This window comes from Marinobacterium sp. xm-d-579 (assembly GCF_013282935.1).
GTDB lineage: Bacteria > Pseudomonadota > Gammaproteobacteria > Pseudomonadales > Balneatricaceae > Marinobacterium_E.
This window is the reverse complement of record NZ_WBYP01000001.1, coordinates 57,672-173,014: the sequence shown is the minus strand read 5'-3', so window position 1 is coordinate 173,014 and position 115,343 is coordinate 57,672. Positions and strand designations below refer to the sequence as shown.

Annotated in this window: 108 protein-coding genes, 11 tRNA genes and 2 riboswitches (2 of these 121 cut by a window edge); of the genes, 56 read left to right on the top strand and 63 right to left on the bottom strand. The window is 48.6% G+C overall.

The window, feature by feature from the left end:
• Positions 1-1,503, bottom strand: partial view of a GMC family oxidoreductase gene (locus tag XMD579_RS00870; RefSeq protein WP_173484652.1) — the 5' portion only. Its footprint begins 111 nt before the window's first position; the window shows 1,503 of its 1,614 coding nt (coding positions 1-1,503); it begins with the start codon at positions 1,501-1,503; its stop codon lies off the left edge, out of view.
• Between the two features lie 116 nt (positions 1,504-1,619).
• Between XMD579_RS00870 and XMD579_RS00865 the strand changes: the two genes are divergently transcribed.
• Positions 1,620-2,516, top strand: a complete 897-nt coding sequence (locus XMD579_RS00865) for a LysR family transcriptional regulator (protein ID WP_173480577.1) — start codon at positions 1,620-1,622, stop codon at positions 2,514-2,516.
• Here XMD579_RS00865 and XMD579_RS00860 read toward each other — a convergent pair.
• On the bottom strand, positions 2,495-3,109 hold the full coding sequence (locus tag XMD579_RS00860; protein ID WP_173480578.1) for a riboflavin synthase subunit alpha: 615 nt from the start codon (positions 3,107-3,109) through the stop codon (positions 2,495-2,497). The two genes, XMD579_RS00865 and XMD579_RS00860, sit on opposite strands and share 22 nt — an antisense overlap.
• A gap of 80 nt (positions 3,110-3,189) precedes the next feature.
• Here XMD579_RS00860 and XMD579_RS00855 point away from each other — a divergent pair, with 80 nt between their 5' ends.
• Complete coding sequence (locus XMD579_RS00855) at positions 3,190-4,071, top strand: TIGR01777 family oxidoreductase (RefSeq protein WP_173505659.1); 882 nt, start codon at positions 3,190-3,192, stop codon at positions 4,069-4,071.
• 4 nt (positions 4,072-4,075) lie between these two features.
• Here the strand turns inward: XMD579_RS00855 and XMD579_RS00850 are convergent, their stop codons facing one another.
• Positions 4,076-4,927, bottom strand: a complete 852-nt coding sequence (locus tag XMD579_RS00850) for an ion channel (protein ID WP_173488591.1) — start codon at positions 4,925-4,927, stop codon at positions 4,076-4,078.
• Between the two features lie 119 nt (positions 4,928-5,046).
• On the opposite strand from XMD579_RS00850, the gene XMD579_RS00845 reads away from it, so the two are divergent.
• Entirely contained in the window at positions 5,047-6,084 is a 1,038-nt protein-coding gene (locus XMD579_RS00845) for a quinone-dependent dihydroorotate dehydrogenase (protein WP_173495227.1), read from the top strand.
• Between the two features lie 27 nt (positions 6,085-6,111).
• Here the strand turns inward: XMD579_RS00845 and XMD579_RS00840 are convergent, their stop codons facing one another.
• Positions 6,112-6,603 carry a peptide-methionine (S)-S-oxide reductase gene (locus XMD579_RS00840; RefSeq protein ID WP_173505658.1) on the bottom strand — a complete coding sequence of 164 codons (492 nt, stop codon included), beginning with the start codon at positions 6,601-6,603 and terminating at the stop codon, positions 6,112-6,114.
• A gap of 99 nt (positions 6,604-6,702) precedes the next feature.
• Positions 6,703-6,909, bottom strand: a complete 207-nt coding sequence (rmf, locus tag XMD579_RS00835; RefSeq protein WP_173480583.1) for a ribosome modulation factor — start codon at positions 6,907-6,909, stop codon at positions 6,703-6,705.
• A 275-nt stretch (positions 6,910-7,184) separates the two neighbouring features.
• Between rmf and rlmKL the strand changes: the two genes are divergently transcribed.
• Positions 7,185-9,347: a bifunctional 23S rRNA (guanine(2069)-N(7))-methyltransferase RlmK/23S rRNA (guanine(2445)-N(2))-methyltransferase RlmL gene (gene rlmKL, locus XMD579_RS00830; RefSeq protein WP_173505657.1), complete on the top strand. Its 2,163-nt coding sequence runs from the start codon at positions 7,185-7,187 to the stop codon at positions 9,345-9,347.
• Positions 9,348-9,591: 244 nt separating this feature from the next.
• Positions 9,592-10,806: an ammonium transporter gene (locus XMD579_RS00825; RefSeq protein ID WP_173505656.1), complete on the top strand. Its 1,215-nt coding sequence runs from the start codon at positions 9,592-9,594 to the stop codon at positions 10,804-10,806.
• Between the two features lie 351 nt (positions 10,807-11,157).
• Here the strand turns inward: XMD579_RS00825 and XMD579_RS00820 are convergent, their stop codons facing one another.
• Entirely contained in the window at positions 11,158-11,640 is a 483-nt protein-coding gene (locus XMD579_RS00820; RefSeq protein WP_173483634.1) for a peptidylprolyl isomerase, read from the bottom strand.
• 317 nt (positions 11,641-11,957) lie between these two features.
• On the opposite strand from XMD579_RS00820, the gene XMD579_RS00815 reads away from it, so the two are divergent.
• Genes XMD579_RS00815 through XMD579_RS00800 form a run of 4 tightly spaced genes read left to right on the top strand, consistent with a single transcriptional unit; the run spans position 11,958 to position 14,479 of the window.
• Positions 11,958-12,521: a glutathione peroxidase gene (locus tag XMD579_RS00815; RefSeq protein ID WP_173480587.1), complete on the top strand. Its 564-nt coding sequence runs from the start codon at positions 11,958-11,960 to the stop codon at positions 12,519-12,521.
• 7 nt (positions 12,522-12,528) lie between these two features.
• Positions 12,529-13,518, top strand: coding sequence for an NAD(P)/FAD-dependent oxidoreductase (locus tag XMD579_RS00810; RefSeq protein WP_173505655.1), 990 nt, complete (start codon positions 12,529-12,531; stop codon positions 13,516-13,518).
• Between the two features lie 26 nt (positions 13,519-13,544).
• Entirely contained in the window at positions 13,545-14,231 is a 687-nt protein-coding gene (locus XMD579_RS00805; RefSeq protein ID WP_173505654.1) for a M48 family metallopeptidase, read from the top strand.
• A gap of 44 nt (positions 14,232-14,275) precedes the next feature.
• Positions 14,276-14,479, top strand: coding sequence for a hypothetical protein (locus XMD579_RS00800; RefSeq protein WP_173480590.1), 204 nt, complete (start codon positions 14,276-14,278; stop codon positions 14,477-14,479).
• Here XMD579_RS00800 and XMD579_RS11410 read toward each other — a convergent pair.
• Together XMD579_RS11410 and XMD579_RS00795 are read right to left on the bottom strand one after the other, a co-directional pair.
• Positions 14,476-14,610 carry a hypothetical protein gene (locus XMD579_RS11410; RefSeq protein WP_256368146.1) on the bottom strand — a complete coding sequence of 45 codons (135 nt, stop codon included), beginning with the start codon at positions 14,608-14,610 and terminating at the stop codon, positions 14,476-14,478. The genes XMD579_RS00800 and XMD579_RS11410 overlap by 4 nt on opposite strands.
• Before the next feature lie 25 nt (positions 14,611-14,635).
• Entirely contained in the window at positions 14,636-15,211 is a 576-nt protein-coding gene (locus XMD579_RS00795; RefSeq protein ID WP_173498170.1) for a TIGR04211 family SH3 domain-containing protein, read from the bottom strand.
• 103 nt (positions 15,212-15,314) lie between these two features.
• Here XMD579_RS00795 and XMD579_RS00790 point away from each other — a divergent pair, with 103 nt between their 5' ends.
• The gene (locus XMD579_RS00790; RefSeq protein WP_173480592.1) at positions 15,315-16,127 is read left to right on the top strand and encodes a mechanosensitive ion channel family protein; all 813 of its coding nucleotides are present in this window, start codon (positions 15,315-15,317) and stop codon (positions 16,125-16,127) included.
• A 30-nt stretch (positions 16,128-16,157) separates the two neighbouring features.
• Here the strand turns inward: XMD579_RS00790 and XMD579_RS00785 are convergent, their stop codons facing one another.
• The 3 genes from XMD579_RS00785 to mqo form a co-directional block, all read right to left on the bottom strand.
• The gene (locus tag XMD579_RS00785) at positions 16,158-18,317 is read right to left on the bottom strand and encodes a sodium:solute symporter family protein (RefSeq protein WP_371815164.1); all 2,160 of its coding nucleotides are present in this window, start codon (positions 18,315-18,317) and stop codon (positions 16,158-16,160) included.
• A gap of 2 nt (positions 18,318-18,319) precedes the next feature.
• Positions 18,320-18,625, bottom strand: a complete 306-nt coding sequence (yidD, locus tag XMD579_RS00780; RefSeq protein WP_371731412.1) for a membrane protein insertion efficiency factor YidD — start codon at positions 18,623-18,625, stop codon at positions 18,320-18,322.
• Positions 18,626-18,703: 78 nt separating this feature from the next.
• Complete coding sequence (mqo, locus tag XMD579_RS00775) at positions 18,704-20,206, bottom strand: malate dehydrogenase (quinone) (RefSeq protein WP_173480594.1); 1,503 nt, start codon at positions 20,204-20,206, stop codon at positions 18,704-18,706.
• Positions 20,207-20,490: 284 nt separating this feature from the next.
• On the opposite strand from mqo, the gene XMD579_RS00770 reads away from it, so the two are divergent.
• Positions 20,491-21,030: a pyridoxamine 5'-phosphate oxidase family protein gene (locus XMD579_RS00770; protein WP_173505653.1), complete on the top strand. Its 540-nt coding sequence runs from the start codon at positions 20,491-20,493 to the stop codon at positions 21,028-21,030.
• Between the two features lie 10 nt (positions 21,031-21,040).
• On the opposite strand, the gene XMD579_RS00765 is transcribed toward XMD579_RS00770, so the two are convergent.
• The gene (locus tag XMD579_RS00765; RefSeq protein ID WP_173480596.1) at positions 21,041-22,429 is read right to left on the bottom strand and encodes a PhoH family protein; all 1,389 of its coding nucleotides are present in this window, start codon (positions 22,427-22,429) and stop codon (positions 21,041-21,043) included.
• Between the two features lie 169 nt (positions 22,430-22,598).
• On the opposite strand from XMD579_RS00765, the gene ppnN reads away from it, so the two are divergent.
• The 8 genes from ppnN to XMD579_RS00725 all read left to right on the top strand — a co-directional run bounded on the left by ppnN (position 22,599) and on the right by XMD579_RS00725 (position 33,735).
• Entirely contained in the window at positions 22,599-23,966 is a 1,368-nt protein-coding gene (ppnN, locus tag XMD579_RS00760) for a nucleotide 5'-monophosphate nucleosidase PpnN (RefSeq protein ID WP_173505652.1), read from the top strand.
• 136 nt (positions 23,967-24,102) lie between these two features.
• Positions 24,103-24,885, top strand: coding sequence for a class II glutamine amidotransferase (locus XMD579_RS00755; RefSeq protein ID WP_173505651.1), 783 nt, complete (start codon positions 24,103-24,105; stop codon positions 24,883-24,885).
• A 1-nt stretch (position 24,886) separates the two neighbouring features.
• Positions 24,887-26,473, top strand: a complete 1,587-nt coding sequence (locus XMD579_RS00750; protein ID WP_173505650.1) for an AMP-binding protein — start codon at positions 24,887-24,889, stop codon at positions 26,471-26,473.
• A 99-nt stretch (positions 26,474-26,572) separates the two neighbouring features.
• A complete protein-coding gene (gene hrpA / locus XMD579_RS00745) occupies positions 26,573-30,487 on the top strand; it encodes an ATP-dependent RNA helicase HrpA (RefSeq protein ID WP_371815163.1) in 3,915 nt (1,304 codons plus the stop codon).
• A gap of 77 nt (positions 30,488-30,564) precedes the next feature.
• Positions 30,565-31,266, top strand: coding sequence for a VacJ family lipoprotein (locus XMD579_RS00740; RefSeq protein WP_173480601.1), 702 nt, complete (start codon positions 30,565-30,567; stop codon positions 31,264-31,266).
• Positions 31,267-31,341: 75 nt separating this feature from the next.
• The gene (locus tag XMD579_RS00735; RefSeq protein ID WP_173480602.1) at positions 31,342-32,511 is read left to right on the top strand and encodes a PP2C family protein-serine/threonine phosphatase; all 1,170 of its coding nucleotides are present in this window, start codon (positions 31,342-31,344) and stop codon (positions 32,509-32,511) included.
• The gene (locus XMD579_RS00730) at positions 32,505-32,996 is read left to right on the top strand and encodes an STAS domain-containing protein (RefSeq protein ID WP_173480603.1); all 492 of its coding nucleotides are present in this window, start codon (positions 32,505-32,507) and stop codon (positions 32,994-32,996) included. The genes XMD579_RS00735 and XMD579_RS00730 overlap by 7 nt, the downstream gene beginning before the upstream one ends.
• 295 nt (positions 32,997-33,291) lie before the next feature.
• Positions 33,292-33,735, top strand: coding sequence for a transposase (locus XMD579_RS00725; protein WP_173480604.1), 444 nt, complete (start codon positions 33,292-33,294; stop codon positions 33,733-33,735).
• Positions 33,736-33,948: 213 nt separating this feature from the next.
• Here XMD579_RS00725 and XMD579_RS00720 read toward each other — a convergent pair whose 3' ends face one another.
• Genes XMD579_RS00720 through XMD579_RS00710 form a run of 3 tightly spaced genes read right to left on the bottom strand, consistent with a single transcriptional unit; the run spans position 33,949 to position 36,300 of the window.
• The gene (locus tag XMD579_RS00720) at positions 33,949-34,863 is read right to left on the bottom strand and encodes a biotin-dependent carboxyltransferase family protein (RefSeq protein ID WP_173505648.1); all 915 of its coding nucleotides are present in this window, start codon (positions 34,861-34,863) and stop codon (positions 33,949-33,951) included.
• Complete coding sequence (gene pxpB, locus XMD579_RS00715) at positions 34,856-35,578, bottom strand: 5-oxoprolinase subunit PxpB (RefSeq protein ID WP_173505647.1); 723 nt, start codon at positions 35,576-35,578, stop codon at positions 34,856-34,858. Before pxpB ends, XMD579_RS00720 begins: the two co-directional genes overlap by 8 nt.
• Positions 35,578-36,300, bottom strand: coding sequence for a 5-oxoprolinase subunit PxpA (locus tag XMD579_RS00710; RefSeq protein WP_173505646.1), 723 nt, complete (start codon positions 36,298-36,300; stop codon positions 35,578-35,580). The genes pxpB and XMD579_RS00710 overlap by 1 nt, the downstream gene beginning before the upstream one ends.
• A 265-nt stretch (positions 36,301-36,565) precedes the next feature.
• Between XMD579_RS00710 and XMD579_RS00705 the strand changes: the two genes are divergently transcribed.
• Together XMD579_RS00705 and XMD579_RS00700 are read left to right on the top strand one after the other, a co-directional pair.
• Positions 36,566-36,826, top strand: coding sequence for a type II toxin-antitoxin system Phd/YefM family antitoxin (locus XMD579_RS00705; RefSeq protein ID WP_173480608.1), 261 nt, complete (start codon positions 36,566-36,568; stop codon positions 36,824-36,826).
• Between the two features lie 3 nt (positions 36,827-36,829).
• Complete coding sequence (locus XMD579_RS00700; protein WP_173480609.1) at positions 36,830-37,123, top strand: type II toxin-antitoxin system RelE/ParE family toxin; 294 nt, start codon at positions 36,830-36,832, stop codon at positions 37,121-37,123.
• A 122-nt stretch (positions 37,124-37,245) separates the two neighbouring features.
• Here the strand turns inward: XMD579_RS00700 and tal are convergent, their stop codons facing one another.
• From tal to XMD579_RS00685, 3 genes are all read right to left on the bottom strand, one after another.
• Entirely contained in the window at positions 37,246-38,199 is a 954-nt protein-coding gene (gene tal, locus XMD579_RS00695; protein ID WP_173505645.1) for a transaldolase, read from the bottom strand.
• 37 nt (positions 38,200-38,236) lie between these two features.
• Entirely contained in the window at positions 38,237-39,217 is a 981-nt protein-coding gene (gene dusA, locus XMD579_RS00690; protein ID WP_173480611.1) for a tRNA dihydrouridine(20/20a) synthase DusA, read from the bottom strand.
• A 131-nt stretch (positions 39,218-39,348) separates the two neighbouring features.
• The gene (locus XMD579_RS00685; protein WP_173488611.1) at positions 39,349-40,287 is read right to left on the bottom strand and encodes a carbohydrate kinase; all 939 of its coding nucleotides are present in this window, start codon (positions 40,285-40,287) and stop codon (positions 39,349-39,351) included.
• Positions 40,288-40,360: 73 nt separating this feature from the next.
• On the opposite strand from XMD579_RS00685, the gene XMD579_RS00680 reads away from it, so the two are divergent.
• Both XMD579_RS00680 and gltX read left to right on the top strand, forming a co-directional pair.
• Positions 40,361-40,987 (top strand): transaldolase family protein, encoded by a 627-nt coding sequence (locus XMD579_RS00680; RefSeq protein ID WP_173498162.1) that lies wholly within the window; start codon positions 40,361-40,363, stop codon positions 40,985-40,987.
• Between the two features lie 72 nt (positions 40,988-41,059).
• A complete protein-coding gene (gene gltX / locus XMD579_RS00675; RefSeq protein WP_173505644.1) occupies positions 41,060-42,541 on the top strand; it encodes a glutamate--tRNA ligase in 1,482 nt (493 codons plus the stop codon).
• A gap of 41 nt (positions 42,542-42,582) precedes the next feature.
• Here the strand turns inward: gltX and XMD579_RS00670 are convergent, their stop codons facing one another.
• On the bottom strand, positions 42,583-43,341 hold the full coding sequence (locus XMD579_RS00670; RefSeq protein ID WP_173505643.1) for an IclR family transcriptional regulator: 759 nt from the start codon (positions 43,339-43,341) through the stop codon (positions 42,583-42,585).
• A gap of 135 nt (positions 43,342-43,476) precedes the next feature.
• Here XMD579_RS00670 and XMD579_RS00665 point away from each other — a divergent pair, with 135 nt between their 5' ends.
• Together XMD579_RS00665 and XMD579_RS00660 are read left to right on the top strand one after the other, a co-directional pair.
• Positions 43,477-43,851: a diacylglycerol kinase gene (locus tag XMD579_RS00665; RefSeq protein WP_173505642.1), complete on the top strand. Its 375-nt coding sequence runs from the start codon at positions 43,477-43,479 to the stop codon at positions 43,849-43,851.
• Positions 43,852-43,899: 48 nt separating this feature from the next.
• Positions 43,900-43,975 (top strand) — tRNA-Ala (locus tag XMD579_RS00660).
• A 181-nt stretch (positions 43,976-44,156) separates the two neighbouring features.
• On the opposite strand, the gene XMD579_RS00655 is transcribed toward XMD579_RS00660, so the two are convergent.
• From XMD579_RS00655 to thiC, 8 genes are all read right to left on the bottom strand, one after another.
• Positions 44,157-44,471, bottom strand: a complete 315-nt coding sequence (locus XMD579_RS00655; protein WP_173505641.1) for a nucleotidyltransferase family protein — start codon at positions 44,469-44,471, stop codon at positions 44,157-44,159.
• Positions 44,453-44,866: a nucleotidyltransferase substrate binding protein gene (locus XMD579_RS00650; RefSeq protein ID WP_217361984.1), complete on the bottom strand. Its 414-nt coding sequence runs from the start codon at positions 44,864-44,866 to the stop codon at positions 44,453-44,455. Before XMD579_RS00650 ends, XMD579_RS00655 begins: the two co-directional genes overlap by 19 nt.
• A 136-nt stretch (positions 44,867-45,002) precedes the next feature.
• On the bottom strand, positions 45,003-46,073 hold the full coding sequence (locus XMD579_RS00645; protein WP_173480617.1) for a BMP family ABC transporter substrate-binding protein: 1,071 nt from the start codon (positions 46,071-46,073) through the stop codon (positions 45,003-45,005).
• A gap of 27 nt (positions 46,074-46,100) precedes the next feature.
• Complete coding sequence (locus XMD579_RS00640; protein WP_173483627.1) at positions 46,101-47,024, bottom strand: ABC transporter permease; 924 nt, start codon at positions 47,022-47,024, stop codon at positions 46,101-46,103.
• Positions 47,024-48,103 carry an ABC transporter permease gene (locus XMD579_RS00635; protein WP_173480619.1) on the bottom strand — a complete coding sequence of 360 codons (1,080 nt, stop codon included), beginning with the start codon at positions 48,101-48,103 and terminating at the stop codon, positions 47,024-47,026. Before XMD579_RS00635 ends, XMD579_RS00640 begins: the two co-directional genes overlap by 1 nt.
• Complete coding sequence (locus XMD579_RS00630; protein WP_173505640.1) at positions 48,100-49,620, bottom strand: ABC transporter ATP-binding protein; 1,521 nt, start codon at positions 49,618-49,620, stop codon at positions 48,100-48,102. Before XMD579_RS00630 ends, XMD579_RS00635 begins: the two co-directional genes overlap by 4 nt.
• 565 nt (positions 49,621-50,185) lie before the next feature.
• The gene (locus XMD579_RS00625) at positions 50,186-51,394 is read right to left on the bottom strand and encodes a hypothetical protein (RefSeq protein ID WP_173505639.1); all 1,209 of its coding nucleotides are present in this window, start codon (positions 51,392-51,394) and stop codon (positions 50,186-50,188) included.
• A gap of 793 nt (positions 51,395-52,187) precedes the next feature.
• Positions 52,188-54,077 carry a phosphomethylpyrimidine synthase ThiC gene (gene thiC / locus XMD579_RS00620; RefSeq protein WP_173505638.1) on the bottom strand — a complete coding sequence of 630 codons (1,890 nt, stop codon included), beginning with the start codon at positions 54,075-54,077 and terminating at the stop codon, positions 52,188-52,190.
• 79 nt (positions 54,078-54,156) lie between these two features.
• Positions 54,157-54,259: riboswitch (TPP riboswitch) on the bottom strand.
• A 70-nt stretch (positions 54,260-54,329) separates the two neighbouring features.
• Positions 54,330-54,418: riboswitch (TPP riboswitch) on the top strand.
• A gap of 44 nt (positions 54,419-54,462) precedes the next feature.
• Between thiC and thiM the strand changes: the two genes are divergently transcribed.
• Genes thiM through thiD form a run of 3 tightly spaced genes read left to right on the top strand, consistent with a single transcriptional unit; the run spans position 54,463 to position 56,659 of the window.
• Positions 54,463-55,248 carry a hydroxyethylthiazole kinase gene (gene thiM, locus XMD579_RS00615; RefSeq protein WP_173484663.1) on the top strand — a complete coding sequence of 262 codons (786 nt, stop codon included), beginning with the start codon at positions 54,463-54,465 and terminating at the stop codon, positions 55,246-55,248.
• Positions 55,245-55,865: a thiamine phosphate synthase gene (gene thiE / locus XMD579_RS00610; RefSeq protein ID WP_173505637.1), complete on the top strand. Its 621-nt coding sequence runs from the start codon at positions 55,245-55,247 to the stop codon at positions 55,863-55,865. Before thiM ends, thiE begins: the two co-directional genes overlap by 4 nt.
• A complete protein-coding gene (gene thiD / locus XMD579_RS00605; RefSeq protein WP_173505636.1) occupies positions 55,862-56,659 on the top strand; it encodes a bifunctional hydroxymethylpyrimidine kinase/phosphomethylpyrimidine kinase in 798 nt (265 codons plus the stop codon). Before thiE ends, thiD begins: the two co-directional genes overlap by 4 nt.
• A 278-nt stretch (positions 56,660-56,937) precedes the next feature.
• Here thiD and XMD579_RS00600 read toward each other — a convergent pair whose 3' ends face one another.
• Positions 56,938-57,474, bottom strand: a complete 537-nt coding sequence (locus XMD579_RS00600; RefSeq protein WP_371815175.1) for a TetR/AcrR family transcriptional regulator — start codon at positions 57,472-57,474, stop codon at positions 56,938-56,940.
• A gap of 187 nt (positions 57,475-57,661) precedes the next feature.
• On the opposite strand from XMD579_RS00600, the gene XMD579_RS00595 reads away from it, so the two are divergent.
• From XMD579_RS00595 to XMD579_RS00580, 4 genes are all read left to right on the top strand, one after another.
• Positions 57,662-58,288, top strand: coding sequence for a nitroreductase family protein (locus tag XMD579_RS00595; protein ID WP_217364061.1), 627 nt, complete (start codon positions 57,662-57,664; stop codon positions 58,286-58,288).
• Positions 58,289-58,583: 295 nt separating this feature from the next.
• Positions 58,584-59,669, top strand: coding sequence for an efflux RND transporter periplasmic adaptor subunit (locus tag XMD579_RS00590; RefSeq protein WP_173505635.1), 1,086 nt, complete (start codon positions 58,584-58,586; stop codon positions 59,667-59,669).
• Positions 59,666-60,727, top strand: coding sequence for an efflux RND transporter periplasmic adaptor subunit (locus tag XMD579_RS00585; protein ID WP_173505634.1), 1,062 nt, complete (start codon positions 59,666-59,668; stop codon positions 60,725-60,727). Before XMD579_RS00590 ends, XMD579_RS00585 begins: the two co-directional genes overlap by 4 nt.
• Positions 60,724-63,759 (top strand): efflux RND transporter permease subunit, encoded by a 3,036-nt coding sequence (locus XMD579_RS00580; RefSeq protein WP_173505633.1) that lies wholly within the window; start codon positions 60,724-60,726, stop codon positions 63,757-63,759. Before XMD579_RS00585 ends, XMD579_RS00580 begins: the two co-directional genes overlap by 4 nt.
• A 615-nt stretch (positions 63,760-64,374) precedes the next feature.
• Here the strand turns inward: XMD579_RS00580 and XMD579_RS11275 are convergent.
• The 3 genes from XMD579_RS11275 to XMD579_RS00570 form a co-directional block, all read right to left on the bottom strand.
• The gene (locus XMD579_RS11275) at positions 64,375-64,914 is read right to left on the bottom strand and encodes a tyrosine-type recombinase/integrase (protein WP_371815174.1); all 540 of its coding nucleotides are present in this window, start codon (positions 64,912-64,914) and stop codon (positions 64,375-64,377) included.
• Between the two features lie 87 nt (positions 64,915-65,001).
• Positions 65,002-65,541 carry a DUF6538 domain-containing protein gene (locus XMD579_RS11270; RefSeq protein WP_217364059.1) on the bottom strand — a complete coding sequence of 180 codons (540 nt, stop codon included), beginning with the start codon at positions 65,539-65,541 and terminating at the stop codon, positions 65,002-65,004.
• A 110-nt stretch (positions 65,542-65,651) separates the two neighbouring features.
• A tRNA-Leu gene (locus tag XMD579_RS00570) sits at positions 65,652-65,737 on the bottom strand.
• A 109-nt stretch (positions 65,738-65,846) separates the two neighbouring features.
• On the opposite strand from XMD579_RS00570, the gene queA reads away from it, so the two are divergent.
• The 7 genes from queA (at position 65,847) to serB (ending at position 75,067) form a co-directional block, all read left to right on the top strand.
• Positions 65,847-66,881: a tRNA preQ1(34) S-adenosylmethionine ribosyltransferase-isomerase QueA gene (gene queA, locus XMD579_RS00565; RefSeq protein WP_173488631.1), complete on the top strand. Its 1,035-nt coding sequence runs from the start codon at positions 65,847-65,849 to the stop codon at positions 66,879-66,881.
• Between the two features lie 30 nt (positions 66,882-66,911).
• The gene (gene tgt, locus XMD579_RS00560; RefSeq protein WP_173483636.1) at positions 66,912-68,030 is read left to right on the top strand and encodes a tRNA guanosine(34) transglycosylase Tgt; all 1,119 of its coding nucleotides are present in this window, start codon (positions 66,912-66,914) and stop codon (positions 68,028-68,030) included.
• 42 nt (positions 68,031-68,072) lie between these two features.
• Complete coding sequence (gene yajC / locus XMD579_RS00555) at positions 68,073-68,402, top strand: preprotein translocase subunit YajC (RefSeq protein WP_173480633.1); 330 nt, start codon at positions 68,073-68,075, stop codon at positions 68,400-68,402.
• 70 nt (positions 68,403-68,472) lie between these two features.
• The gene (gene secD, locus XMD579_RS00550) at positions 68,473-70,326 is read left to right on the top strand and encodes a protein translocase subunit SecD (RefSeq protein WP_173495047.1); all 1,854 of its coding nucleotides are present in this window, start codon (positions 68,473-68,475) and stop codon (positions 70,324-70,326) included.
• A gap of 12 nt (positions 70,327-70,338) precedes the next feature.
• Positions 70,339-71,259, top strand: coding sequence for a protein translocase subunit SecF (gene secF, locus XMD579_RS00545; RefSeq protein WP_173495048.1), 921 nt, complete (start codon positions 70,339-70,341; stop codon positions 71,257-71,259).
• Positions 71,260-71,337: 78 nt separating this feature from the next.
• Entirely contained in the window at positions 71,338-73,812 is a 2,475-nt protein-coding gene (rnr, locus tag XMD579_RS00540) for a ribonuclease R (protein WP_173495049.1), read from the top strand.
• Between the two features lie 43 nt (positions 73,813-73,855).
• Positions 73,856-75,067 carry a phosphoserine phosphatase SerB gene (gene serB, locus XMD579_RS00535; RefSeq protein ID WP_173505632.1) on the top strand — a complete coding sequence of 404 codons (1,212 nt, stop codon included), beginning with the start codon at positions 73,856-73,858 and terminating at the stop codon, positions 75,065-75,067.
• 321 nt (positions 75,068-75,388) lie between these two features.
• Here the strand turns inward: serB and XMD579_RS00530 are convergent.
• From XMD579_RS00530 to XMD579_RS00480, 11 genes are all read right to left on the bottom strand, one after another.
• A tRNA-Gln gene (locus tag XMD579_RS00530) sits at positions 75,389-75,463 on the bottom strand.
• Between the two features lie 4 nt (positions 75,464-75,467).
• Positions 75,468-75,544 (bottom strand) — tRNA-Met (locus XMD579_RS00525).
• 18 nt (positions 75,545-75,562) lie between these two features.
• Positions 75,563-75,637: transfer RNA gene (locus tag XMD579_RS00520), tRNA-Gln, on the bottom strand.
• A 3-nt stretch (positions 75,638-75,640) separates the two neighbouring features.
• Positions 75,641-75,717, bottom strand: a tRNA-Met gene (locus tag XMD579_RS00515).
• 127 nt (positions 75,718-75,844) lie between these two features.
• Entirely contained in the window at positions 75,845-76,936 is a 1,092-nt protein-coding gene (gene ychF / locus XMD579_RS00510) for a redox-regulated ATPase YchF (protein ID WP_173495051.1), read from the bottom strand.
• Between the two features lie 9 nt (positions 76,937-76,945).
• Positions 76,946-77,539: an aminoacyl-tRNA hydrolase gene (gene pth / locus XMD579_RS00505; protein WP_173495052.1), complete on the bottom strand. Its 594-nt coding sequence runs from the start codon at positions 77,537-77,539 to the stop codon at positions 76,946-76,948.
• Between the two features lie 21 nt (positions 77,540-77,560).
• On the bottom strand, positions 77,561-78,151 hold the full coding sequence (locus XMD579_RS00500; protein WP_173480640.1) for a 50S ribosomal protein L25/general stress protein Ctc: 591 nt from the start codon (positions 78,149-78,151) through the stop codon (positions 77,561-77,563).
• Between the two features lie 111 nt (positions 78,152-78,262).
• A complete protein-coding gene (locus XMD579_RS00495; RefSeq protein ID WP_173480641.1) occupies positions 78,263-79,204 on the bottom strand; it encodes a ribose-phosphate pyrophosphokinase in 942 nt (313 codons plus the stop codon).
• Between the two features lie 72 nt (positions 79,205-79,276).
• Positions 79,277-79,352, bottom strand: a tRNA-Gln gene (locus tag XMD579_RS00490).
• 96 nt (positions 79,353-79,448) lie between these two features.
• Entirely contained in the window at positions 79,449-80,021 is a 573-nt protein-coding gene (gene lolB / locus XMD579_RS00485; protein ID WP_173505631.1) for a lipoprotein insertase outer membrane protein LolB, read from the bottom strand.
• Positions 80,003-81,712 carry a tetratricopeptide repeat protein gene (locus XMD579_RS00480; protein ID WP_173505630.1) on the bottom strand — a complete coding sequence of 570 codons (1,710 nt, stop codon included), beginning with the start codon at positions 81,710-81,712 and terminating at the stop codon, positions 80,003-80,005. The genes lolB and XMD579_RS00480 overlap by 19 nt, the downstream gene beginning before the upstream one ends.
• Positions 81,713-81,876: 164 nt before the next feature.
• Here XMD579_RS00480 and hemA point away from each other — a divergent pair, with 164 nt between their 5' ends.
• Genes hemA through XMD579_RS00460 form a run of 4 tightly spaced genes read left to right on the top strand, consistent with a single transcriptional unit; the run spans position 81,877 to position 85,814 of the window.
• On the top strand, positions 81,877-83,142 hold the full coding sequence (gene hemA / locus XMD579_RS00475; RefSeq protein ID WP_173480644.1) for a glutamyl-tRNA reductase: 1,266 nt from the start codon (positions 81,877-81,879) through the stop codon (positions 83,140-83,142).
• Positions 83,143-83,157: 15 nt separating this feature from the next.
• The gene (gene prfA / locus XMD579_RS00470) at positions 83,158-84,243 is read left to right on the top strand and encodes a peptide chain release factor 1 (protein ID WP_173480645.1); all 1,086 of its coding nucleotides are present in this window, start codon (positions 83,158-83,160) and stop codon (positions 84,241-84,243) included.
• A 3-nt stretch (positions 84,244-84,246) separates the two neighbouring features.
• Positions 84,247-85,071, top strand: coding sequence for a peptide chain release factor N(5)-glutamine methyltransferase (prmC, locus tag XMD579_RS00465; protein ID WP_173505629.1), 825 nt, complete (start codon positions 84,247-84,249; stop codon positions 85,069-85,071).
• Positions 85,071-85,814, top strand: coding sequence for a molybdopterin-synthase adenylyltransferase MoeB (locus XMD579_RS00460; RefSeq protein ID WP_173505628.1), 744 nt, complete (start codon positions 85,071-85,073; stop codon positions 85,812-85,814). Before prmC ends, XMD579_RS00460 begins: the two co-directional genes overlap by 1 nt.
• 13 nt (positions 85,815-85,827) lie before the next feature.
• On the opposite strand, the gene XMD579_RS00455 is transcribed toward XMD579_RS00460, so the two are convergent.
• From XMD579_RS00455 to XMD579_RS00445, 3 genes are read right to left on the bottom strand one after another with little or no spacing between them, the layout of a single operon-like run.
• On the bottom strand, positions 85,828-86,409 hold the full coding sequence (locus XMD579_RS00455) for a hypothetical protein (RefSeq protein WP_173483586.1): 582 nt from the start codon (positions 86,407-86,409) through the stop codon (positions 85,828-85,830).
• The gene (locus XMD579_RS00450) at positions 86,399-87,187 is read right to left on the bottom strand and encodes a class III extradiol ring-cleavage dioxygenase (protein WP_173483585.1); all 789 of its coding nucleotides are present in this window, start codon (positions 87,185-87,187) and stop codon (positions 86,399-86,401) included. The genes XMD579_RS00455 and XMD579_RS00450 overlap by 11 nt, the downstream gene beginning before the upstream one ends.
• On the bottom strand, positions 87,187-88,539 hold the full coding sequence (locus XMD579_RS00445; RefSeq protein WP_371731499.1) for a DEAD/DEAH box helicase: 1,353 nt from the start codon (positions 88,537-88,539) through the stop codon (positions 87,187-87,189). Before XMD579_RS00445 ends, XMD579_RS00450 begins: the two co-directional genes overlap by 1 nt.
• Positions 88,540-88,721: 182 nt before the next feature.
• Between XMD579_RS00445 and XMD579_RS00440 the strand changes: the two genes are divergently transcribed.
• Entirely contained in the window at positions 88,722-89,456 is a 735-nt protein-coding gene (locus XMD579_RS00440) for a glutathione peroxidase (protein WP_173495054.1), read from the top strand.
• Positions 89,457-89,508: 52 nt separating this feature from the next.
• Here the strand turns inward: XMD579_RS00440 and XMD579_RS00435 are convergent, their stop codons facing one another.
• Genes XMD579_RS00435 through XMD579_RS00425 form a run of 3 tightly spaced genes read right to left on the bottom strand, consistent with a single transcriptional unit; the run spans position 89,509 to position 92,823 of the window.
• Entirely contained in the window at positions 89,509-90,255 is a 747-nt protein-coding gene (locus tag XMD579_RS00435) for a hypothetical protein (RefSeq protein ID WP_173495055.1), read from the bottom strand.
• Entirely contained in the window at positions 90,252-91,376 is a 1,125-nt protein-coding gene (locus XMD579_RS00430; protein WP_173495056.1) for a DUF1501 domain-containing protein, read from the bottom strand. The genes XMD579_RS00435 and XMD579_RS00430 overlap by 4 nt, the downstream gene beginning before the upstream one ends.
• A gap of 1 nt (position 91,377) precedes the next feature.
• The gene (locus tag XMD579_RS00425) at positions 91,378-92,823 is read right to left on the bottom strand and encodes a DUF1800 family protein (RefSeq protein ID WP_173505627.1); all 1,446 of its coding nucleotides are present in this window, start codon (positions 92,821-92,823) and stop codon (positions 91,378-91,380) included.
• Between the two features lie 143 nt (positions 92,824-92,966).
• Here XMD579_RS00425 and XMD579_RS00420 point away from each other — a divergent pair, with 143 nt between their 5' ends.
• Positions 92,967-93,689, top strand: coding sequence for an SDR family NAD(P)-dependent oxidoreductase (locus XMD579_RS00420; protein ID WP_173505626.1), 723 nt, complete (start codon positions 92,967-92,969; stop codon positions 93,687-93,689).
• A complete protein-coding gene (locus XMD579_RS00415) occupies positions 93,689-94,552 on the top strand; it encodes an amidohydrolase (RefSeq protein WP_173484575.1) in 864 nt (287 codons plus the stop codon). The genes XMD579_RS00420 and XMD579_RS00415 overlap by 1 nt, the downstream gene beginning before the upstream one ends.
• Positions 94,553-94,564: 12 nt before the next feature.
• Here XMD579_RS00415 and XMD579_RS00410 read toward each other — a convergent pair whose 3' ends face one another.
• The gene (locus XMD579_RS00410; protein ID WP_173484574.1) at positions 94,565-95,740 is read right to left on the bottom strand and encodes a mandelate racemase/muconate lactonizing enzyme family protein; all 1,176 of its coding nucleotides are present in this window, start codon (positions 95,738-95,740) and stop codon (positions 94,565-94,567) included.
• Positions 95,741-95,757: 17 nt separating this feature from the next.
• Positions 95,758-96,528 (bottom strand): class II aldolase/adducin family protein, encoded by a 771-nt coding sequence (locus XMD579_RS00405; protein WP_173483541.1) that lies wholly within the window; start codon positions 96,526-96,528, stop codon positions 95,758-95,760.
• Between the two features lie 250 nt (positions 96,529-96,778).
• On the opposite strand from XMD579_RS00405, the gene XMD579_RS00400 reads away from it, so the two are divergent.
• From XMD579_RS00400 to XMD579_RS00385, 4 genes are all read left to right on the top strand, one after another.
• Positions 96,779-96,866, top strand: a tRNA-Ser gene (locus tag XMD579_RS00400).
• Positions 96,867-96,886: 20 nt separating this feature from the next.
• Positions 96,887-96,962 (top strand) — tRNA-Asn (locus XMD579_RS00395).
• A gap of 16 nt (positions 96,963-96,978) precedes the next feature.
• A tRNA-Lys gene (locus XMD579_RS00390) sits at positions 96,979-97,054 on the top strand.
• 28 nt (positions 97,055-97,082) lie between these two features.
• Positions 97,083-97,158, top strand: a tRNA-Lys gene (locus tag XMD579_RS00385).
• A 7-nt stretch (positions 97,159-97,165) separates the two neighbouring features.
• On the opposite strand, the gene XMD579_RS11480 is transcribed toward XMD579_RS00385, so the two are convergent.
• From XMD579_RS11480 to XMD579_RS00335, 11 genes are all read right to left on the bottom strand, one after another.
• Positions 97,166-97,435 carry a GreA/GreB family elongation factor gene (locus XMD579_RS11480; RefSeq protein WP_371815173.1) on the bottom strand — a complete coding sequence of 90 codons (270 nt, stop codon included), beginning with the start codon at positions 97,433-97,435 and terminating at the stop codon, positions 97,166-97,168.
• A gap of 49 nt (positions 97,436-97,484) precedes the next feature.
• On the bottom strand, positions 97,485-97,667 hold the full coding sequence (locus XMD579_RS11475) for a hypothetical protein (protein WP_371815161.1): 183 nt from the start codon (positions 97,665-97,667) through the stop codon (positions 97,485-97,487).
• A complete protein-coding gene (locus XMD579_RS00375) occupies positions 97,667-98,650 on the bottom strand; it encodes a zinc transporter ZntB (protein WP_173484572.1) in 984 nt (327 codons plus the stop codon). The genes XMD579_RS11475 and XMD579_RS00375 overlap by 1 nt, the downstream gene beginning before the upstream one ends.
• On the bottom strand, positions 98,635-99,018 hold the full coding sequence (locus XMD579_RS00370) for a hypothetical protein (RefSeq protein ID WP_173505625.1): 384 nt from the start codon (positions 99,016-99,018) through the stop codon (positions 98,635-98,637). The genes XMD579_RS00375 and XMD579_RS00370 overlap by 16 nt, the downstream gene beginning before the upstream one ends.
• A 39-nt stretch (positions 99,019-99,057) precedes the next feature.
• Entirely contained in the window at positions 99,058-99,867 is an 810-nt protein-coding gene (locus XMD579_RS00365) for a putative RNA methyltransferase (RefSeq protein WP_173505624.1), read from the bottom strand.
• Position 99,868: 1 nt separating this feature from the next.
• The gene (gene dapE / locus XMD579_RS00360; protein ID WP_173505623.1) at positions 99,869-101,011 is read right to left on the bottom strand and encodes a succinyl-diaminopimelate desuccinylase; all 1,143 of its coding nucleotides are present in this window, start codon (positions 101,009-101,011) and stop codon (positions 99,869-99,871) included.
• Between the two features lie 26 nt (positions 101,012-101,037).
• Positions 101,038-102,069 (bottom strand): 2,3,4,5-tetrahydropyridine-2,6-dicarboxylate N-succinyltransferase, encoded by a 1,032-nt coding sequence (gene dapD / locus XMD579_RS00355; protein ID WP_173480660.1) that lies wholly within the window; start codon positions 102,067-102,069, stop codon positions 101,038-101,040.
• Between the two features lie 15 nt (positions 102,070-102,084).
• Entirely contained in the window at positions 102,085-102,426 is a 342-nt protein-coding gene (locus tag XMD579_RS00350) for an arsenate reductase (protein WP_217364058.1), read from the bottom strand.
• 8 nt (positions 102,427-102,434) lie between these two features.
• A complete protein-coding gene (gene dapC, locus XMD579_RS00345; protein ID WP_173480662.1) occupies positions 102,435-103,634 on the bottom strand; it encodes a succinyldiaminopimelate transaminase in 1,200 nt (399 codons plus the stop codon).
• A 116-nt stretch (positions 103,635-103,750) separates the two neighbouring features.
• Positions 103,751-106,894: an efflux RND transporter permease subunit gene (locus XMD579_RS00340; RefSeq protein WP_173480663.1), complete on the bottom strand. Its 3,144-nt coding sequence runs from the start codon at positions 106,892-106,894 to the stop codon at positions 103,751-103,753.
• Positions 106,891-108,126 carry a biotin/lipoyl-binding protein gene (locus XMD579_RS00335; protein ID WP_173480664.1) on the bottom strand — a complete coding sequence of 412 codons (1,236 nt, stop codon included), beginning with the start codon at positions 108,124-108,126 and terminating at the stop codon, positions 106,891-106,893. The genes XMD579_RS00340 and XMD579_RS00335 overlap by 4 nt, the downstream gene beginning before the upstream one ends.
• A 139-nt stretch (positions 108,127-108,265) precedes the next feature.
• Between XMD579_RS00335 and XMD579_RS00330 the strand changes: the two genes are divergently transcribed.
• Both XMD579_RS00330 and XMD579_RS00325 read left to right on the top strand, forming a co-directional pair.
• Positions 108,266-109,111 (top strand): alpha/beta fold hydrolase, encoded by an 846-nt coding sequence (locus XMD579_RS00330; protein ID WP_173480665.1) that lies wholly within the window; start codon positions 108,266-108,268, stop codon positions 109,109-109,111.
• A complete protein-coding gene (locus XMD579_RS00325) occupies positions 109,111-110,091 on the top strand; it encodes a hypothetical protein (protein ID WP_173480666.1) in 981 nt (326 codons plus the stop codon). The genes XMD579_RS00330 and XMD579_RS00325 overlap by 1 nt, the downstream gene beginning before the upstream one ends.
• Here the strand turns inward: XMD579_RS00325 and XMD579_RS00320 are convergent.
• The gene (locus XMD579_RS00320; protein ID WP_173505621.1) at positions 110,088-110,780 is read right to left on the bottom strand and encodes a hypothetical protein; all 693 of its coding nucleotides are present in this window, start codon (positions 110,778-110,780) and stop codon (positions 110,088-110,090) included. The two genes, XMD579_RS00325 and XMD579_RS00320, sit on opposite strands and share 4 nt — an antisense overlap.
• 85 nt (positions 110,781-110,865) lie before the next feature.
• Here XMD579_RS00320 and pdxH point away from each other — a divergent pair, with 85 nt between their 5' ends.
• The 4 genes from pdxH to XMD579_RS00305 all read left to right on the top strand — a co-directional run bounded on the left by pdxH (position 110,866) and on the right by XMD579_RS00305 (position 112,910).
• Positions 110,866-111,501: a pyridoxamine 5'-phosphate oxidase gene (pdxH, locus tag XMD579_RS00315; RefSeq protein ID WP_173483552.1), complete on the top strand. Its 636-nt coding sequence runs from the start codon at positions 110,866-110,868 to the stop codon at positions 111,499-111,501.
• Between the two features lie 12 nt (positions 111,502-111,513).
• Entirely contained in the window at positions 111,514-111,975 is a 462-nt protein-coding gene (locus XMD579_RS00310) for a peptidylprolyl isomerase (protein WP_173480669.1), read from the top strand.
• Between the two features lie 136 nt (positions 111,976-112,111).
• Positions 112,112-112,243: a hypothetical protein gene (locus XMD579_RS11405; protein WP_256423100.1), complete on the top strand. Its 132-nt coding sequence runs from the start codon at positions 112,112-112,114 to the stop codon at positions 112,241-112,243.
• Positions 112,244-112,298: 55 nt separating this feature from the next.
• Positions 112,299-112,910, top strand: coding sequence for a YigZ family protein (locus XMD579_RS00305; protein WP_173505620.1), 612 nt, complete (start codon positions 112,299-112,301; stop codon positions 112,908-112,910).
• Positions 112,911-112,959: 49 nt separating this feature from the next.
• On the opposite strand, the gene XMD579_RS00300 is transcribed toward XMD579_RS00305, so the two are convergent.
• A protein-coding gene (locus XMD579_RS00300; RefSeq protein ID WP_173505619.1) for a valine--tRNA ligase crosses the window boundary here: on the bottom strand, positions 112,960-115,343 show its 3' portion. Its footprint extends 472 nt past the window's final position; 2,384 of the gene's 2,856 nt are visible here — the last part of the coding sequence; its start codon lies off the right edge, out of view; its stop codon occupies positions 112,960-112,962.

Sequence of the window (115,343 nt, the reverse complement as noted above, 5' to 3'; positions counted from 1 at the left end):
CAGACCGTCAATGCCGTGCACTCTCAATCGCGCATCCACAACGGACATCTCATCACTGCCCATTTTTGCGGTGCCGACCGGGTGGAATATTGTTGTACCGACATCACCTGCGGCCTTCGCGAGCTCTTCATCCGATTGAAGCTGTGCGCCCGGTTTTAACTCAATTGGATTAAATTCACGTAAACGCTGAGTCGCCATTAGCTTGCGAGCGTGGCGTAAGCTATCTGCTGCAACCTTGCGATCGCCGTCCGTCGAAAGGTAGTTCGGTTTAATTGCTGGCGGAACATTAGGATCGGTCGATTGAATATGACAGGTACCGCGGCTCTCTGGACGCAGGTTACAGACCGAGACGGTGATAGCCGGAAACTCGTGCAGATCCTCACCGAATTTCTCAAGCGATAGAGGTTGAACGTGATACTCAATGTTCGCCGTAGCATGCTCATCCGAGGATTTAGTAAAGATACCGAGCTGACTGGGGGCCATTGACATTGGGCCTGAACGTTTTAAGAAGTATTCAGCCGCAATTTGCGCTTTACCCAACAGGGTTGACTGCCACTCATTCAGAGTTTTTGTGTTTTCAACGGTGTAGATGGTTCGCAACTGTAGGTGGTCCTGTAGGTTTTCACCGACACCAGGGAGCTCGTGCACCATCTCGATTTTGTGCTCCGCTAAAACCTTGGCAGGGCCAATGCCAGAAAGCTGTAGAATTTGTGGCGAATTGATCGCACCGGCACTGAGCAGTAGCTCTTTATCGGTCGTTACGCTCGCAACTTGCCCGTTAACGATGAGATCAGCACCCACAACGCGTCGGTTTTCAATACGCAGCTTGGTGACTTGAGCGTGAGTCATAATGGTGAGATTAGGACGTGCTTTAACGGGGTTGATAAAGGCTTTGCGTGCATTCCAGCGAATGCCATTTTTTTGGTTAACTGGGAAATAACCTGAACCCTCATTATCACCACGGTTGAAGTCTGAGGTTTTCGGTACATCAACCTCTTCAGCCGCCTCTCGAACGGCTTCTAGAATCGGCCAGCTCAAGCGCTGCTCTTGAACGAACAGTTCCCCTTTATCATTGTGGAACTCATCAGCGGGTTGGTAGTGTCGTTCAGAGCGTTTGAAATAGGGAAGAACCTCTTGCCAGCTCCAGCCTTCATTGCCTAATGATGCCCACTCATCATAGTCACGCTCTTGCCCACGCATGTAGATCATGCCGTTAATCGAAGAGCAGCCCCCCATTACTTTACCGCGAGGGTAGATAAGTGAACGACCATTAAGCCCCTCTTCGGCATCGGTTGAGAAACACCAGTCAGTTTTTGGGTTGCCTATACAGTAGAGGTAACCCACTGGAACATGTACCCAAAACTGGTTGTCACTGCCACCCGCTTCAAGCAGAAGCACACGAGTATTTGGATCTTGACTCAAACGGTTGGCTAATACACAGCCGGCAGACCCAGCGCCAACGATGACGTAATCGTAAGTTCCAAGATCTTTGACAGTAGACATGGCGTTATCCTTTCTATGCTTATTAGTGTGTGCACCATCTTATGATTATTTGTGCAGTAATTTTTGATTATTTTGCTGGTTTGTTGTGCTAAATTGCACAGATGATGGATGATAAATTGAATTGGAACGATCTGCGTTACTTTCTCGAGGTCGCTCGCGCGGGTCGTTATTTGACTGCAGCAAAACGAATGGGCGTGAACCATACAACGGTGTCGCGTCGAATAGCCGCTCTTGAAGATGCGTTGCAAACCCCACTGTTTGAGGCGGATGATAAAGGCTTGCACCTCACTCCGGCCGGTGAAGCTGTTTTGCCTCTGGCTCAACAGTGTGAAGACATTACTGTCTTGACCAAAGAGAGAGCGGCTTCAGATCAGCGATCCCTATCCGGGAACCTAAGAATTGGGGCGCCAGATGGTTTGGGAAACCTCTTTATAGCAAATCAATTAACCCATTTTGTCCATCGTAACCCTGATCTAAACCTACGCTTGGTACCCGTTCCACAGAGCCTTAACTTGATGAAGCGTGAGGTGGACATAGCGATCACATTGGAGCCCTCTGAGAGGCGGGATATTCATTGTAAGAAACTGACGGACTACCAGCTTTTTCTCTATGTAGGTCGTGAGTATCTGCAGAATAATTCCGTAGATTTAGAGGATATTGAATCGGTTAAACAGCACCCGTTTGCCGGTTATATTCCCGATATACTCTACACTGAGCAGTTAGGGTTTAACCGATTGATCGATGACCAACTGATTGAGCGCTTTCAGGGGGCAACCGTGATGTCCCAATTCCAGTTTATTGCTAATGGTGGAGGGTTTGGGGTGTTACCCCATTATATGGTGCAAGATGACCCGCGTTTTGTTCAGGTTCTGCCAAAGGAGATTAGCTTTATACGAAGCTACTGGCTGCTGACGCCTCTAGAGCTGAGGCGTCGCGCCAATGTTCGTTCTATCTCAACTGAGTTAGAGCAGTTAATCGCGCAGCACAGAGATCAGTTTTTGCCGCGCTCCTGAAGGTATCGTTCGACCGTATCGACAATCGCTTGCGTTTGAGGGTCGATCTCTAGGTTGATCAGATCACCTACCTTAGCTTTGCCAAACAGTGTGCGCTCCAAGGTTTCTGGGATTAGCCAAACAGAGAAACGGTCATCCGTTACTTGCGTCATCGTCAAACTACAGCCATTCAGTCCGACAAACCCTTTATCCAATAGATAGGGTGCCCATTGGCTCGGACGATCAAACTCAACTCGGCAATTGGTCTCTGTCTTTTCGATCGCTGTTATCGCTACTCGGTCGCAAATATGGCCCGACATTAGGTGCCCACCAATCTCATCGCCAATCTTAGCGGCACGTTCAAAATTGACCAGTGACCCGACCTGCAAATCGCCAAGGTTGGTCAGTTCTAGTGTCGATTGGATCGCATCAAACTTGGCTCTGTTACCTTCAAATGAGGTAATCGTTAAACAAGTACCATTAAGTCCGACACTGGCTCCGATCTGGAAGTTATCACAACAGTTTTCCGGGAACTCAAGCTGCAATGTCATAAAATTATCGGCTGGGGTGAGGGCAGTGACTGTCGCCACACCTTGAACAATACCAGTAAACATTATCGATTCTTCCTTTAGCTTTAGCAGTCCGAACGCTAGCATGGGACGTAGATAAAGCAAACAGTTAAGGGTTTAACAGCATGCACATTCTTTTGACAGGCGGTACAGGGTTTATTGGTGATGCAGTCGCTAGAGCGCTCGTCGCTCGAGGTGACCGAGTCACTCTATTGATACACAAACGATCCTCGAAAGTGGCCGGTGTTCAAACAATCTCAAATTTGTCTGACTTGAACACCGCTGTCGATGCCATTGTCAATTTAGCAGGCTTACCGATCGCTGATAAACCTTGGACTCACTCGCGAAAAGTGACCCTGCGTGCCAGTCGTGAAGGAGTTACGGGGCAGTTAGTGCGTTGGATTGCTCAACAAGAGGTTAAACCCAAGGTGCTAGTCAGTGGCTCAGCGATCGGTTTTTACGGGGCGACTCGCAGTAATCAGACGCTTTCTGAGGCGGATCAACCTCTGGTTCAAGACTTCTCCAGTGAGCTTTGCAAAAGCTGGGAGAACATTGCCTTAAGTGCTGAACAAGAGGGTGTCAGAGTGGCGCTACTCAGAACGGGCATCGTGCTTGGTAAGGGTGGCGCCCTGAAGAAGATGCTACCTGCCTTTAAACTGGGCTTAGGTGGTCGCATTGTCGACGGCCAGCAGATGATGTCCTGGATTCATCTAGACGATCAGGTCAACGCCATTCTATTTTTGATTGATAACCCTGATGCGAGTGGGCCATTCAATTTGACCTCACCTAATCCAGTCTCTAACCAAGTATTTACAGAGGAGCTTGGCAAAGTTTTGAGGCGTCCAACCTTTTTGCCAATGCCAGCTTTTATGCCCAAGTTGATGCTTGGTAAAGAGGGGGCTGCACTGCTGACGGAGGGCTTGGCTGTGATTCCTTCGAAGTTGACTCAGCACGGATTTGAGTTCAAATACCCTTCACTCGATCAGGCCTTAACCGCTGTTATCTAATCCGTTAACTTTTGGGTGAGCGTTTTTCAGACTCGAGTGTTTGAATTTGCTCCAACGAAGTCACCGCTTTATTGAGGTTTTGTTCTATTCGCTCTAAACGAGCTTCAAGCATCTGAAGGCGTCGCACCATGGCGTCTTCCCGGTCATTTTTCTCCTCTTCCTCTTTTTCGATAAAAAAGACAGAGAAGCTTGCGGTCAGCATTGAAAAGATCGCGATGCCAACCAAAATTAGAAGCATGCCAACGATACGCCCCTCAAGGGTGGTTGGAACAAGGTCGCCGTAGCCGACGGTTGTCATCGTGACCCAAGCCCACCAGAAGCCATCGATTGGGTTTTTAAACGCCGGATCCAGTCCAGAGATGAGGAAGGCAGCTAGTATCAGAAATCCTAGTGCGATCGCCAGAGTTACTCCAAGGTTATGCCGGCCTAACACCGAGCGAAGATCGCTAGATAGTCGTGTGAATATACTGGCAAAAATCAGCAGCCTAAGTGATCTTAAGACCCCGCTTTGCAGGCCTAAAGCGTTCAATAAAATCGGAATTCCGGTCAGCACGATGACCAGGCTCATCCAGTTGCCTTTTAGGTATCGCAGTCTGTTGTCTACTAACGCCAACATAACTACCAGATCTAAGGTAAAAAAGCCCCAGATCACCCAGTCGTTCAAACCGATAATGGCGAGCTGTTCGTGATGGTTTGTGGTTTGAAAATACCAGTCGATCAGTATCCAAAACGCCAGAAACAGAAGTGGCCACTCAAAAATGCTTCCCCACTGTTTGGCTCTGTGGTTCTCTCTAACATCAACGCCTTGGACCCCTAAAATGCCCATTAAACGGTTGTGCTTATTGTGCTGAGTCACCGGCTGATCTCCTGAATAGATAGATGAATATTATTTATGACACCGGTGACTTAAGCAAACTGTCATTCAGATTGACCACTCTGTATAATTCGCACAACTAAAATTTCGATTGGATAATCATGTTATACGACTTAGCCCGCTCTTTGATGTTTCGCTTAGATGCCGAGAAGTCTCACGACCTTGCACTGAGCAGTATGAACTTGGCCGCCGATCTGGGTATGCCGAAGCTTCTTGGTGCGAAAATGGTGGACGCTCCGACGGAAGTCATGGGGATTCGTTTCCCCAACCCCGTTGGATTGGCCGCGGGTCTGGACAAGAACGCGGGTGCTATCAACGGTCTGGCGGCCATGGGTTTTGGTTTTGTTGAAGTCGGTACCGTGACTCCTCGTCCACAACCGGGCAACCCTAAACCTCGTCTATTCCGTATTCCTGAGCACAGCGCGATCATCAATCGCATGGGTTTTAATAACCTGGGTGTGGATCGCCTGATTGAGAACGTTGAAGCGTCTAACTTTAAAGGCGTACTGGGTATCAACATTGGTAAGAACAAAGATACCCCTAATGAAAATGCGGCCGATGATTACCTAATCTGTTTGCGTAAGGTCTACCCCTACGCTACTTATATAACAGTTAACATCTCCTCTCCGAACACGCCAGGTCTTCGTGATCTTCAGCAGGGCGATAGTCTCAACCTTCTTTTGGACATGCTGAAGAATGAACAAGCCCGCTTGGCAGGTATTCACGGCAAATACGTCCCGATCGCGATCAAAATTGCGCCCGACATGGATGAAGAGGGTTTCGTAACGACTGCTAATCTACTCAAAACTTACGAGATGGATGGTGTGATTGCGACCAATACCACCATTGAACGAGGTGGTGTAGAGAGCTCTGAATTTGCGAAAGAGGCGGGTGGTTTGAGCGGTGCTCCAGTACGCAACCTATCGACTCGTGCGATCCAAATCTTGGCGCGTGAGTTGGATGGTGCTTTGCCTATCATAGGTGCTGGTGGTATCACTGAAGGTTTTGACGCTGTCGAGAAGATCGAGGCGGGTGCTAGCTTGGTTCAGGTCTACACAGGTTTTATCTACCGTGGTCCTAAACTGATCACTGAAGCGGCTGAAGCGATTCGTGATCGTCGTTTGTTGGGACACCGTTAAGTTCAACGCTTTGACACTGAATAGCCGCTATCGATTAGCGGCTTTTTTGTATTTATAGAGCAGTGCTAACGGGATGTGGCAGAAACTATGATCCTCTGGATGAAGTGTCAGTCGGTCCTGGTGCTCGTCATCACTTTTGACGTAGTTGGATAGGGGGAGTACCTCAATAGCCAGCTGTTTATAATCCGCGCGGCTTTTGAGTATTCGGTGTGCTTCGTCCAAGTGTTTGCGCTCTCGACTGTAGATCCCCGTTCTGTACTTAGGCCCAATATCTTGGCCTTGTTGGTTGATGCTGTAGGGGTCGATTATTTCAAACAAGCACTCTATCAGCTCGCCTAGGGCTATCTGTTCAGGGTTGAAGTCGATCTGTACACACTCCGCATAGCCATCGTACCCAACGTCTGTCCTGTTAGACGTGCCATTGGCTCGGCCTGCTTGCGTGGAGATGACGCCAGGAACATGCCGAATGAACTCTTGGACACCCCATAGGCAGCCCCCAGCAAAGTAAATCTGTTCCATTAGCCCTGCTTAACATTGGTGTTTAACTGTGAAGAGAGGATCTTAAAACGAAAAAGGCTCCTATGGGTATCATTAGGAGCCTTACTTGATTAAATGTTGTTAGTGATAACTTGGATTGACCTGTATCGCTGAAACACCTGATTGGCCATTCCAGTGGGCTTCTCGCCCTTCGCGCCATCCTGTCATCCAGTGGCTGCGTAAGTCTGTCGTTGATACCGGACAATCTGACTGTGATTTACCCTCCAGTCCGGCAGTAAAACCGCGTTTGTATAGTGAATTGCTACGTTCTCGTTTCTGTCTTTTCATATATACGCCTCGTATTGAGTGAGTATCTGCTTTCGCAGTGATGTTTTGGCGACAACAATTGGTAGTCACAACCTAGTAATAGACCAGATTGGCAATTTAAAGTAATTGTATTGCTCAATTTAAATTCCCCTTCTAATAGGTTTAGCCTTTTCGCGTCAGCAGCAAAGTCGGCTGAATCAGTGACTTACAGATGAAGCGTAATGCTTTAAAATAGAGCCAATATAGCGGATGAAAATTTTTCATTTCATTCGGCGTTAACCAAATTGAGTGTTGAAATGAAATTATTCGTTACCTGCCCTAAGGGCGTTGAGTCTTTACTGCTAGCCGAGTTGAAGTCGATCGGTATAGAGGGGTTAAAAGAGACTCAAGCAGGGGTTCAGGTAGAGGGTGATCTTGCCACAGCTTATACGATCTGTTTGTGGTCACGTCTTGCAAACCGAGTACTGCTGCTCTTGAAAGAGGCTGATGCGACCTCGACAGAAGCACTCTATAACGATGTTAAGTCGATTAATTGGCTGGAGCACATTCGGGCTGAAGGGACGTTAGCCGTTGATTTTAACGGCCGTAATGAGTCGATCAACAACACCCACTTTGGCGCTCTTAAAGTGAAAGATGCGATTGTTGACTCCGTTCGTGAAGAGACCGGCAGTCGCCCCTCTGTTGCCAAACAGTACCCAGATCTGCGCATCAATGTTCATCTGCGCAGAACGACAGCTCAGGTAGCGATTGATCTATCCGGTGAGAGTCTGCACCGCCGTGGATACCGACTTCAAACCGGTGCCGCACCGCTTAAAGAGAATCTTGCAGTAGCGCTATTAATGCGTGCGGGTTGGTCCAATCAAGGTGACTTTAAACAGCTCGTCGATCCTATGTGTGGCTCGGGAACTTTAATCACTGAAGCAGCATTGATGATGGCGGATATTGCGCCGGGTCTGTTACGTCGTCGCTGGGGCTTTGATCGTTGGTGCCAACACCAGCCGTCTATCTGGCAAGAGATCTACCAAGATGCAAAACAGCGCCGTGAAGCAGGGCTAAACAGAGAGGGTTACCCTCGTCTAAGTGGTTTTGATGCCGATTCAAGCGTTCTGCAGCGTGCAAACAACAACGCTCAAGCCTTAGGTGTCGAATCACTCGTCCATTTTGAACGTTGTGATCTGGCCAGCTTGTCACTTCCAACGCCTGAAGATAAAGGGCTGTTAATTACTAACCCCCCTTATGGTGAGCGATTGGGTGATCGTTCAAGTCTAAGATTTCTCTACAGCCAGCTGGGTGATTTCTTAAAAGCCCAAGCGCATCACTGGCGTGTGGGGGTGTTCACTTCGAACCCTGAGCTTGGCAAGGTGATGGGTCTGCGTGCAGACAAGCTCTACAAGCTCTTTAATGGCGCACTGCCCAGTCAATTATTGCTATTTACCGTCTACCCGCAGGAGGGTGTGCCGCAAAACAGTGCAGATTCCGATTCGGATGTTGTGCACCAAGATAGTGCAACCCTATCTGAAGGGGCTCTAATGTTAGAGAACCGACTTAAGAAAAATCTTAAACAGCTCTCTAAGTGGGTGAAACGTGAGTCAATCGAGGCATACCGAGTCTATGACGCTGATTTGCCAGAGTACGCGGTCGCTATCGATCGATACGCTGATCAGATTGTGGTTCAGGAGTATGCGCCGCCTGCGAAAGTCGATCCTGTAAAGGCCTTTAAGCGACTTCAAGATGTGATGGCCGTTGTAGGAAGAGTGTTTGCTTTGGGCACAGACTCGATTGTATTGAAACAACGCAAGCGTCAGCAGGGCAGCGATCAGTATCAACGACAGACCGAACAGGGTGAGACGCTGACGGTACAAGAGCATGGCTGTCTGTTCGAGGTCAACCTAAGAGATTACCTAGATACAGGTCTTTTCCTAGACCATCGTCCTGTTAGGCAACAGATTCAGTCTCTCGCTAAGGGTAAACGTTTCCTAAATCTTTTCTGTTACACCGCTACCGCCAGTGTCCATGCGGCTGCCGGTGGTGCGATCAGCACGACCAGTGTCGATATGTCGGCAACCTACCTCGATTGGGCCCGACGCAATTTTGAACTGAACAAACTTGACGCTAAACGTGCTGATTTTGTTCAAGCGGACTGTATTCAGTGGCTTGATCGCCCTCGTTCAGAGACCTTCGATCTCATCTTTATGGATCCACCGACCTTCTCTAACTCTAAGAGAATGTCTGACATCCTAGATGTGCAGCGTGACCACGTTATGCTGATTAAAGGGGCAATGGCGTTGCTTGAACCCGGTGGGCTTCTGATCTTTTCAAATAACTATCGCCGCTTTAAGTTGGACTACGAGCAGCTCGACGCTTTTGAGATTGTGGATACTTCTCATCGTACGATTGATCCTGATTTCAAACGTAACTCGAAGATTCACTACAGCTTTGAGATCCGCCATAAGGCATAAAATTCGTTTAATGCCCAAAGTTGGTACGTTACTTGCTAACTAATGCACAGTCTTGCAGCACGGAGTTTGCTGAAAGTGAGTGATTAGTTTTTAAGTTATTGAAAGTAGATAGAAAAAACATTTTATCTTTTTTTATTAAGCCGTCTAAAACTCATCGCATAGTCATTAAATGCACCAAAAGTGTGCATGAAATATAGAGCTGCACCCTATATGTGCATTTCTAAGCAATTTGAGGAGATTAAGGGTGGAAACGATCAACAGTGCCGTTGAAACACTGGTACAAAGTTCCAATACACTATTCATTTTGATGGGTGCCATCATGGTATTCGCGATGCATGCTGGCTTCGCATTCCTTGAGGTAGGTACTGTCCGTCATAAAAATCAGGTCAACGCACTGGTTAAGATCATGACCGACTTCGGTTTCTCTGCAGTGGTCTACTTCTTTGTTGGCTACTGGATTGCCTACGACGTCACCTTCTTTGCCGATGCAGCCACTTTAGCGGAAGGTAACGGCTATGAGTTGGTGAAATTCTTCTTCCTAATGACCTTTGCGGCAGCGATTCCTGCAATTATCTCGGGTGGTGTGGCTGAGCGTGCTCGCTTCTACCCAATGCTTATCGCAGCTGCACTCTGTGTGGGTCTAGTCTACCCGTTCTTCGAGGGCATCATCTGGAACGGTAACTTCGGTTTCCAGGGCTGGCTTGAAGAGACCTTTGGTGCAGGCTTCCACGACTTCGCTGGTTCTGTCGTAGTCCACGGTGTCGGTGGTTGGATCGGCCTAGCGGCTGTTTTGGTTCTAGGTTCACGTAAAGGTCGTTACCGTAACGATCGTGTTGTGGCGTTCCCACCATCAAACATTCCATTCCTCGCTCTAGGTGCATGGATCCTATGTATCGGTTGGTTTGGCTTCAACGTGATGTCGGCTCAAACACTGGACGGTATCTCTGGTCTGGTTGCAGTCAACAGCTTGATGGCAATGGTCGGCGGCATCATCGTTGCGACCCTTCTTGGTAAGAACGACCCAGGCTTCATTCACAACGGTCCGCTTGCGGGTCTTGTTGCGATCTGTGCTGGTTCTGACGTTCTACACCCAATTGGCTCGCTGTTTGTAGGTGGTATTGCCGGTGCACTATTTGTTTGGCTGTTCACACTGGCTCAGAATAAGTGGAAGATCGATGACGTACTGGGTGTATGGCCTCTACACGGTCTATGTGGCGCCTGGGGTGGTATTGCAGCAGGTATCTTCGGTAGCCAAGCACTAGGCGGTCTTGGTGGCGTAAGCCTAGGTGCTCAGGTTGTGGGTACTCTTGCAGGTATCGCAGTGGCCTTGATCGGTGGCTTCCTGGTTTACGGTATTGTGAATGCAGTAGCGGGCATCCGTCTGGATGAAGAGGACGAGTTCCGTGGTGCGGATCTAAGTATTCACCGTATCGAAGCCACTTCGGATGATCGCAAATAAGCGATTGATCCCGTTGCTCTAGGGAACCTGCGAATAAGTCCATGGCATCTCAGGCTTACAGTCGAATTCATCATCAAGGCGTGGTTTCGAAGGCCTAGCGGGCTAAGTCAAGAAAGCGCAACACAGAGGGTGGATTTGACTGTAAGCCCCCAAGGGCGTGGCCTGCAATATGCATCTACTGCGTTGCTCCTCTTGCTAAGGGCTACGGCCATTAGCGGCGAGAAGCGCCTTGTATCTGCACATTTCAGGTCTCGCTGAGATACTATGGACTTGTTCGCAGGTTCCCTTGCAACAATCACAAAAAAGCCGAGTTACTTAACTCGGCTTTTTTAATGTTAGATCGATGGTGGATTAGTGGTGGTGACCGCCAGCTCCATGAACATGACCGTGCTCAACTTCTTCAGCGGTTGCTTCACGTACTTCAACCACTTCAACATCAAAGTTGAGCGTTTCACCAGCAAGCTGGTGGTTGCCATCAAGAGTGATCTGGTCGCCTTCAACTTTAACAACGGTTACAGGCTGCTCCCCCCAAGGTGTTTGAGCCATAAACTGCATGCCAACATCGATATCATCAACGCCTTGGAACGCGCTGCGATCAACTTCTTGGATCAATTCATCACGAATCTCGCCATAGCCTTCAGCCGGTTCAACGGTAACCTGAAGTGCATCACCAACCGCTTTACCAGTTAGGGCGTTTTCTAGACCGGGAATGATGTTTTGAGCACCTTGTAGGTAGACAAGAGGATCCTGTCCTACAGAGCTATCAATCGTCTCGCCCAAAGCATTGGTAAGAGTGTAGTGAATAGAGACAACAGTTTTGTCAGCGATTTTCATCTTTCTCTCCTTATATTGGAGATGCAGACCATTAGTGAATCGCAGTGCTCCGTGAATGTAGGCGACTATGCTAACAAACTACAAGGGCAGGTTGTAGGGTAAATCACCGATGACTAAGAGCCGATGACAGGCTGAAGCCAGTCACGGTTACTCCGTAGATAGTTCAAAGCACCGGTGACAGTAATTTGCTCCTGCAATTACCGCATACAACACATCCGTGTACTTAACAGGTTTCAACCTGTCATCCTCTGTATCGGTCATCCGAAACCTCTATCTGAGCGTAAATATTGAAGTAAAAATCAACACCGAGGCGCACAATGAAGCTTATGAAAATATTAACCCTACTGGCAGCCGTTTTTGGCTTTAAAACAGCCTCAGCTGATACTTGCACTAACGTGCTGAATCATACCGTTCGTGAGCTAGCCGGTGAAAAAGAGGTCAACCTCTGCGAAGAGTACAAAGACAAAGTGGTCTTGATCGTCAATACAGCCAGTAAGTGTGGTTTTACCGGGCAGTATGAAGGTCTTGAAGCGATGCATGCTAAGTACAAAGACCAAGGCTTTGCAGTGTTAGGTTTCCCTAGCGGTGATTTCGCCAATCAGGAGTATCGTGAGGAGGGGCAGATCAGAGAGTTTTGTCGTTTAACTTACGGTGTTAAGTTCCCGATGTTTGAGAAGTCAGTGGTTCGTGGGGATCAAGCGAGCCCTCTATGGGCGGATTTGATTGCTGCGACAGGAACCGCCCCGAAATGGAATTTCTACAAGTACCTGATTGGCCGTGATGGTAAAGTCATTGATGTCTACTCAAGTGTCACATCGCCCGAAAACAGAGGCTTCATTAATACCGTTGAAAAGGCCATTGCGGTAGAGCCCAATTCATAGGATCAATATGCCAAGGATAGCTATTATCGGCGCTGGTTTAGCCGGTGCTACACTCGCCAATAGACTGACCACTTCAGGTTTTACTGTTGATCTGTTTGAGAAATCACGAGGAACGGGTGGGCGTTTAGCCTCTTCTCGCGTGGGTCAACTCTCTGCTGATCTAGGTGCTCCCTATCTAGATGGCTGTTCCAGCGAGTTTGAGCGTTTCTTAAATGCGTATGTCGAAGCGGGTGTGATTGAGACCTGGATTACCACGCGCTCGGATTTTAGCCTCACACAACATGAGTCCGTTGAGTACAAGATCGGCGCGGGTCGTAACAGTCTGTTTACTCGTGAACTTCTCAAAGGTACTACTCTCCACACTGAAACCCGTATAGGTGTCGTGTGGAGCGATAAGCAGGGTGTACTGATTCGAGATGATCAAGGTGAACTGATCGACTATTTTGATGCGGTAGTTGTTGCCGCGCCCGCGCCACAGGCCGTGCCACTTCTTGAAACCTCACCACGCTTTGCTCATCGCGCTGAGCAAGCAGCAACCTCAGCCAATTGGATTGCACTGTTTCAGTTAGAGACGCGACCATCGCGCTTAGACGGAGTCTCTGTGATTGAGGGAGAGCATCCAGAGTTCTACCGTATCGTGGTCGAGAGTGACAAACCTGGGCGAGAGGGGCTGTTGGTTCGAGTTGAAATGCGAGAATCTTGGAGCGAATCACACATTGATGATGATCGGGGGGCTCTGCTGAAAAAAATAGAGGGCTTATTGTCTGATTGGCTGGGTGAATCGATAGAGCCTAGCGCCTCAAAAATTCACCGTTGGCTCTACAGTCGAACTCTGCAGAGTGCTCAATTAACGGAACCTTTGTGGGATGCTGAACTTTCGATTGGCGCCTGTGGAGACTGGATTAATGAGCCCGGTTTGGCAGGAGCTTGGAAGAGTGCCAATGAATTGGCCGATGTCATTATTGACTCTTATAGTACAAGCGGTAGTCTGTCCTAACACCCGCATAGTTAAGATGGCACAGATTGATTGAGTTCGAATATACCCTAGAGCGATCCAGTAGACGTCGAACTCTGTCGATTCAAATCGATAGGGGTAGGGTGGTTGTCAAAGCACCGCTATTCGTTAGTGAGGCAGACCTTCAGCAATGGGTTCTGAGTAAACAGGCCTGGGTCACGCCTAGGCTAGTACAACAGCAGAAAGCATTGAGTAAGCACTCCATTGATCTGCATTCAGATACTCTGGTCGTTAATGGCATCAACTACCAACTTGAGAAGGTCTCTCAATTAACACCCGAAGAGAAAACAATCTGTCACACTGGCCGTTGCGTCAGGGTTAAAGTCAATGCGCGCTCAACAGACCAGTCGATCAGACGCCAGCTTCAAGCTTCGCTAAAGGGTGCTGCCCAACAACAGTTGATTGCACGTACAGAGCAGTTAGTGGGCTTTACTGGTTTAAAGCCCTCATCCGTCAATATCGGTAGCTATACGAGTAAATGGGGGCAGTGTTCGAGTCGCGGTGAGATCTCGCTTAACTGGCGATTGATACACCTTTCACACACTCTGCAGGACTATGTAATCATTCACGAACTCTGTCATTTGAAAGAGATGAACCACAGTCCACGCTTTTGGGCCCTGGTCAGCCGCTTCTTTCCAGAGTATCAATTGGCCAAACAAGAGATAAAAGATCGCTTCGCCTACTTAAAGTGGTAGAAGTAAGTTGTTAGACTGGCGTGACTGTTTATTAGAGGTGTACGGTGCAATCGTTTCTATTTTCGACTGAAGATGATCGTGGTGGTGTGATTTTGTGTGATATCGACACCCTTGAAGAGGTCGTACCTTACCTTCAAGCACGATTCAAAGGTGTTATTCGTGTCGAGCAGGGGCGTCGTGCATGGACCATTGAAAATGGGATCGCAGACTTTACGCCACGTCCCATTACCGATGAAGACTTAGCTTAGCGGCGACGCTTTTTCTGGCTGCGCTCTTCGATACGAATCGGCTGCAGAACAGGCTTTTTAGACTGAATATTTGTGCTGATGATGTACAGTGCTGCAGCAATACACAGAGCGCCTAGAATAACCATTTCCATAATCACTTCTCTCTGTTTTTGTTAATTAAAACCACTCATCCTGTCTCTTCTTACGACGAGGAAGGTGGGGAAGGATCAATCCAACGACCAAACCTGCTAAGGCGATCAGTCCGCCATGGGTTAACCAGCGCATTAGGTTTGATTGATCCATATTAGCGACTTGAAACTCAAGTTCGCGAATCCGTTTATCTTTGATGACAAGCTCTGTGGTCGAGTCAGTCGCTTCATCGCGGTAGCTTGCCAACTCTGTTTCGAGTTGGGTAATTTGATCGTTTCTCTTTGCCAAATCTTCACTAAGCGACGCGACCTGCTGCTTTAGATCCGGTAGCTCAGTTTGAAGAGCTGTCAATTTACTTTGCCCCTCAGCTAGGTAGCGAGTGAGAACATAACCCTCTTTGCCATCGGCCAGTTTAATCTTGGTGTAATCTTTGCCGCGCTCTAACAGAGTAACGGGATCGCCACTGCGAACTCTAGAGACGATGCGGTATTCGTAAGAGGGACCGCTGTGCATGAAGAGTTGAACATCATCGGCGATATGGTAATCAGCCGCATAGAGTGGGCTTGACATAAGAAGAGCAAATAGAGAAAAAAATGAACGCATAGATGGGAAACTGCTTTACCTAGGTTATAGTGTAGATATGGGGGTGAATTTATCACTATCAACCTTACCCGCAGCTTAAATTTAGCCTTTTGGACGATTAACTATGCCTGATTTGCAATCTCTTATGGATACCTACTTAGTCCCTTGGTCTATCAATATCGCCACGGCTTTGGCCATCTTTGTGGTGGGTCGTTGGTTGGTCAAATTTGCAACCCGACTGCTTGAGAGAGGGCTGCACCGTACATCAATGGACAATATGCTGGTCAACTTTGTCCGCTCCGTCATCAGCATTCTGTTGACGCTGCTGGTTATCGTTGCCGCGCTGGGTCAATTGGGTGTTGATACCACCTCATTGATCGCTCTGGTCGGTGCCGCAGGTTTGGCAATCGGTCTGGCACTGCAGGACTCGTTGAAAAACTTTGCTGCGGGTGTCTTGCTGATCTTCTTCCGCCCATTCAAAGAGGGTGACTTTGTCGAAGTGGCTGGCATATCCGGCGTAGCTGAAGAGATCACGATTTTTAATACGGTGATGCGTACCGGAGATAACCGCGAAGTGATTGTGCCAAATGGTTCGATCTATTCAGGGATCATCACGAACTACAACCGTAGACCGACACGTCGTATCGATATGATCTTTGGTATCAGTTATGACGATGATCTGCGTAAAGCAAAACAGATCTTAACAGAGGTTGTGACGGCCGATAGTCGAGTCTTGGAGGATCCTGCCCCTAAAATTGCGGTATCAGAATTGGCCGATAGCAGCGTTAATTTCATTGTGCGCCCATGGGTTAAAACCGAAGACTATTGGGAGGTCCGTTGGGCACTGACTGAAGAGATTAAAGTGCGTTTTGATGCTGAGGGAATCTCCATTCCTTACCCGCAAATGGATGTTCATCTAAAAAAAGAGGAGGCCTAAAGCCTCCTCTGATTCTTTACCCTGCGGGTACTAACTCTCATCAGTTGAGAGCCCCAATCGTGCTTTCAGTGTCTGGTTTTCATGGGTTAGCTTCTGTATCTCCAAGCGATGCCCATGAATCACTTCGTACTGACGATCAACTTTCTCCTCTAACACCTTATTCGCATTTTTTAGCTTAGCGAGCTCGTTGTTAAGCTGATCGTTATTGTCTTGCAGCGACTCAAACAGAGGGCTGTTTTCGGTTTCTGAGCTGCTCAGTTTTAATTCGCTAGCAATGTGAGAGAAGAGCGCTTTCAGATCGGCGGACTCCCGGTCGGAGTAGCGAATAGACTCTTCAATCGCTGAATGTGCACCTGCTGCGCCAATAGAGCCGGCTAATCGTTGCTCGAGTAGTCGATGAAACTCCATCAACTCGACAATGGTGAAATGAGTGCGAGCACCTAGCTGGAGGTCCGTCAAAATGCTGCCAAGTACCTGATCCGCCGCATCACTGCTTAGAAAACGGTTGAGAAGAAGCTCAGCCTCTTGGGTTTTCGGTTCACGCTCAATATAGGCTTCAAGCCCAGTGGGGCGGGCATTGCGATATCGGTCCGTTAACACCTCGTTAGTGGCGTTAAACAGCTCTTCTGTCTGGGCTCTCTCAACCTTACGAGGCTTGTAGAGTTTACTGCCAACCACATACAGCGTGATGTTAAACAAAAGTGACCAGAATACGCCGTGGGCGAGTGGGGGTAAAAACTCCAGTCCAAACAGTGCATTAGGACGCAGCCATGAGTGGCCAAACAATCCATTCGTCATAACACTGGCATCGATCCAACCCTCACCAATCATAGGCGGTAGCACTAAGGTGAAGCCCCAGAGAATAAAGCCAGACAATAAGCCCAGTGCTGCGCCTAAACTATTCCCTTTACGCCAAAATAGACCGATTAACCCAGCGGGTGCTAACTGCAGAACTGCCGCGAACGAGATTAAACCCAATGCAACTAACAAGTAAGGTGCATCGAGTTGGTTGGCAAACAGATGGGCAATTAACGCTATGCCTAGAATGAGTATCCAGCGCAGATGGAGCAGTGAGGCACCTAAATTGAGATTCGGTTTAAAACGACGCCAGATGGGAATCACCAAGTGGTTTGATGTCATCGTTGCTAGGGTAATCAGGGTAACGATCACCATACCCGTTGCAGCGGCAAATCCACCTAGGTAACCCACCAGGGCCATCACTTCACTATTTGCGAGCTTAGGTATCAGTAGAACGAACTGATCACCGGAGCTTTTTGGAAGCCCGAGCAACAGCCCGGCCAGTGCGATAGGAATAACAAATAGGTTGATGCCAAGCGTGTAGATAGGGAAGAGCGTCAGGGCGCTCTTGATGTGTGTCGTACCCGGATTTTCAACGACCGTGACATGAAACTGTCTTGGCAGCATCAAGATGGCGGCAGCACCAAGTATGATTAGGGCAACCCAGGTTAAAAGGCTGTCAGCTCCACCGAAGCTGTAAACCGGTTGTAAGTTGGCCTGCTCCGCCTGTGTGAAGAGATCGTCAAACCCATCAAACAGACCAAAGGTGACAAACAGACCCAGGGCAATGAAGGCAAACAACTTTACCAGACACTCGGCGGCTAACACGGCAATAATGCCCTGGTGGCGCTCAGTGGGATCAATTTTACGGGCACCGAAAAGAATCGTAATAAACGCGAGAGTCAGTGTGATGATGACAGCCGACCAGCTGCCTTGGGTTGCTGAGTCGTTAGTCAGTACATCAAACGCACTATTGATCGCTCGTAACTGAAGGACGATGTACGGCATCAGTCCTAGAATCGCAATGATGGTCACCAGAGCGGCAATACGCTGAGATCGTCTATATCGCGTTGATATGAAATCGGCAATGGACGTTAAACGAAAACTCTCTTTGGCCAGAACCATTTTTTTGATCGCTTTTGCACCAAAGAGTAGACCTAGAATGGCACCGATATAGATGGCAAAGAACTGGAGTCCGTTCTCAAGCGCGAATCCAACGCTCCCATAGAAAGTCCAAGAGGTAAAAAAGACCGCCAATGAGAGGGCGTAGATGGGTCCCTGGAAGCTAAGACCAGACTGTTTCCTTACTTTACGCTCAACAAAAATCGCTAATGCAAACAGAAGAGCCATGTAGAGCAGAGCAATGCCTGTAAGGCTGGCAGTAGAAAACACGATCAGTGCTCCTTGTTCTCAGGGTGTGAACAGCCGCAGCTTTGTTCGGCAAGTTCTTGTTGATAACTGCTCTCAAGCTCACTGCCTGGAACCGGATCTATCCCACCATCAGACCCTGGATGGCAGCGTCCAATGCGTTTTAAACCGAGCAGTGTGCCTTTGAGGGGGCCGTACAGTTGAATCGCTTCGATCATATAGCTAGAGCAGGTTGGGTAGAATCGACAGCGCGGACCCAGTACAGGACTGATGAACAGTTGATAGAACCGAACCGTCAGTACGAGAAGATGTTCAAAAAAATGTTTAACCACACCGGACTCCTTATTGACGCAATGGTAGTCCTTTAACGCCAATAAACCAATCCGGTGGGGTCCCAGAAATAGAAAGAGTTAGGCCGCTTGAGAGGCCTTTTTCTCATCCAGTTGTAGTGTCTCAAGGGTTTTAGCCCGCACCGTACGAAGAAGATCGCTATTGGTCGCCAATGATTCACCGTAGGATGGAATCATCTGTTTTAGCTTCTCGGACCAGTTCGACTTCTGCATGCGCTCAGCAAAGCACTCTTCGATGATCGAGATCATCGTGCTGGTTGCCGTTGATGCACCCGGTGATGCGCCCAATAGTGCCGCTATCGAACCATCAGCTGCAGAGATCACCTCTGTACCGAACTCTAGCTTACCCTTGGTTTCATTGCCCGGTTTGATGATTTGGACACGCTGACCGGCGTAAGAGAGTTCCCAATCGTTCTCTTCAGCATCTGGGAAGAAGTTGCGAAGTGACTCTACACGTGAACCGTGCGTCTGCATTACTTCACTGATTAGATATTTGGTCAGATCCATGTTGTTGCGGGCAACTGACATCATTGGCATCAAGTTGTCTGGGCTCAATGACATCGGCAGATCCATCAACGAGCCATTTTTTAGGAACTTAGTAGTGAACCCTGCAAAAGGACCGAACAGCAGTGCTTTTTCACCATTGATAACACGGGTATCCAAGTGGGGTACTGACATGGGTGGCGCACCAATGGGGGCCATGCCGTATACCTTGGCTTGGTGACGCTCGATGACCTCTTTGTTCTTACAGATCAACCACTGACCACTAACTGGGAAGCCGCCGTACCCTTCACCTTCAGGGATGCCAGATTTTTGCAACAGAGGTAGAGCTCCACCACCGGCACCGAGGAAGACAAACTTCGCACGGACTTTGTAGGTGTCTGGCTTAGCAGAGTGTTTCAGTTTGACGCACCAACGGCCATCCTCTTCCTGTTTAAGATCTTGGACTGTTGACGACAGTTTGAGTTCGAAGTTGCCACTAACTTCAAGGAAATTGACCATGAAGCGCGCAAGTTCACCAAAGTTAACGTCCGATCCATATCGCACGCGAGTAGCAGCAATCGGCTGGTTATCTTCGCGGTTTTGCATCACTAGAGGCATCCACTCGCGAATTTGCTCAGGATCTTCGCTGTACTCCATCGCCTCAAAAAGAGGGTGCTGTGAAAGTGCTTGGTGGCGCTTACGAAGGAAATCGACGTTATCTTCACCCCAGACAAAACTGCAGTGGGGCGTTGTGTTGATGAACTTCTTAGGATGAGGAAGCGCACCTTTATTCACAAGGTATGACCAAAACTGCAAGCTGATCTCAAAACATTCGTTAATTGAGAAAGCTTTGCTGCAGTTAATTGAGCCGTCAGCCTGGCGAGGGGTGTAATTCAACTCACAATAGGCTGCGTGCCCAGTACCCGCGTTATTAAGACCATCGGTGCTTTCGCTAGCCACGTGGTTGAGACGTTCGACCATCATCATTTTCAGATTAGGGTCCAGCTCCTGGAGCATAACGGCAAGCGTCGTACTCATCGCTCCTGCGCCAACTAACAATACATCTACTTCTGAATCCATAACTCGACTACCATCTGTGTGTTGAACAAATGTGCCTTACGACTCAATCTCCTATAAGCTTTTGGCAAATAGGCCTTGGAAGTGAGGCGGTGGGTAACAGATAAATGTGTCACCCATATTTCAGTGGTGCCAATTATATTGCGCCGCATCATGGTTTCTAGTCTCTATCGCCTAACTGTTTTGTTATACAGCTATGACAGATAACTATAAGCCACGTAGTTACTGGACTTCGGCGAAATGGACGGTTTTTCAAGATAGACCAATGTCTCAGATGGATGTATCCAATGATCGACTTAAAAAGTCTAAAACCCCTTGAATTGTGGGGATTTGTTGAAGATGCGCTGGTGGAAAAAGGGCACCCTTGGAGGGTGTTTACTCTCTCTACAGTGGATGATGCTGGTCGACCGCAATCACGCTCTGTTGTCTTAAGAGAGATCGAATCGAATAACTGGCTTTTGCGTTTCTATAGTGACTCCCGATCACCAAAAATTTTGCAGCTGCAACATAATCCAAATGTCTCACTCTGCTTCTGGAATCCACAGCTAAAACAGCAGTTACGGGCTGAAGGGTTAGCGACATTAATGAGTGACAAGAAAGCCATTGATGAACGTTGGGATAGGGTCAAAGAGGGGCCGACGGTTGCGGACTACAAGACCAAGTTACCACCGGGTTCAGAAGTCGATCCACTGGTGGAATTTGTTGAACAGAACTGGTTCTGTGTCGTGGAGATTAAGATCAGCTCGTTTGATCTTCTGCAGTTAAATCGCGAGGGTCATCAGAGAGTGGCTGTGACCCCAGATGGAGTCACAGCACTGGTACCGTAATACAGGGTGTTTAGAGGTGCTCTTCGGCGTATTCGGCCAGTTTAGAGCGGAAGATTCCCTCAAAGTGGACGCTGGCAGAACCTTCGTAGTCTCTAAAGCGTTCAACAATGTAGGTTAAGCCTGAAGTGAGTGCGGTTAGGTAGTTTGAATCAATCTGGGCCAAGTTGCCTAGGCAGACCATCTTGGTGTTTTTACCACAGCGAGTCAGGATCGTTTTCATCTGTTGCGGTGTTAGGTTTTGGGCTTCATCAATCAAAACAATGGCGTTCTGAATGCTTCGCCCACGTATGAAGTTGAGAGACTTGAACTGAATGTTAGCCTTCTCGATCGCATACTTAACACTGCTTTGCGGGCGTTCATCCTGTTCGTGCATCGCTTCTAAGTTATCGTTAATCGCACTCATCCATGGAGTCATCTTCTCCTCTTCGGTGCCTGGTAAGAAGCCGATATCTTCAGCGACCGGTGGCGTCGAGCGAGTGACAATAATCTTATTGTAGCGACGCTGTTCAATAACCAACTCCAGAGCACTGGCTAGGGCAACCAACGTTTTACCCGAACCGGCAGACCCAAGCAGAACGGCTAGATCAATGTTGGGATCCAGCATCGCTTCCATGGCAAAGGCTTGTTGAATATTGATCGGCGAAATGCCCCAGCAGTTTTGCTGCATCAGGTTTTGGTAGCCCAGATCCTGAAGGATGACCTTGTCACCTTCGACACGGCTGGTTTTAGCAGCAAAGTCCTGCGAGTCGTCCCAAATATATTCATTAGGGTAGGTCTCTGGCAGCACCTCGCGGTCTACTCTGTGACAAGTGTGCTCGTTTTCGTGATAGCTCTCAACGGAATCAACCCCCTCCCAAAAAGGGGTCTCTAAATGAAGATGGCCCGCAGGGAGTAGATCGATGTCCGAGACGAGCTGGTCGGTACGGTAATCCTCAACGCGTTTTAAGCCAGCTCCCATCGCCTTAAGACGCATGTTCAAATCTTTAGTGACCAGGATCACCTGGCGCTTAGGAAGCACTCGCTGTAAGTGAAGGGCGCAGTTAATGATGCGGTTGTCTTTATTGTGGTCTGCTGGCAAGAACCCTTTGTCATGAGCCAGTTCATGATCAGGGTAGATGGAGAGCTTACCAAATACGATCTCGCGCTCTTTACCATCCAATAAAATCTGCACACCGTCTAGAATCTCTGAAGGGTCTTTGGCGTTGCTCAGAATTTTATCAATTTCGCGAATCGCAGCACGCGCTTCTGCCGCTACGTTCTTCTTCCGATCTTTGATGTCGTCGAGCTCTTCAAGCACGGTCATCGGAATGGCAATATCTTGCTCTTTAAATTCGACAAGACACTTGGGGTCGTGCAACAGCACGTTGGTATCAAGGATATAAAGCTTGGATGCGCTCATTGGCGGTTCCTTCTGCAGCAGAGAGGGATCGATGAAAAACTCACCGATAACTTTAAACTAATCGATGCATTCGCCTTTGGCAAATATGTTCTGCCGATTAGCTGAATGTCATCTATCCTTCATGTATAAACGTAAATAATGACATCGTGATTACGCGAAGGAGAGTGTTATGAGCGATCTATTTGTCAGTGCCAGTGTCAAACCTCTTGAGAGTTTGGATATGCTCTCACCCTATGAAGTAGAGCGTATTCGGGATCGAAGCGATTCTGGGCTATACCCTCTATTTCGCCAATGCGCTTTGGCGGTACTCAACTGCGGTAGTGAGATGGACTGTACGGCCGAAGTGCTTGAGAAATACCAAGATTTTGATGTGCACATCGTCAATAAACACCGTGGTGTGCAGCTGGATCTGATCAATGCACCAGCGTCGGCTTTTGTGGATGGTGAGTTGGTCGATGGTATTCGTGAGCATCTCTTCTCGGTGTTACGAGACCTTGTCTATGTAGTAGACGAGCTTAATGATGTCTGTGAGGGCTTAACGCCAGGTGAGACACTGACCAATACAGTATTTCACATTTTAAGACACGCTAAATCGCTAAGACCCAACATTAAACCCAACATTGTGGTCTGTTGGGGCGGTCACTCTATTGCTCGCCATGAATACGCGTACACCAAAAAAGTGGGTTACGAACTGGGCTTAAGAGGCCTCAATATCTGTACCGGCTGTGGCCCGGGTGCTATGAAAGGTCCAATGAAAGGGGCCACCATTGCACACGCTAAACAGCGCATTAGCGACCCAAGATACATAGGCATTACTGAACCCGGCATCATTGCGGCTGAATCGCCCAATCCGATTGTCTCTGAACTGATTACCATGCCGGACATTGAAAAACGCCTAGAAGCTTTTGTGCGACTCGGTCATGGCGTCATTGTATTCCCAGGCGGAGCGGGCACAGCAGAAGAGATTCTCTACATGCTTGGCATCTTGCTTCAAGAACAGAATCGCAATGTTGAGATGCCCTTTATCTTTACAGGCCCTGCAGGTAGCGAGGCCTACTTCGAGCAGATCGATCAGTTTGTTAAAGCGACGCTCGGTGAAGAGGCCAGCAAGCTGTATCAGGTTGTGATTGATCATCCGTCGAAAGTGGCTGCATTGATGAAAGAGGGTCTCAACCGAGTCACCGAACAGCGTAAAGAGTCCGGTGAGGCTTACCACTTCAACTGGCAGCTGCAGATACCTTATGAGCTGCAACTGCCTTTTGAACCGACTCACGACAATATGGCTGCGCTGAATCTGCACAAAGATCAGCCGATCTCTGAACTGGCGTCAGAACTTCGTAAAGCACTGTCGGGTATTGTCTCAGGCAACGTTAAAGAGCCTGCCGTTAAAGCGGTTGCGGAAAAGGGGCCGTTCATCCTAGATGGCGATCCCGAGGTGATCACTGCGCTCGATCAATTGCTGAATGGATTCATTGATCAGCGTCGAATGAAGATTGATTTTGCGGGTTACGTTCCCTGCTTTAAGCTTGCTAGTTAACTTAGAAGGGTGACTGGCTTTAGCCTGTCATCCGCAATCCAGTTAAGCTCCATGTTTTGGAAAGCTCCAAAATAGAGGTCAGACCCCGGTCGTTTAATCAGTTATACTTCCACTAGCTTAAAGACAGGGAGTCGCTATGTGTGAGTTAATGGGTATGAGCGCAAATGTACCCACCGATATCTGTTTCAGTTTCGCCGGTTTGATGCAGCGTGGCGGTGGTACTGGACCGCACAAGGATGGATGGGGTATAGGTTTCTACGAAGGTAAGGCTCAGCGAGCCTTTCATGACCCGCAACCCAGTGTCGACTCACCCATTGCTCAGTTGGTCTGTCACTACCCGATCAAAAGCAAGAACGTCATCAGCCATATTCGCCAAGCCAATGTAGGTTCAGTTAATCTAGAAAATACCCACCCATTCAGTCGCGAACTCTGGGGTTTCACCTGGACCTTTGCTCACAACGGACAGTTGGATCCGGTGATTTTTGATTGGCCTCTGCGCTTTTATAAACCAGTGGGTACCACCGATTCGGAGTATGCCTTCTGTTGGTTGTTGGATCAGGTGCGACTAGCCTTTCCAGAACCTCCCCAAAAAACGGAACCTCTGTTTGAATTGATTACCCAGTGCTGTCATAAGCTTCGTGCGCTAGGGGTTTTCAATATGTTGCTGTGTGACTCCGACTGGCTCTTCACCTACTGCACTACTAAATTGCACTGGATTACCCGGCGCGCGCCTTTTGGAGTGGCTCAGCTAAAAGATTGTGATTTGACGGTCGACTTCAGGGGCGAGACTCAGGAGAACGATATCGTCACAGTGATCGCGACAGAGCCACTGACCGATAACGAGGTGTGGCAGCCTATTCAGACAGGTGAAGCCCGGGTATTCAAAGAGGGAGAGACCTGCTTCTATCGCAGTGAATAAGATGTCTCAATTGCCCCTCTCAATAAGCAGCCTTTCGCAACTGCCTCAATGGCTATCAAATCAATACGCCAATGCACCTGCCGTACGGGAGGGTAATACAAAGCTATCCTTCTCTGAGCTGAATGGTCACTGCCGCGCCGTGTCACAATGGTTTGTCGAGGTTCTAAACCTCTCAGCAGGGGATAGAGTCATTGTTCAGATGCCCAATGGTGCTCACTACCCGGTGCTGTTAATGTCGCTTTGGCGTGTCGGTTTGGTTCCAGTCTGTTTGACAACCTCCGCTGATATCACCGAGTTAGAGCGGGTCGCGAAACTGACGAATGCCAAGGCGCTGATTGCTTGTCACTCACACTCTAACTTAGCCGAATTAGCAGTCCGTCGTGGCCACGGTTTAACCACAGTAAGCTGCTCCCCAGAAGATTTTTCAAGTTGGTTTCTGTTTCCACTTAAGCGACTTTGGCGCCATATACGCAAACGCTCACCCAATTTGGCGGATTTTCAATTTCGTGAAGCGATTGTCTATCACTCAGACTCCTTGATGCTCAGTGCACGATCAGAGGTGGATGAGGTGGCAATGATACAGCTGACCAGCGCTACCACAGGGCAGGCAAAAGCGGTGCAATTGAGTCACAGAAACCTGCTCAGTAATGTTGGGCAGTTAAATCATCGGCTTGTAGATATCGGTATCTCTGGCCCGCAAAGATTACTGATGCCCTTGCCGATCTATCATAGCTACCCCTCAATGATCTGTTTAATGACCTGGTGTCAGGGTGGGGTGGTTGAGATGGCATCGGATGTCAAAGAGATCAATCACATTGCAGAGCTGTTTGATCGTTTTCGCCCGACCCTGTTTGCCGGTGTGGCTCCACTCTTTATGGGCTTAGTACAGCATCCGCTCTTTCCTCAACTCGACTTCTCAATGCTCAAATGCACTCTGTCAGGTGGTGCACCACTCAATCAAGCCATTGGTGATCAATGGCAAGCGATCACTCACTGCGTTATCTCGCAGGGCTATGGCCTAACCGAGTGTTCACCCGTTGTGACGCTGGACTCGAGTGGCAGGTTCGTGACCGGCGCAGTCGGTCGACCGCTGCAAGAGACTGAGGTACGTATTCAAGATGAGTCTGGCAGTGAACTGCCTCAAGGCAGTGCAGGAGAGATCTGCATTAGAGGCCCCCAAGTGATGTTGGGGTATGCCGGTCAATTTGACACCCAGTTTGAGCAAGGTTGGTTTAGGACAGGTGATATAGGACGTGTGGACCCAGATGGTTCACTGCATATGATTGAGCGCCAGTCTGATGTCATCTCACTGGTTGGAAACTTTAAGATTTACCCCTCTGAAGTCGAAGCGCTCATCTCCCAGCACCCTGACATCACCGATTGTGCCTTCGGCAGTTATCAGGAGGATGGCGAAATCAAGCTCCGTCTATTCGTAGTGACCAACAACCGTCGTTTGACGCAGAAAATGATCCGTAACTACTGTCGTCAACGTTTAACGGCCTATAAAGTCCCACATCTTATTGAGCTGAGACGGGCTCTGCCCCATAGCTCTGTCGGTCGAGTATTACGATCGGGACTGGTTGATTAACCCTAACCCTTGGGCCAAACCAACTATTTAATCGCTTCTCTGGCAGCCTTTTTACCAGTTGGGTAAAATTCGCGGCTATCAAAAATTATGAGTCCCATTGTGCATCCGACATTAAAACCGTTTATTGACCGCCTCGAGCGTTGCCAAATACGCGACCAATACCCTATTCGTCGTGCATTGGAACGACTCTCCGAGGCAGCAGAAATCGATGAAACGGCACTGCAAAAGGCGGTTGAACGCATAGAGCGATCGGAAGCGATAGTGGCGCAGAAGACCGAAAAAGCTCTGCTACCGATCGACTACCCAGACCTGCCGGTGACGGGTGCACGCCAAGAGATACTCGATGCAATCCAGCATAACCAAGTGGTGGTGGTCGCAGGTGAAACCGGGTCCGGTAAAACGACCCAGTTGCCAAAACTCTGCCTAGAGTTGGGGTTAGGCTGTAAAGGGTTGATTGGACATACACAGCCACGACGATTAGCCGCGCGCACGGTTGCCAGTCGCATTGCTGAAGAGTTGAAAACTGAACTGGGCTCTAGAGTTGGTTATCAAGTTCGATTCCACGATCAGATTGGCGAAGAGACTCAGATTAAACTGATGACGGACGGTATCCTTCTGGCCGAAACTCAGCACGATCGATACCTGAACAAATACGAAGTCATCATCATCGATGAGGCGCATGAGCGCAGCCTCAATATCGACTTCTTATTGGGCTACTTCAAACGAATTTTGCCTAAACGCCCCGATCTTAAGTTGATCATTACCTCTGCAACCATCGATGTGCAGCGTTTCTCGAAACACTTTGGTGATGCACCTGTGATAGAGGTCTCCGGAAGAACCTTCCCGGTAGAGACACTCTACCGCCCATTGAACGAATCCACGGATGAGGATGATGAGGCGAGTGGTGATATTCAGCAGGGCATTCTCAACGCTGTCGATGAACTCATTGCCATCGACAGAGCTAAACCGAGTGGTATGCCTGGCGACATTCTGATCTTTTTACCGGGTGAACGAGAGATTCGAGAGAGTGCAGAGAAATTGCGCAGGGCTGATCTCAGAGATGTCGAGATTATGCCGCTCTATGCAAGGCTGTCGTTAGCGGAACAGAACAAGGTCTTTACCTCGGGTCGCTCAGCAGGGCGTCGTATCGTCTTAGCCACCAACGTGGCAGAGACCTCCGTGACAGTGCCGGGGATTCGTTATGTCATTGACCCCGGTCTGGTTCGCATGTCGCGCTACAGTTATCGATCTAAGGTACAGCGCTTACCGATTGAGCCAGTGTCACAAGCGAGCGCCAACCAGCGTGCAGGTCGCTGTGGGCGAGTAGCTCCCGGCACCTGCATTCGACTCTACTCGGAAGAGGATTTTCTCTCTCGTCCTGAGTTCACCGATGCGGAAATTCGTAGAACCAATCTCGCCTCCGTTATTCTGCAGATGCTGCAACTTCGATTGGGTGATATTGATCGTTTTCCCTTTATCGATCCACCCGATAAACGCTTCATCAATGATGGTTATAAACTGCTTGAAGAACTGCAAGCGGTCGATGCAAAGCGTTCAATCACCAATTTGGGTAAACAGCTGGCGCGCTTGCCTGTCGACCCAAGGATTGCACGTATTATTGTTGAAGCGGGTCGTCAGCACTCACTGCGTGAGATATTGATCGTTACCAGTGCACTGAGTGTCCAAGACCCTCGCGAGCGTCCGCAGAATAAGCGCCAAGCAGCCGATGAAAAACACAAGTTGTTCCATGACGAGAAGTCCGATTTCATCACTCTGATTAATTTGTGGAATGCCTTTGAGGAGCAACGCCTTGAGCTGAGCCAGAATCAACTGCGCAAGTGGTGTACTAAACACTACCTTAGCTACCTAAGAATGCGAGAGTGGCGAGATCTGCATCGACAGCTGCATCTGAGCATCAAGTCGCTTGATCTGAAAGAGAACAGTGAACCGGCCAGTTACGATCAGGTTCATCGAGCAATTATCTCGGGTTTCTTGGGACACCTCGGTTTCAAGCAGGAGCGTGGTGAGTATCTTGGTGCGCGTAACCGCCGCTTTAAAATATTCCCTGGCTCAGGCGTATTTAAGCAGGCACCGAAGTGGGTGGTCGCTGCAGAGATGATTGAGACCAGTCAGCTGTTTGCTCATACCCTTGCCGAGATTAACCCAGAGTGGGTTGAGCCCTTGGCTAAGCACCTCATCAAACGTAGCTACTTAGAGCCGCATTGGGAGAAAAAACGTGCTCAGGTAGTGGCCAGTGAGCAGGTCAGACTTTACGGCCTAGTTATTGTGCCTAAACGTAAGGTGCACTATGGTCCGATCGATCGCGAAGTCTCCCATGAAATTTTCATTCGAAGTGCACTGGTCGAGGGTGAATATCAGACTAAGGCGCCGTTTTTCCAACACAATCGAGATCTTTTAGAGTCCGTTGCCGCGCTTGAGGATAAGTCGCGCCGACGCGATCTGTTGGTCGATGAAGAGACACTGTTTCAGTTCTACTTAGAGCGTCTGGATCAACACGCGGGATCAGATATCGTCAACGGAGCTGGGTTTGAATCTTGGCGCAAAAAAGCAGAACAGGCCTCCCCTAAGCTGCTCTTTTTGACCGAGCAGGATGTGCTGCAACGCTCGGCAGATCATGTTCGAGATGAACAGTACCCAGAAGTATTGTTGATCGAGGGTGCGCCTTTAAAGCTGAGCTACAAATTTGAGTTAGGCGCGGTCGATGATGGCTTGAGTATTGATTGCCCTCTGCCACTGCTGCCAAGGCTCAGTACTGAACGTCTAGCCTGGCTGGTACCGGGTATGTTGGCCGCCAAGCTTGAGGCGTTGCTACGTGGCCTGCCTAAGGCTGAGCGTAAACAGTTTGTGCCGATCCCTAACTACATCACCGAGTTAATGGAGAAGCTGGCATTTGGTGATGGCGATCTGTTTGAGGCGGTGTCACTGCAACTGCTGCGTCTGACTGGGCACCGTGTTCAGGTGGATCAGCTGAAAAGTGTGCAGCTTGAGCCGATTCATCAAGCCAATATTCGCGTAATCGATGAGCAGGGGAACCTATTAGGGCAGGGGCGTGATTGGTCCGAGCTACAACGTAAGCTCGGTGATGCGGCACAGACAGCGATTCAGCAAGCACCTAAACAGAGTTGGGGTGAGACAGAGTTAACGGAGTGGAGTTTTGGCAAACTCGATAAACAGAAAACCGTTAAACATGCAGGCGGTATCGAAGTTGAAGCCTACCCTGCACTGATCGATAAGGGTGAGAATGTCGAGCTGACCCTATTGAGCCAGCCCTTGGATGCACAACGCCAGTCACATCGAGGTGTGGCACGTTTGGTGCTGATATCTCTGCAAACTCAGGTTAAAGATATTCGTAAAAGCCTGCCTAATTTGGCGCAAGCGATTCTGCAGGCGGGTAAAAAATATAATGAACGCTTCCTGCAAGAGCAGATCATTATGGCCGCGGCACTGAGCCTGATCGATCAGGACAATCTTCCTACCAGTGAGTCGGAGTTTAGCCAGACGCGAGATCGGGTGAGAGCCGATCTGCATGAACAGGCCAAAACTATTGCAGCCTTTGTCATAGAACTTCATCAACGCGTGCATCGCATATCGAAGACGTTGAACGGTAAGGTCTCATTAGAGACGGTACCGGTACTGAATGACATTCGTGCGCAACTTGATCGATTGATTGATAAAACCTACCTCACCGAGACGCCACCGCAGTGGCTGGCACATCTACCGCGCTACCTCAAAGCGATTGAAGTGCGATTAGATAAGTACCAAAGAACCCTACGCCAGCAGGTTTTGTGGTCGGATGAGCTGGTTAAATGGCAACAACAGTATGAAGCAGCCGTTGCCAAAGCGCGTGATACTGGCGAAGTGGGTAGCGAGTTGATCGACTTTAAGTGGTGGATCGAAGAGTACCGAGTCTCACTGTTTGCTCAAGAGCTTGGCACAGAATTTAAAATTTCTGAGAAGCGTCTTAAGCAGAGGTTCACAGAAGTTTCTGGATAATAGATCCATTAAAGAATTCTTGGCCTATACTTCATAAATCATTGGTTAGGCGCTAACGGATAATTAGGTAGTTTTTAATGAACGTTTTAAATAAGTTGTTGGCTCTTTTTGTACTGAGTCTGTCACTCAATTCGGTCACAGCAGTGGCTCAAGATTCGGAGTTAAATGACCCTTGGGAAGGCTTTAACCGTGGTGTCTTCAACTTTAATGAATCCCTAGATCGCGCCATTCTTAAGCCGGTTGCTCAAGGTTACCGTTTTATCATGCCAGATGTGGCCGAGCAGGGCGTCAGTAACTTCTTTGATAATCTGCGTGATGTGGTCACCTTCTTTAATAACGTTCTTCAGCTTAAACCCGTTGAAGCAACCCAGGATCTATCGCGCGTTCTCATCAACACCACCATCGGTATTGGTGGTCTGTTTGATGTGGCATCAGCCATGGATATTCCTAAAAACGATGAAGACTTTGGACAAACCTTAGGTGCATGGGGTGTTGAATCAGGCCCTTACCTTGTTCTGCCTCTGTTTGGACCTTCCACTGTTCGTGATGGGGTAGGTATTATTCCCGATATGTACCTAGACCCACTGAACCAGGTTGAGTCTGATGAGCTACGCTACGGCTTAAAAGCGCTGAAAGTGGTTGATAAGCGTGCGTCGTTGCTTGATCGTGAAGGGGTTGTTACGGGTGATCGTTACACGTTCATTCGAGATGCCTACCTGCAGAAGCGTGAATTCGAAGTCAATGATGGTCGTGTAGAGTACAACGCAGACGACTTCTAACAGCAGTTTACTTCACACCTTCGCAGGAGTAGTCTCGGTACTTAATATGTTGCTACTTGTTTGACGAAACCTGCGATGGATTCACAAGAGACTCGAATTTTAATCTACTCCTCGGATACCGAGACCATAGATGCTATTTTTGATCTTTGTGAATTGAGCCAGGTGGATGGTCTTAGATTGGCCACCTGCGCGACACTCGATGCCGTCGAAGATTATCTAGAACACCACTCTACCTCGCTTCTCTTTTTCGATTTCCACTCCTTTCCTGAAACTCAGCAACTCAGTGAATTAGCGCAACGAGTCAGTCCAAAACCGACCATCGCATTTATCTCTCAGCTTGAACAAAACACGCTCGTGCGAGCCCTTCGTAATGGGGCCGATGGTGTGTTCAGTCTTGATGAAGTGCGCAATGACCCGTTAAGTCTGGTGCGCTCATTAGATCGCCAACTAGACCGTGCCATCGCGATTGAATCGGCGCGCTACTTAAGAGATTCACTGAGCCAGAGTTTAGAAGAGCTAAAAGCCGATCAGGATGCGGCTGCGCAAATTCAGCAGCGACTGCTGCCGCCTACTCATCAATCGCTTGATGAATCGCTTAGCTGCGAATATCTGTTGCGACCCTCACTTCTGTTGAGCGGTGACTTTATCGATCTGATTCCGCTGAAAAACGATCAGTATCTATTCTATTTGGCTGATGTGTCAGGACACGGAGCCTCGTCAGCACTGGTGACAGTGCTGCTGAAAAACATGACCAATCGCCTACAACGAGCCTACTTTAAAGGCGAAAGCGATCGGTTGGAGAATCCACAACAGCTGTTAGAGCACTTCAATAAAGAGATTCTACTAACCAGTTTTGGTAAGCACATGACGATGTTGATTGGTGTGGTTGATACCAAAGCCGCAAAACTGACCTATAGTATAGGTGGGCATCACCCCTCTATGGTGTTAGTGCAGGGCGATAAAGCGCACTACTTAGAAGGGCGGGGAATGCCAGTGGGGCTGTTTGAAGAGCCGCTCTATGAAGAGCACAGCTGCGAATTGGCTTCTGACTTCTCAATCTACCTCTTTTCGGACGGTATTTTAGAGATCATAAAGGGTGACAAACTCGAAGAGAAAGAGCAGAATCTGCTCCGGTTGTGTCAGGCTGAACAGCCCTCTCCAGAGACTTTGTTAAAACGGGTCGTAGATGAAGAGGCGGAGTTGCCTGATGATGTTGCAATAATGATGGTTTCACGTCGATGTTAACGACAGATGGCGGCTTGTTGTTCGCCTTTCAAGATGGCCACTATGTGGTTAAATTTATTGGTGATGTGCGTCTGACGCTCTGCTCAACAATAGATCAACACCTGCGCTCAATGCTCAGTCGAGATGATGTCACTCATACATTGATCGATCTGACCGAGACCACCAATATCGACAGCACCTCTCTTGGACTGATCGCAAAGCTGGCCGTTAAAAGCGCCAAATGTGATATGCCCCGTCCAACCATCGTATCAACCAACCCAGACATCACCAAAATCCTATACGCCATGGGATTCGATCACATCTTCCTGCTTCTAGAAGAGCTGCCCACCAGTAAGAAAGATCTAACCGAAGTGCCATTCGTTCAAGAGTCCGACGAAGCCGTGCGCGCTAAAATCATCGAAGCCCACCGCATTCTCATCGACCTAAACGACAAAAACCGAGACGAATTCAAAGGCCTAGTCGAAGTCCTAGAGTGCCAAAAATAACGCCTGCTCCACCGTAGGAGCGGTCTTACAAAGGCCGCGAATGCTCCAGATTTAAGTCCCATCGCCTCATCTACGATAAGGCTCCAACAGTTAAACCCGCTCCCCAGTTATAGCAGTCTTGCAAAGGCCGCGATACTCTCGATTTAAGTCTTAATCGCCTCATCTACGATAAGGCTCCAACAGTTCGTCCCGTTCCCTAGTTGGAGCGGTCTAGAATAGGCCGCGATAAAAATAATCAAGCAAACCCAGAAATTTCATCTAAGCTAAACGTTTCATAGCAGTCAAGGATGAATGTATGAAACCGGGTACCAAAGCCCTTCGCAAAGGGCGAACCTCAATCCCTAATCAGATCTACCATCTAATCGCGACAACAAAAGACCGACGTCCAGTGTTTAACGATTTTCGGTTAGCCCGATCAGCGGTCTATGCTATCAATAGCCAACCAATATCCACGTTAGCCTACGTCGTGATGCCAGATCACATACATTGGTTACTACAGATGGGGCATGACGCTATTGATTTGGGAAAACTGATGCAATCAGTTAAAACATCCGTATCACGCAAGCATTATCTTCGTTTCAGCCACGGAAATATTTGGCAGCAAGGTTTCTATGATCATGCTATCCGCAGTGAAGAAATCATCGAAGATATTGCTAGATATATAATCTACAACCCTGTCAGAGCAGGGTTGGTGAAAACGGTTCGAGAGTATAGCCATTGGGATGCTAAGTGGGTTTGAAGATGAATTGCCTCGTTGGAGCCTTTAGCCCCTCTAGTTGGAGCGGTCTTGCAAAGGCCGCGAAGCACTAGGTTTAAGTCCAATCGCCTCATCTGCGATAAGGCTCCAACAGCTCGACCCGCTCCCATGTTGGAGCGGTCTAGAATAGGCCGCGATGGACTCGCTATAAGTCTAATCGCCTCATCTACGATAAGGCTCCAACAGGGGGGAGATTCAGGCCAGCTTTGGTACACGCTTTAGCTGGTAGCGAAGGCGATGCTGTGCATGCTCGACAGAGATCGGGTAGAAGAAAACCTCGGTCCCAGGTGTGGCTTGGGCTAGAAGTGCTAGATCGGCTCGGCAGATCGAGCCGATCTTCATATATCCCCCGATCGTTTGGTGATCATTGAGCATAATGATGGGGTGGCCATCGGCCGGTATTTGAACGGCGCCTAGATTGATACCTTCTGATCGAATACCACCGATAGGTGGCTTGATAGGGGTGTCGGCTATCAATCGACAACCCATTCGATCTGCCAGTGGAGAGACTTCAAAACGCGTTTTGAAAAAACGATCAAAAGCCTGCCAGTCATAAAGGTGGCTCTGTAACCCCTTCACTAAGCCCAATCGAATCGAGCGTTTAAACTGTGGAGTCTGATCAACTGAGAGAGCCACCGAATCAGTGATGGTGGGTTTTGAAAGTGTGAGCTCATCACCAACCGATAATTCACTGCCCAAGCCCTCTCGGGTGCAGGTCGAGGCACTGCCAAAGAGTCTCTCTGTATCAAACCCACCCGATGCCGCTAAATAGAGGCGAGCACCCTCTGACGCGGGTTTGATTTCAAACCGATCACCTTTGTGCAGTTCAATGGTCTGATACTGGTCTACTGGAATGTCGTTAAGAAAGAGGGGTGCTTTTGCGCCGGTGACGGCCAGACTGACCTCACAACCACTGGTAAACGCAAAACCACCCAGCGTGATCTCTAACAGAGGTTCAGATTCCGCATTACCCACCAAAGCATTGGCGCAGCGCATCGCCCACTTATCGGCCGCGCCTGATTCGGTTATCCCTAAATGAGCAAATCCGGTTCGTCCGTTATCTTGAATGGTAACCTGACCGAGTACCTTAGTGATCGTCCAGCTAGACACAGCTGCCCTCCGACAGAGACCAGTGTTCTGGGCACTGTTTGATCCGCTCAAATGTATCCTGATTGACGGAGACAAATCGAACCCGATCGGCAGGCTGAATCAGAGAGTAGGGTGCTTGAGTTGGATTAAACAGCTCAACCGGACATTGACCAATAATATTCCAGCCACCCGGTGACGCAGCAGGGTAGACAGCCGTCTGTTGATCGGCGATGGCAACAGACCCAGCAGGTACATAGACTCTTGGCGTTTCCAGTCTTGGAGTTGCGATGCGTTGGTCTACTTCGCCTAGATAAGCAAAACCAGGAGCAAACCCTAGTGCAAAGGCTCGGTAGTCAGTACCGCTGTGGATCTTAATCACCTGATCAACTTCCAGGCGGGACTGTTGTGCCACACGCTCTAGATCCTGACCGACCTCTTCAGAGTACCAGACCGGTAGGTGGACTAATGTTGAGTTGATCGATTGACCGGCTTCTAAAGGCTCCTGTTGCAGAAGGATTAGAGCCTGTTTGAGCTCGGATTCACTAATTTTACAGACATCATAGCTCAGCAAAATAGAGCTATAGGATGGAACCAAATCGATAAGAATAGGCGCTAGTCGCTCTATAAGTAGTGAGTTGAGCTGCCCAACAGACTCATTTAATGAAACACTCAGCTCACCATCAAAGTAGATCATGATGGCGCACTCTGAGGCGGTCTCGAATCGCCACTGTGCCATTAGATTAGCGCTCGAATCTGTTGCACAACCTTGAGCGCCTCTGGATTATCACCATGCACACAGATTGATTCGACCGGAAAGATCAACGGGTGGCTGTTTTCTGACAGGATAACCCCATCATCAATTAATCGACGCACTTGGTTAATCGCTTCAGAGGCTGCATGGACCGCATGGGCTAGATCTCTGGAGACCAACTGCCCTTGGTCGGTGTAAGCGCGATCGGCAAAGGCTTCAAAGATCAGTTCAATCTTTTTACGATCGGCCAAAGCCGTAAACTTTGGGTGTCTGTCGTTAGCTAATAGCATCAGTTTGAGTGGTTTTGAGCAGCGATTGATAGCATCCAAAACAGTATCAAACAGCTCACTATCCGCCATCATGTCGTTGTAGAGTGCACCGTGTGGCTTCACGTAGTGAATCGGGTATTGCTCCTCTTCAGCTATCTGACTGAGGGTGTCGACCTGATGGGTGATCACCTCAATCAACGCTTCCCTGGGCAGAGTCATAGAGGTGCGGCCAAAGTTTTCAGGGTCCGGGTAGGAGGGGTGTGCGCCTACTTCGACGCCGTACTCTTTTGCCAGTCGCAGGGTATCGCGCATGGTCTTCAGATCCCCAGCATGAACGCCGCAAGCGATATTGGCTTGATCAAGCAGCGGCATAAGCTCAGCATCCATGCCAAGCAACTTACCGTTAACGCGTTCGCCTAAATCTGCATTTAATTTCATGCACTCAGTTTAATCGCCCCCAACTTTTGAGTCTATCTACGACTACGTTGGAGCCTTATCGAAGATGAGGCGATAGAAAATCTAATAAAATAAATCGCGGCCTTTATAAGACCGCTCCAACAGGTGGTTGTAGCTTTATCGCAGATGCAGCGATTAGATCTAGAGTGATCCCAGCTTTAGCGAGCTTCCTCTAACGAATTGCAGAATCAAAAACTAATGTCTAGTATAAAGGTTCTATTAACAGGTCCAGCTAAAAGGTTTCTTAATGCGTTTCTCAGAAGATATCGTCCCGCTGAAGGATTTAAAGGTTAATCCAGGAAAAGTGGTCACACATACACAAACAGCCAAACGTCCTGTTCTGTTAACCAGTCGCGGTCGTGGTGTTGCTGTTATTCAAAGCTTAGCTGAGTTTGAAGAGCAGAGTGATCAGTTAGAGTTTGTTAAAGCCGTCGCTAAAGGTTTGTTGGAAGAAAAGCAGGAGAAAACTCTAACCCTCGATGAGCTTAAAGCGGATCTCGGGATCTAAATCGTGCAGATCAAATTCACTCACTCAGCTCGAACGGATCTAAAAGAGATATTGGAACACTTCAAATCTGAAGGTTTAGAGGTGAGAGGCGAAGAGATAGTGGGTGATCTTATTCACGCAATGGAGTTGGTGTTAGAAAACCCTAAAATGGGGCGAGTTGTTCCTGAGTTCCAAGTCGATACACTGAGGGAGCTCATCCGTCCTCCATATCGAGTCGTTTATCGAATCACAGAAAATTGGATTACAGTCGTCAGAGTTTGGCGCTCAGAGAGGTTGATGAAGCCAATTTCAGAGTAGCCTAAAATATCATCGCGGCCTTTGAAAGACCGCTCCAACATTGGAGAGCTGTTGGAGCCTTATCGAAGATGAGGCGATTGGATTTGGAATGAATCGCGGCCTTTTTAAGACCGCTCCAACAGTTAGGCTTTTGAAGCCAACAGCTTCTCTAACTTAACCTGATCGATCGCGAAGTTACGAATACCCTCTGACAGCTTTTCAGTCGCCATAGCGTCTTCGTTCATGCCCCAACGGAACGCTGATTCGGTTGGGCCCACTTTGGCATCCTGGCTGCTAGCATTCGCTGCAACGAGACGCTGTTCGATAGAACCTGTCGCAGCAGCTAGCTCTTCAAGTAGGCTCGGACCAATGGTGAGACGATCACAACCCGCTAGAGAGATAATCTCGCCGGTATTGCGGAAGCTGGCGCCCATCACAACGGTGTCGTAGCCATTCGCTTTGTAGTAGTTGTAGATGCGGGTAACTGACTGCACGCCAGGGTCGTTTTCGCCTGTGAAATCTGCTTCAGGATTCTGCTTTTTGTACCAGTCCAAAATACGACCGACAAAAGGTGAAATCAGGTAAGCACCGGCATCGGCACACGCCTGCGCCTGAGCAAAACCAAATAGCAGTGTCAGGTTACAACGGATACCCTTCTTCTCCAGTTCGCGTGCCGCTTGGATACCTTCCCAAGTTGAAGCAATCTTAATTAGAACACGGTCTTTACTAATGCCCTGCGCTTCATAAAGCTCAATCAGACGGTAGGCCTTTTTAAGTGTCGCTTGAGTATCGAAAGAGAAGCGTGCATCAACCTCGGTAGAGATGTAGCCCGGTACAATTTTAGTGATCTCACTACCAATCAAAACTGCGAGGTGGTCGGTCATGTTAGCCAGCTGCTCACTGTCACTTCCGCCCTGTACTTTAGCCCAGTTGATCGACTGTTCTAGCAGGTGAGCGTACTTAGGATCTTCACTCGCTTTTAGAAGCAGTGAGGGGTTGGTGGTCGCATCCTGTGGCGTGAACTGTCGAATAGCATCAATGTCACCAGTGTCGGCAACGACGGTGGTCATGGATTTAAGTTGGTCTAGTTGATTCATCTATCTCGTCCTTGTAGCTGATCGACTTAGAGTATCGTTACTCTGTTACAAATTTAAGAGCTTCGCGGAAGGTTTCAACACCCGCTTCGCGTTTATGTCCGTTTTCACTGAGATGGCGTCTAAACTGCTTACCACCGCGCTCGCCATGAAATAGTCCTAGCAAATGTTTCACCACACCATAGAGCGAATGGCCATTGGCCATGGCCCGTTCAATGTAAGGGATGAACTGCTCTGCCACTTCGGTTCTAGCAAGCGGTGTGCCAGTTTCACCAAAGAGTCTTGAGTCTACTTGGCTAAGAAGCGGGTAGGGGTTTTGGTAAGCTTCACGCCCAATCATCACACCATCTACATGCTGCAGGTGCTCTTCGCACTCATCCAGTGTTTTGATGCCACCGTTGATCACAACCTCTAACTCTGGAAACCGCTGTTTGATCTTATAGACATTGTCGTAGATAAGCGGTGGTACTTCGCGGTTCTGTTTAGGGCTTAAGCCATCCAGAATGGCTTTACGAGCGTGGATGGTGAAGCTGTTGATACCGCTTTCAGCAACCGTCTCAACAAACTGCTCTAGCAGCTCGTAGCTGTCGAGATCATCTATGCCTAAACGGTGTTTAACGGTCACTGGGATTGATACCGCTGCCTGCATCTCGCCCAAACACTCTTTAACTAATTGAGGGTGTGCCATTAAGCAGGCACCGATCATATTGTTCTGGACACGATCCGACGGGCAGCCCACATTAAGGTTCACCTCATCGTAACCCCACTCTTCGGCAAACTTTGTGCACTTAGCGAGATCCTCAGGATTACTTCCGCCAAGCTGCAGAGCAAGCGGGTGTTCCTCGGCGTTATAGTCCAACCAGCGAGCAGGGTCGTTATGAATCAGTGCACCCGTCGTCACCATTTCGGTATACAGCAAAGTATGGCGAGACATCAGGCGATGAAAGAAACGACAATCACGCGTCGTCCAATCCATCATGGGAGCGACTGAAAATTTGCGGGAGAAGCTTGTTGTAGTCATTAAACACACCAGGGTCTGACCTTCGGTCTGACCCTACTCTCTAATTACACTGTATCTGTTGGAGCCTTATCGAAGATGAGGCGATCAGACTTGCAAGAATCGCGGCCTTTTCAAGACCGCTCCAACATCGGTTAACTCAAATCACCAAAACGCGCTGAAATATCGGCAAGCATTGGCAAATCACCACCATTTCGCTCACAGGTTACTGCCGCAGCATGGGCTGCAAATTTTATCAGTTTTGCCGCATCAAGGTTATCCAGATTATCAGGGCCACCTTGTTGGAATATTTCGTGAATTAATCCAGCCTGGAAGGTATCACCTGCCCCAACGGTATCTTTAACGGTAATCTTTGGTGCCGGTGAGTGGAAGTACTCTCCTTTGGCTCCAAAAGCATGCGCTCCGTCACCACCCTGAGTAACAAACACCCAGCGTGGGCCTAAAGCCAAACACGCTTTAGCGTAATCTTCGATGGAACTGCCAGGTGATAAGAACTCGATATCCTCATCGGACATCTTCATTACGTGAGCGATTTTGCCTAAACGATCAATCTTTGCCTGCCATACAGCGGGGTCTGGTTGAATGCTTGGGCGTACATTCGGGTCATAAGCAATTAACGCACCCGCGTTACGTGCCTCACTGGCAAACCACTCCAGTGTGCTTGCACCCGGTTCAACAACCGTGCTGTAGGAGCCTAACGAGATGGCTGTAAACAGAGAGGGATCTGGGCACTGCTCTTGAGTTAAAGAGACATCTGCACAACCATCGATGTAAAAAGAGTAGGCAGGGTGGCCATTTTCGTTGAGAGCGATCATCGCCAGTGACGTGTTGAGATCGCTACTGGCTAAGAACTTAGTCTCTACGCCATTAGCGGCAAGGTGCCCCGCCAATTTTTGACCCAATGGATCGTTGGAGTTTGCGGTTAAATAACCGGTAGGGTTGCCCATGCGTGCTAGGCCGATAGCGACATTCAGGGGGGATCCACCCACCGTCGCATTTAATGTCACCTGACCAGTAGAGGCAGAATCGCCAGGGAAAACGTCATACAAGGCATCGCCGCAACACAAAAACATCAAAACTCCTTAAGTAGAGCGTTATAACGCTCTATAATGTCAAACTTTAGTTTTATAAGTGGATTTTAACCTCATGGAATGGTTGCTTGATAGTGCTGACGTAAAAGATTGGAAGAGAGTATCACCAACTGGCCTATTTTCGGCCGTTACGACCAATCCACTTCTTATTCAGAGAGCCGGTCTGCACTGCTCAATCGACATCTATAAAGCGCTGCTTGATCAAGCGATGGATCTAGGGTTTAACCACCTTCAGCTACAGGTGTTTGGTGATGATTGGGAAGCAATGGCGGAGAAGATTCTTTCGATCAGTGATAACACCCTCGTCAAAATCCCAGCCAATGAAAAAGGCTTCGCTCTGGCAACCCAATTAGCCGTGCCTGAGCGTACGACCATTACCGGTGTCTACTCAGTCCATTTAGGAGCTGCAGCAGAACGCCTAGGCGCTGCTTATGCTGCGCCTTATTATGCCCGATTGGCTGAGTCGAATCGTGATGTGGAAGTTATCTTAGCTGGCTTGCGCGCTGCCTGCCAGAATACAAAGATCCTAGTCGCAAGCCTGCGCTCGATCGATCAGTTCGAGCATTTGGTCACGCTCGGTCATCGTTGCTTTACGATTCCGGGTGCCTTGCTGAATGATCTATTGAGTGATGAGATGACGGAAGCAGCCATCGCGCAGTTTGAAGAGGCCGCGAAGAGCTGAAATGTCGGTTTAAGATCAGACAACAGTTCTTTATAATTCACGCCATTATTAATTTTCGGATCTATTAAGTTTATGACCGTTCGTACACGTGTTGCTCCATCTCCAACAGGCGATCCACACGTAGGTACTGCCTACATTGCACTGTTTAACCTTGCCTTTGCTCGCCAGCATGGCGGCCAATTTATTCTGCGAATCGAAGATACCGATCAGACTCGTTCAACGCCTGAGTCTGAGCAGGCAATCCTCGACTCTATGCGCTGGTTAGGTTTGGAATGGGATGAGGGTCCAGATGTGGGTGGTCCGCACGGTCCTTACCGTCAGTCTGAGCGAAAAGATGCCTACAAAGACTTTGCGATGCGTCTTGTTGAAGAGGGTAATGCCTTCATCTGTTACCGTACCGGAGAGGAGCTTGATCAGCTACGTGCATCTCTAAAAGAGCAGGGCATAAATCGTGCGCTTAAAGAGTGTGATTTGGCTCTACCTGCAGATGAGGTTGAGAAACGTCAGGCTGCGGGTGCGCCATTCGTTGTTCGTATGAAGGTGCCTGTTGACGGTGTGTGTGAAGTTGATGACATGCTTCGCGGTACCATTGAGCTTGACTGGGCTATAGTAGACGCGCAGATTCTTCTGAAATCTGATGGCATGCCAACCTATCATTTAGCGAACGTAGTTGATGATCACTTAATGGAGATCACGCACGTGATTCGTGGTGAGGAGTGGATTAACTCGGCGCCTAAGCACAAGTTGCTATACCAGTACTTTGGCTGGGATATGCCTCAGCTTTGCCACATGCCGTTGTTGCGTAACCCTGATAAGTCAAAGCTCTCCAAGCGCAAGAACCCAACTTCGATCCTGTTCTACAAACGCATGGGTTACCTACCAGAAGCGTTGTTGAACTACCTTGGCCGTATGGGTTGGTCGATGCCAGACGAGTCTGAGAAGTTCACTCGTGATCAGATGTTCGAAAACTTCGATATCCAGCGTGTATCACTCGGTGGTCCTGTTTTCGATCAGGAGAAGCTGAGCTGGTTGAACGGCCTATGGATTCGTGAAGAGTTGGATCCTGCTGCATTTGCCGCTGAGTTCCAGAAGTGGGCACTTAATCCAGAGTATCTGATGCAGATTATTCCACTGATCCAACCACGTGTTGAGAAGTTCTCTGATGTGGCACCTTTAGCGAGTTTCTTCCTGTCGGGCATGATGCCAATCACCTTAGAGAGCTTTGCTCATAAGTCGCTTCAAGAGGAAGATGTTCGTCGTATTCTGCAATTTGCAGTATGGCATCTTGATCAGCAGCGCGAATGGGATCGTGACTCACTCTTTAATAGCCTAAAAGGCTTGAGTGATGCGATGGAGTTCAAGATCCGTGACTTCCTATTCCCGCTGTTTGTCGCGATTGCAGGTACGTCACAGTCTGTCTCTGTCGTAGATTCAATGTCGATTCTGGGTCCGGATATGAGCCGTGCTCGCTTGCGTCATGCGTTGGACATCGTCGGTGGCCCGTCCAAGAAGCAGACGAAGGCTTGGGAGAAAGAGTTTCGCTCGATCGTTTAATGAGAAAACCAGACAGGTTTAAATGCCTGTCTGGTGCTCAACTAAGATCTAAACCCCAACTGCTCAGAAATTCGCTCTCCCGTTGCCTTTAGGTCAGCTATCCACTCCTCTTTACGTCGTTCAATGGGGGCTGACACAGAGAGTCCTGCAGCCACCTTTCCGTTACGATCGTAAATCAGCACGCCAATACAGCCCACACCAATTTCGGCCTCTTCATCGTCCAGTGAATAGCCTCGTTCAACCGATTCGTGACAAACTCTTTTAAGGGCGTCTATGTCGCTAAGTGTGTTGCGAGTGTACGCAGGAAGGTTGGTGCGTTTTGCATAACCATCGATACTGGAGTCGCCTCCCAAGCCTAGCATCAGCTTTCCGACTGCTGTGACATGCAGTGGTGCACGGCTGCCGATCAGTTGGTTAACGTGCATCATACGATTAGGTGTCGCTTTCTCAAAATAGATAACGACATCGCCTTCGCGCAATGTCAGGTTCACCGTTTCGCCGGTACGATCACGCAGTGCTTCCATGTGGGGTAGGGCAACGGCTCTAATATCGACTTCTGAGTGCAAGCCGCTAGTCAGCTGGATCAGTTTTTGGCCAAGGCGATATTCACCATTACCACTCGCTTCAACGAATTTGTTGTCGCTAAGAGAGTGCAAAATACGGTGAACAGTCGATGGGTGAAGTCCCGTTTCGGCGCTAAGGATCTTTAATTTAACCGGTTTTGAGTAGCGAGCCAGTGCTTCTAAGATTTGAACAGCACGATCGATTACCTGTATTTTAGATCCGGAAGTATCACTCATTTTGGGCTTCTCAATAATATTGTCATCTAGTTAGTGTATTTTTCATGATGCAGTAAGTTTTTCAAATAGTGAACATTTCATATTGTGAATTTATTTCAAAAATGAGTCTATGAATAACCTGTTAGGACGTAATGAATGACCACAGAATACGTTACACCACCCAAACATCGTGGCCTAAAGCGCTTTTGGTATGCCACTCAATATTCATTGAAAGGTCTGAAAGCGGCTTACAGCAAAGAACCCGCATTTCGCTATGAGGTGTATGCAGCACTTGTACTCATTCCAATGGCTATCTACTTGGGGGATAACTTACGAGATCAAACTTTGCTGATCGCTTCTGTCCTGTTTGTCTGGGTAGTGGAGCTGTTAAACAGCGGCGTAGAGGCTGTTGTTGATCGAGAAGGGTATGAGCGTCATGAGTTAGCAGGAAGAGCAAAAGACCTAGGTTCAGCAGCCGTTTTCATCGCCCTAATTATCACAGCGCTGATTTGGGCTGGCATACTGCTTTAAAAGGTTGCATTGGAGTAAAGCCTTGATTAATATCCTGCTTGCTCTGATGGGGCCTTAGCTCAGCTGGGAGAGCGCTTCGCTGGCAGCGAAGAGGTCAGCGGTTCGATCCCGCTAGGCTCCACCAAATAAAAATGGCTACCGCAAGGTGGCCTTTTTTGTTTGGTTAAACAGCAGAACCGCTGAAAGAGGTTCGATGAAGTACAAGGATGTACGAATGCCGTGAAGGACAGGATGTCCGAGAACGGCCGAGCTAGGCTCCACCAAACAAAAACGGCTACCGTAAGGTGGCCTTTTTTATTTGAACTTCACTGAACTCGAACGTATGAATCTTTTATGATCTTTCTAAATCGTTCAGAGGTTGTAGACCAGTCTACAATGTCTACCGGCCAAACTAGGTCACACCGATCAAATGCATCTTTGATCGCAGCAATCTTGCTTAAGCCAAGAGGGGTCTCAGTCATAATAGCTAAATCTAGGTCTGAGTAGGGACGAGCATTTCCAGTTACTCTGGAACCAAAAGCGATGACTGAGATACCAGGGACTTCCGATTCAAGGATGCCTCTTACTGTCTCTAATTCGTGCTCATTGATCCGTAAATGATCTAGATTGAGTTCTGGCATTTGTTCGTTAAGATCTTTTGCAGGTGAACAGCTTCATCAATAAAAGCTGGAATTCCTTCCACTACTTGGATGGCAACGCTTTCGTCATAAGTATGGCTAGTTTTACCCCTCATCTCTCGATAAGTGCTCCAATCTGACCAGTTGCCTTTAATTAATTTCTTATCAGAAGCCGTGCGAATTAAACCCTGAAAACTGAGTTCATTAATACTGTCACTGTTGGCGGAACTCTCAACAAGGTACCGGCGAATCATCTTATGTGCGAGTTCGTACGTGAATTCAAAGCGTTGAATTAAACCGTCACGGACTTGATCGTCTGAGGTATCAAGCTGATAACGCTCCAATCCTTCTATTAGCTTCTTAAGAGCGTTGTTAAATGGTGTTAGATCTAATTCCATAATCATCACATTGTTTGAACTAAGTCTTATTTAAACACACTTTCCACTCAAATTGATGCCCAGACAACTTCAAATAGTTGCCCATAAAAAAGCCCCGGCAACTCAGTTACCAGGGCTCTTTCAAAGCAATTTCAGCTTATTGTGGGATAGAACCTTTTAGGCCTTCTACGTAGAAGTTCATGCCTGCAAGAGTACCATCATCCGCTGTTTCGCCTTCAGCCAACCAAGCAGAACCGTCTTGCTTGTTGATTGGGCCAGTGAATGCGTGGTATTCGCCAGAAGCTAGTGCATCACGTAGTGCGATTGCTTCAGCTTTCACGTCTGCAGGTACTGCAGACGAGATCTCGCCGATGCCAACCATGCCAGCGCCGATACCGTCCCAAGTGTTTACTGATTCCCAAGTACCGTCTAGAACTGCTTGAGTACGTGCGATGTAGTATGGTGCCCAGTTATCGATGATCGATGAAACGCGTGGCATTGGACCGTATTCAGCCATGTCAGATGCCTGACCGAAAGTGATTACGTTGCCCGCTTCCTGTGCAGCAGCCTGTGGTGCAGTTGAGTCAGTGTGCTGAAGGATAACGTCAGCGCCTTGCTCGATTAGAGCTTTAGCTGCATCTGCTTCTTTAGCTGGATCGAACCAAGTGTAAGCCCAAACAACGTTGAACTCGACATTTGGATTCGCTTTCTTAGCGTGGATGTAAGCCGAGTTAATGCCACGGATAACTTCTGGGATTGGGAATGAACCGATGTAACCAACTTTGTTGGTTTTAGTCATTTTACCCGCGATGTGACCCTGAACTGCACGGCCTTCATAGAAACGAGCAGAGTAGACAGATACGTTGTCTGCTTGCTTGTAGCCAGTCGCGTGCTCGAACTTCACTTTAGGGAACTTCTTAGCAACGTTGATGGTTGGATCCATGTAACCGAAAGAGGTTGTGAAGATCAGATCAGCGCCTTGAAGAGCCATCTGAGTCATAACACGCTCAGAGTCAGCACCTTCTGGAACGCTCTCTTGGTAGATCGTTTCAACGCGATCACCGAAGTGCTTCTCAACCGCTAGGCGGCCTTGGTTGTGCTCGTAAGTCCAACCACCGTCACCCACAGGGCCAACGTAGACGAAACCAACTTTAACGTCGGCTGCGATTGCTGCAGAGCTAAGCGTGATCGCCGCAGCCGCAGTAGTAAGGATTGATTTAAGTTTCATAGGGTCTCCCTAGTGAGTTTTTTAACCTCAGTTTGAGGCGTGGAACAGGCGGCCAAGGGAGGCGGGTGCCCCGTGATTCCCTTTTGCCGAAATAATGACCAGTACGAGAATTGTTATCAAAAACGGTGACATAGACAAGTACTCAACTGGAATTGCGACACCAGCTGCTTGCAGATTAAGCTGCAGCACGGTGATGCCACCAAATAGATAAGCGCCCAATAGTGCTCGCCAAGGCTTCCAGCTGGCGAATACAACAATTGCCAGTGCGATCCAACCCGCACCCGCTGTCATACCCTCGGTCCACTGTGGTACACGAACCAGACTGATGTATGCACCGCCCAAGCCAGCACAAGCACCACCGAACATGATCGCCATGAAGCGGATACGGATAACCTTATAGCCCAGGGCGTGAGCAGCATCGTGATTTTCACCTACTGCGCGAAGTACCAAACCGATGCGCGTGTACTTAAGAACAAACCAAACGGCTGCCACGATCAGAATAGAGATATAGACCATTGGATCGTGTGAGAACAGCATAGGCCCCAATACAGGGATGTCTGATAGAACGGGAATCTCGAAGGCTTGAAGGGTGGGTGACTTGATCCCTTCATAAGGTTTACCCAACAGCGCAGAGATACCTAAGCCGACTAAGGTTAACCCCAAGCCAGTCGCCACTTGGTTCGATTTAAAGAAGAGCACCAAGGTTGCGAAGATAGTCGATAGCAACGCACCTGCAATAGCCGCCGTTACAAACCCCAGTGCAGGACTAGTCGTATTAACGGCCGTTATAAAACCGACCACCGCACCGACGATCATCATGCCCTCAACTCCTAGGTTAAGCACACCGGACTTTTCTACGACAGTCTCACCTATGGCTGCCAGCAAGATAGGGGTGGCTGATACCATTAAAGAGGCGATCAAAAGGACGGGGCTGATTCCTGAAAGATCCATTATTGAGCCGCTCCCAATCGAATTCGGTAGTTGGTAAACATATCCGTCGCCAGCAAGAATAGAAGCAACATACCTTGGAATAGCTGGATGGAGGCGCCGGGAAGTCCCAACATCAACTGTGCTAATTCACCGCCGATGTAAGTCAGTGCCATTAATAGACCAGCTAACAGAATACCCACTGGGTGAAGTCGTCCTAAGAAGGCAACGATGATGGCTGTAAAGCCGTATCCAGAGTTGAAGTCGATGGTGATTTGGCCTGCTGGGCCTGCCACTTCAAACATTCCTGCTAGACCCGCCAAGGCTCCAGAGAAACCAAGACAGAAGACAATTAGACGTGTCGTAGAGACACCGGCAAATTGGGCTGCTTTAGGTGCTTCACCCATTAGACGAACTTCAAATCCGCGAATGTGACGAGTCATCATGACGTAGGTAAAGATCACCGCAATAAATGCAGTGATGACGCCCCAGTGCATGCCGGAATTGGCAATCACTTCACCATTGAACGCACTTGGGTACTGTTGCAGGTTGCGTGAACCCGGGAATCCATATCCGTCAGGGTTCTTTAAAAGCCCTTGCGCTACGGAAGCTAGAATCGATTCAGCTACGTAGACCAGCATTAACGAGACGAGAATCTCATTCGTTTTAAACTTGGTTCTAAGAACTGCAGGGATCATAGCCCAGAGCCATCCGCCGAAAGCGCCAGCAATGATCATGGTGGGGAAAATAAACGGTGATTCAGCAGGGTAGACGGCCAGTGCAGCAGCGGCACCAAAGATAGCCCCCATAATGTACTGGCCCTCAGCGCCAATATTCCAGATGCCCGCTTTAAATCCGACCGACAGACCAATAGCAATCAGAATCAGTGGGCCTGCTTTAACCAGTAGTTGTGGTCGTGAGTAGGAGGCGAAGTTCTCATCAAACAGTGGATCCCAAAAGATGATGCGTATGGCTTCAAACGGATCTTTACCCAAGGCTGCAAACATAATGCCGCCGGCAATCATGGTAAGGATGACTGCGATAATTGGAGTCAGGATGGTGGTTGTTCGTGACGGCGCTAACCGTTTTTCAAAACGTATCACTGTGCACTCTCCTCAACAGAGGCAGTCGATCCGCCCATCATCAAACCTATTTGATCCATACCTAACCCTGCAGTGGGAACGATTTCAGAGAGTGAGCCCTCATTTAGCGCACAGAAGTGATCACTGATCTCTAACAGTTCATCCAAATCTTGGCTGATCACTACGACACCCGCACCATTATCAGCAAGGTCCAATAGTTTTTGCCGAATAGAAGCCGCTGCAGCCGCATCGACTCCCCAAGTAGGTTGGTTAATGACCAGCACTTCTGGCTTTTGCAAAACCTCACGGCCCACGACAAATTTTTGTAAGTTACCGCCTGATAAAGAGCCGGCTGGAGTGTGAGTGCCAGGGGTGCGCACGTCAAAGTCTTCAATAACCTCTTCGGCATAGTCATTGGCGCTAGACCAGTTCACAAAACCACTTTTCAAAAGCCCCATACGGCGAGCTGCAGTAATCACAGTATTCTCTTTCAGTGACATGGCAGGAGCGGCTGCATGGCCTAGTCGCTCTTCGGGTGCACTCAGAAGACCTAGCTGACGACGTTTGATAGGGCCTAGCTCACCGATGGGCTCGCCATTAAATTGAATGGCGTTGGCGTTCGTTTTAAGTTCGCCAGAAAGTGCTGAAAGTAGTTCGTCCTGACCATTACCTGCAACCCCACCAATACCCAGTATCTCACCGGCTTTAAGGTCAATGCTGATCGATTTAAGTGAAGTGCCAAATTGATCTTGTGAAGTTGAAGAGAGCGCTTTTACAGAGAGTATAGTTTCACCAATATTTCGGCTGGATTTAACCGGATTTGCAAAGCTGGCACCCACCATCATCTCCGCCATCTCGCGAGCCGTGGTTTTTGACGGCACACAGGTTGCGACCTTCTCACCATGGCGAAGTACGGTCGCTTCATCACACAGAGCACGAATCTCTTCAAGCTTGTGTGAAATGTAAAGAATGGAGGTGCCTTCCTCTTTAAGCTGGCGCAAAGTTTTGAATAGGATCTCGACCTCTTGGGGAGTCAGAACCGACGTGGGTTCATCCATAATCAAAAGCTCAGGGTTTTGTAACAAGCAGCGAATAATCTCAACGCGTTGACGTTCACCCGCCGACAGGGTCCCTACAATACGGTTTGGCTCAAGCGGTAATCCATAGGCATGTGAGACGAGTTCAATACTCTTGGATAGCTCACGTGGCTTGGGTGCGTCATCCATGCCCAGTGCAATGTTTTCAGCAACGGTTAACGCATCGAAAAGGGAGAAGTGCTGAAACACCATCGCAACACCGGATGAGCGAGCCGCGTTGGGCGACACTGGCGAATAGTAGGAGTTGTTGAGTGTCATTTGGCCTGAATCAGGTTTTACCAGACCGTAGATCATCTTAACCAGTGTACTTTTACCGGCACCGTTCTCACCTAAAAGGGCTTGAACTTCGCCCTTTTTGATTTCGAAAGAGACATTGTTATTGGCGACAACACCCGGGTATGCCTTGGTCAGGCCATTGATCTTTAAGAGCGCATCTGCCATTAAATCGCTTTCTCTTGGTGGCTGAAAGAACAGTCGCTGTCTGACTGTCTGGTTAACAATTGAGTAAGAATACCTAGGGAAGGATCATATGTCATCACTCTGTCACTGAGTGATTCTATATTTAGGGGTTAGATAAAGTATTTGGTAACTGGGAAGGTTTTCTTAGTAATTTTAGGCATAAAAAAACACGACGCGTGGTCGTGTTTTCTCTAGATGCTCTCTTTGTACCTAATGAATGGTACCGATGGTCGGACCTATAGATCATCTAAGAACACCACCTTTCCTTGCAAAACATATACTTACACACCTTGGGTTCACCCTCAAGAGACCTAGGCGTGTCTACGGTTTTGTCTACGGTACCCCTCAGGATTTCCTTGTTGAAAATTACTGGGATATCACCCACCTCCAAACATACCCCTCTGCACCCCAAGGGGGGTAATAAGGGATCTCTAGGGATCTAGAGGATGGCTTAGATTTTTCTCCCCATATATCCGGACACAAACGACAGATTAGAGGGAGTAAGCAAGAACACTTGCCTAGCCCCTCAGTTCTGCCTCATTTTAATTTAAGCAGCTTTACGCGTTTCAGTACCCATCCAATTATTTAGTAGTTTCATCATCCTAGGATCACCAATAAAAAGAGTTATGGGTTCTCCTTTACGAATTCTTGTTCTATAAACCCATTGGATAAGTTCTGTTATCGCGTAGTCATCTTTAAACGAGCTAGGAAGGTTTAAGAACCGCCCAATTGCTGGGTTTATATTTTGGTTATACAAGTAAATAGCATGCGAGCAATGAGCATAGTCATTGGTACCTCTTGTAGTATTGGGTATCCAATTAACGCGCTTTAACTTAGAACCCTTCTGAAAAGGACCCGGTTTTTTTTCGTCGCCCCAACCATCCTTTATACAAGTTAAGATAACGTAGTTTCTATCTACACCTTTTAAGAACCGACTAGCTAAGTTCTTTAGCGAGGTTGATATTTGATTACAATAATCTTCTTTTGTTAACCCATTGGACTGTTTCGCGTAACCGAAGTGGCCACTTTTATAGCCGGGTATCTGAACAGGATCGAGTAAGTTCATCATCTGCTCTTTAAACCCCTCAGTTAACGCTGGAAGTGAATCAACTACATACCTGATTCCCATTTTTTTAAGATAGTATGGAAAGTAGGAGCCGTCTGATAAGAATGTTAGAACTGTTAAGGTTTTTCCTGCGGTGAATAATTTTCTGGGAAGTACTTTCATGAGCATGTTTCCGTCGACGTAAACCAATGTTCCATTCTTTGCTGCAGAATAAATTGTGCTATCTAAGGTATCCTTGTAGTCTCTCCTTTTGTCTTCCCACTCTGAAGTCGGGTGGGCCCTATCAAACTCATCAATTCGAACCAATCCTGTATCAACATAGAATTTTTTGAAAGACTTAAAATTAGGTTTAGCAATAGGTTCTACAGTGTCTGGAACCTCGTCAATAATGATGTGGTATTCATCAAGAATTCCTAAATTGGATAACTTTGAGAAATCTTTATAGAGTTTATGCGTGATAACGACGTTCAAACCCGCATCAATTAAACTCAGTGCATGCCCTAGTTTTGTTTCAAAGTTTTCGGACACAACTGGCTCATAGAAATCAACACAAGCATCAGTTAGCACTCTAGTCACTTCTGATAGAATCGGAACAACTACTAGATACTTCTTTGTTGTTTTGAATGAGTTAAGTAGCTGCGACGTTTTACCGCTACCACAAGGGCTATCTTTAATAATGACTTCTCGCATAATTTAATCCCTTTGAGACTCCTTTGGGTCTAATTAGTTTCGGAATCCCTTGATTCCACTGGGCTGCAGAGCAGTAGTCGTAAAAGATAAGAAAAGATTCTTGAAGGAGACCCTATAGGGAATGCTTGGAAATGACGCTATAGAGTTAGTTTTCGTCGTAAAACGGCTCTAACAAACAAAACCTATAGGTAATGAGAAAGGTGACCCTACAGCGTTAGTCGTTTGACGGTAAACGCCTACGACGACTAAACCCTATAGGTGTTACTGAAGGGAAAAAAGGATCGAATAGCTGCTGCTTTGCTATAGTGTCCGTTAAATAAGCTAGTTCCTTAATCCACTACACAGAGTACCTGCTTACTCCCTCTAATCTGTCGTTTGTGTCCGGATATATGGGGAGAAAAATCTAAGCCATCCTCTAGATCCCTAGAGATCCCTTATTACCCCCCTTGGGGTGCAGAGGGGTATGTTTGGAGGTGGGTGATATCCCAGTAATTTTCAACAAGGAAATCCTGAGGGGTACCGTAGACAAAACCGTAGACACGCCTTGGTCTCTTGAGGGTGAACCCAAGGTGTGTAAGTATATGTTTTGCAAGGAAAGGTGGTGTTCTTAGATGATCTATAGGTCCGACCATCGGTACCATTTAATTTTGGTATAGATTACAGAGAGACACTTTAGAAACCTTGAGATCCCTTAAGGTATCCCATTGTTTTCCTTGCGAATCCTCATGATCCGCGTCCCAGGAGTAGACAATGGGTCCCCGAAGTTAGCTAGTGTTACTTGCCCAATATTTTCCTAGTTACTAGCGTGATACAAAGATGAACCAAGCTCTTCAAATTTACCTGACATCTCTTTCATACCATGTGCTTTGATATCAGCATATTCTTTTACTTCCTGGCTGATCTTCATTGAACAGAATTTAGGACCACACATTGAGCAAAAATGGGCTACCTTTGCTGCGGGTGCAGGCATCGTTTCATCATGAAACTCTTTAGCCCTGTATGGATCAAGCGAGAGATTAAATTGATCTTCCCAGCGAAACTCAAATCGAGCTTTTGACAGGGCGTTATCTCTAACCTGTGCGCCAGGGAAGCCTTTAGCGAGATCAGCGGCGTGAGCTGCAATTTTATATGTTATCAGCCCGTCCTTCACATCCTCCTTGTTAGGTAGACCTAGGTGTTCTTTCGGGGTCACGTAACAGAGCATGGCGCATCCATACCAACCAATTTGAGCTGCACCAATCCCTGAAGTGAAGTGGTCGTAACCAGGTGCTATATCCTGAGTCAGAGGTCCTAGGGTATAAAACGGTGCTTCATGGCAATGCTCTAACTCTTCAGTCATATTTTCCTGAATTCGCTGCATCGGAACATGACCAGGACCTTCGATCATGACCTGAACATCATATTCCCAAGCAATTTTCGTCAACTCACCGAGTGTTCGAAGCTCACTAAATTGAGCCTCATCGTTTGAGTCCATGATTGAGCCTGGACGCAGTCCGTCACCGAGGGATAGTGCTACGTCGTAGGCGGCACAGATCTCACATATCTCCCGAAAGTGAGTGTAAAGGAAGTTTTCTTGGTGATGAAATAGACACCATTTAGCCATAATGGAACCACCGCGAGAGACAATCCCTGTTAAACGATTGGCAGTCATAGGTACGTATTCAAGAAGCACCCCTGCGTGGATCGTAAAGTAATCTACGCCCTGTTCTGCTTGTTCAATAAGCGTATCTTTTATGACTTCCCAACTAAGGTTCTCTGCAATCCCGTCAACTTTTTCTAGTGCCTGATAAATGGGTACTGTTCCGATGGGTATGGGTGAATTACGAATAATCCATTCACGCGTCTGATGGATGTCATCGCCAGTTGATAGATCCATCAATGTATCCGCACCCCATCGAGTTGACCATACAAGCTTTTCTACCTCCTCTTCTATTGAAGAAGTAACTGCTGAATTACCAATGTTAGAGTTCACTTTTACTAGGAAATTGCGCCCAATAATCATAGGTTCAGACTCAGGATGGTTGATGTTAGAGGGTATAATAGCCCTACCTTCTGCAACTTCTGTACGCACAAACTCTGCTGTTATTTTTTCAGGAATATTGGCTCCGAAGCTCTCACCTGGATGTTGTTTACGTAGCAGCTCGCTTTTTATCGCTTCCAGGTTTTGATTTTCACGGATAGCAATAAACTCCATTTCTGGGGTGATGATCCCTTGTCGCGCATAGTGCATTTGAGTAACACATTTGCTCTTCAAGGCTTTGCGAATACGAACTCGTTTTTGAAAACGCTTTGCTTCTCCTCGAATATCTATCTGTTGTAAGCGAGCATATTCAGAACTTAAAACATCTAAGACCTCTGTGTCTCCACGCTCAGTGATCCATCCCTCACGAAGAGGCTCAAGCCCTTCTGTAACGTCTATGTGCTTATTGGGGTCCGAGTATGCACCCGCTGTTTCGTACACATAGATAGGTTCGTTCTGCTCCCAATTTGAGGCATCTTTCTCACCAGCTATCGGTGTTGGATTACATCTAATTTTTCGCATGGGAACTTGTATGTCCGCACGAGATCCTTGGACATAGATTCTCTCCGAACCCGGCAAAGGGTTTGATGATAGTGAGTAGATAAAGTCTCTCGCAGACTCTTGAGCTGTTTGTGAGCTGGTAGATTTTGTATTTTCTGACATAAGCACTCCTGAACTAACTGGATTGCTTGTCGAGTGGTATCGAATAGATACGTGGCGACCCAAGATAAGGGTGACTGCAGAATCAAGAAATCTTGTTCCCTACGCGGGTTCTAACCCGTTCAGGTTCTGCGGATCCCGCACAATGTGCGATCTCAGCCAATAAGGCACTCCGACAAGTTTTTTTAAAATAAACACAAAAATGAAACAAATCAACAGAGATCTATTTACAAATGCGAGCGTAGAAAATACATTGAAAAAAGACAGGGGCGCCAAAAGGCTGAGAAGCACCCTTAGTACCTGAACCAGATAATGCTGGCGTAGGGAGTCGAGAATCCACTAGTCATAAAGCTAGGATTCCCCGTCTCTCTGTGGCCTTGGAGAGACCATGGAAAATATCGGACACTACCTTGATCAGATGCGTTCTGCATCACCACTAGTTCACAACATCACTAATTTTGTATCCATGAACAGTATGGCAAATGTTTTGCTGTCTGCCGGTGCATCACCAGCTATGGTGCATAGCCTAGAAGAAGTTGAAGACTTTGCAGCAATTTCAAATGCACTGACTGTGAATATTGGAACCTTAGAGCCTGCTTGGTTGGAAGCTATGTGTAAAGCAGCCAAGCAGATGAATTCTCAGAGTAAGCCCTGGGTATTTGACCCTGTAGGCGTTGGTGCAACCAATTATCGACAACAAGCCTCTAAACAATTACTGGCTTTAAAACCAACCGTAATACGTGGTAATGCGTCTGAAATCATGGCTCTCGCAGGTCTTGAAAGTTCGGGCCAAGGCGTTGATGGGCGAGATTCAGTAGATTCAGCTGTTGATGCAGCAGGAACCTTAGCTAAGCAGTTCGGATCTGTTGTCGCAGTTACCGGGGCGATTGATATCGTCACTGATGGTGAACGAATTGTAGAGATTCCTCATGGCAGCTACTTCATGAGTAAAGTAACGACTATGGGCTGCTCCTTGAATGGGGTTATTGCTGCATTCTGTATTGGCCAACCGTCATTTGAAGCTACAGTTTCAGCTTTAACGTACTACGGCATAGCGGGTGAAATAGCCGAGAATAAATGTAATGGTCCTGGTTCATTCTGGGTAGAGTTCGTAGATACACTTGCATCTCTGTCTGGGGATGCAGTGACTAGTCGTTCCCAGGTTACATTGTGAACCGACTTGGCCCTATTTATGTCATCACCGATACTGAATCACCCTGGTCTATTAGAGATCAGGTTAACTTTGCGGCTGAAGGCGGTGCGCATTTAATTCAGTATCGTGACAAACATATCAGTGATGCTGGCTATTTCAGTAAAGCAGTTCTGCTTATGAAAGACCTCAAGGGATATGATTGCGAACTAATTCTGAATGACCGAGTAAACGTGGCTAAAGAGTTGCCTCAGTGCGGACTTCATGTAGGTCAGAGTGATGGTGAATTAGCTGCTATCAAAGCATCACTTGCCCCAACTCAAATTTTAGGTCTGTCCATTGAGCATAGTTCTCAAATCAATGAAGCGAATCAGCAGATTGCTGATTACTTCGGTATAGGCCCTATCAGAGCAACTCAAACCAAGTCAGATCATGCTCCACCTATTGGGTTTGATGGTTTGAAAGATGCTGTCAAGCAGTCATCTATTGCAACATATGCGATAGGAGGAATGTCATCATCTGATATCCCTATTCTTAAATCCATTGGAGTTTTAGGTATAGCAGTTGTATCGGCAGTTACACGTTCGGATGATCCAAAACAATCGGTAGAAAACCTTAGAAAAGAATGGAGTAAAGCATGATCAAGAACATTCTTACTATTGCTGGCTCAGACTCATCAGGTGGGGCAGGCATTCAAGCAGATATTAAAACTATTTCTGCATTAGGTGGTTACGCTATGTCAGTCGTAACAGCAGTGACTGCGCAGAACACCTCAGGGGTTACGGCCGTTAGCTTGATAGAATCAAATTTAATCAAAGCTCAGTTAGATGCTATTTTTGATGATATTCGTGTAGATGCCATAAAAATTGGAATGCTAGGATCAAGCGATATAATTAATGCCGTTGCAGAGTGTTTGAAAACCAAAAATATTCCTATCGTTTTAGATCCTGTGATGGTCGCCAAAAGTGGTGATCCTTTGTTGGATTCAAATGCCGTAAATGCACTAAAAGATACTCTTCTACCACTAGCCACTTTAATAACGCCAAATCTTCCGGAGGCTGCTGTGCTTCTGGGTCAAAAAGAAGCGAATAGTAGAGCTGAAATGGAAGATCAAGCAAAAGATCTTTTGAATCAGGGAGTAGAATCAATTTTACTTAAGGGAGGGCATCTCAAGGGTAAAGATAGTCCAGATCTTTTAGCATCCTACGGCAGTCTTATATGGTTTGAGGAAAAGCGTTTTGAAACGAAAAACACTCATGGAACAGGATGCACTCTTAGTTCAGCACTAGCTACTCTTATTGGTCAGAATTACTCGATTCAAGATGCCATTTTAGAGTCTAAAGGTTATCTTACCAACGCCATTAAAGCTGCAGATAGGCTTTGCGTAGGCAATGGTCATGGGCCTACTAATCACTTTTGGAATCTTGCCGAATGACAATCGGAACCTAACCTGACTATCTCAACATAATAGATGTCTGTTTCCGACCCTTCTCTGCCATTTCTATGATTCGGATAAATGACTAGTTTTTGGCCCGTAGCTGTCTTTAAGTGAGTGCTAATGTATCGGTAAAGCGGACGCAATTTTTCGGTGACACCGGGTTAATCAAACCGCTGATCGTGACCGTTGCAGTCTTTATGCTAAATCTAGTGTATGCGCTTAGGGCTCTGCCAACGTGAGTGATAAAAGACCATTATCATCGACAAAACGGCTCCTTAAACTCTGTAAAGATAGCCTTCAAACATAGCAACGAGTTCTGTTGTCAAATCAGGGTTATCAAGTAGCTCAGGTTTTTCGGCAACGATATCGTGGATTATTCCTTCGGTTGCTGTACTTATTAAATATATTGCGAAATCCATATCCGGTACATGTTGTACGAATCGCTCAAGAGATATTTGTACTTGTCTTTGAAGCGCTTTGCGTTCTGATTGCATACACCGCAATGTGTGCGGTAACTCTTCCATAATGGCTTTATGGACAGCGGGCTCCACTTTATGTTCCGCGATAACCATCTTTACGACGATAGTGAGCGCGTCCTTTAGAGAAGTTTGATGTGGTAAAAGCTTTAGAGCTTTTTGCAGTTCGGCATGTACTGCAACGGTATGACGTCGCTGTAGCTCGTTAACGATAGCCTCCTTGTTCGGGAAGTACTGATAAAGAGTTCCAATGTTGACACCTGCCCGCTCAGCAATCGCGTTAGTGGTTAGTCCTTTCCATCCAAGCTCTGTCAAAATGTAAGTAGAAGCTTGGATAATTGCATCGACGCTGGCCTTTGAACGACCTTGAACCGGCAGTTTTCGGGGGGGTTAAGGCGACTTTTTTCTTCGACATAGCTGATCCCAAAATACGAGTATTACTAATGTAAGTTAAAACTTACAATGTTGCTAGTTGTCAACTAAGTCGAGATAATATTATGCCCACAAAAAACCAATTGGATACTTGGGAAGCTTTAAAGACCTTAATACCTTCCGGCGAGCAATTCGTAAATTTAGTGCTGATCCAATTCCTGAGGAAGACATCCGCGCGTTGCTTGGTGAAGCCACTCTGGCCCCATCAAGCGGGAACCTACATCCATATCAGTTACACTGGGTTCGTGAACCTGAATTAAAATCTAAGATTGCTGCAGCTTGTAATGGTCAAAGAGCCGCAGCAACTGCAACAGATATTATCGTTGTCGCTGCAAACCCCGGTTTCGGACGAAAAACCGCTATTGATCAGCTGGATTATATAGAAGCATCTCCAAAACTGGGCGTGGCATCGAAGGACTACCATCGAAAACAAACTGAAATATTTCAAAAGGTACTGGGAATCGATATGATGGTCCACACTAAAGTTGAGGAACTACTGCGGACAGACGAGCCTTTCGCTGGAAACCTGAAGGTCGCGGGTATGACCTTTGAGGCGGATGTTGTCTTTCCCGTTTTCGGGGCAAAACCAGTTCTCCCCCCATCAAGAATGCGCAAGCGACACCTATGCGGCGTCTGGACGTTGATGTTTGGATGCGGCCACATGGTTATGAAAAAATTTTCGCGCTTGGCGATGCGGCCGAAAATGGAGACCCGGTGACAATATGGTCGGTTCGGCAGCAAACCGGGTGGGTGATCAAGACGATCAAGAAAATGATCGCAGGGACCCCCGTCGACAAGCGACCGCAATATACCAGGACGACAAAACCATTGCTTCTGGTTCCTGTCAGTCAAGATCAAGGATCAAGCGCTCTTCCGATCAGTCGTTCGGGGTGGCTAGTCGGATCGTGGCTCACTCAGAGAATCAAGGGCAAGGACCTATTCCTGACCAGCACCCGCAAAGAACTGGGTTATCGCTGAGCCATCGGTAATCTTTCTAAAAAGTGGAGATATCTATGACAATACAGGGCCATTCATTCCGATCAGGACTGTTTTTTCTCCAACTCTTGTTTCCGCTGGAGATGGCGAGTGCACAAGAAACTCGCGAACCACTTCCAGTACAGATTGTGTCAGTTGAGCCAGCTGCCGATGAACGTGAATTATCAATAGTGGGCGAAGTTGAAGCCCGCGAACTGTTGAACGCATCCTTTCCCGCATCTGGGCGCATTGTGGAACTCTATGTAGATCGAGGTGATCATGTAACCAAGGGTATGACGCTCGCCCGGATAGATTCAACTCTCCAGGAACAGGTACTTCGATCTGCGGAAGCAGCTTTGGACACTGCACGCGCAAACAGGCAAAAAGCGAAAGAGGATGCTGATCGACATGAGAGGCTTTTTGTAAACGGTACAGTCCCAAGAAGTGCACGGGATGTTGCTGTCGATGAGCTACTCGCTGCAACGGCGGCGGTGAAGCAGGCAGAGGCAAATCTCGACAGCGCACAACAGATACTCAAAGACACGATTCTTGTGTCACCCGCCAATGCCACCGTTACGGAGAAACTTGCCAATTTAGGGCAAGTCGTCGCGAACGCTCAGACGGTATTGGAACTTGCGATCGAGAACCGATATGACGCGGTTTTTCGGCTTCCCGAAACTCTATTGGCGATTCCACCAGAAGCTCGGCCCAAGCAAGTATCACTGACCTCACTCGATAAGCCCGACGATGGGATTGTTGGTACTATTCAATTGATCTCGCCTCTTGTCGATACGACGACGGGAACTGTCAAGGTCACCGTGACAATGCCGGGACTGCCTGAGGGGCTGCAACTCGGCGATTCTATAATTGGGACTGTTAAATGGACCGACGCGCCTCAAATTGTGCTGCCGTGGGCCTCACTAACAGTCCAGGAGGGAAAACCTGCGGTTTGGGTAGTAGCTCCCGACACATACAAGGTATCGCTTCGCCAGATTGAGGTCCAGCGATACGAAACGGAAAGGATCTTAATCCAGGGTGGATTGGCTGAGGGCGATTTGGTCGTCGGGTACGGAGCTAACCTGTTGTATCCGGATCGAACCGTTCGAGCCGTGGGGGATAAATGATGCGATACATCTCAGTCCTTTTCCTGCTCTTTGCGCTTACAGGGTGTGAGAAAGAACAACATGAAATACTTAACGCACGCCCTGTGGTCTCTGAGATTGTAATCCAACAGGCGGGTTTGCAGAGCAGTTATACTGGCAGAGTTTTGGCCCAGACTGAAACCGATCTCGGTTTTCCGATTTCCGGTACTTTGAAAACACGCCCGGTACAGGTAGGGAATGTTGTGCCGGTTGGGGCCTTGCTCGCTCAGATTGACCCCGAAAATCTGGACGCTTCAGTGCGCGCCGCAAGGGCTGGGGTAGAAGTGGCAAAGGCTTATCTCAACACAGCCGTAGAAGCCGCAAGCCGTGTGGACCAATTGGTTGCCAAAGGCATTGATACCATATCGAAGGCTCAGGCAGCGAAAGCTACTCTCGTCGCCGCCGAGGCCACTCTTATTCAGGCACAGGCGAAGTTGCGCCAGGCTGAAGAGCGCCGTGAATTTGCTGAACTAACGACAACTCACGAAGCGGTTGTGACTCAAGTTTATGCTGAACCCGGTGCTGTCCTGACCGCTGGTCAGCCAGTCGTCCGGTTGGCATCAATCGGAGAGAAAGAAGTGATCATAGACTTGTCCGAAGAGGATGCCGCTGCGCTGGTTCCTGGAGCTGAATTTCGAGTGCGGCTCTTGGCGGCACCGACGATTTCCACTAAAGCCCTGTTCCGCGCTTTCGATCCGGTTGTTGACAGTGCGACACGCACTCGCCGTTTGCATTTGACCTTGGATATGGCGACACCTGATGACTTTCGCCTCGGGGCCGTGGTGCAAGTTGACCCCGTTCATGGAACACAGCCACAGCTTACAATACCTGTGAGCGCGATCCTGAATAAGGAGCCTGCTGCCGTATGGGTTATTAGCACTGAGGATCGGCAAGCTGAGTTGGTGCCAGTGACGCTTGGTTCTCAATATGGTGATCGTGTGGTCGTCAGCTCTGGTCTGCAAGACGGTCAGGAAGTGATTGTAAAAGGCGTTAACACTATCAAGGACGGGCAGCAGATTGGCCCGCGTGTGAGTAAATGAAAAAATTTAATCTTTCCGACTGGGCACTGAGCCACCGTTCTTTTGTGTGGTTTTTGATGATCGTCAGCTTGGTCGCGGGAATAATGGCCTACAATTCAATCGGGCGAGAAGAAGATCCGAACTTCGCAATCAAGACAATGATCATCTCGGCTTCGCTGCCGGGTGCCTCAATCGACGATACTGTCCATCAGGTCACTGATCGTGTCGAAGAAAAACTGAAAGAACTACCCGAGCTCGATTTTACCCGTACCATCACACGCCCGGGTACTGCTATTATCTATGTAAATTTGCTACCGACCACGAAGCCCAAGGAACTCCCGCGTCTTTGGCAGAAGGTACGCAATATGATGGCTGATATCCGAGGCGACTTTCCAGCAGAATTCCAAGGATTTAAGTTTAACGACGACTTTGGTGATGTCTTTGGTATTGTTTATGCGTTCACTGCTGACGGTTTCACTCCCCGAGAAGTGCGTGACTATGCGAAACAGGTCAAACGAAGCCTGCAAGCGTTACCCGACACCGGAAAGGTCGATTTAATCGGAACTCAGGAAGAGGTAATCTCTCTCGAATTTTCCTCCCAGAAATTGGCCGCGCTCGGCCTTAATAAGCAGGCTGTCTTGGCGACCTTGCAAGCACAGAATGCCATACTGCTATCGGGAACGATCAATGCCGGGCCCGAGACGGTACTTGTGCGTACGTCTGGCCAATTTTCGGATGTCGAAAGCCTTGCCGCAGTTAACTTGCGTGTTGGTGACCGTTTCTTTCGCCTGACCGACGTTGCAAGCATCCATCGGGGATACAAAAATCCACCATCTGAACTCTTTCGTTACAACGGTAAATCCTCGATTGGTCTGGCCATCGGCATGAAGCCCGGTGCCAACGTGATTCAATTCGGAGAAGAGGTATCTCGTATGGTTTCCGGGTTGGAGCAGTCGCTGCCAATCGGCGTTTCGATCCATAAGGTTGCCAATCAACCCCAAGTCGCGGAGGAAGCCGTTAGTGGGTTTATACGAGCCCTTTTCGAAGCGGTGGCCATTGTATTGATCGTCAGCTTCGTTAGCCTTGGGCTGCGCGCGGGACTGGTGGTGTCGGTTACTATTCCGCTGGTTCTCGCAATCACGTTTTTGGTGATGAATTACAGTGGTATTTCGCTACAGAGGATTTCACTGGGAGCGTTAATCATTGCGCTGGGTCTGCTGGTCGATGATGCAATGATCGCGATCGAAACGATGATATCGAGGTTAGAGAAGGGGGACAGCCTCACCAAAGCTGCGTCTTACGCCTGGACATCGATCGCCTTTCCGATGCTGACGGGTACACTGGTCACCACGGCTGGTTTTATTCCGGTCGGTCTGAACAATTCCAATGCAGGAGAGTATACGTTCTCACTTTTTGTCGTTATCGCCGTGTCGCTGATCGTCAGTTGGATCGCCGCGGTCTTATTCGCGCCGCTTCTTGGGGTAACAATGCTACCGAAGAACTGGGCGCATAACGACGCGACTCCGGGGCTCGCACGCCGTGCGTTCCATTCAGTTCTCCGTGGTGCGATGCGGTTTCGCTGGCTCACGATCGGCCTGACAGTGGCTGCGTTCGCGGTGTCGCTTCTCGGCATGAGATTTGTCGAACAACAGTTCTTTCCAACATCAGATCGGCCTGAGCTGATTGTTGACATAACTCTACCTGACAATGCGACTATCGCGAGCACTCAGGCCGTGATGGATCGTATCGACGCAAGTCTAGCTGAAGACCCCGACAAACTTTTTTGGGCATCGTACTTGGGCACTGGAGCTCCCCGATTTGTTTTGTCCTTTGATGTCCAAACGCCAAGCGCCAACATGGGGCAGATCGTAATCCAAACCCCTTCCGTCGAAGCACGGGATCGTCTGAAGGCAAAAATTGAAGCGATGGAGGAAGACTTCCCTGGGATCGATATCTATGTGAAGTTTCTGGAAGTTGGCCCACCAGTTGGGCGCCCGGTACAGTATCGGCTCAGCGGGCCCGATGCGAATGTCCTTCGCGATAAGGCGCGCGAACTCGCCGCTCTTCTGTCAGCCGATACCCGTCTAGACAGTATCGTCTTTGACTGGAGCGAACCAGGGAGGGTGATTCGGGTTGATATTTTGCAGGACAAACTACGTCTTCTTGGTCTCACTGCCCAGGATGTCGCCTCCGTTCTACAAACAGTCTACTCCGGGCAGAACATCACGCAACTCAGGGATGACACCTATCTTGTTGATATTCAGGCACGGGGCGACAATAACTCGCGCAACACTATTGAAGCCCTGAATGAATTGCAGTTTTCATCCCTCAACGGGGATTCCATCCCACTCTCGTCGGTCGCACTTATCCGTTACGACATCGAGGCACCGGTGATTTATCAGCGCGACCAAATGCCGACAATCACGGTAAGCGCAGCCATCAATGGGTCCGAACAACCGGCGACGCTGGTCAATGCGTTGAGTGCAAAGATCAATGATTTTGCGTCCAAACTGCCGATTGCCTATCAGGTGAAAATCGGCGGTGCGGTTGAATCGAGCGCCGAATCCCAAGCTCCGATTGCAGCTGTGGTGCCTTTGATGATGTTGATCATGCTAACGCTGGTCATGGCCCAGATGCAGAGCTTCCGGCTGACATTCATCGTGTTTTGTGCCGCGCCACTTGGGCTCATTGGTGTGGTTGCCGCCTTGCTGCCCACTGGAGCGCCATTAGGCTTCGTGGCCATTCTTGGCGTCCTGGCGCTAATAGGTATTTTGATCCGTAATTCGATCATCCTGGTAGAGGAAATCGAGGCACTGCACCATTCTGGACAAAGTCGCTGGCAGGCTGTGTTTCACGCTTCTGACAGTCGCGCTAGACCGATCATGCTGACTGCCGCGGCGGCTAGCCTGGCACTGATCCCCATTGCCCGTGAGATATTCTGGGGCCCAATGGCTATCGCGATGATGGGTGGAATTATCGTCGGCACAGTGGTCACGCTTGTCTTTGTTCCCGCCCTATACCTCGCTGTGTTCAGGGTTACGCCGGAAACCTGATTGGAATTTATGCTTAATAACAGGGGTAAGTCCAAATGGGCACTTAGTTCAGTTGACTGCAACGCCAATATTTGTGAGTAAGCGCCCTTGATATTTGCCCCGGTCATCCGGGGCCGATATTTGAAAGCAAATATATTTCGACCGCCATATTTAACCAGTTGATTTCAATCGCTTCTGCAAACCTAAGACGGCACTTGAGAGGTACGCTTCCAACGGGCAGCCAAAGACAATATCGGCTCTCACAGAGAGCCAGAGCGGCAATTGTCCTGATTCAATGGAAATGCCCCGGTACGCTTAAATCAGCTGGATGGCCCCGAGATGGGAGTGTTCAGACACAAAATGCGGTTTCAGAGAACCAGTTTTTTTCTGAAATGACGGATGAAAGGAGATTTGAAATCTATATAGGATTCCATATCCTCATGCACCATTAATTCGAGTTTCTAAGAAAGCTGATTACTTGCAGTGTTTACAAGACATCTGATAAGTCTCGATAGTACCCGTTCGGTCCGGATCATGAGAACGTCTGCTATTCGAAATTCGTCAAGCGTGCCTTTCGTCCTCAATGTGCGCTTAGCCGCCATCTCCCGGTCGGTTCCAAATGACCCCTAAGTGCCGTTAGTCGTCATCATTAACGCGCATAGCTCTGGTCATCCAGTTGTGCAAGGCATTAAGTGGATAGCCATTACCATAGCCTTGCCCAACACTTTGAACACTCCAGCCACCTAGTTGGTCTATAAGTTCTGAAGGTGCATCTGATGCTCTCAATCTATCTCTAAAACTGTGGCGTAGTCCGTGAATAACAGCGTCCTTTCCTACAATTGTTTTTATCCACTTATTCAATGCGGCGCTTGCTGAGTTTGTTTTACATTCATCTTGGTTTGCATATCTCGGGAAGCAAAACTCATTTAAGTGGCACTCTAAGAGTCGTTTAGCAGCCCACAATGAACAACCTACCAATGGAATAACTCTAGCGCTAGCAAAGGTCTTTAGAGGCCTGTGTGGGTGCTTTTGGATTATGATATGCGGTGTTTCTGTTTCAAGGATAATATCCGTTCTAAGAAGCCCTACAGCCTCTCCTAGGCGTATACCTGTGTCACTGATGAGAGCTATGAGATGTCTTAGGTCATCATCTAAAACCATGCATTCCTGTTGAATCTTTTGGATGCTATTTAATGGAATAGGTAGGCGTTTTTGCTTCTCACTATCATTAGCAAGGTAAACACCTTGGAAGGCGTTATTACACTAAAGTCCAAGCTCATTAATTGCAAAAGACACAACAGCTTTAATACACGCGAAATTACGCTGAATGGAACTCATTTGAAGCCCACGATCAAGCAGCCAGTCTCTTAGTTTTGATGCGTCTGCTGTTGTGTATTGGTCTAAGCGGCGAATTCCCAAACATTCCTTCAGGTAGCCAATAGCTCTCTTGGTGTGGCTAAAGAAATACTTTCCTTTGCTCCGTCCTTTAATTGAAAGGTAAGTCTCCATAGCTTCATCTATTGTAGGAAGAGTGGAGTCCAGATTCGTGGTTGCTTGAGATGTCAGTAGGTGAGCTGCAGGCACGTTCATCTCCTTTAAACGCAGACCTAGCCAGTAGTCATCTAAGCGAGATGAAAGCAGTTTAGATGCTGTTGCTGCTCGTTTAGAGGATTTGGTACGAAGGCTCTGAACAATCCTTGAAGACTTGTAGTGATGTCTAAGATCGCTAGGAACAGCTCTAGAAAAATAATAGATAGAGTCTTTAACGAAGGTGTACGAAGGATGCTTTTGTGTATACGCCATTGTCTACTCCTGGGACGCGGATCATGAGGATTCGCAAGGAAAACAATGGGATACCTTAAGGGATCTCAAGGTTTCTAAAGTGTCTCTCTGTAATCTATACCAAAATTAAATGGTACCGATGGTCGGACTCGAACCGACACGCTTTATAGGCAACGGATTTTGAATCCGTCGTGTCTACCAATTCCACCACACCGGCAGAGAGTGTGGCGCATTATAAGCGGGTTTCAGAATAGGTCAATCTTCTGTGACGTTTTTAAGTAGATTTTGTTAATATTTGCGCCCCGCAATTTTAACGCTCGGTATCTATGAAGCTTAGTGATTTTGATTTTGATCTGCCTGAAGAGTTGATCGCACACTTCCCGTTAGAACAACGTACCGCCAGTCGCCTGTTGCAGGTCGATGGGAATACGGGTGAACGTGTGCATGGCTCGTTTGGCGACATTCTCGATCTGGTCGAACCTGGTGATCTGATGGTCTTTAACGATACTCGGGTAATTCCGGCACGTCTGTTTGGGCAGAAGGAGAGTGGCGGTAAGGTTGAGTTGTTGGTAGAGCGTGTCATCGGTGAGAAGCGTGCCCTTGTCCATCTGCGTGCCAGTCGTACTCCAAAAGAGGGCGCTAAACTGCAGTTCGAAGGGGGTATAAACGCAGAGGTCGTAGGTCGTGAAAATGGCCTGTTCGATCTGCAGTTTGATATTGACGAGTCGATCATTGAAGCGCTAGAGCGTGTTGGCCACATGCCATTGCCGCCATATATCAAACGTGAGGACCAACTCTCTGACCGTGAACGTTATCAGACTGTTTACAACAAAAAGCCAGGGGCTGTCGCAGCGCCAACTGCTGGTCTGCACTTTGATGATGAGTTGATCGCTAAGTTAGAAGCCAAAGGTGTAGAGCGTGCGTTTGTCACTCTGCATGTCGGCGCGGGTACCTTTCGTCCGGTTAAGGTGGATAACATTAAGACCCATGAGATGCATGCCGAGTACATCGAGGTCGATCAATCGGTATGTGATGCGGTAAACGCGGCCAAGGCTAGAGGTAATCGAGTCATTGCGGTGGGCACGACCAGTGTGCGCTCGCTTGAATCAGCAGCCCAATCAGGGCGTATTGAGCCAACCTTTGGCGATACGCAGATCTTTATCTACCCAGGCTATCAATACAAAGTGGTGGATGCTCTGGTCACCAATTTCCACCTTCCGGAGTCGACACTGTTGATGTTGGTCTCTGCGTTTGCGGGGTATGAAACGACCATGGCGGCTTATGAAGAGGCCGTTGAGCAGAAATATCGATTTTTTAGTTACGGTGATGCGATGTTCTTAACGCGCAACACCCAAGGTTAAGCAGGAAAGTAGATGAGCCGTCACTGTTTTATGAAATTTGAGACGATTACGAGCGAAGGTAAAGCGCGTCGTGGTCGTTTGACCTTCCCGCGTGGTGAGGTCGAAACCCCTGCATTTATGCCTGTGGGTACCTATGGAACCGTCAAGGGCATGCTGCCGCGTGATGTCGAGGCGACAGGTGCTCATATCTTATTGGGTAATACATTCCACCTGATGTTACGTCCTGGTACCGATCTGATCGAACTTCATGGCGATCTTCACGACTTTATGCAGTGGGATAAACCGATACTGACTGACTCAGGCGGCTTCCAGGTATTTAGCCTAGGTAAAATGCGCAAGATCACAGAAGAGGGCGTCTCTTTTCAATCGCCTGTGAATGGTGACAAGGTCTTTGTCAGCCCCGAAGTCTCGATGGAAGTACAGCGCAAGCTAGGGTCTGACATCGTTATGATTTTTGATGAGTGTACACCTTACCCTGCCACTGAGCAGGAGGCGGCTGACTCTATGCGTCTCTCTCTGCGATGGGCACAGCGATCTAAAGATGCGCACGGTGACAGTCCCTCGGCGTTGTTCGGTATTGTGCAGGGTGGTATGTATGAACACCTGCGTGATGAATCTCTAGAGGGGCTCACCAATATTGGCTTTGACGGCTATGCCATTGGTGGTCTGTCGGTGGGTGAGCCTAAGCATGAGATGATCAAAGTGTTGGATCATTTGGCTCATAAGATGCCGGAAGATAAGCCACGTTATCTGATGGGTGTGGGCAAGCCTGAAGATTTGGTGGAAGGGGTGCGTCGTGGGGTTGATATGTTCGATTGTGTCATGCCAACTCGAAATGCACGAAACGGCTTTTTATTTACCCGTGAAGGGGTTGTAAAAATCCGTAACTCGTCCCATAAAACAGATATTGGACCAGTGGATGCGGAGTGCGGTTGTTACACCTGTCAGAACTTCAGTCGATCTTACCTGCACCACCTTGATAAGTGTGGCGAGATTCTGGGCTCGCAGTTGAATACGATTCACAACTTGCACTACTACCAAGACTTGATGGCAGGTTTGCGTGGAGCCCTTGAACAGGGTACATTGACCGCCTTCGTAGATGAGTTCTACCGTCGACGTGGCATGGAAACGCCAGCGTTGGCTGAATGACTTAAATAAACTTATATAAATGATGTTACAGGAGTGCTTTTAATGAGCTTCTTTATTTCACCTGCTTACGCTGAAGGTGCAGCTGGTGCTACCGATCCAGGTATGTTTAACCTTATTTTCCTACTGGGTTTCGGTTTGATCTTCTACTTCTTCATGTGGCGCCCACAAGCAAAACGTCAGAAGGAGCATAAAGCACTGGTATCTGGTCTTGCTAAAGGTGATGAAGTGATCACCGCTGGCGGTATCATCGGTAAGGTTGTTCGTGTGTCTGACGACTACATTGCACTTGAAGTATCAGAAGGTGTTGAGCTTAAGTTCCAGAAGACTCACGTTGCGTCTGAACTGCCAAAAGGCACTATTAAAGGTATTTAATCGACCTTGCTTACAGCGCTGTTACTGAACGGTAACGGCGCTTTTCTGTTTTTAAAAGGATGGGCCTGTAATGCTCAATCGTTTTCCTCTTTGGAAAAGCTTGATGATTGTTGTGACACTTTTGTTCGCAGCTATCTACGCTATGCCAAACCTATACCCTGACGACTTTGCGGTTCAAGTGTCGGGTTCCAAACAAGATTTTAAAGTGGATGATCGCACTCTTGCTCGCGTGACGGCTGCTCTGGATAATAACCAGATCGAGTACAAATCGCTTGAAGCAGAAGAGGGTAAAGGTCTGATCCGCTTTGCCGATGGTGATGCTCAGCTACGTGGCCGTGAAGTGATCGGCCGTATCCTGGGTGAAAATTACACCGTAGCTTTAAACCTAGCACCCACGACACCTAGCTGGCTGACAGACATCGGTGCCGGCCCAATGAAACTGGGTCTGGACCTTCGTGGTGGTGTCCACTTCCTGCTAGAAGTGGATATGGTGACTGCCGTCTCTCAGCGTCTTGAAGTGTACGTCAGTGAGATCAAATCTAACCTGCGTAAAGAGCGTCTGCGTTACCGTCAGGTAGAGACTCTGGATGATGGTACGCTAGCGGTTCGCTTTGCCGATGCTGCTACGCGTGATGAGGCCTCTTCGCTACTCAGAAAGAGCTACCAGGAGTTTTTGATCACTGATCTGGATGAAGAGGACTACTCGAGCCTGCAGATCTCTTTGAGTGAGCAGACACTGCGTGATATTGAAGATTATGCCGTTAAGCAGAACCTGACAACGCTGCGTAACCGTGTCAACGAACTGGGTGTGGCTGAGCCGCTGGTACAGCGCCAAGGTCGTAACCGTATCGTGGTTCAGTTGCCGGGTATTCAGGATGCGGCCGCCGCTAAACGTATCATTGGTAAAACCGCTAACCTTGAGTTCCGTCTAGAAGCAAAACCTGACACCTCTCGTGCGCTGACTGAGACCTACTCATTCCGTTCAGATGAGAACCGTAAAGCGAACCTTGAACGTGATGTCATCATTACCGGCTCTAGCGTCTCTAATGCGCAGTCGAACTTCGATGAGAACGGCATGCCTCAGGTATCAATCAGCCTTGATTCCAAAGGGGGACAGCTGATGAACCGCACGACGCGTGATGCTATTCAACGTCGCATGGCGGTTCTGTTTGTCGAGTTTAAAGCGCGTATGGTGACTGAGACGGTTGATGGTCAGCAGGTTGAAAAACGTGTGCCATACGTTGAGAAGAAGATCATCTCCCTTGCAACGATTCAGAGTGCGTTGGGCTCTAGTTTCCGTATTACCGGTCTAGATAACCCGCAAGAAGCGTCTGAGCTGGCGCTGTTGCTGCGCGCTGGTGCACTAGCAGCACCTATCTACTTCGTCGAAGAGCGTACCGTAGGTCCATCGATGGGTGCTGAAAACATCGAGCTTGGTTTGACGTCCGTTCAAATCGGTTTCGCTGTGGTGATGCTCTTTATGCTGGCTTACTACCGTGTATTTGGTTTAATCGCCAACATTGCATTGACACTTAACCTGGTGATGCTGGTGTCGGTTATGTCGATTCTATCGGCCACTCTGACCCTGCCGGGTATCGCGGGCATTGTTTTGACCGTCGGTATGGCGGTAGATGCCAACGTGCTGATCTTTGAGCGCATCAAAGAGGAGCTTAAAGTCGGCATGCCGGTGCAGTCAGCGATTCACTCCGGTTTTGCACGTGCCTTCACAACGATTTTGGATGCCAACGTCACGACATTGATCGCAGCGTTGATCCTATTTGCGATGGGTACGGGGCCGGTGAAAGGGTTCGCGATTACACTGTCAGTCGGTATTTTGACCTCAATGTTTACAGCCATCCTTGTGACTCGCCTGATGGTGAATCTGGTGTATGGCCGCAAACAACTTAAGTCGATCAAGCTGTAAGGGGGTCTAGAGATGTCAGAAGTTCACAAACTCTATAATTTCATGGGCCTACGCAAGGCCCTTGGTATCTTCTCGATCGTTTTGATGATCGCATCAGTCGCGTCATTAGCGGTTAACGGTCTTCGCTTTGGTCTCGACTTCACAGGCGGTAGCTTGGTTGAAGTGGGCTATGAAGAGTCAGCGGATCTGAACCTTATTCGTCAGCAGCTGTCGACGGCGGGTTATGAAGATGCCGTCGTGCAAAACTTTGGGTCTAGTACCGATGTGTTAATCCGCTTGGGTGAGACGCACGACCCTAAGTTGGGTGACAAAGTAGTTGAGGCGCTAAAAGCCGATGGTTCTGCTGTCGAGTTGCGTCGTAACGAGTATGTCGGTGCTCAGGTCGGTGAAGAGCTTCGCGAGCAGGGCGGCTTAGGCATGCTGCTGGCGCTCGCGATGATCATGGTCTACCTTGCTTTCCGTTTCCAATTTAAGTTCTCTCTTGGTGCTGTTCTGGCCTTGGTTCACGACGTGACCATCGTGCTCGGCTTCTTCTCGATCATGCAGTTGGATTTCGATCTAACGGTCTTGGCGGCGGTGCTTGCGGTGATCGGTTACTCGTTGAACGATACGATTGTTGTCTATGACCGTATCCGTGAAAACTTCCGCATCATGCGTAAAGGTGGTCCACTTGAGATAATGAACAGCTCGCTGTCGCAGACGTTGAGCCGTACATTGGTGACCTCTTTAACCACGGCGCTCGTATTGGTTGCGCTGTTGGTCTTCGGTGGTGAGACCATCCGTGGCTTTGCGATTGCGCTGCTGGCGGGTGTTGTGATTGGTACCTACTCTTCAATCTATGTCGCAGCGAATCTGCTTTTGGCACTCAAGATTACGAAGGAGGATCTGATTCCTCCGCCTAAAGAAGAGTCAGAAATAGACGAAATGCCCTAAGGTTAAAGCCGGCTCTTGATGCCGGCTTTTTTATTTCAGGTTAATATGACTGAAACACTATTATGGATTGGATGATTAATGAGTAAACAGTGGCGCGATAACGACCCCAACGCACAGGAAGAGGCGGGTAAATACGACCGACCTGTGCCCAGTCGAGACTACATTATTGAGTTTCTTCGAAAGTGGGGGGCTCCTATAAGCCATGCGCACCTTTGTGCCGAGCTAAAGCTCAGTCATCCTGATGATATTGAAGCGGTGCGTCGCCGTTTGATCGCAATGTGCCGTGATGGGCAGTTGATATCGGATCGTCGCAATCAATTCGGTTTGATCGAGAAGATGGATCTGATTCCTGGTCGTGTCATTGGTCACCGAGATGGCTTTGGCTTTGTTAAGCCCGATGCGGGCGGTGATGATCTGTTTATCAGTGCTCGCCAGATGAAACAGCTATTCGATGGCGACCGCGTTCTCGTTCAAGAGATCGGCTCTGATCATCGAGGCCGACCTGAAGGTAAAGTTATCGAGCTGCTAGAACGCCCTTTGAAAAAGGTCGTGGGACGTTTTGATGGGGAGAATGGCTTCGGTTCACTGATTCCAGAGAACCAACGCATTACCAATCAGATTGTGGTGATGCCGGATCCTGATAAAGATCTTAAATACGAAGATGGTCAGCTGATTGTTGTTGAGTTGGTTCAACAACCGGATAAGCGCCACCCTGCGCGCGCTAAAGTGGTTGAAGTGCTGGGTGATCACTTGGCGCCGGGGATGGAGATTCAAGTTGCCATTCATAACCACGACATTCCCAATGAATGGAATGCCGGCGTTCATCAAGAGATCGGTGATTTAACACCGGAAGTTCGGGAAGAGGACAAGACCAATCGTGTCGATCTGCGTGATCTTCCGTTTGTTACGATTGATGGTGAAGATGCTCGCGATTTTGATGATGCTGTATACGCTGAGAAGAAGCGTATGGGTGGCTGGCGCCTATGGGTTGCAATTGCCGATGTCTCTTACTACGTTAAACCGAACAGCGAGCTGGATAAAGAGGCGGTTAAACGTGGTAACTCTGTCTACTTTCCAGAGTATGTTGTGCCGATGCTGCCTGAGCTGTTATCCAACGGACTCTGTTCGCTGAATCCCAACGTTGATCGTTTGGCGATGGTTTGTAAGCTCAATATTAAACGAGATGGATCTATCGGTGATGCAGAGTTTTTTGAAGGGATCATAAACTCTAAAGCCCGTCTGACCTACACCAAAGTGGGTGCTATGTTGGATCGTGATGATGATTCTGCTGACGCTGAGTTGTGGCGTGATCAATACAAACAAGTGCTACCTCATCTTCAGACGCTTCATGGGTTGTTCCACCGGCTTCGTGAAGCGCGCGATGATCGGGGTGCGATCGATTTCGATACCACCGAAACACGCATCGTCTTTAGTGATGAGCGTAAGATTCAGAACATAGTACCCGTGACACGTAATGATGCGCATAAGCTCATCGAAGAGTGTATGTTGGCTGCCAATGTGGCAACGGCTAAGTTCCTAGCGAAGCGTAAAAAGCCTGCGATCTACCGTATCCATGACGGCCCTAAAGAGCAGCGTCTGGAAAACCTGCGTGCCTTTTTGGGGGAGTTGGGTCTGGCGTTGCCGGGCGGTGATTCACCGGAGCCTAAGGACTATCTAAAACTGGCGTCGGCGATCGAAAATCGCCCAGATCGACACATTATCCAAACCATGATGCTTCGCTCGATGCAGCAGGCTGTGTATAGCCCTGATAATCATGGTCACTTTGGTTTGGCGTATGAGGAGTACACTCACTTTACCTCACCGATTCGACGTTACCCTGACCTGCTTGTCCACCGTATGATTCGATCAGCGATTCACGAAGATAAGAAGATTAAAGGGGTAGCGAGACCGGATGGTTTTGTACGCAACCCAAGCTTTGTCATGAACTACAGTGCAGAGCAGATGCTGCAATTCGGTGAACACTGCTCGATGACCGAGCGTCGTGCCGATGAGGCGACTCGTGACGTGATCTCTTGGCTGAAGTGTGAGTACATGCAGAGCCAGATTGGTGAAGAGTTCACTGGCGTTGTCTCTGCGGTAACAGGCTTTGGTGTGTTTGTTGAGTTGGATGATCTTTTTGTCGATGGTCTCGTTCATATCACCAGTCTACCAAGTGATTACTACCAGTTCGAAGCGGGCAAGCAGCGTTTGATCGGCGAACGTACAAGACGCGTCTTTAAGCTAGGCGATCGATTAGGCGTGCGCGTTGCACAGGTCAATCTGGATGAGCGCAAGATTGATTTCGAACTGCTCGATTCAGAGAAAAATAAACCGACGAAAAAACCATCAGTCCGAGAGCGTTTGGCCATGGGGCTGTTTGATCAGAAAGGTAAGGGCGGTGCTAAATCAGGTGCGCGCGGAAAGGGTTCAGGCTCTGGGCGTTCAAGCGGTGGTCGTTCAGGCGGCGGCTCTGGTGAAAAGTTTGGCGGTAAGACAGCCAGCAAAAGCCGTGGAGCAAAAAAGAGCGGCGCGTCTAAGCGCAAGCGCTCTTAACTGGGTATAATCGCATACAGCTTTCTTTGACTCGAGTAAGAGAATGAACGAACTGATTTTGTTGACCTTGTCTGGTTCCGATAAACCGGGCGTCACCGCGGGTATTACTACGATTTTGGCTAAATACGATGTTGAGGTTCTAGACATCGGTCAAGCAGTCATTCACAACACCCTATCCCTAGGTTTACTGTTAAAAGTACCTCATGAGGCTGAATCTTCACCGCTGCTGCGTGATCTGCTGTTCAAAGCGCACGAGATGAACATGGTGCCGCGCTTTGAACCGGTCACTCTAGAAGAGTACCAAAGCTGGGTCGGTGCACAGGGTAAGTCACGTCATATCATCACTCTGCTAGCGCGACGCATTTCGGCTGAGCATATCGCCAAAGTAACTGAGGTGGCTGCGCGCTACGATCTTAATATCGATAACATCTCACGCCTATCTGGCCGCGTCTCGATTGAAGAGGTTGAAGAGGAGAGCAGTAAAGCCTGTGTCGAGTTCTCTGTCCGTGATATGTCTGCGGATGAAGCTGAAGTGCGTGCGACTCTGCTAACTTTGGCATCAGAGCTGGGCGTAGATATCGCCTTTCAGCGTGACGACATCTATCGTCGTAACCGTCGTCTGGTGGTGTTCGATATGGACTCGACCCTCATTGAAGCTGAAGTCATCGATGAGCTGGCCAAAGAGGCTGGTGTCGGCGAGCAAGTTTCAGAGATTACCGAAGCAGCTATGCGCGGTGAGATCGACTTTAATGAGAGCTTTAAGCGTCGTGTGGCATTGCTAGAGGGTTTGGATGAGTCAGTCCTTGAAGGCATCGCTCAGCGCCTGAAAATGACTGAAGGAGCCGAGCAGTTGATGTCACAGCTTAAACGCACTGGATATAAGACCGCGATCCTTTCAGGTGGCTTTACCTATTTTGCCAAGTTCCTGCAGAAGCGTTTAGGTTTTGATTACATTCACGCCAATGAGCTCGACATCCAAGATGGCAAAGTGACCGGTAAAGTGGTCGGTACGGTAGTCAATGGTGAGCGTAAAGCGGAGCTGCTGCGTGAGATTGCTGCCAAAGAGGGTGTCTCTCTAGAACAGACCATCGCAGTGGGGGATGGTGCAAACGACCTGCCAATGCTCTCTATCGCGGGCTTGGGTATTGCATTTAGAGCTAAACCTCTAGTGCGCGAGAATGCTAAGCAGTCGATCAGCACCCTGGGCCTAGATGGCATTCTCTACCTGATTGGATTCCGCGATCGGGATGTGTGATTGAGCGTCTGAATCAAAAAACCTCGCTTCGGCGAGGTTTTTTGTTGAAGCATCTCTTAAAGAGGTCGCGATCAATACCCAGAAAATCGCCTCATCTGCGATAAGGCTCCAACAATGCTAAAGTCACTAGTGTTTAGTTTTAACTGTTGGAGCGTCCTTGAAAAGGTCGCGATCAATACCTAGAAAATCGCCTCATCTGCGATAAGGCTCCAACAATGCTAAAGTCATTAGTGTTTAGTTTTAACTGTTGGAGCGTCCTTGAAAAGGTCGCGATGGAAATATGAGATTGATGTGGTGATGAAGCAGTATTACTCAAAAAAATGGCAGGGGTAGCAGGACTCGAACCTGCGCATGGGAGGATCAAAACCTCCTGCCTTACCACTTGGCTATACCCCTAGAATGGTGGCAATGACGGGATTCGAACCTGTGACCCACGCATTATGAATGCGTTGCTCTAACCAACTGAGCTACATTGCCATGCTTGAAAGACTTAGATGGCAGGGGTAGCAGGACTCGAACCTGCGCATGGGAGGATCAAAACCTCCTGCCTTACCACTTGGCTATACCCCTAGATGGTGGCAATGACGGGATTCGAACCTGTGACCCACGCATTATGAATGCGTTGCTCTAACCAACTGAGCTACATTGCCATCTTTCAAGGCCGCGAATTATTCCTTCTATAGGCTTCTATGTCAATAGAATCTAAGGGAAAAACCCCAAATCGGCCTGATAAAATTGTGAATCGATCAATCGCTGATCAATTCACAAATTTTCGTTTTAAACGTTGAAACGGAAGTGGATAACGTCGCCATCTTTGACGATGTAATCTTTACCTTCTAGGCGAGCTTTACCCGCCTCTTTAGCGCCTTTTTCACCCTTATATTCGATGAAATCATCGTAGCTGATCGTCTCAGCGCGGATGAAGCCTTTTTCGAAATCGGTGTGGATGACGCCTGCAGCCTGTGGCGCGGTAGCGCCGATCTTGACGGTCCAAGCGCGGACCTCTTTAACACCGGCTGTGAAGTAGGTTTGCAGACCCAGTAGCTGGTAACCAGCGCGAATCACACGATCCAAGCCGGGCTCTTCCATGCCCATGTCTTGTAGAAACTCAAGGCGCTCGTCATCTTCCAGTTCAGAGATTTCAGACTCTAGCTTGTTACAGATCGCAACGACTTCAGCGTTCTCATTAGCGGCAAATTCACGAACCGCATCTAGATGAGGGTTATCTTCAAAGCCCTCTTCAGAGACGTTAGCGATGTACATAGTCGGTTTAGTCGTCAGTAGGTGGAATCCCTTCGTTAGCTTCTGCTCGTCGTCAGAGAGCTCTAGGGAGCGAACTGGCTGACCTTCTGATAGGTGAGGGATCAGTTTTTCCAGCAGGGCTTTCTGTGCCACTGCCTCTTTGTCACCGCCTTTAGCTGAACGTTGCACACGCTGTAGCTGCTTCTCACAGGACTCTAGATCTGACAGAGCCAACTCAAGGTTGATTGTCTCAATGTCTTCTAGTGGGTGGATGCGGTTAGCGACGTGGATGACGTTCTCATCTTCGAAACAGCGAACCACGTGTGCAATGGCATCCGTTTCACGAATGTTAGCAAGGAATTTGTTACCAAGACCTTCGCCTTTAGAGGCGCCTGCTACCAAGCCTGCAATGTCAACAAACTCCATCGTGGTTGGCAAGATGCGCTCTGGGTTTACGATCTCCGCCAGTGCGTTTAGGCGTGGATCTGGCATAGGCACGATGCCTGAGTTCGGCTCGATTGTACAGAATGGGAAGTTCTCTGCATCGATACCCGCTTTAGTAAGCGCGTTAAAGAGCGTTGATTTGCCGACGTTTGGTAGGCCGACGATGCCACATTTAAATCCCATGATACTGTCCTATTTCGCTGATGCGTTAAAACTGTGAAGTGTGTTCATTGCTTTTGCATGATCCCCTGAGACAATCATCGGGATGTATCTCAACGTTTCATCAATCGCCTGTTGGGTAGAGTCGCGTTCAGCAATCGGTGCTTTGCGCAGAACAAATCCTGCAACTTGTTGAGCGCTGCCAGGATGTCCAATACCTAAACGGAGGCGGTAAAAATCTTTGTTATTGCCCATGCTGGCAATAATGTCGCGTAAACCATTGTGTCCACCGTGACCGCCGCCTTTTTTTAGACGTGATACACCCGGTGGTAGATCCAGCTCATCGTGAGCGACCAAAATGGATTGAACGGGAATCTTGAAAAAGTTCGCAAGTGCTGCAACGGCTTTGCCAGACCGATTCATAAAGGTCGTGGGGACCAATAGATGAACGGGTTGTCCGTTGATTAAGATCTTGCTGTAGAGCCCAAAGTAGTTCTTGTTGGGCAGAAGAGGTGAACTGTGTTGAGCAGCGAGCTGCTCAACCAGTTCTGCACCAGCGTTATGGCGTGTTTCGTGGTACTCAGCACCTGGGTTGCCTAGTCCGACAATGAGGCTGATACCTTCCATAAGCTGGCGCGTATTAGGCTATTAGCCTGCTACTTTAGCACCGCGTGGTGAGTAACAGTAACCGATGCCTTGGTCGTGGTCTTCGCCGCGACGTAGAGCAACGATTTCAACACCTTCTGGCAGAGCGATGTCTGAAAGGTGAGCAATCTGACCAGTCTGGATCTGAGAAAGGTCACAAGATACTGACTCAGGAAGGTCTTTAGCTAGACAAGTTACTTCTACAACAGCTGTTTCTGCAGCGAATTTAGCAGATGCTTTAGCAGCCGCTGATTTTTCGAAGTTAACGAACTGAAGTGGTACGCGGATCTTGATGCGCTGGTTGTCATCGATGCGCTGGAAGTCAGCGTGAAGAACAACAGGCTTCGCTGGGTGACGCTGTAGATCTTTGATGATTACAACAGTCTTAGTACCGTCTAGGTCTAGCGCGATTGGCGATGAGTAGAACGCATCGTTTTGCAGTGCTTTACTTAGTTCGTTTGCGCTTAGGCTGATGCTCTGTGGCTCAGCTGAACCGTAAACGATTGCTGGTACTTGGCCGGCGCGACGCAGGCGGCGGCTCGCACCTTTCCCCTGATCTTCGCGGGCAGTTACATTTAGAGTGAAGTTAGACATTTTATATACCTATATAAATTTAAAAACTGCAGGGACCCGCGACCAGATCTCTACAGCTTTGTTTGCCCCGAAGGGCGTTTAGTGAGCCGAAGCTCTTAAAATCAGCTGTTCTTAACGGAACATCGCGCTGATTGATTCTTCGTTGCAGACACGGCGTACCGCTTCTGCCAACATGGGTGCCAGTGAAAGTTGGCGAATTTTGCTACAACCTTTCGCGGCTTCGCTTAGTGGGATGCTGTCAGTTACAACCATCTCATCAAGCTGAGAATTTGCAATGTTATCAATGGCTGGGCCAGAGAAAACCGGGTGTGTGATGTAAGAGACAACGCGTTTCGCGCCTTTCTCTTTCAATGCAGCAGCTGCTTTACACAGCGTACCTGCTGTATCACACATGTCATCAACAAGAATACAAGTACGACCTTCAACGTCACCGATCAGATTCATAACCTGTGATTCATTCGCACGCTCACGACGCTTATCGATAATCGCAAGATCCGTATCAAGCTGTTTAGCGACTGCGCGAGCACGAACAACACCACCGATGTCTGGTGATACAACCACAACATCGTCATAGTTCTGGTCGTTAATGTCGTCTAGAAGAACAGGTGAGCCGTAGACGTTATCAACAGGGATGTCGAAGAAGCCCTGGATCTGGTCTGCGTGCAGATCTACGGTCAAAACGCGGTCAACGCCTACGTTGGTTAGCATGGTTGCCACAACTTTAGCGCTGATTGGTACACGCGCTGAACGCGGACGACGATCCTGACGAGCGTAACCGAAGTAAGGAATTACCGCTGTGATACGTGTTGCTGACGCACGACGGATAGCATCAATGAAGACCATAAGCTCCATTAGGTTGTCGTTTGTCGGTGCGCAGGTCGACTGCACGATGAAAACGTCTTTACCGCGAACGTTCTCTTGAATCTCTACACTTACTTCACCATCGCTGAAGCGGGATACTGTCGCTTGGCCAAGATCCAAATCTAGGCGCTCTGCTACACGTTCTGCCAATGCTGGGTTTGCATTGCCAGTAAATACCATCATCTTAGACACGTCGTAGTCCTGCTCTTTGTCAAAAGAAATGTATGATGAAGTCGTTTGTTGAGGATCTGTCATCGTAATTAATGGCAGGGGTAGCAGGACTCGAACCTACGAATGCTGGAATCAGAATCCAGTGCCTTACCAACTTGGCTATACCCCTAGCGCTCTCCAGTGGTTTCCCACTAAATTTAAGAGGCGCATATTTTAAATTAGAGGCGCTATAAATCAACCCCTGTTGACTGTTTTTTACACAGAATCAGTGTGGGAATTGCCAGTTGGAGATGATTAACGTGACATCCAGTTGAGTGTGACTCATTTTGAGCTTGCGCGGTGCTGTCTTGCCACTACTGAGTGTCGTTTGTGCGAGCGTACTGATCTGCCAGTCGTTTTGCAGAAATTGCCCAGGCTCTTTTGCAACGAAGGGTTGTCTTGGATCGGGTCTGCCTTGAATCCAGTAGAGGGCATGATTTACTGGAAGTTGCCAGCCCAATAACTCCTGCATCAAGGCTTCGGCTGAATCTGCTACGTAGCTCTGTTGATCGTCCGTTTCGAGCTTTGCAAAACGATCATTGCCGGTCAGTCTCATGACCTGGCGGCCAAAGGGGTCGATCAGCGCTAGGTCAAACGTCTGTTGGTTTTGGGTCCAGTTAAAGCGGGCGCTTTCGCTGATCTGATCTCCGCGTACACCGAGTTTTCCGCTCACACTAAAGGAGAGGTGAACGGGTTCAGTCAGCGGTTGCACAGGAATAGGTTTAGGTTTTGTTATGCACCCGCTTAGATACGCGATTGAGCTGATCAGTATAAAAAGTTTTACAAGCTGTTTAGCCACTGCTCGGCCTCAAGGGTATGACGGTTTTCAGGGTGATCTTGAAGCAGAGTGTCCAGTAATGTCTTGGCTTCGTCAATCCGTTCCAATTTGGCCAGCACCTGAATGTAGTGTTTAGCGACCTCTGGGTCGGGAAAGGCCTTAAAGGCTTGTTCGATGTAGATCAGAGCTTCTTGATAGTTATTTGATAGATAAAACGCCCACCCCATAGAGTCGATGACTGCTGGATCGTCCGGGGTTGACTGGTAAGCCTCTTTAATCAGGTTAAATGCCCTCTCAAAATCGTCTGAATAGAGCAGCATTGAGTAGCCTAGAGCATTCTTAAGGCTTGGGTTCTCTTCATCCAATGAGAGTGCTAGTTCAAGGTTGATCAGCATCTGCTCAGGATCGATCGGTTCAAAAGCGATCGCTTTCGCATAAATGAGCGAGTTGGCTTGTGGAACAATTTTTAGCTGTTCGTCGATCAGATCGATCGCCTCTTGGTTGCGTTGTTGATCGAGTAACCATTCGGCGGCGATGCGGGTCAAAGGCTCTATACGTTCTGGATCTTGTTTGATGAGCGTCGCTAGGCGCACCTCTAACTCACTGCTAGATGTTGCTGGATCAATGAGCTCTAAGGTTCTTGCAAAAGCGTTTAGTAGATTGTCACCTGATTTAACCTTGCCGTAAGCGTTCAGAGCCGCTTCGGTGTTGCCACGCTGTTGCTCGATGGCTCCTTTGTAGAGGTAGATATCGCTGTTCTCTGGATCCATGGCAATCAGGCGGTCTATCCAACGCTCAGCCGGGTCGAGCAATTCGTTTTCCAGCAGTAGCAGTGCGTAGTAGTAGATCAGTTGTGGATCTTCATTACTCTCGTTGATGGCCGACTCAACTAGGTTAGGGACTTGATCTGGGCTCTCTATTAGAAGCAGTCGAATTTGGAAAGCCTGAAGCTCTCTGTGGTCTGTATGCTCTATTAGTGCAGGCTGCATGAGATCCAGTGCGCGTGGGATCTCTTCAAGGTCGATGCCAATGATGCGTGCCTTATCCAAAGTTAGATCGGCATTATTAGGATCAATGGCCAGCCCCTGATCAAGTAGATCAATGGCCTTGTTGGGTTGCTGAAGTGAGCGTTGGATGCGCGCTTGAAGCAGAATATTGGATAGCTTTTGTTGTTGCTCTGGCCCTAGATGCTGAAGGAGATCGAACAGTGCATTGAGTTCCGTGGGTTGTAAGGTTGCACGGTGGCTTTCGATCAGGCCATAAGTCTCAGCACTAAATTCGGAACGGCTTGCTAGGAGCTCCAACGCTTGATCGATTTTGCCCTCTTGAAAGTAGAGGTTAAGCAAAATTTGAAAGGGTAAGGCTTTGTTTGGATCGAGCGTTTGCCATAGTGTTGCCGACTGCTCGACAAGCTCTGCATCACGCATGAATTGTGAAATGCGAGTAGCGCGTTCAGCCAGTTCAGGGCTTTGCGAGAGTTGTGCTTGCTTGTAAAAAAGTGCTTGGGATTGAGCAAAGTCCCGATTCTGACCATAGAGCTCAGCGCTGATCAAATCTAGCAAAGACTCTTGGTTAAGTTCGCCCGGTGTATAGATGGTAGTCGAGTCGGCGCTTTTAAGTTCTGCCTGCTCTGAAGGGCTGTTTGGTTTTGTAGGAGTACAACCCGCTAGAAGAGCCGAAAGGGCCAATGCACTGAATAATGTCGATCTCAAATCTCAACTCCTAGGTTACCAATCTCATCACTATAGAAAACCGATCGGGTGTTGTCATGTGTATAAGCTGCAAAACAGAACAAAAACAGTGGTCTAGGTCTTATTAGACTAGTCTTTACCGTGTATTATTAGCGACCTGTAATATTTAGGTACAAAAGGGATTCATGTCTTTACTCGCTTTAGGGATTAACCATAAAACCGCTCCGGTTGAGATCAGGGAGCGTGTCTCCTTTGCGCCCGAGTCTTTGGTTGACGCTGTAAAGCAAGCCTGTGAAGAGGCCGCACTTGAAGAGGTGGCTATACTCTCTACCTGTAACCGTACTGAGTTGTACTGCCGTTTAGAGGGTGATGGATCAGATCAGTTGCTCAACTGGTTGGCTAGCTATCACCAGGTCGATAAGTCACAACTCGCCAACTGTATCTATGAGCACTGGGATTTAGGTGCTGCACGTCACATGATGCGTGTCGCATCGGGTTTGGACTCCTTAGTGTTGGGCGAACCTCAAATCCTTGGGCAGTTGAAAGACTCATACTCTGTTTCGCAAGAGGCGGGACGAGCGCATGCAGAGTTAGGTCGACTCTTTAGACAGACTTTTTCTGTGGCCAAACAGGTTCGAACCGAGACCAGTATTGGACAGAACCCAGTCTCTGTTGCCTATGCGTCGGTCAGCTTGGCGCAGCACATTTTTGCCGATTTGGCGGATAGCCGAGCGCTACTGATTGGTGCCGGTGAAACCATCGAGCTGGTGGCTCGACACCTGAAAAATGCTGGAATCAAATCGATTACCATCGCGAACCGAACGCTATCACGTGCTCTGGCATTGGCTGATGAGGTAGATGGTAAAGCGGTTGAGTTTGCCTCTATCCCTGATGAGCTTCCTAACGCGGATATCGTGATTACCTCTACGGCATCGCAGTTGCCTATTTTGGGTAAAGGCAGTGTTGAGCGCGCGCTCAAGGTTCGTCGTCACCGCCCTATGTTTATGGTGGATATTGCCGTTCCTCGTGACATCGAAGCCGAGGTGGGCGATCTTGAAGATGTGTATCTTTACACCGTCGATGATCTGACGGAGGTTATCGAAGAGAATCAGCGCTCACGTCAGGAGGCCGCACAAGAGGCCGAGGCGATCATTGAACAAGGTGCTGAACTTTTCATGCGTCAATTGCGTGAGCTAGATGCCGTCGATACATTGACTGCTCTTCGACAACAGCAGATGAGCATAGCCGATGAAGAGCTAGAGAAAGCACTGTCGCAACTGCAAAATGGAAAGTCGCCTGAAGAGGTGCTCAAGCGTCTAGCGAATGGTTTAACCAACAAGTTTTTACACGAGCCAAGTGTGCAGTTGCGCAAAGCGTCTGCCGAGGGTCGTGACGATCTGCAGCGATCGGTTCAAGAGCTGTTTCAACTCAATCCGCAATCGAAAGATTAGCGCCGGAAATTTAAGATGAAAGAATCCATACGTCAGCGACTGGAGTCGTTGGTTGATCGTTTTGAAGAGCTGTCTGCTCTGCTGAGCGATCCGAGTGTTATTAGCAATCAAGATCAGTTCCGTGATTACTCACGTGAATATTCCGATTTAGAGCCCATCGTCGCCACGTTTAATCAGTGGAATCAGGCAAAAGAGGATCAAGAGACCGCGCTTCTGATGATGGAAGAGGACGACGCTGATCTAAAAGAGATGGCGCAAGAGGAGTTTAAAGAGGCGAAAGCCTTAGAAGAGCAGCTTGATGCCGATCTGCAAATTTTGATGCTGCCAAAAGACCCTAATGATGGTCGTAACGTCTTTCTTGAAATTCGAGCGGGAACCGGTGGTGATGAGGCGGCTATTTTTGCCGGTGATCTGTTCCGAATGTACTCACGCTATGCCGAGAAGATCGGTTGGCGGGTAGAGGTCATCAGTGCGAATGAAGGTGAGCACGGCGGTTACAAAGAGATCATCACTCGTGTTATCGGCGATGCCGTTTACTCTCGACTGAAGTTCGAATCGGGTGCGCACCGTGTACAACGTGTACCTGAAACCGAATCCCAAGGACGCATCCACACGTCGGCCTGTACCGTTGCCGTTATGCCTGAGATGGATGAGTCGGCAGAGATCGATATCAACAAAGCGGACCTGCGTGTTGATACCTTCCGTGCGTCCGGTGCCGGTGGTCAGCACGTCAACAAAACAGATTCCGCAATCCGTATTACGCACATCCCAACAGGTGTAGTGGTTGAGTGTCAGGAGGAGCGTTCGCAGCACAAAAACCGTGCTAAAGCGATGGCACTGCTCGCCTCACGTCTGCAGCAGGCAGAGATCGATAAGGTGCAAGCGGAACAGGCCAGTGCCCGTAAAAGCTTGGTTGGATCGGGCGATCGTTCAGAACGTATTCGTACCTACAACTACCCTCAGGGTCGTCTAACCGATCACCGTATCAACCTGACCCTCTACAAGCTAAATGAGGTGATGCAGGGTGATATGGATGAGGTTCTCAATACGCTAATGCAGGAGTATCAGGCAGAGCAGCTAACGGCACTGTCTGACGATTAATCGATGCGCATCGACGAGGCCTTAGCGAAATCGGCAGAGCTGAAATCAGACTCTGCCCGCGTCGATGTCGAGCATCTTCTCTGCTTTGTCCTTCAAAAAGAGCCCAGTTATCTTAGAACTTGGCCGGAAAAAGAGCTGACAGTCGATCAGCTTAGTCAGTTTGATTCACTCTTAGTCGAACGATCACAGGGCGTTCCCGTCGCTCACTTAACGGGGCGACGTGGTTTTTGGTCTTTTGATCTAGAAGTCAATCAACACACGTTAATCCCTCGTCCTGATACCGAAACTTTGGTTGAGTGGGCACTTGAGTTGCCTCTCAATTCGAAAGCATCGGTAGTCGACTTAGGAACAGGAACAGGTGCTATCGCCATCGCGTTGGCGATGGAAAACCCTGCATGGCAAGTGAGTGCTGTGGAGTTCGTTGAAGAGGCCGCTGAGTTGGCAAGACGAAACTCAGTTCGTTTAGGAGCCTCTAATTTAACAGTAGTATCCGGTTCTTGGTTTGAACCTTTGGCCGGTCAATACGATTTAATCGTTTCAAATCCACCCTATATTGATCCTAAAGATACTCATTTAGAGGAGGGTGATGTCCGCTTTGAGCCCCTAACGGCACTGACTGCCGAGGATGAAGGGCTTGCCGATCTCTTCTATATTATTGAGACAGCTCCAGCCTATTTGAAGGGTGATGGTTGGCTGCTATTAGAGCATGGCTATGATCAAGCGGGGCAGGTGGTTAATAAACTTAAACAGGTTGGGTTTGAAGAGGTTGAAACGCGGCAAGATTATGGGGGTAATCCCAGAATTACCGGTGGTTGTTGGAGAGTCTGATGTTAAATGATGAACAGTTATTGCAATACAGCCGACACCTTTTGTTGCCGGAAGTCGATGCGGCCGGTCAAGAGGCTTGGTTAAACGCCAAAGTGTTGATTGTTGGCTTGGGTGGATTAGGCAGCCCAGTTGCGCTCTATTTAGCTTCGGCAGGTGTGGGTGATTTGGTACTGGCGGATGATGATCGTGTCGAGCTAAGTAATCTTCAACGTCAGGTGATCCATACGCATCAACGATTGGGTGAGTTTAAAGTGGAGTCGGCTCAAGCTCAGATAGCCGCTATCAATCCCAATACCCAGGTCAGCGTTATTACAGAGCGATTAGACGGTGAGTTGTTGCAACGCACCGTCAGCAGTGTGGATCTGGTCGTTGATTGTACCGATAACTTCCAAACCCGCCATGCCCTAAATCGAGTCTGTTTTGAGGCTAGTAAGCCGCTGGTCTCAGGTGCAGCGATTCGTTTTGAAGGGCAGGTCAGTGTTTATGATCCCCGCCACCCTGAAACCCCTTGCTATCAGTGCCTCTATCCTGCGGATGCCAATGTTGATCAAAACTGTTCAACCTCTGGCGTGTTTGCGCCTCTTGTTGGTATGGTCGGTACGATTCAAGCAGCGGAAGCACTTAAGGTGTTGGCTAATATCGGCGAGGTTTTAGAAGGGCGGTTGCTGCTTATTGATGCCAAGACGATGCAATTTCAAACGTTGAAGTTATCTAAGCGAGCAACTTGTGAGGTCTGTGGTTAAATCTTAGTGGGATTTAAAGCCAACTGTCTCTCAATGTTTTGTCAGCTACAATGCGGCTGGCGTAGCTTTGAAAGGTTTCAGAGGCTTCTGTTAACTGTTGCTCGTTCAGTCTGACACCGGACTCAATCAAAAACTTCATCAGCTCTCTATCTTCATTTTTAATTGCGAACACAATCGCTTCAGTCGCACCGTTGAGGTCACAGCCATGTTGTGACACTAGGCTGAGCAGGGCCATTCGATCACTCTCCCTATTGTTTACAATAAACCTACTCAGCTGATTGATTTGCTGGTTGGAGATGCGATTTAACCCCTCTCTTAGTAACACTCTTAGGGTCTTGATCGGCTGTTCAGTGGTGCAGGCTAATAGCCCGTAATTGAGCAATTTTTCAGTATCAGAGATCTGCAGCTTCTGCAGAAGTGACTCTAGATAGTCAGGTGCGGACTCGTGAATCGCCGCTTCAATGAGCTGTGTGGATGCAGCTGATAGATCAGCAGGGTCGACTCTGTTTAGGATCTCCCTAAAGCCTTTGAGATCCTCTTTGAGAAGAGCCTTTTTGAGTTTATCGATGTTTGATTTAAACAACTTACTCAGCATTGATGCCAAACATCCAAGAGTCCATGGCGATAGCGCTGTGTCGGACTTCGTCGTTCATATGTTTCAGATTGACCCACTCATCACCGGCCGCACCCAGTGCAAAGTAGAGCGGGATAAGGTGTTCATCAGTGGGGTGGGCGGCTTGTGCATAAGGGGCCACTGAACGGTAGTTCAGTAGAGTGGCCAGTTCACGTTTTTCCAGTCGAGTTTTTAGCCAGTCGGTAAACATGCTTACGTACTCAGGCTGCCCAGGTTGGCGAACATCTCTTAGATTGTGGGTTGTGCTGCCGGATCCAATGACGAGCACTCCCTCTTGTCTTAAGGAACGCAGTGCATACCCCATCTTGTAGAGTGATTCAGGCGTGCTCGTTCTTGGCATCGAGAGTGCTACAACCGGAACATCTGCGTCTGGATAGAGATGTCTAAGCGGGGCCCAGACTCCGTGATCTAAGCCGCGTTGTGCATCCAACTCCACTTCATAACCGGCAAAGGTGAGTAGTGACTGGGCATAAATCGCCAACTCTAAATCCCCTTTGGCAGGGTATTGAATGGCAAACAGCTCATCAGGGAAACCGTAAAAGTCATGAATGGTTTCAGGCTGGAGTGATGAGGTCAGTTTAATCCCGCCAGTAAACCAGTGTGGCGACATGATGAGTATCGCTTTGGGTTGCGGGTATTTTGCTAGCTCATCAAGGCGCTGTTGTTCAGATTCCCCGAACACTAATGCATCAAGCGGTGAGCCGTGGCTCAAATAGAAAGAGGGTAGTGCTTGTTTCATCAGTCGTTTGGATCCAGTCCCGTTGTCTTACGGCGCATCATTGGTGCATTGCCATCGCCTAATGCAGCAGCTGCTGGTTGACGACGCTTGCCGATATCCTTCTTATCGCGAGCGCGCTGTTTAACCTTAGGCTTATCGCTGCTCTTACGTTTATCAGACTCTTTGCGCTTTTTAGTACCCGCTGCGCGGCCGTTCTTACGAACTTTTTCAGGCCCCTTGTAGTGACCTTTCAGTCCCGCAATGGATCGCATCTCAAACGTCACTTTAAGGTAGCGCTGGATGGTCGCGGATAGGTTCCACTCGTTCGACATGATCAGGTTGATAGCCAAGCCTTTGCGACCCTGTCGACCACTGCGGCCGATACGGTGAACGTACTCATCACCCTTACGCGCCATATCAAAGTTGATGACGAGGTCGACACCTTCAATGTCCAATCCACGTGCTGCAACATCGGTTGCGATTAGGTGGTTGATGCGGCCATCTCTGAATAGCTGCAGAATACGCTTACGCTCGGGCTGCTCCATCTCGCCATGAAGAATGCCAATGCGACGACCTTCACGTTGTAATTTAGTACCAAGCTGCTCTGCAAAGGCACGGGTATTACAGAAGATAATCCCTTTCTCATGCTCTTCGTTATCTAGCAGCCAAAGTAGTATCTTCTCTTTGTGACCAGGGTGATCAGCTAGGATCATCTGCTGTGTGATCGTCTCAACAGCATCTTGTGCAGTCGCAAGCTGCAATCGAACTGGCTCTTTAAGACCAACATTGATGAGGCTTTGCAGTTTGCTGTGGTTGAGCGTTGCAGAGAGCAGAAGCGTCTGACGCTGTGCAGGGCAGGCATCAATAATAAAGCTCATCTCATCTTTAAAGCCCATGTCGAGCATGCGATCGGCTTCATCAAGAACAAGGTACTCAAGATCATCAAAATCGAGGGTGTTGCGCTCAAGGTGCTCTTTCAAACGACCTGGTGTGCCTACTAAAATTTCTGGGTTTTTACGTAGACGAGCGACCTGGTTTGACCAGTTTTCACCGCCACACACGCTCTGAACCTGAATTTGTGTAAATGCCGCTAGCTCTGCACACATGTTTTCGACCTGTTCAGCCAGCTCTCGTGTAGGGGTCAGAATCAGTCCGCGTGTGCCCGAGCGAGGTTTAGGCGTGTCGAGCAGCTTTTGTAGCAGTGGCACAACAAAAGCGAGTGTTTTACCGCTGCCTGTTTCTGCACCAACCAGAAGGTCTTTACCTTCTAACGCGACAGGGATGCTCTCCTGTTGCACTGGGGTGGGTTGAGTAATGCCCATTTGGTCGATCGCTTTTAAGATACGATCACTGATATCGAGTTCGCTAAACACGCAAAGTTCCTACATAAATGAATGGCGCGATTCTATCAGATTAGGCAACAGGGCTCTCTATTTATTGTTGCTATAGGTTTTAAATATGAAGTGATTAGTTTTAATTAATTTTATTAAAATATCTATTTCTCATATTCTAAATCTATCGAAACGAACGAGCTTTACATAAAAGGAGTCAAGCCATGATGAATCGAGAAGGACAAACAGTCCCACAGGTTACATTTCCAATTCGTGAAAGTAACGAGTGGGCTAAAGTCACTACAGATGATCTTTTCAAGGGTAAAACGGTCATTGTGTTTGCATTACCCGGAGCATTTACACCGACCTGTTCAAGCACCCATTTGCCTCGCTATAACGAATTGGCTCCTGTCTTCGCCAAAGAGGGTGTGGATAGCATCATCTGCCTATCAGTGAATGATCCATTTGTGATGGATGCCTGGGCTGGTGATCAGGGTGCAGAGAATATCTACATGCTTCCTGATGGTAATGGCGAGTTTACCGACGGCATGGGTATGTTGGTTGATAAAGCGGATCTTGGCTTTGGTAAGCGCAGCTGGCGCTACTCGATGCTGGTTAAAGATGGCGTCATTGAGAAGATGTTCATCGAACCGGATGTGCCAGGTGACCCATTCCAAGTGTCCGATGCCGACACAATGTTGAACTACATCAACGCCAATGCGGAGCAGCCTAAACGCGTCACTGTGTTTACCAAACCAGGATGCCCGCACTGTACGCGTGCTAAGAAAGCATTGAGTGAGGCTGGTTTCAGCTACGAAGAGATCAACCTAGGTGCGAAAGGACTAAGTTACTCGACACTAGCCGCTGTAACTGGTCAGGGAACAACACCGCAGGTATTCATTGATGGTCAGCGAGTCGGTGGAGCTGACGATCTAGAGGCTTGGTTGGCTAATCGTTAACTGTCTTACTCTTTGCTAGCCACTCAGCTCATCAGAGCTGAGTGGCTGTTTTTTATGAGGAGAGTCCCAACTCCAACTCAGCCCCTTCAACCTGTTGCTCGATAGAGAGTGCGTTGTTGTAGAAAACTCTTAAGAATCGATCATGCTGCGTTTTTTCTACGATGCATGCCTGTTTAGCAGCTACAGCAGGGTTTGTGGTTTTGGAGATAAAGTGAATATCTCCAAAGGCGTAAGGCAGTGCGGTTCCACAGGCTGCAACTGCATCATTGAATATAGATATGCTGGTTTCAGAGCCCGGAGTGCTATTAATCGGGGCAATAATCAACATGACGCTTCGGTCTGTTAATACCCCAAAATGAATCACCTTTGCGCGGGCTTCGATTTGTCTGTTGCCGAGTTGTCCTTTAACGATCTGTTCTCTGCCATCCGCCATCAAAAGTCGCATCGGTTTGGATTTTAGATTGGGAGCAGCTATGAATTGCTTTTGATCTGTAACCCATGTGAACCAGCCATCTTTCTCGGCATAAAATTTAGAGGCTAGTTGAACATCCTCGGCCATTTCTAAATTGCGTTTGCGATTTCGCTCTTTTTCAGCCTCTCGTTTCGCTAACTGCTGTTGTGCAATGCTCAGCTTAGGTTTTAAAAACTCGGCATCGACTGGGTATCGGTGCATTCCCTCTTGATAGGTTTGTGACTCAATGTTAATTCGTTCAACAGAACCGGTTCCATTGGGTTTTTGTGGTGCTGACTGACACCCTGCCAGCATAGCGGTAACGACCGCCAGATAAGCTAGCTTCATAGATATATCCTGTCAGTAACTCGTTTTAGGTTTGGCTCAAAAAATACGCGTTCCGCGATTTCGTCGTGCTCAAGGCCAAGTGTGTGCTCTAGTGCAGCTGCACACAGACTTCGTGAATCCAAAGTAGCCATCAGGTCGCGTCGCTCAAATAGGTCACTCTTTGCCAATCCGGGCCAGTCAGCCAATACCGCACCACCATTAACAGCGCCACCCCCAATAAACATACAGGTGCCGTAGCCATGGTCAGAGCCGCTGCTGCCATTCACTTTGACGGTTCGGCCAAACTCGGTGAGAGTAATAAATGTCGTGTTATCCCAAGCCTCACCGAGTGAATCTTTTAATGAACTGATGCATAGATCTAGCTCAGTTAGCTTAGATCCTAAACGAGATCCTTGTCCTGCATGAGTGTCATACCCCCCTAGTCGAATCATTGCGGCGATGGGGCCATCCTTTTGTGATAGTGCTTTGCCGGCTTCTCGCGCTAATGCATTCGGACTTCGATCATTGGATTGGTAAGTGTTTTTAGTCACCCTAGCAATCAGTTTTTCATTGGTGGTTTGCCACTGCTCTGATAGACCTGAGTGAATTCTTTTTAAGAGATCGGAAGAGGGGTTGTAGGCACCCTTTACATGAGCCGGATAGTAGTTGTCGATGCTAGTCGTTCCTCTGAGTAGAAGAGGGGTGTCCAAGCTCATCGCCCGTCCACCGTAGTTGACTAAATCTAAGCCTCGACCTATCCAGCCAGTACTCTCTGTAAAAGGAGCTTTGCCAGCGCCCTGTATGAAGTTTTGTCCCTCAAAATGGGAACGTTTGGTGTAAGGGAAATTGGTTGCATGGACTCCAAGTATGTCCTGACTCAGCATCAGTTTGTGCGTGTTTCGAAGCGATGGGTCCAATGCCCAGTGACTATTGAGATCTAGAAGTGAGGTAGGTAACAACGATTCCCTGTGGCTCTCCAGTGCACCTTCCGCTTTGGGTATCAATGCACTTAGGCCATCTAGACCACCCTCTAAGAAGAAGACAACTAAGCGTCGATTTGGGTTGTTGGAGCGTGCCCAGGTTGGAACAGACGCAAGTGCTAATGAACCGCCTGATAATTTCAAAAAGTCTCTACGTTTCAAATTACACCTCCATCATCCAGCGGTTCACAGTTAATGCAATGAATTGCTCATGCCCCTGACCAAATTCCATCACCTTTGATTGGTAGCTCAGAGGAACCTGTAGGTGATCCATAATCTCTTCAGGTTTGGCGGTAACAAAAGCTCTGTTCCAGACGGATTGAGCAAATCGCACACGCCTATCAAGGTGCTCTAGGCTTATCCACTCTCTAGATTTGAGAGGGAAGCCATTGGGCTGACGCTCTTCCCAAAAACTGTTGCCGAGCTCCCGCATCGGCTTAACCACCTCACGCCCCATCTGCCAAGAGGTAATGTCTTGGTGACTATCAAAATAGTGTGCATCAGCGGCTCTTACTATGTTGAATAGCCAATGGCTTGGCCACAGGACTTTGTTTTCTCCCTCACTCCAGGCGAGCTCTAAAAGTGTTGTATGAACTGCGAGTAAGTTGCCATTGGAGTTTTTCCAGCTACTTTCTAGGGCTTGTGTGACCTTTTTACTGGGATTGTCACTGATGAAGTGCAGTGCAAGTTTGTGGCATATGTATTCTCGCGTTTTATCCAGTGCGGCAAGGTCATTGGTAAACTCTTTAAGTGCAGAGCTGCCACGACCATATTTTTTACCCATTACCACTTTGGTACCGGTATCGGCACGCTTTCGAATGTACGGGTAATCTGCACTTTTCCAATCTTGATAGGCCCAGCGTGGATTAAAAGCATAGTCTCCCCATCCGGCCAGTATTCTTGCTGCGTTGTGAATGTCCTCTTCGGTGTAACCCTGAGCAGGAGAGCAGCTATGAAGCTCCATGATCTCACGAGCTAAATTGTCATTGAGTCCGACCTGTTTGCCCTTCTGCCTTCGATGACGTCCCTGCTCAGAATTGGGTGAAACGTTATCGACATTGTCGAGATAGCGTAGCATCGAGTAGTGCGTGGTTGCTTCGTAGAGTAGATCAGCAAAGCTACCGTTCAAATTTTTTAGAATACGATGCTCGTAAAAATCACCGGCTGTGTAAAAAGAGTCGTACGAGCCAATGGTGAAATGGTTGAACCAGAAGTGCCCAAGACGCTGTCTAACGGGGTCTTCACCGTATGCTCCATAGTGGTTAAATTTAGCTGCATCAAACCACCTTAGGTCATACTTGAATTGAGCCTCATCCAACTTTTGCCTTAAAAGTCGCTCCTCATTTGCATGCTGTTTTCGAAGTGACTCCCTTGCTTCGTCCCAACGCCATACATTGATTAAGCGCTCTTTTAATCCTGGATCTAAATGAGCAGGCCACTCTTCATAGACTGGATCTGTACTCCGATTAGCAGCCGGCGATTTAAGTGGTTTGTTATAACTCAGTTGATCAATTGCCCAATTAACGGGGTCGTTGGGAATTGAGTTGCCGAGGCGAGGGATAAGCCCGACCCGCATTGTGTAGTTTAGTTCTGGTGACTTGGCAGACATAGTCGATCGCTCTTTTAATGAAACTTTAGATTAGTACATTTTCTGAGAAATAAAAGTCGAAAAAAACTATTACTCACTCTAGCCTAATAGACGGGTCAGACGACTGATGGTTACAATGCTTGTTCAGTCTAGATAGGTGGGTTATGCAGCGAACAGTTGTGATTACAGGTGGTGCTTCGGGGATAGGTTTGGCGATTGCTGAGCGCTTTGCTGAGCTGGGCGATAGGGTCTTTAACCTCGACATCAGTGAAGGCTCCGTTGGCGAGACGTTGATCTGTGATGTGACGGATCATCAAGCGGTAACAAACGCGGTTGATCAGATTGCCGATCAATACGGCATCGATGTGGTCGTATCCAATGCGGGGCGTCATCTATCAGCTAATATTGAACAGACGAGCGAAGCGGATTTCGTTGCGATGTTTGATCTGAACGTGAAGGGCGCCTTCTCCCTGGTGCAGGCTTCTGTTCCGCACATGAAGGAGCAGGGCGGTTCGATCATTTTTATCGGTTCAGATCAATCGTCAGTGGCTAAGTCGAACTCTTGTGCTTACAACATGACTAAGCACGCTCTGGCTTCACTCGCCAAAACCACTGCAATCGATTACGCCCAGTTTAATATCCGCTCCAATATTGTCTGCCCAGGTACAATAGAGACGCCGCTCTACACCAAAGCGGTTGAGGTCTATTGTGCTCGCTCAGGTTCAGATCTCAATGAGGTGCATCAGGCAGAGGCCAATGAGCAGCCTATCGGGCGCATTGGACAACCTAATGAGGTGGCCGCGATGGTGGCTTACTTGGCCAGTGATGAGGCGGGTTTTGTCACCGGTGCCATGCTGCCGATTGATGGTGGATACACTGCACGCTAATGATCAATATTACTGATCCGCACCTGCATCTGTTTAATCTTTCACAGGGTGAGTATGGTTGGCTTCAGCCTAATCAAGGGCCTAATTGGCCTGATAAATCAGCCTTGCTTCGTAATTTTACTGAGTCAGATATACGTCTATCTGAACCAATGCGCTTGGCGGGTTATACACACATTGAAGCGGGTTTTAGTAATGATCAATCCTGGCTTGAGATCGATTGGATTGAATCACAGGCCAGCCTCCCTGTTCGAACGATAGGCTGTGTAGATCTTTGTCGTTCACAGTCTGAGTTCAGAAACGCTATTTCAGAGCTAACCGAGCGCTCATCCATGGTGGGGGTGCGTCATATCTTTGATGATCAGTTAGATTTGATCATTAGCCACCCTAACACCCTGTCTAATCTTAAAATCCTAGAGTCGGCCGGACTGCTCTTTGAGCTGCAATTTGATGCTACGGATGAAGTGGCTGTCGATAAGGTCGTAGTGCTTTTCAAACAGCTACCTAATCTGACGGTGGTTTTGAATCACCAAGGCTTTGGTTCAGCCGCGTTCTCTAGCGAGCAAAAGCACCATTGGCTAACCGGTTTAACGAAGCTTGCTGAGCTGCCAAACCTGTACGTTAAGTGTTCAGGGTTCGAGATGTTGGATAGAGCATTTACTGCACAGACACTTCAACAGACGCTTGAGCAGCTTGTGACTCTTTTTGGTCAGAGTAGGGTGATGGTGGCGTCTAATTTCCCGCTGATAACCCTCTCTATGAGCTATGAGGCCTATTGGTTGTTGGTTGTTGAATCTGTGCGTAAATCGGGATTGGATTTAGAGCGGTTGGTAGATCTCAACGCGCGTGAGATCTACCGTTTCTAGCTTCTTCCGGGATTATTTAACCTTCACGTTGGGTGAGCGGTAGACAATCTCATCATTTAGCTCAATACCGATGCCTGGAAGATCCGGTACGCTGAACTTGCCGTTCACTGGCTGATAATCCTGAATACAGAGTTCGCGGTTCCAAGACTTGATGGCATAGGTATGGTGCTCATGTATTAGGAAGTTAGGTATCGCTGCTTCCAGTTGCAGTGACGCGGCGGTTGCTACGGGTCCGCCACACACGTGGGCTTGAATGCGAATGTCGTAGACATCGGCGTAGTCACACACCTTCTTAGCTTCAGTGAAGCCGCCACAAAGGCCGACGTCGGGTTGTAGTACATCGATCGATTGATCTTCAAAGTACTGACGAACATCCCAGCGGTGATATAGGCGCTCACCCCCTGCGATGGGCACGTTAACACCGTCGGATACTTTTTTGTGCACTTTAGAGTTGAGGTAGTTCACAGGCTCTTCGTACATCATGCAGCCCACCTCTTCGATCACTTTACCCATCTGGATGGCCGATGCGGCACCCATTAAAGAGTGTGATTCGAAGATAATGTCGACTTCGTCACCGACTTCGTTACGAATGGCACGCAGGCGATCTCCAAACAGCTTCATCTGCGCAGGTGTAAAGAGCTTGGTGCGGTCAAAGCTTGAATCACCGTTAGCATCGTAGACGATCGGATCGACTTTAACGGCATCGTAGCCTTCTGCCATCGCCTTTGAGGCTGCACGGGCGTAATCAGCAGGCGTTAGCATCTTGGTGCAATCTTTATCCCAGTCGAACTGCAGTTGGCTGGCATAGGTGCGCAGGTTGTCATTGGTCTTGCCACCTAACAGTTGGTAGACAGGGAGTCCGAGTGCTTTACCTTTGATATCCCACAGTGCTGTGTCGATGGCACTCATCGCCGAATATAGAACAGGGCCTCCACCAAGTCCCCAGAAGCTCTCGCGTAGCATGCGTGACCATAAAAGCTCTGTCTTAAACGGATCAAAGCCGATCAGCACCGCTTCGGCGATCTCTTTAATCATTGCGGCCGCTGCACTGTGTCCCCAGTCGTAGGCGAGGCCCGCTTCACCGAGGCCGTGAATGCCTTCATCGGTATGAATGCGGACAAAGACAGGGTTCCAGGGTGGACGCTCTGGACAGTGGATATCAAAAATCTCTACTTCGGTGATTTTCATTGCTTAAACTCTAATAATTATTGATCAAATTCTGGGTAAGCTTGTTTAACTTTTCGTAGCATCGCTGGCCAAGCTTTTTGGCCACCCGTTGTTCCGGTGTGTACGACATTGGCCTGGGCTTTGATGCCATCAATCACACTTTGTGGAACAGGAACAATATCAGTCGCGTTATGCTGCATTTTGACCTGCACTTCACAGGCCATAATCAGGTCGTACATGTGCATGAAAGCGTCGCCAATGGTTTTGCCCATGGTCAGCGCACCATGATTTCTCAACATGAAGAAGTTGGCAGTGCCAAGATCATCCTGAAGACGCTTGATCTCTTCTGGGTTTACCGCCAGACCTTCGTACTCGTGGTAGGCAATGCTGGCTAATGCAAAGGCTGAGTACTGACTTAATGGCAGTAGTCCCTCTTTGCGAGTCGCAACCGCAATCAGATCAGGGTGATGCAGGTGAAATGCGCACTGGTCTTCGTGGCGTGCGAGGTGCACCGCGCTGTGAATGGTAAAACCCGCAGGGTTAATGTCATACGGAAAGTCCGGATCGATTTTATTGCCATCAATGTCGATCTTGACCAGATTGGAAGCGGTTACCTCATCGAATCGTAGGCCGAACGGGTTGATCAGTAGCTCTTCGGTACCGGGGATACGTGCCGAGATGTGGGTATAGATAAGATCATCCCAACCATGCAGTACGACCAGTCGGTAGGCTGCAGCTAAATCGATGCGTGTTTGCCACTCGATATCAGATACTTTGCCCCGAAGATTGACCTTAGGAATGTTGTACATAGCGTTACTCAATGTAGAAATTGTTAGTCGAATCCTATCACAGGGCGGTCGCTGCAAGTACTGACATTCATCACAATTCGCTAAGGCGTTTGTTGGAAGATTTCCGATTTATGTCGCTTGTCTGATCAATCCTTGAACAAACTGATCATTGGGTGATCAAAAAAGAACTTTTTTTCACTTTTTTGTGAATTTTTTGTGGCTAATGGTTGACAGAAAAACTGAGGACGGTAACATCTGCGCCCATCCTAACGGAGGGATGGCTGAGTGGTCGAAAGCACCGGTCTTGAAAACCGACGAGTCGAGAGGCTCCCAGGGTTCGAATCCCTGTCCCTCCGCCATTAGGATGTCCAAGGTTTATTCCTCGATAGCTCAGTTGGTAGAGCAGTAGACTGTTAATCTATTGGTCGCTGGTTCGAGTCCAGCTCGAGGAGCCAAACCGAGATTTGAAGTGGGTCGTTAGCTCAGTTGGTAGAGCAGTTGACTTTTAATCAATTGGTCATAGGTTCGAATCCTATACGACCCACCATTCTCACAAATCTCACATTACCTGTTCAGGGTCGTTAGCTCAGTTGGTAGAGCAGTTGACTTTTAATCAATTGGTCATAGGTTCGAATCCTATACGACCCACCATTTCTTGCTACTCATATCGTATCGCCAATATCTCATACCAGAGTGTTCTTCCGTCTGGTGTATTGTGTTCTATCTCTTCGCCCAGTTGACGCTTTAGCAGTTTTTTCGACAGTGGGGCGTCAACGCTGATGTAACCTAGTTTAGGGTTGATCTCATCGGCTCCGACAATTCGGTACTCAATCTCGTTATCCTCTTCATCAACTAGGGTCACCCAGGCACCAAAGAAGACGGTATCGCGTTGCTCTGGTAGATGCTCGACCACTTTAAAGTGATCCATACGTTTAGCGAGGTATCGAACGCGCCTATCGATCTCTCTGAGCTCTTTTTTACGATAGATGTACTCGGCATTCTCTGAGCAGATCGCCCTCTGCAGCAGCCTCTTTGAGGGCTTGTGTGACCTCAGGACGTCGGACCTTCCAAAGATGTTTAAGCTCTGCATTCAAGCGCTCATACCCCTCTTTGGTAATGTAGGGGGAGCTCTTCTCTGCAGGGGGTCGCCAACGGCCCACTAGAGCCAGCCTTTGCGCTTAAGTAGGTAGACCAGTAAGCCGGTCGTACCCGATAGAGCCGCTAGGAAAATGAAAAACGCTGAACTGTTGTCAGCACCGGGTATACCACCAAGATTTACTCCGAGTAGACCGGTTAAAAATCCTAAGGGTAGAAAGAGTCCGGAGATGATGGCGAGAAGGTATAGACGCTCATTCAGTTGCTCTGACAGCTGGGCCATGATGCTATCTTGTGCCGCACCTGCGCGTTCTCGCAACATGTCTAGATCTTCTATATGACGAGTGAGGTGGTCATTCGTCTCAAACAGCGAGGCGCGATGATCGTCATTGAGAAGAGTGCTCTTAGAGGCTATCAATTGTGTCAGAGCCTCTTTTTGTGGGCCTAAATAACGTTTGAGTCGAGCGTTAGTCGTACGCATCTCGGCTAGCGGTTCACGCAGGCTCTTTGAGCCCTGTTGCTCCAGTTGCTCTTCAAGGGACTCAAGCCGCACATCTAACTCTTCTACTAAACGACCAATACGTTCTGTCAGGCCGTCTGCCAACTCTGTGATCAGATCCGAGAGGGTGTGTGGACCTTTGCCCTGTTGGAGCTGTTCAACCAGTTGTGTCACAGATTGTAGGCGACGCTTGCGTGTCGTGATGAGACAATTCTGTTTAAGAAGAAGGCGTATAGAGACCATGTCTTCAGGGTCAGAATTGACGTTTAAGTTGACCCCTCGCAATGCGATGAGCAGTTCATCATCGAGTCTGGTTGTTCTTGGACGAACCTTATCAGCTAGAAGGGTATCGATCGCTGATTGCGATAGACCTGAGTGCTCCTCTAGCCAGGTGTGGCTCTCTTTTTCGGTGTAGTCCAAATGTATCCAAACTTCACCGTCAAGCTCACTCCGCTGAGAGATCTGTTCAGAATTCAGTGCAATAGCACCGCCCTGACCATCTAGCAAAAGAGCGTGGAGTAGTGCAGGCTGTTTTAGTTCGTATTCCATACAATTTTCTCCTCGACCCCCTGGTGGACTTTATACCACTCATCGGGCTCATCTCCCTCTTGCCAGCCGGAGGCGATACAGCGAGTTTGAGTCTCCATCTCTTTCGCGATTTGATGCGCACATTCGAGATCGGTTGCCCAGGGTGTCTCGCTGCTATCAAACCAAACAGAGCTCCACGCTTTGCCGATCACACGCTGTTGAATCAAGACCGGGATTTCTACATCGCCGATGAAGAGCGTAGATTTTATCGACTCTTTAGTGCTCTTATCGGTTGTCAGGGGGCCGAGTGTTTGGACCCACTCTAGGATCTGTTGGGCTGTGCGCTCTTTGACGTAGACCTCGATGTCGGGGTGGCGTTGCTCGCTCATCACTGTTCCTTAACGCGAATGACAGGGTATAGGGGTAATTTAGGCGCTTTTCTTGAAAACTGCGAGATGAATATCCACTTCGGTCGTGAATTGTTGATAATCAGCCAGCTGTTTTGCTGCGCGTTGGCCGTGGGGGGTCATCATAAATAGGTTATGCAGTGCGTCGCGTGAGGTGAGTTCAATCTCAAAATGAACACGTCGCTCATCAATGCGTTCGAACTGTGTACCTAAAGCGCTTTCGGGTGAAGAGTCGGTTTCTCGCACCTCATCGTAGATCGCTTCGCGCAGTGAGTAGAGGTGGCGCTCGCCTGGATAGGCAATGATTAAGTGTCCATCTTCTTTCAGGGCGTTTGCGATAGGCTCGCCGAGTATGCGGCTGAATACGATGACAGCGAGATCTAAGCTGTGATTCTCTGTTGGGATGTTAGCTGATGATCCAACCACCCAGGTGATTGACTTCGAGCGTTTGCAGGCCGCTTTGATGGCGTGTTTGGAAATATCTAAGCCTAGAATCTCGGCCTGATCTAAGGTGTTTTGCAGTGCGAGGGTGTAGTAGCCTTCGCCGCAGCCTAAATCGATAACGCTTGGGTGGGTGTCAGTATATTGCCGAGCTAGTTCGTTCAAAGTGTCTGAGACTGGGGCGTAATAGCCGGCATTCAAGAAGTCACTTCGCGCAGCAATCATCTCGGGGTTGTCACCAGGATCCTTACTGCGTTTGTTTTGCACTAAAAGCAGGTTCCAGTAGCCTTGTTTGGCTCGATCAAAGCTGTGATTGTTATCACATCGGAGCGTTTTCTTTTGCTCGTTGAGTGATAGTCGCTCCTGACAGACAGGGCAGATCAGCTCCATGTTAGGCGTCAGTCAACAGGTTGATCATGACCTGTTCATAAATCTCGGAGAGGGTGTCTAGATCGGCGACAGAAACGTTTTCATCAATCTTATGAATGGTGGCATTAACAGGACCTAGCTCAACCACCTGTGCACCTGTCGGAGCGATAAAGCGACCGTCTGATGTACCACCGCTTGTTGACAGTTCGGTCTCTCGGCCTGTGACCGATCGAATGGCATCACGAGCCGCATCGACTAGATCACCGGCTGCCGTTAGGAAAGGCTGACCCGATAGGTTCCACTCAATCTCATACTGAACATTGTGCTTCTCTAGAATCGATTCAACACGCGTTCGCAGTTCAGTGTCAGTCACCTCGGTTGAGAAACGAAAATTAAACTTCACTTCGACTTCGCCAGGTACAACGTTGGTCGCACCGGTGCCTGCGTTGATATTAGAGACTTGAAAACTGGTGGGTGGGAAGAAGTCGTTGCCCTGATCCCACTCAGTTTGTGACAGTTCGGCTAATGCTGGCGCGAATTCGTGAATGGGGTTGCGCACCAGATGAGGGTAGGCGACATGGCCTTGAACCCCTTTCACTTTCAGGGTGGCGCCAAGCGATCCGCGACGACCGTTCTTGATGACATCGCCAACCAAGGTTGTGCTCGATGGCTCGCCCACAATTGCCCAGGTGATCTTCTCGTTGCGAGCTTCCAAGGTATCAATGACTCGCGTTGTGCCATTGACGTAGGGACCCTCTTCATCACTGGTGATCAGAAGAGCGATAGAGCCTTTATGATCCGGATGTTTAGCAACGAATCGATCCAGTGCCGTCATAAAGGCAGCGATACTGCCTTTCATATCAGCCGCGCCGCGCCCGTGCAGCTGACCATCAATGATGGTCGGTTCAAAGGGTGGAGTTTTCCAGCGCTCAATAGGGCCGGTTGGCACAACATCAGTGTGTCCTGCGAAACAGAGTACAGGACCCTCTTGGTTTCGACGTGCCCAGAAGTTGGTCACCTCTTCAAACGGCATATGATCGATAGTGAAGCCCAGCGCTTCAAGGCGCTCACACATCATTGCTTGGCAACCTGCGTCCTCTGGGGTAACAGAAGGGCGGCTGATTAGATCGCAAGCAAGTTCGAGAGTGGCGGAGCGCTGAGTCATCTTCTATCTACCTTTGTCTTTCAGGATTAGTTGTGAGCGTGTAGCTCTTCATTCAACTCAATTGCTGACTTGTTTGTTTTAACTTCGATACGGCCGTTTTGTGAGTTACGACGGAACAGTAGATCCGACTTGCCAGCCAGTTCAGACGCTTTAACCGTGGTTACTTCGTTGTTTTGGTCATCAAGAATGGTCACTTTCGAGCCGCCTGTTACATAGAGGCCCGCTTCCAGTGTGCAGCGATCCCCTAGTGGAATGCCTAGACCTGCATTGGCACCTAGCAGTGCGTTCTCACCAACAGAGATGATGACATTGTTGCCGCCAGAGAGAGTGCCCATAGTCGAACAACCACCGCCTAGGTCTGAGCCGTTTCCTACGACGACGCCGGCAGAGATACGACCTTCAACCATGCTGACACCCATAGTGCCTGCGTTGAAGTTGATGAAGCCTTCGTGCATAACAGTGGTGCCTTCACCTACGTGAGCACCTAGGCGGATTCGAGATGCGGCACCGATACGAACACCCGTTGGCACAACGTAGTTCGCCATCTGTGGGAACTTGTCGACTGAGTGAACGTGAAGCATGCGACCCTGTGCACGAGCGGCTAGCTGGCGCTTAGAGAGCTCATCGACCGCGATTGGACCTTCGTTCGTCCAGGCGATGTTCGGTAGCAGACCAAAGATACCGGTTAGGTTCTGGCCGTGAGGCTTAACGAGACGGTGCGAGATCAATGACAGCTTAAGGTAGACTTCAGCCGTGGTCGTTGGTGCATCGTCAGATTCAAGGATCGTCAAGATGACGGGCTGTGCGGTTCCTTCAAGAACCTCGACAATCTCGGCTTGATCTTCAGCGCCAACGCTCAAAAATGCAGCCTCTAGAGCTTTTAGCTGAGCGGCATCTACCTCGATCGCAGCGTTGCCACCGGTGTAACCCACGGCTTTACCTGCAGCATTAACCAGTGCTGAGTCTGCATTAAGCAGTGGTTGGTTGTAGTAGACCTCTAGCAAGTCGCCAGCCGCTGATTTAGTACCTACACCTAGGCCAAATGCAAAATTAGTCATCTCTATATCCTCGTGTTAAATCGTTAATGCCGATTGAGTATCAGGGGTAAAACCGACCTCAATCTGACCATTGAATTCAAAAATTGGGCGTTTGATCATGCTGGGCTGTTCGCTCATCAAATTGATCAATACAGACTCATCTGTAATCGCTTTTGTGGCATCGTCCAACTTGCGCCAGGTTGTACCGCGTTTGTTTAGGACAACCTCAATACCGGCCGCGTCAACCCACTGCTTAATCTGTTCAACTGTGGGTGGGCTCTTTTTAAAGTCGATGAAGGTAAACTCCATACCCTGCTCAGTGAGCCACTTTCGCGCTTTTTTAACCGTGTCGCAGTTTGAAATGCCGTAAAGGTTCATAGCCATCCTTACAGTGACTCGATGTAACGGCGAATTCGCCAAGCGGCTTCGACACACTCTTCAACCGTTGCTACCAGTGCCATTCGTACATATCCGGCGCCAGGGTAGAGTCCTGCATCTGTCTCACGCGAGAGGTAACGACCGGGTAGTACTGTTAGGTTTTGTTGTTCAAACAGTCCTGCGGTAAAAGCGTCGTCATCGATCGGTGTCTTCGCCCAAAGGTAGAAGCTAGCATCTGGCATTTTGACATCCATAACCGGTTCAAGAATCTCAAGAACAGCTGCAAATTTCTGACGGTACTGTTCACGGTTATCTTGGACGTGAGTCTCATCATTCCAAGCGGCAATGGAGCCTTTCTGAACCTGAAGTGGCATCGCACATCCATGGTAGGTGCGGAACAACAGGAACGGCTTGATTAGAGCGGCATCACCGGCGATAAAACCTGAGCGAAGTCCAGGCAGGTTGGAGCGTTTTGAGAGACTATGGAACACGACACAATTTTTATAATCGTGACGGCCAAGTTGCGCACAGACCTCTAAAAGACCTACGGGTGGGTTCGCTTCGTCAAAATAGATCTCTGAATAGCACTCATCAGAGGCTAGGATAAAGTTGAATTTATCCGCTAGTGCAATCAGCTTTTTGATGGTCTCTGCTGAGTGTACTGAGCCGCTTGGGTTGTTGGGTGAGCAGATAAAAAGCAGCTCACAACGTTCCCAAATATCATCAGTGATCGAGTCGTAATCAGGAATAAACCCATTCTCAGCCAGAGTGGGTAAGAAGTAAGGCTCTGCTCCCGCTAGGTAAGCCGCACCTTCGTAGATCTGGTAGAAGGGATCGGGTGATAGTACCAAAGCCCCTGGTTTACGATCGACTGCACACTGAGTGAAAGCAAAGATCGCTTCACGAGTACCCATTACCGGTAGCACGTTCTGCTCTCCGGTCAGGCTATCGCTTTTAAGTTTGAAGCGTCGTGTGGCCCAAGCGGCAATCGTATCGCGAAGCTCGGCACTGCCTTTGGTCGTTGGGTAGTTTGCAACAAGATCGACGGTTTCGTTTAACACCTTAGTCACACACTCAGGGGCAGGGTGTTTCGGTTCACCGATGCCCAATGAGATGTGCTCCATCTCTTGAGGTGGTCTTAGACCGCCCAATAGCTTTGCCAGTTTTTCAAAAGGATAAGGCTGTAGTAACGAAAGATCTCGATTCATAAACAGTGTCTCAAGCGACCAAGCGCTCTAGTCATTAAAAATGGGTGCGACAGTATAACGTAAGGCGGCGATCCAATAAATGGATCGCCGCCTTAGAACACAGGTCGTAATTTGCTTTAAGGTGTATCGACCGAGTAAGAGCTGATCGGTTTCATTCCTAGCTTCTCCCGACCCCCTTCGATCAGTGTCAGCAGGGATGGAACCACAACCAGGATCAACAGAGTGCCATAACCTAATCCAAATACGATGGCAGCCGCCATTGGGATCAAGAACTGAGCTTGAATGGAGGTTTCAAATAGGATGGGTGTCAGGCCGCCAATGGTTGTTAGCGATGTTAGCAGCACGGCACGTAGGCGCTGGCAGGAGGCTTCAATAGCCGCCTCTTTAATCGCCATACCCTGTTCACGTAACTTCTTGTAGAACGTCACCAAGACGATTGAGTCATTGATCACGATTCCGGAAAGACCGAAGAAGCCAAACAGTGACAGGATGGTCAGATCCAGTCCTAATACCCAGTGTCCCAATAGTGCGCCGGTCAATCCAAGCGGAATGGTCAGCATGATCGTGATTGGCCAGCTGTAGGAACCAAAGACCCAAGCCAGAATCACGTAGATCAGCACCAGTGCAATGACTAGGCCGGTTTTCATATCACCAAGGGTTTCGCGTTGATCACGGTTTTTACCCTCAAAGCTCGCGTCAACTCCATACTTACCGAGGATCTCAGGCATTACCTTCTGCTGCAGGTCAGCGATGATCTCATTGGCATTGTTGGCGCTCTCATCAAGGTCAGCCGATACGTTGATCGACAGAAGACCATCGATACGCTGCAGTGAATCGAAACCCTGACGTGCGGTGAAGTTGACGACGTTGGATACCGGTGTCACTCGACCATCCGGTAACACGATCGGTAGCTGACTGAGCGAGCTCAGCTGATTTTTCTGCTCATCGAGCATCTGAACGCGCACGCTGATCTCATCACGGCCCTCAAAGTAGCTCTGTACCTCTTGGCCATCAAAGGCAGCTCTTAACTGACGTCCAACCTGCTCGAGTCTTAAACCTGCCGCTTCACCAGCCGGAGTCAGGGTGTAGATTAGCTGAGAAGTACCAAACGGGAGGTCATCATCGATATTACTGAGCCCGTTATAAACCTTCAGCTTCTCTTGGAGCTCAAGTGAGGCTTGTTTCAACAGGTTGATATTGCTTCCCGTGAGTTGAACTTCAACTGGTTTGCCTGGAGGACCGCCTCGATCGACATCGATCGATAAGCGCTCTAGGCCGGCAGGTTGCTCAATGTTTTTGCGCAGTGCTCGTGTAAACGCTTTGGTCGAGACCTCTCGGTTGTCCCCTGGGGTTAGCTCAACCTGAATTGAACCATAGATATCCCCGCGTTTAGGCGACGCATTACGTGATGGTTGGGAGATGTTTTGGCGAATAAGTGCGAACTTAAGAATGCCGCCACCCAACTCTTCATCTGTTTTGTGAAGTTGATCTTCGATGTAGAAGAGAAACTCACTGACCTGATCACCACTGGTGCCAGAGACAAACTGAGTGTTGATCGAGAAGGTGTCTTGGTCGGTACTTGGGAAAAAGGTGAATTGAATTCGACCACCGACAAGCAAGCCAACAGCAAAGATCAGTACACCGACACCGGTTGCAATGGATGCCCAACGATAGTTGATTGCCGTTTCAACGAAGCGTCTGAAGATGCGGTCTCGGAAGTAGTTAAACCCATTATCCAGCTTGATTCGGATTTTCGATGGGTGTGCTGCATCCCCTCGTGCTAATGAGTGGTGGAGGTGGCCTGGCAACACCAAAAAGCTCTCAACCAGCGATGCGATGATGACGCAGATGATCACCAGCGGGATATCAAACAGAATGTTGCCAATGATACCGCCGATCATCATCAGTGGCAGAAAGGCCGCGATGGTGGTCATCGATGAGGCGGTCACAGGAGCGAGCATGCGAAGCGCGCCACCAACTGCGGCACGTCGAGAGCTCTCTCCCATCTGAGCATGTGCGAGGGTATCTTCACCAACGACAATCGCATCATCGACAATGATGCCCAGTGCCATGATCAGTGCAAACAGCGAAATCATATTGATCGAGCCGCCTACTAGGTAGAGCACCGCTAGGGTCGCCATGAATGAGGTTGGAATACCAATAGTTACCCAGAAGGCGACACGGCCGTTTAGGAAGAGGAATAGAATCAAGACAACTAGAACTAAGCCGCTAGCACCGTTTTCGATAAGAAGGTCGATACGGTCTTTGATCAGTGTCCACTGCTCATTGTAGGTCAGTAGTTCAACGCCTTCTGGCAGAGTGGGGCGGGTCTCTTCCAGCCAAGTGTTAAACAGATTGGCGGTCGTTAAACTGTTCTCTGATTCTGTTCGTTTCAGGCTCAGAACAATCGCTGGGTTGCCTTCATGGTAGAGGCGTACTTGATCCTCTTTGTCGCGCTGCTCGATCAACGCGATATCGCCAAGGCGAACCAGTTTGCCTTGGCCTGCAGTGATCAACGGTAGTTCTTCAAAGCCGGTAACATCGCGCTGTTGGCCTAAACTGCGAATTCTTCGAGCGCCATCATCCTGTGCTGCAACGCCCGCAGGTAGGTCAACTGAGCGTTGGCGAATTAATCCCGAAATATCGCTAAGCGTGAGGCCTAGTTGATTAAGGTTGTCTGGACTGAACTGGATAGCAATCTCTTGCTCTGGCATGCCGGTGAAATCGATTTTACGAATGCCGCGCTGTAGAAGTTGCTGCTCGTAGGTACGCGCCAGAGTTCTTAGCTCTTCAAGTGAGGCACGATCACTGGTGACGATCAGATCAGCAATGTTGTCGTATCGTGTCAGCAGCTGTACAACAGCATCTTCGGCATCAGAAGGCAGTGCTGAACGTGCGCCATCCATCTTCTGCTTTGCCTCTGACAGGGTGTAATCTACATCGGTACCGTCTTCAATCTCTAGACGAAAAACGGCACTGCCATCACGTGAAATGGCCGAGAGCTTTTTGATCCCCTCAAGCGCACGAAGCTCCTCCTCTACAGGAACCACGATAGAGGTTTGTACATCCTCAGCACTGGCACCGCTCCAGGGAACGGTTATGTTGATAATATCGAGCTCAAAGGTTGGAAAGAACTGGATGTTAAGACGGTTAAGGCCCAATAGACCGGCCGCTAACATCAATATCATTAACAGGTTTGCCGCAACCCGGTGGGTCGTAAATAGGCTGACAAACCCTTTAAGACCGGTTGCCTGACTCACTGTTTCACCTCAACCAACATGCCGCTGACCGCGTTGGGTAGCTGGGTTGTAATGATCTTATCACCGGCGTTGAGCTGATCGCTCTTGATCAAAATCTCACGCTTCTCATCTGAGTTAGTTCGATAACCTAGATGGTTGACTGTAACCGCTTCGAGTCGAGAGTCGGTGATACGATAGATGCGATCCGTGCCGTAAAGCGCCACTGGCGGCAGTGCGATGACATCATTCAGCTCTGGTAGCGTCAGTGCAACGCTGATGGTGCGACCAGGCTCGGGAAGGTAGTCTGAATCGACAAAACGGAACAGGCCATCCACACCGGTCGATCCAGTCGCAACTTCGGCACTGAGACGATCAAGTTCAAGTTCGAACTGCTGACCATCAATCTTTGCGACCGCCTCAAGGTCAGCGAGTGACGATTGGCTCTTGATAAGTGCTAGTGCACGGCTAGGTAGTTGAGCACGAACTTCAAGATCTGAATTTGGGTAGACAGAGGCAAGCGCATCATTGGCTCTTAGGCGGTCACCGACGGCAATTGAAATTTTGGTTGCACGACCATCGAAAGGTGCTTTCACGAAAGCGCGTTCGCGATCAAGCAGCGATTTATCTAACTGAGCCTGTGACTGGGCAATCGATGCTTTGAGTTGCGCAACGCGGTTGGGGTGGTCCGCTAAAGACTGCTTGCGAGATACAAGGCTCAATTGGCGCTGTTGGGTGTTCATCTCAGCGGTGTCGAGCTGCTCTTGGCTGGCGAGTTTTTTACCCGACAGGTTAAGCTGGCGCTGTTGAGAGCGTTGCGCAATCACTAGCATCTCTTCTTCAATCGCCAATGCTTTTTTATCGGTTTCAAAACGAAGCAGTTCTGCCGACAGTTGTGCTTTTAGAGCATCGATTTGGGCACGCTGTTGAGCGATTTGAAGATCGATGTCTCGGGTGTCGAGTTGAATCAGTAGATCGCCCTGTTTAATTGTTGCACCTTCGCGCACTTCAACCGATTGAACATCGGCAGCAATGGAGGCGCGCAGAACCACCTGGCGGGGGTTTTCAACTTCAGCATAGAGCTCAATCTCTGGCGCGATCGATTGAGGTGACGCGGCAATTGCATTGACGCTCCAAGATCGTTCCGTGATCGGTTTGGGTGGCATTTTGGGTTTGCTTGATTTTAACGAGATGAATCCAGCAATAGCGATGCCAAGAATGATGATTGGTAGAAGCCATTTCAGTAACCGTTTCACGGAGGCTTTTCTCCCTACGAAGTTAAATTAAAGTGTCAGTTAGTATACAGCTTGAGATCTACGTTCGCACAGCGAAACTGGACCGTTTCAATGAGATCAGGCAAGATTTTACAAAACTTTACCCAGCGTTTGAGAGTTCATGGAATTAAAATCGACTACTTATCATTTGGACGGTGACGACTATCGTGTCGCTTATTGGCAGAGTGGTTCTCCTTTGGCAAAAAAAGTGTTGTTTTGTGTTCACGGATTGTTAGGCCGTAGTCGTGATTTTGATGAGTTGATCGAAGCGCTAGGGGATGATTTTCTTTGTATTGCTATTGATCTGCCTGGACGTGGTCAGAGTGATTGGTTGAAACAACCTGAGCAGTACAGTCCAGAGAGCTATCTGCCGGCTATCAGTGCGGTGTTGAACGCTGTAGATAACCGGCCTGTCCATTGGGTAGGAACCTCCCTTGGCGGGATTCTGGCAATGGCTGCTGCTAGCCTGAAGATAGCCAACATTGAAAAACTTGTTCTGAATGACGTGGGTTGTCACATACCCAAAGCGTCTCTGCAGCGCATTGCAGCCTACGTTAAAGATCCTCTGTTTACTGATCAACAGGCGCTTATTAATCACATCAAATGCACTTACCCCAGTTTTCGCGATTTAACCGAAATGCAATGGCAACGAGTGGCTCAATATGGTTCGCGACAGGCTGATGATGGCCTGCATCTTCACTATGACCCAGCGATTGCCATTAACGTTCGCTTGGGTTCTAACGAAGACATTGATCTTATGCCATTATGGCAAACGATAGAGTGCCCGCAGATGCTGATTCACGGCACCGCATCTGACTTGCTGACGCAAGAGATTGTGGATGCAATGCTTGAACACAAGCCCGATTTGGAGTTGTTGCAGTTGCAGGGTCTTGGACACGCGCCGCCTCTAATGACGCCCTTTGAGGTCCAAGCAATTACAGTGTTTCTTAAAAGGAGTGATGCCTAATGGGCAGCATAGTGACCTGGCCTAAACATAGGTTGCCTGGTTCCCCAGAGATGAGAGCAAAGGCGCTTGATGCGGTCACTCGAGCATTTGCGCCGACCGTCGAATCTTTAGATGTCGATCTAGGTTTGAATGAGCTGTTTGAGCAGATCTACGTGCCCGTTGCTTGTTCTATATTGGATCGACTAACGCCGGGTTCCCCTTTAATTGTCGGAATTAATGGTGCACAAGGGGCAGGAAAAGCGACACTTTATAACCTCCTAGAGGTGATTCTCACCGAGGGTTTTGGATTGAAAGTAACGGGGTTTTCAATCGATGATCTCTATCTGACGCGTGCTGAGAGGGACGCGTTGGCACAGTCCGTTCACCCTCTTTTAAAGACACGTGGAGTGCCTGGTACCCATGATGTTGATTTGGGTATAGAACTATTAAATCGACTCAAGCACGCGGGGCCAGACGACCTTACTCGGATCCCAATTTTTGATAAATCGACCGATGAGCGTGTACCAGAACAGATGTGGCAAGAGTGGCATGGTTCTGCGGATGTCATTATTTTTGATGGTTGGTGTGTCGGTGGTATTGCCGAGCCTGAAGAGTCGCTCGCTTCACCTATTAATGAGTTAGAGACCCTCGAAGACCCTGAGGGTGTCTGGCGACACTATGTCAATCAACAGCTGGCAACCTCTTATCAAGAGCTGTTCAGCTTCTTAGATATGCTCGTCATGCTCAAAGTGCCCAACATGCAGGCGGTGTACGATTGGCGTACGGTCCAAGAGCAGAAACTCAAAGATCGAGCCTCATTGCTGTATGACGAGATAGCACCTGCAGACCCATTGCGGATTATGGATGGCACTGAGATTACACGCTTTATTGCTCACTATGAGCGATTGACGCGCTGGATGCTCGATGAGATTCCAACACGAGCGGACATTACGTTAGCGCTGAATGCTAACCACAAGATCGAGAAGATTATACTACCTTAAATAGGCAGAAATGGAGCTGTAGCAACACTTAGAACAATTCGATTGATGGTTCGATCTGTCGTCTGCGCAACAATCTCAGCGAGCATATCCTGAGTGGCAATCATCTTCCCGAAGAGTCGCTCGTAGCTGAGGTTAATCACTCCCTCATTCATGCTGTCAGTCAGAATGAACAGTTCGCCACTTGATGTTTTGAAGTTGTGCAGTTGCCAAGCGATCTTCTCTAAATTACGTGCCGAGTTATACAGTTTTTGTGAATCGATCTCGTTGAGCATAAAGAACTCTTCACGGTAGTTGTATGAGGCGTGAACCATACCTGTGATAGCGACCATTAGAGCGAAGACTCGGTCCCCTTGATACTCCTCATCAAAAGCCAGTTTGAGCGCATCAACTCCGTATAGGTGATTGAGTTCTGGATGACTGATGGGTCTGGGGTAACTTAAAAGCTGCTTCAGGCGCATCTCAACGGTCGTACCAGCGGCCGCTTTTTTGAGTTCGCGTGGGTTGCGTTTGTAGAGTTTGATGGTGAGTTCACGACTCATCGCGTTGATCGTCTTAATGTGTTGATCGACGATCATATCGACTTCAGACTTGGCGAGATTCTGCAGGCGAAGCTCTTTGTTTTGAACACCGACACAGCCGCTAAGAGCGAGTGCCATGATGAGCGTCACTATTTGTGCAGTTCTAGCCATTTGAGCTGGGATCCTGATCAGATACCGGTAATAATATACTTAGATAAGAGTATAACGCTCGAAAATCTGAATGATAGGAGTTTCGATGTCGACAACCCAATTAAGTGATGTGCGTCGTGAATACCTCGTGGCAGGTCTTCATGAAGATAATTTAGTCAGAGATCCGATTCAGCAGTTTGATGCATGGATGCAGGATGCATTGGCTGTGGATCCTAAAGATGCTACCTCTATGACTCTGGCGACCTCTGATCAGTCGGGGATGCCCAGTGCGCGTATTGTTCTGTTAAAAGAGTTTAGTTCAGAAGGGTTTACCTGGTTTACTAACTATTCGAGTGAGAAAGGGGAGCAGTTAGCGGCCAATCCGCAAGCAGAACTTCTTTTCTACTGGCCGATGTTAGAGCGTCAAGTTCGCGTTCGCGGACAGGTTGAAAAGATCGATCGCATTGAGAGTGAAACCTACTTCCACTCTCGCCCAGTGGGTAGCCAGAGAAGTGCTGCTGTGTCTCATCAAAGTCAGCCAGTCGAATCTCGAGCTGTGCTTGAACAAGCGGTCAATCAGCTGTCAGATATGACTGAGGTTCCGTGTCCCGATAACTGGGGCGGTTATCGACTTGTACCGACCCGTTTTGAGTTTTGGCAAGGGCGTGAAAGTCGCCTGCACGACCGTTTTCGTTTTGAACCATCAGACACAGGTTGGGTCGTTACCCGCCTGCAACCTTAAGGATTTTGGATAATGAATATTTGTAAAGATGCTTACGTCACCTTTCACTACGCCATTGTAAGTGATGAGAGTGAGGTAAAAGATGGTTCGAGAAATGATGAACCGCTCACCTACGTCCATGGTTACAAGATGCTGGTGCCGGGTCTTGAGCAGGCGCTAGACGGGCGATCGGCTGGTGATCATTTTCAGGTTCTTGTAGAAGCGGGTCGCGGCTATGGCGAACGTGATGAGGAGCTGTTCGATGTACTTCCTCGTGAGGCCTTTGCTGATATGCCAGGTTTGCAAAAAGGGATGTTGGTTCAGCTAGAGGATGAAGATGGCGAGCCGCGCTTGGGTCGAGTTGCAGAGATCGATATCCGCGAGGTGAAGGTTGATCTTAACCACCCATTTGCAGGGCAGGATTTAAACTTTGATGTTGAGGTGATTGATGTCCGCATGGCCACTGAAGAGGAGCTAGCCGAGTTAGCCGAGTAATATTGCTATTGGCTATAAAACAGACCCTGTTAAATCCGAATGTTCTTGAGTCTGCCCTGCAAGCTTGAGTTATATCAATATATTGTTGCCGCCTTCGAGTTACAGTTATTAAAACTTGATAACTAGGAGTAACGAAATGTTCGGTATTGATGCATACACTTTTGAAACAGTTTGGCCAAGCCTTCTAGGTGTGGCTGCAATGGCAGGTGTAATGACTTGGGGTTTCTTCAAAGTGAAGAAACTGATGAACGAAGATCAGAAAAAGTAATCACTTTACATTCCTCTTCATGTCAGTAGTCTAAGCCTCTTCTTTAAGGAGGCTTATGGCTGCTTACTTCTCCCCAGTCGATCGATTTGAGTATGAGATCGAAGTCAAAAAAAGTCGTTTCATAGCGACCGCAATCCCTCTTAGTTCCACTGATGCACTCTATCAGCTGCAATCAGAGATGCAGCGTCTGCACCCTAAAGCCAGCCACCACTGTTTGGCCTATATTTTAGGCGCACCTCAGGCACCTAAGGCCGCTGGCTCCAGTGATGACGGCGAACCCAGTGGTACAGCGGGTAAGCCGATGCTTAATATCCTCATGCATAAAAATTTGGGAGACATCGGTGTCGTCGTGACACGTTACTTTGGTGGCACTAAACTGGGAGCCGGTGGGTTAATTAGAGCCTATGGTGCCTCGGTTAGTGAGCTCTCAGAACATCTGCCGACCATTGAATGTGCTCCTAAGATTGAGTGCCAGATCCGATATCCTTACGAGCTAGAGGCTGACATTCAACAGGTCATCGCTGCCGTAGCGGCTGAAGAGCTATCGGCTAGCTACACAGAGATAGTAGATAAAACACTGTTAGTTGAATTGGCTCAAGTAGAGACCTTCAAAGTTGCGATTTTGGCTCTGGAGTATAGAGGTGTGGCGCTAACGCTAGATGCATAAAAAAGGGGCGCAATCTTAGATTGAGCCCCTTTTGAACTATCGACGTCGCTTAAAGGTTTCTAATCGACTCTAACTGTTTCTCTAGTTGAACTTTAGAGCGTGCTGCATCATCAGCCTTAGCGCGCTCTTTAGTCACAACAGCTTCAGGTGCGTTGGCAACAAACTTCTCGTTAGACAGTTTCTTATCAACGCGGTCAATCTCAACTTGTAGGCGATCAATCTCTTTCTGAAGGCGGGCCATTTCAGCCTCTTTATCGATCAGATCCGCCATAGGAACCAACAGTTCCATTGCGCCAACCAGCTGAGTCGCGGCAAGAGGTTTATCATCACCTTCGTTTAGGGTCGTGATGCTGCTCAATTTGGCTAGTTTCATCAAGAATGTTTGGTTCTCAGCTAAACGACGAGTGTCTTCACTGCTGCAGTTAGATAACAGAAGTTCAAGATCCTGTGATGGTGCAATTTTCATCTCACCACGAATGTTTCGAACCGCTGTGATCACCCCCTTAAGCCACTCGATGTCGGCTTCTGCTTGCTCGTCAATCTTCTCTTCTGATGCAACAGGGAACTCCTTAAGCATCAGTGTCTCACCCTCAACGCCAGCCAGACCTTTGATCGTCTGCCAGATCTCTTCAGTAATGAATGGCATGATAGGGTGGCTTAAACGGAGGATCGTCTCAAGAACGCGAACCAGTGTACGACGTGTGCCACGTTTAGCCGCTTCAGACGCTTGCTCATCCCATAGAACAGGTTTTGACAGTTCTAGGTACCAGTCACAGTACTGGTTCCAAATAAAGTCGTAGAGTGTCTGTGCAGCAAGGTCAAAGCGGTACTCGTCTAGCTGTTTGGTGACGGTCGCTTCCGTGCGTTGTAACTGGCTGATAATCCAGCGGTCAGCCAGTGAGAGTTCCACTGGCTCTTGATTGTTGCCGCAATCTTCACCTTCGGTGTTCATCATGACATAGCGGGCAGCATTCCAGAGTTTGTTACAGAAGTTACGGTAACCCTCTAGTCGCTTCATATCCCAGTTGATATCACGACCCGTTGAAGCGAGTGCTGCTAGTGTAAAGCGCAATGCATCAGTACCGTGCGCCGTAATGCCCTCAGGGAACTGTTTCTCAGTACGTTTGCCGATTTTCTCGGCTAGCTGAGGTTGCATCATGTTGCCGGTACGTTTTTCCAACAGATCTTCAAGTGAGATGCCATCGATCATATCGAGAGGGTCAAGCACGTTACCTTTCGATTTCGACATCTTATCGCCGCTCTCATCGCGGATAAGACCTGTCACATAGACGTTTTTAAATGGCACTTGAGGTTTGCCGTTTTCATCTTTCATGAAGTGCATGGTCATCATGATCATGCGAGCAACCCAGAAGAAGATAATGTCAAAACCGGTTACAAGGGTGTCGGTAGGGTGGAAGGTTTTCAAACGTTCCGTGTTTTCCGGCCAGCCAAGAGTACCAAAGGTCCACAGTGCCGAGCTGAACCAGGTGTCTAGTACGTCATCATCTTGGTGGAGCTCTACATCGGCCGCCAGGTTATATTTTTCACGCGCAGCTTCAGCTGAATTCGCAACGTAGACGTTACCCTGAGCATCATAGAATGCAGGAATTCGGTGACCCCACCACAGCTGACGTGAGATACACCAGTCTTGAATGTCACGCATCCAAGCAAAGTACATGTTTTCGTACTGCTTAGGGACAAATTTAATGTCGCCATCTTCAACTGCTTTGATCGCTGGCTTAGCCAGTGTCTTAGCATCACAGAACCACTGATCGGTTAGCATCGGTTCAATCACCACACCGCCACGGTCACCGTAAGGAATGGTCATCGCATTCTCTTCGATCTTCACGAGAAGGTCGAGCTCTTCCAGTTCAGCAACGATGGCACGGCGTGCAGCAAAACGTTCCATGCCACGATATTTCTCAGGTAGCGATGGATCGATCTCTTTGTTAACACTGCCATCGAAGTTAAAGGTTTGAGCCTCATCACGAATATCTGCGTTAAGGGTCAGAACGTTGATCATTGGCAGCTTGTTACGCTTACCCACTTCGTAGTCATTGAAATCGTGCGCCGGTGTGATTTTTACACAGCCAGTCCCTTTTTCCATGCTGGCATGTTCATCGGCAACAATCGGGATGCGACGACCGACTAATGGCAGTAGGATCTCTTTACCGATTAGGTCATCGTAGCGTTCATCTTCAGGGTTGACTGCGACACCAGTGTCACCCAGCAGTGTCTCTGGACGCGTGGTACCCACGACAATGTAATCTTTACCCTCTTTGGTTGTCACACCATCAGCAAGTGGGTAACGGATGTACCACATTTTGCCAGTCACTTCGCGGTTCTCCACCTCAAGGTCGGAGATTGCTGTGTGAAGTTTAGGATCCCAGTTAACGAGGCGCTTACCACGATAGATTAAGCCGTCGTCGTAAA

Bases quoted from the DNA above. Each gene is read 5' to 3' on its own strand.
- thiM (WP_173484663.1), top strand. From the start codon at position 54,463: ATGGAAAATATCGGACACTACCTTGATCAGATGCGTTCTGCATCACCA.
- tgt (WP_173483636.1), top strand. From the start codon at position 66,912: ATGAAATTTGAGACGATTACGAGCGAAGGTAAAGCGCGTCGTGGTCGT.
- XMD579_RS00815 (WP_173480587.1), top strand. From the start codon at position 11,958: ATGAAGCTTATGAAAATATTAACCCTACTGGCAGCCGTTTTTGGCTTT.
- XMD579_RS00665 (WP_173505642.1), top strand. From the start codon at position 43,477: ATGACCACAGAATACGTTACACCACCCAAACATCGTGGCCTAAAGCGC.
- serB (WP_173505632.1), top strand. From the start codon at position 73,856: ATGAACGAACTGATTTTGTTGACCTTGTCTGGTTCCGATAAACCGGGC.
- XMD579_RS00790 (WP_173480592.1), top strand. From the start codon at position 15,315: ATGCCTGATTTGCAATCTCTTATGGATACCTACTTAGTCCCTTGGTCT.
- XMD579_RS11480 (WP_371815173.1), bottom strand. From the start codon at position 97,435: ATGGATCACTTTAAAGTGGTCGAGCATCTACCAGAGCAACGCGATACC.
- XMD579_RS00330 (WP_173480665.1), top strand. From the start codon at position 108,266: ATGGAATTAAAATCGACTACTTATCATTTGGACGGTGACGACTATCGT.
- XMD579_RS00755 (WP_173505651.1), top strand. From the start codon at position 24,103: ATGTGTGAGTTAATGGGTATGAGCGCAAATGTACCCACCGATATCTGT.
- XMD579_RS00845 (WP_173495227.1), top strand. From the start codon at position 5,047: ATGTTATACGACTTAGCCCGCTCTTTGATGTTTCGCTTAGATGCCGAG.
- XMD579_RS00305 (WP_173505620.1), top strand. From the start codon at position 112,299: ATGGCTGCTTACTTCTCCCCAGTCGATCGATTTGAGTATGAGATCGAA.
- ychF (WP_173495051.1), bottom strand. From the start codon at position 76,936: ATGGGATTTAAATGTGGCATCGTCGGCCTACCAAACGTCGGCAAATCA.
- XMD579_RS00735 (WP_173480602.1), top strand. From the start codon at position 31,342: ATGGATTCACAAGAGACTCGAATTTTAATCTACTCCTCGGATACCGAG.
- XMD579_RS00585 (WP_173505634.1), top strand. From the start codon at position 59,666: ATGATGCGATACATCTCAGTCCTTTTCCTGCTCTTTGCGCTTACAGGG.
- XMD579_RS00655 (WP_173505641.1), bottom strand. From the start codon at position 44,471: ATGCCAGAACTCAATCTAGATCATTTACGGATCAATGAGCACGAATTA.
- ppnN (WP_173505652.1), top strand. From the start codon at position 22,599: ATGAGCGATCTATTTGTCAGTGCCAGTGTCAAACCTCTTGAGAGTTTG.
- XMD579_RS11410 (WP_256368146.1), bottom strand. From the start codon at position 14,610: ATGGAAATGGTTATTCTAGGCGCTCTGTGTATTGCTGCAGCACTGTAC.
- XMD579_RS00810 (WP_173505655.1), top strand. From the start codon at position 12,529: ATGCCAAGGATAGCTATTATCGGCGCTGGTTTAGCCGGTGCTACACTC.
- XMD579_RS00365 (WP_173505624.1), bottom strand. From the start codon at position 99,867: ATGGAGCTGATCTGCCCTGTCTGTCAGGAGCGACTATCACTCAACGAG.
- XMD579_RS00350 (WP_217364058.1), bottom strand. From the start codon at position 102,426: ATGAACCTTTACGGCATTTCAAACTGCGACACGGTTAAAAAAGCGCGA.
- mqo (WP_173480594.1), bottom strand. From the start codon at position 20,206: ATGGATTCAGAAGTAGATGTATTGTTAGTTGGCGCAGGAGCGATGAGT.
- thiC (WP_173505638.1), bottom strand. From the start codon at position 54,077: ATGTCAGAAAATACAAAATCTACCAGCTCACAAACAGCTCAAGAGTCT.
- secD (WP_173495047.1), top strand. From the start codon at position 68,473: ATGCTCAATCGTTTTCCTCTTTGGAAAAGCTTGATGATTGTTGTGACA.
- XMD579_RS00645 (WP_173480617.1), bottom strand. From the start codon at position 46,073: ATGAAACTTAAATCAATCCTTACTACTGCGGCTGCGGCGATCACGCTT.
- XMD579_RS00325 (WP_173480666.1), top strand. From the start codon at position 109,111: ATGGGCAGCATAGTGACCTGGCCTAAACATAGGTTGCCTGGTTCCCCA.
- XMD579_RS00410 (WP_173484574.1), bottom strand. From the start codon at position 95,740: ATGAAAATCACCGAAGTAGAGATTTTTGATATCCACTGTCCAGAGCGT.
- dapE (WP_173505623.1), bottom strand. From the start codon at position 101,011: ATGACTCAGCGCTCCGCCACTCTCGAACTTGCTTGCGATCTAATCAGC.
- XMD579_RS00710 (WP_173505646.1), bottom strand. From the start codon at position 36,300: ATGAAATTAAATGCAGATTTAGGCGAACGCGTTAACGGTAAGTTGCTT.
- XMD579_RS00375 (WP_173484572.1), bottom strand. From the start codon at position 98,650: ATGGAATACGAACTAAAACAGCCTGCACTACTCCACGCTCTTTTGCTA.
- rnr (WP_173495049.1), top strand. From the start codon at position 71,338: ATGAGTAAACAGTGGCGCGATAACGACCCCAACGCACAGGAAGAGGCG.
- XMD579_RS00670 (WP_173505643.1), bottom strand. From the start codon at position 43,341: ATGAGTGATACTTCCGGATCTAAAATACAGGTAATCGATCGTGCTGTT.
- XMD579_RS00855 (WP_173505659.1), top strand. From the start codon at position 3,190: ATGCACATTCTTTTGACAGGCGGTACAGGGTTTATTGGTGATGCAGTC.
- pth (WP_173495052.1), bottom strand. From the start codon at position 77,539: ATGGAAGGTATCAGCCTCATTGTCGGACTAGGCAACCCAGGTGCTGAG.
- XMD579_RS00580 (WP_173505633.1), top strand. From the start codon at position 60,724: ATGAAAAAATTTAATCTTTCCGACTGGGCACTGAGCCACCGTTCTTTT.
- XMD579_RS00685 (WP_173488611.1), bottom strand. From the start codon at position 40,287: ATGTTTTTGTGTTGCGGCGATGCCTTGTATGACGTTTTCCCTGGCGAT.
- XMD579_RS00625 (WP_173505639.1), bottom strand. From the start codon at position 51,394: ATGCGAGAAGTCATTATTAAAGATAGCCCTTGTGGTAGCGGTAAAACG.
- XMD579_RS00310 (WP_173480669.1), top strand. From the start codon at position 111,514: ATGAATATTTGTAAAGATGCTTACGTCACCTTTCACTACGCCATTGTA.
- pxpB (WP_173505647.1), bottom strand. From the start codon at position 35,578: ATGGCACAGTGGCGATTCGAGACCGCCTCAGAGTGCGCCATCATGATC.
- prmC (WP_173505629.1), top strand. From the start codon at position 84,247: ATGCGCATCGACGAGGCCTTAGCGAAATCGGCAGAGCTGAAATCAGAC.
- XMD579_RS00460 (WP_173505628.1), top strand. From the start codon at position 85,071: ATGTTAAATGATGAACAGTTATTGCAATACAGCCGACACCTTTTGTTG.
- XMD579_RS11405 (WP_256423100.1), top strand. From the start codon at position 112,112: ATGTTCGGTATTGATGCATACACTTTTGAAACAGTTTGGCCAAGCCTT.
- rlmKL (WP_173505657.1), top strand. From the start codon at position 7,185: ATGAAATTATTCGTTACCTGCCCTAAGGGCGTTGAGTCTTTACTGCTA.
- XMD579_RS00420 (WP_173505626.1), top strand. From the start codon at position 92,967: ATGCAGCGAACAGTTGTGATTACAGGTGGTGCTTCGGGGATAGGTTTG.
- XMD579_RS00450 (WP_173483585.1), bottom strand. From the start codon at position 87,187: ATGAAACAAGCACTACCCTCTTTCTATTTGAGCCACGGCTCACCGCTT.
- XMD579_RS00860 (WP_173480578.1), bottom strand. From the start codon at position 3,109: ATGTTTACTGGTATTGTTCAAGGTGTGGCGACAGTCACTGCCCTCACC.
- XMD579_RS00640 (WP_173483627.1), bottom strand. From the start codon at position 47,024: ATGGATCTTTCAGGAATCAGCCCCGTCCTTTTGATCGCCTCTTTAATG.
- XMD579_RS00795 (WP_173498170.1), bottom strand. From the start codon at position 15,211: ATGCGTTCATTTTTTTCTCTATTTGCTCTTCTTATGTCAAGCCCACTC.
- dapC (WP_173480662.1), bottom strand. From the start codon at position 103,634: ATGAATCGAGATCTTTCGTTACTACAGCCTTATCCTTTTGAAAAACTG.
- XMD579_RS00740 (WP_173480601.1), top strand. From the start codon at position 30,565: ATGAACGTTTTAAATAAGTTGTTGGCTCTTTTTGTACTGAGTCTGTCA.
- XMD579_RS00440 (WP_173495054.1), top strand. From the start codon at position 88,722: ATGATGAATCGAGAAGGACAAACAGTCCCACAGGTTACATTTCCAATT.
- XMD579_RS00435 (WP_173495055.1), bottom strand. From the start codon at position 90,255: ATGAAGCTAGCTTATCTGGCGGTCGTTACCGCTATGCTGGCAGGGTGT.
- rmf (WP_173480583.1), bottom strand. From the start codon at position 6,909: ATGAAAAGACAGAAACGAGAACGTAGCAATTCACTATACAAACGCGGT.
- gltX (WP_173505644.1), top strand. From the start codon at position 41,060: ATGACCGTTCGTACACGTGTTGCTCCATCTCCAACAGGCGATCCACAC.
- XMD579_RS00630 (WP_173505640.1), bottom strand. From the start codon at position 49,620: ATGGCAGATGCGCTCTTAAAGATCAATGGCCTGACCAAGGCATACCCG.
- XMD579_RS00590 (WP_173505635.1), top strand. From the start codon at position 58,584: ATGACAATACAGGGCCATTCATTCCGATCAGGACTGTTTTTTCTCCAA.
- XMD579_RS00405 (WP_173483541.1), bottom strand. From the start codon at position 96,528: ATGTACAACATTCCTAAGGTCAATCTTCGGGGCAAAGTATCTGATATC.
- secF (WP_173495048.1), top strand. From the start codon at position 70,339: ATGTCAGAAGTTCACAAACTCTATAATTTCATGGGCCTACGCAAGGCC.
- yajC (WP_173480633.1), top strand. From the start codon at position 68,073: ATGAGCTTCTTTATTTCACCTGCTTACGCTGAAGGTGCAGCTGGTGCT.
- XMD579_RS00840 (WP_173505658.1), bottom strand. From the start codon at position 6,603: ATGGAACAGATTTACTTTGCTGGGGGCTGCCTATGGGGTGTCCAAGAG.
- thiD (WP_173505636.1), top strand. From the start codon at position 55,862: ATGATCAAGAACATTCTTACTATTGCTGGCTCAGACTCATCAGGTGGG.
- XMD579_RS00370 (WP_173505625.1), bottom strand. From the start codon at position 99,018: ATGAGCGAGCAACGCCACCCCGACATCGAGGTCTACGTCAAAGAGCGC.
- XMD579_RS00725 (WP_173480604.1), top strand. From the start codon at position 33,292: ATGAAACCGGGTACCAAAGCCCTTCGCAAAGGGCGAACCTCAATCCCT.
- XMD579_RS00680 (WP_173498162.1), top strand. From the start codon at position 40,361: ATGGAATGGTTGCTTGATAGTGCTGACGTAAAAGATTGGAAGAGAGTA.
- dusA (WP_173480611.1), bottom strand. From the start codon at position 39,217: ATGACTACAACAAGCTTCTCCCGCAAATTTTCAGTCGCTCCCATGATG.
- XMD579_RS00415 (WP_173484575.1), top strand. From the start codon at position 93,689: ATGATCAATATTACTGATCCGCACCTGCATCTGTTTAATCTTTCACAG.
- XMD579_RS00820 (WP_173483634.1), bottom strand. From the start codon at position 11,640: ATGAAAATCGCTGACAAAACTGTTGTCTCTATTCACTACACTCTTACC.
- XMD579_RS00455 (WP_173483586.1), bottom strand. From the start codon at position 86,409: ATGCTGAGTAAGTTGTTTAAATCAAACATCGATAAACTCAAAAAGGCT.
- XMD579_RS11270 (WP_217364059.1), bottom strand. From the start codon at position 65,541: ATGGCGTATACACAAAAGCATCCTTCGTACACCTTCGTTAAAGACTCT.
- XMD579_RS00500 (WP_173480640.1), bottom strand. From the start codon at position 78,151: ATGTCTAACTTCACTCTAAATGTAACTGCCCGCGAAGATCAGGGGAAA.
- pdxH (WP_173483552.1), top strand. From the start codon at position 110,866: ATGTCGACAACCCAATTAAGTGATGTGCGTCGTGAATACCTCGTGGCA.
- XMD579_RS00750 (WP_173505650.1), top strand. From the start codon at position 24,887: ATGTCTCAATTGCCCCTCTCAATAAGCAGCCTTTCGCAACTGCCTCAA.
- hemA (WP_173480644.1), top strand. From the start codon at position 81,877: ATGTCTTTACTCGCTTTAGGGATTAACCATAAAACCGCTCCGGTTGAG.
- XMD579_RS00320 (WP_173505621.1), bottom strand. From the start codon at position 110,780: ATGGCTAGAACTGCACAAATAGTGACGCTCATCATGGCACTCGCTCTT.
- XMD579_RS00705 (WP_173480608.1), top strand. From the start codon at position 36,566: ATGCGTTTCTCAGAAGATATCGTCCCGCTGAAGGATTTAAAGGTTAAT.
- XMD579_RS00650 (WP_217361984.1), bottom strand. From the start codon at position 44,866: ATGGAATTAGATCTAACACCATTTAACAACGCTCTTAAGAAGCTAATA.
- XMD579_RS00425 (WP_173505627.1), bottom strand. From the start codon at position 92,823: ATGTCTGCCAAGTCACCAGAACTAAACTACACAATGCGGGTCGGGCTT.
- tal (WP_173505645.1), bottom strand. From the start codon at position 38,199: ATGAATCAACTAGACCAACTTAAATCCATGACCACCGTCGTTGCCGAC.
- XMD579_RS00765 (WP_173480596.1), bottom strand. From the start codon at position 22,429: ATGAGCGCATCCAAGCTTTATATCCTTGATACCAACGTGCTGTTGCAC.
- queA (WP_173488631.1), top strand. From the start codon at position 65,847: ATGAAGCTTAGTGATTTTGATTTTGATCTGCCTGAAGAGTTGATCGCA.
- XMD579_RS00730 (WP_173480603.1), top strand. From the start codon at position 32,505: ATGTTAACGACAGATGGCGGCTTGTTGTTCGCCTTTCAAGATGGCCAC.
- prfA (WP_173480645.1), top strand. From the start codon at position 83,158: ATGAAAGAATCCATACGTCAGCGACTGGAGTCGTTGGTTGATCGTTTT.
- dapD (WP_173480660.1), bottom strand. From the start codon at position 102,069: ATGACTAATTTTGCATTTGGCCTAGGTGTAGGTACTAAATCAGCGGCT.
- XMD579_RS00770 (WP_173505653.1), top strand. From the start codon at position 20,491: ATGATCGACTTAAAAAGTCTAAAACCCCTTGAATTGTGGGGATTTGTT.